General features: G+C 70.7%; 101 protein-coding genes, 2 tRNA genes and 2 pseudogenes (2 of these 105 running past the window's edge). 59 read left to right on the top strand and 46 right to left on the bottom strand.

All coding sequences use genetic code 11. From position 1 onward, the window contains the following. On the bottom strand, positions 1-1,342 hold the 5' portion of the coding sequence (gene fxsT, locus ACQEWB_RS20790; protein ID WP_432833122.1) for an FxSxx-COOH system tetratricopeptide repeat protein. 1,190 nt of this gene lie to the left of the window's left edge; 1,342 of the gene's 2,532 nt are visible here — the first part of the coding sequence; the start codon lies at positions 1,340-1,342; its stop codon lies off the left edge, out of view. A gap of 44 nt (positions 1,343-1,386) precedes the next feature. Further along, positions 1,387-2,253 (bottom strand): toll/interleukin-1 receptor domain-containing protein, encoded by an 867-nt coding sequence (locus ACQEWB_RS20785; protein ID WP_432833120.1) that lies wholly within the window; start codon positions 2,251-2,253, stop codon positions 1,387-1,389. A gap of 268 nt (positions 2,254-2,521) precedes the next feature. Here ACQEWB_RS20785 and ACQEWB_RS20780 point away from each other — a divergent pair, with 268 nt between their 5' ends. From ACQEWB_RS20780 to ACQEWB_RS20765, 4 genes are all read left to right on the top strand, one after another. Then, positions 2,522-3,283, top strand: a complete 762-nt coding sequence (locus ACQEWB_RS20780; protein ID WP_432833118.1) for a DeoR/GlpR family DNA-binding transcription regulator — start codon at positions 2,522-2,524, stop codon at positions 3,281-3,283. Then, positions 3,280-4,227, top strand: a complete 948-nt coding sequence (pfkB, locus tag ACQEWB_RS20775) for a 1-phosphofructokinase (RefSeq protein ID WP_432833116.1) — start codon at positions 3,280-3,282, stop codon at positions 4,225-4,227. The genes ACQEWB_RS20780 and pfkB overlap by 4 nt, the downstream gene beginning before the upstream one ends. Before the next feature lie 514 nt (positions 4,228-4,741). Beyond that, positions 4,742-6,952 (top strand): PTS fructose transporter subunit IIABC, encoded by a 2,211-nt coding sequence (locus tag ACQEWB_RS20770; protein WP_432833114.1) that lies wholly within the window; start codon positions 4,742-4,744, stop codon positions 6,950-6,952. 186 nt (positions 6,953-7,138) lie between these two features. Beyond that, the gene (locus ACQEWB_RS20765) at positions 7,139-7,396 is read left to right on the top strand and encodes a hypothetical protein (protein ID WP_432833112.1); all 258 of its coding nucleotides are present in this window, start codon (positions 7,139-7,141) and stop codon (positions 7,394-7,396) included. 69 nt (positions 7,397-7,465) lie between these two features. On the opposite strand, the gene ACQEWB_RS20760 is transcribed toward ACQEWB_RS20765, so the two are convergent. The 4 genes from ACQEWB_RS20760 to ACQEWB_RS20745 form a co-directional block, all read right to left on the bottom strand. After that, entirely contained in the window at positions 7,466-8,212 is a 747-nt protein-coding gene (locus tag ACQEWB_RS20760; RefSeq protein WP_432833110.1) for a DUF6227 family protein, read from the bottom strand. A 198-nt stretch (positions 8,213-8,410) separates the two neighbouring features. Continuing rightward, positions 8,411-9,640, bottom strand: a complete 1,230-nt coding sequence (locus tag ACQEWB_RS20755) for an Ig-like domain-containing protein (RefSeq protein ID WP_432833108.1) — start codon at positions 9,638-9,640, stop codon at positions 8,411-8,413. Positions 9,641-10,110: 470 nt separating this feature from the next. Beyond that, positions 10,111-11,139, bottom strand: a complete 1,029-nt coding sequence (locus ACQEWB_RS20750) for a P1 family peptidase (protein ID WP_432833106.1) — start codon at positions 11,137-11,139, stop codon at positions 10,111-10,113. 37 nt (positions 11,140-11,176) lie between these two features. Further along, entirely contained in the window at positions 11,177-12,433 is a 1,257-nt protein-coding gene (locus ACQEWB_RS20745) for a low temperature requirement protein A (protein ID WP_432833104.1), read from the bottom strand. Positions 12,434-12,661: 228 nt separating this feature from the next. Here ACQEWB_RS20745 and pflB point away from each other — a divergent pair, with 228 nt between their 5' ends. Genes pflB through ACQEWB_RS20730 form a run of 3 tightly spaced genes read left to right on the top strand, consistent with a single transcriptional unit; the run spans position 12,662 to position 16,019 of the window. Next, the gene (gene pflB, locus ACQEWB_RS20740; protein WP_432833102.1) at positions 12,662-14,959 is read left to right on the top strand and encodes a formate C-acetyltransferase; all 2,298 of its coding nucleotides are present in this window, start codon (positions 12,662-12,664) and stop codon (positions 14,957-14,959) included. 12 nt (positions 14,960-14,971) lie between these two features. Further along, positions 14,972-15,784 carry a pyruvate formate-lyase-activating protein gene (gene pflA / locus ACQEWB_RS20735; RefSeq protein WP_432833100.1) on the top strand — a complete coding sequence of 271 codons (813 nt, stop codon included), beginning with the start codon at positions 14,972-14,974 and terminating at the stop codon, positions 15,782-15,784. A 52-nt stretch (positions 15,785-15,836) separates the two neighbouring features. Continuing rightward, positions 15,837-16,019 (top strand): hypothetical protein, encoded by a 183-nt coding sequence (locus ACQEWB_RS20730; RefSeq protein ID WP_432833098.1) that lies wholly within the window; start codon positions 15,837-15,839, stop codon positions 16,017-16,019. Between the two features lie 43 nt (positions 16,020-16,062). Here ACQEWB_RS20730 and mscL read toward each other — a convergent pair whose 3' ends face one another. The 6 genes from mscL to ACQEWB_RS20700 form a co-directional block, all read right to left on the bottom strand. Then, on the bottom strand, positions 16,063-16,539 hold the full coding sequence (gene mscL, locus ACQEWB_RS20725; RefSeq protein WP_432833096.1) for a large conductance mechanosensitive channel protein MscL: 477 nt from the start codon (positions 16,537-16,539) through the stop codon (positions 16,063-16,065). Between the two features lie 138 nt (positions 16,540-16,677). Beyond that, positions 16,678-17,220 carry a hypothetical protein gene (locus ACQEWB_RS20720; protein WP_432833094.1) on the bottom strand — a complete coding sequence of 181 codons (543 nt, stop codon included), beginning with the start codon at positions 17,218-17,220 and terminating at the stop codon, positions 16,678-16,680. A 155-nt stretch (positions 17,221-17,375) separates the two neighbouring features. Continuing rightward, positions 17,376-18,209 (bottom strand): S-methyl-5'-thioadenosine phosphorylase, encoded by an 834-nt coding sequence (locus ACQEWB_RS20715; RefSeq protein ID WP_432833092.1) that lies wholly within the window; start codon positions 18,207-18,209, stop codon positions 17,376-17,378. A 100-nt stretch (positions 18,210-18,309) separates the two neighbouring features. Beyond that, positions 18,310-18,636 carry an FmdB family zinc ribbon protein gene (locus tag ACQEWB_RS20710; RefSeq protein ID WP_432833090.1) on the bottom strand — a complete coding sequence of 109 codons (327 nt, stop codon included), beginning with the start codon at positions 18,634-18,636 and terminating at the stop codon, positions 18,310-18,312. 67 nt (positions 18,637-18,703) lie between these two features. Further along, on the bottom strand, positions 18,704-19,996 hold the full coding sequence (locus ACQEWB_RS20705; protein ID WP_432833088.1) for an MFS transporter: 1,293 nt from the start codon (positions 19,994-19,996) through the stop codon (positions 18,704-18,706). A gap of 308 nt (positions 19,997-20,304) precedes the next feature. After that, entirely contained in the window at positions 20,305-21,840 is a 1,536-nt protein-coding gene (locus ACQEWB_RS20700; RefSeq protein ID WP_432843917.1) for a potassium/proton antiporter, read from the bottom strand. Between the two features lie 229 nt (positions 21,841-22,069). Here ACQEWB_RS20700 and ACQEWB_RS20695 point away from each other — a divergent pair, with 229 nt between their 5' ends. Next, positions 22,070-24,826, top strand: a complete 2,757-nt coding sequence (locus tag ACQEWB_RS20695; protein ID WP_432833086.1) for a penicillin acylase family protein — start codon at positions 22,070-22,072, stop codon at positions 24,824-24,826. Positions 24,827-24,976: 150 nt separating this feature from the next. Here ACQEWB_RS20695 and ACQEWB_RS20690 read toward each other — a convergent pair whose 3' ends face one another. Further along, positions 24,977-25,561 carry a 5-formyltetrahydrofolate cyclo-ligase gene (locus ACQEWB_RS20690; RefSeq protein ID WP_432833084.1) on the bottom strand — a complete coding sequence of 195 codons (585 nt, stop codon included), beginning with the start codon at positions 25,559-25,561 and terminating at the stop codon, positions 24,977-24,979. Positions 25,562-25,694: 133 nt separating this feature from the next. Between ACQEWB_RS20690 and galU the strand changes: the two genes are divergently transcribed. From galU to ACQEWB_RS20655, 7 genes are all read left to right on the top strand, one after another. After that, positions 25,695-26,597, top strand: coding sequence for a UTP--glucose-1-phosphate uridylyltransferase GalU (gene galU, locus ACQEWB_RS20685; RefSeq protein WP_432833082.1), 903 nt, complete (start codon positions 25,695-25,697; stop codon positions 26,595-26,597). Between the two features lie 4 nt (positions 26,598-26,601). After that, positions 26,602-27,924 (top strand): molybdotransferase-like divisome protein Glp, encoded by a 1,323-nt coding sequence (glp, locus tag ACQEWB_RS20680; protein WP_432833080.1) that lies wholly within the window; start codon positions 26,602-26,604, stop codon positions 27,922-27,924. Positions 27,925-28,138: 214 nt separating this feature from the next. Then, positions 28,139-28,567, top strand: a complete 429-nt coding sequence (gene moaC, locus ACQEWB_RS20675; RefSeq protein WP_432833078.1) for a cyclic pyranopterin monophosphate synthase MoaC — start codon at positions 28,139-28,141, stop codon at positions 28,565-28,567. Further along, complete coding sequence (locus ACQEWB_RS20670) at positions 28,564-29,079, top strand: MogA/MoaB family molybdenum cofactor biosynthesis protein (RefSeq protein ID WP_432833076.1); 516 nt, start codon at positions 28,564-28,566, stop codon at positions 29,077-29,079. The genes moaC and ACQEWB_RS20670 overlap by 4 nt, the downstream gene beginning before the upstream one ends. Before the next feature lie 20 nt (positions 29,080-29,099). Then, positions 29,100-29,756: a GNAT family N-acetyltransferase gene (locus tag ACQEWB_RS20665; RefSeq protein ID WP_432833074.1), complete on the top strand. Its 657-nt coding sequence runs from the start codon at positions 29,100-29,102 to the stop codon at positions 29,754-29,756. Positions 29,757-29,952: 196 nt separating this feature from the next. After that, the gene (gene sepX / locus ACQEWB_RS20660) at positions 29,953-31,224 is read left to right on the top strand and encodes a divisome protein SepX/GlpR (protein WP_432833072.1); all 1,272 of its coding nucleotides are present in this window, start codon (positions 29,953-29,955) and stop codon (positions 31,222-31,224) included. 123 nt (positions 31,225-31,347) lie between these two features. Further along, positions 31,348-31,421, top strand: a tRNA-Ala gene (locus ACQEWB_RS20655). Between the two features lie 257 nt (positions 31,422-31,678). Here ACQEWB_RS20655 and ACQEWB_RS20650 read toward each other — a convergent pair. Together ACQEWB_RS20650 and ACQEWB_RS20645 are read right to left on the bottom strand one after the other, a co-directional pair. Further along, positions 31,679-33,775 (bottom strand): ABC transporter permease, encoded by a 2,097-nt coding sequence (locus ACQEWB_RS20650; RefSeq protein ID WP_432833070.1) that lies wholly within the window; start codon positions 33,773-33,775, stop codon positions 31,679-31,681. Then, on the bottom strand, positions 33,769-34,623 hold the full coding sequence (locus ACQEWB_RS20645) for an ABC transporter ATP-binding protein (protein WP_432833068.1): 855 nt from the start codon (positions 34,621-34,623) through the stop codon (positions 33,769-33,771). Before ACQEWB_RS20645 ends, ACQEWB_RS20650 begins: the two co-directional genes overlap by 7 nt. Positions 34,624-34,797: 174 nt before the next feature. Here ACQEWB_RS20645 and ACQEWB_RS20640 point away from each other — a divergent pair, with 174 nt between their 5' ends. Beyond that, positions 34,798-36,111 carry a sensor histidine kinase gene (locus ACQEWB_RS20640; protein ID WP_432833065.1) on the top strand — a complete coding sequence of 438 codons (1,314 nt, stop codon included), beginning with the start codon at positions 34,798-34,800 and terminating at the stop codon, positions 36,109-36,111. Then, entirely contained in the window at positions 36,084-36,743 is a 660-nt protein-coding gene (locus tag ACQEWB_RS20635; RefSeq protein ID WP_432833063.1) for a response regulator, read from the top strand. Before ACQEWB_RS20640 ends, ACQEWB_RS20635 begins: the two co-directional genes overlap by 28 nt. Positions 36,744-37,079: 336 nt before the next feature. Here the strand turns inward: ACQEWB_RS20635 and ACQEWB_RS20630 are convergent, their stop codons facing one another. Further along, positions 37,080-37,556, bottom strand: a complete 477-nt coding sequence (locus ACQEWB_RS20630) for a GNAT family N-acetyltransferase (protein WP_432833061.1) — start codon at positions 37,554-37,556, stop codon at positions 37,080-37,082. A gap of 76 nt (positions 37,557-37,632) precedes the next feature. On the opposite strand from ACQEWB_RS20630, the gene ACQEWB_RS20625 reads away from it, so the two are divergent. Beyond that, a complete protein-coding gene (locus tag ACQEWB_RS20625; protein ID WP_432833059.1) occupies positions 37,633-38,436 on the top strand; it encodes an exodeoxyribonuclease III in 804 nt (267 codons plus the stop codon). A gap of 109 nt (positions 38,437-38,545) precedes the next feature. Here the strand turns inward: ACQEWB_RS20625 and ACQEWB_RS20620 are convergent, their stop codons facing one another. Beyond that, on the bottom strand, positions 38,546-39,172 hold the full coding sequence (locus tag ACQEWB_RS20620; RefSeq protein ID WP_432843915.1) for a MerR family transcriptional regulator: 627 nt from the start codon (positions 39,170-39,172) through the stop codon (positions 38,546-38,548). 150 nt (positions 39,173-39,322) lie between these two features. On the opposite strand from ACQEWB_RS20620, the pseudogene ACQEWB_RS20615 reads away from it, so the two are divergent. From ACQEWB_RS20615 to ACQEWB_RS20600, 4 genes and pseudogenes are all read left to right on the top strand, one after another. Further along, a pseudogene (locus ACQEWB_RS20615) lies at positions 39,323-40,929 on the top strand (flavin-containing monooxygenase). Beyond that, a complete protein-coding gene (locus ACQEWB_RS20610) occupies positions 40,926-41,888 on the top strand; it encodes an alpha/beta fold hydrolase (RefSeq protein WP_432833057.1) in 963 nt (320 codons plus the stop codon). Before ACQEWB_RS20615 ends, ACQEWB_RS20610 begins: the two are co-directional and overlap by 4 nt. Continuing rightward, positions 41,885-42,769, top strand: coding sequence for an SDR family oxidoreductase (locus ACQEWB_RS20605; protein WP_432833055.1), 885 nt, complete (start codon positions 41,885-41,887; stop codon positions 42,767-42,769). Before ACQEWB_RS20610 ends, ACQEWB_RS20605 begins: the two co-directional genes overlap by 4 nt. 88 nt (positions 42,770-42,857) lie before the next feature. After that, positions 42,858-43,088 carry a hypothetical protein gene (locus tag ACQEWB_RS20600; protein WP_432833053.1) on the top strand — a complete coding sequence of 77 codons (231 nt, stop codon included), beginning with the start codon at positions 42,858-42,860 and terminating at the stop codon, positions 43,086-43,088. An 84-nt stretch (positions 43,089-43,172) separates the two neighbouring features. On the opposite strand, the gene ACQEWB_RS20595 is transcribed toward ACQEWB_RS20600, so the two are convergent. After that, positions 43,173-46,412, bottom strand: coding sequence for a S41 family peptidase (locus ACQEWB_RS20595; RefSeq protein ID WP_432833051.1), 3,240 nt, complete (start codon positions 46,410-46,412; stop codon positions 43,173-43,175). A gap of 196 nt (positions 46,413-46,608) precedes the next feature. On the opposite strand from ACQEWB_RS20595, the gene ACQEWB_RS20590 reads away from it, so the two are divergent. From ACQEWB_RS20590 to ACQEWB_RS20575, 4 genes and pseudogenes are all read left to right on the top strand, one after another. Then, a complete protein-coding gene (locus ACQEWB_RS20590; protein WP_432833049.1) occupies positions 46,609-47,208 on the top strand; it encodes a TetR/AcrR family transcriptional regulator in 600 nt (199 codons plus the stop codon). Positions 47,209-47,341: 133 nt separating this feature from the next. Continuing rightward, positions 47,342-49,627, top strand: coding sequence for an MMPL family transporter (locus tag ACQEWB_RS20585; protein WP_432833047.1), 2,286 nt, complete (start codon positions 47,342-47,344; stop codon positions 49,625-49,627). A 184-nt stretch (positions 49,628-49,811) separates the two neighbouring features. Continuing rightward, positions 49,812-50,264, top strand: coding sequence for a hypothetical protein (locus ACQEWB_RS20580; protein WP_432833043.1), 453 nt, complete (start codon positions 49,812-49,814; stop codon positions 50,262-50,264). Between the two features lie 89 nt (positions 50,265-50,353). Further along, positions 50,354-50,527: pseudogene (locus ACQEWB_RS20575) on the top strand (cysteine hydrolase); the annotation flags it as partial. A 34-nt stretch (positions 50,528-50,561) separates the two neighbouring features. Here the strand turns inward: ACQEWB_RS20575 and ACQEWB_RS20570 are convergent. The 3 genes from ACQEWB_RS20570 to ACQEWB_RS20560 form a co-directional block, all read right to left on the bottom strand. Beyond that, on the bottom strand, positions 50,562-50,969 hold the full coding sequence (locus tag ACQEWB_RS20570; RefSeq protein ID WP_432833041.1) for a PIN domain nuclease: 408 nt from the start codon (positions 50,967-50,969) through the stop codon (positions 50,562-50,564). After that, on the bottom strand, positions 50,966-51,193 hold the full coding sequence (locus ACQEWB_RS20565) for a type II toxin-antitoxin system VapB family antitoxin (protein WP_432833039.1): 228 nt from the start codon (positions 51,191-51,193) through the stop codon (positions 50,966-50,968). The genes ACQEWB_RS20570 and ACQEWB_RS20565 overlap by 4 nt, the downstream gene beginning before the upstream one ends. Before the next feature lie 112 nt (positions 51,194-51,305). Next, positions 51,306-51,701 carry an ATP-binding protein gene (locus tag ACQEWB_RS20560; RefSeq protein WP_432833037.1) on the bottom strand — a complete coding sequence of 132 codons (396 nt, stop codon included), beginning with the start codon at positions 51,699-51,701 and terminating at the stop codon, positions 51,306-51,308. A 135-nt stretch (positions 51,702-51,836) separates the two neighbouring features. On the opposite strand from ACQEWB_RS20560, the gene ACQEWB_RS20555 reads away from it, so the two are divergent. Both ACQEWB_RS20555 and ACQEWB_RS20550 read left to right on the top strand, forming a co-directional pair. Continuing rightward, complete coding sequence (locus ACQEWB_RS20555; RefSeq protein WP_432833035.1) at positions 51,837-52,682, top strand: helix-turn-helix domain-containing protein; 846 nt, start codon at positions 51,837-51,839, stop codon at positions 52,680-52,682. Then, positions 52,679-52,867 (top strand): DUF397 domain-containing protein, encoded by a 189-nt coding sequence (locus tag ACQEWB_RS20550; RefSeq protein WP_432833033.1) that lies wholly within the window; start codon positions 52,679-52,681, stop codon positions 52,865-52,867. The genes ACQEWB_RS20555 and ACQEWB_RS20550 overlap by 4 nt, the downstream gene beginning before the upstream one ends. Here the strand turns inward: ACQEWB_RS20550 and ACQEWB_RS20545 are convergent. Together ACQEWB_RS20545 and ACQEWB_RS20540 are read right to left on the bottom strand one after the other, a co-directional pair. Next, complete coding sequence (locus tag ACQEWB_RS20545; protein WP_432833031.1) at positions 52,845-54,113, bottom strand: salicylate synthase; 1,269 nt, start codon at positions 54,111-54,113, stop codon at positions 52,845-52,847. The two genes, ACQEWB_RS20550 and ACQEWB_RS20545, sit on opposite strands and share 23 nt — an antisense overlap. Positions 54,114-54,117: 4 nt before the next feature. After that, positions 54,118-54,915, bottom strand: a complete 798-nt coding sequence (locus tag ACQEWB_RS20540; protein WP_432833029.1) for a class I SAM-dependent methyltransferase — start codon at positions 54,913-54,915, stop codon at positions 54,118-54,120. A gap of 102 nt (positions 54,916-55,017) precedes the next feature. Between ACQEWB_RS20540 and ACQEWB_RS20535 the strand changes: the two genes are divergently transcribed. The 7 genes from ACQEWB_RS20535 to ACQEWB_RS20505 all read left to right on the top strand — a co-directional run bounded on the left by ACQEWB_RS20535 (position 55,018) and on the right by ACQEWB_RS20505 (position 62,568). Next, positions 55,018-55,515, top strand: coding sequence for a YbaK/EbsC family protein (locus ACQEWB_RS20535; protein ID WP_432833027.1), 498 nt, complete (start codon positions 55,018-55,020; stop codon positions 55,513-55,515). After that, positions 55,512-56,357: an EamA family transporter gene (locus ACQEWB_RS20530; protein ID WP_432833025.1), complete on the top strand. Its 846-nt coding sequence runs from the start codon at positions 55,512-55,514 to the stop codon at positions 56,355-56,357. The genes ACQEWB_RS20535 and ACQEWB_RS20530 overlap by 4 nt, the downstream gene beginning before the upstream one ends. Before the next feature lie 202 nt (positions 56,358-56,559). Further along, positions 56,560-57,504 carry an ABC transporter ATP-binding protein gene (locus ACQEWB_RS20525; RefSeq protein WP_432843913.1) on the top strand — a complete coding sequence of 315 codons (945 nt, stop codon included), beginning with the start codon at positions 56,560-56,562 and terminating at the stop codon, positions 57,502-57,504. Further along, complete coding sequence (locus ACQEWB_RS20520) at positions 57,501-58,871, top strand: ABC transporter permease (protein ID WP_432833023.1); 1,371 nt, start codon at positions 57,501-57,503, stop codon at positions 58,869-58,871. The genes ACQEWB_RS20525 and ACQEWB_RS20520 overlap by 4 nt, the downstream gene beginning before the upstream one ends. 4 nt (positions 58,872-58,875) lie before the next feature. Beyond that, complete coding sequence (locus ACQEWB_RS20515; RefSeq protein WP_432833021.1) at positions 58,876-61,635, top strand: alkaline phosphatase family protein; 2,760 nt, start codon at positions 58,876-58,878, stop codon at positions 61,633-61,635. Positions 61,636-61,888: 253 nt separating this feature from the next. Continuing rightward, the gene (locus ACQEWB_RS20510; protein WP_432833019.1) at positions 61,889-62,164 is read left to right on the top strand and encodes a DUF1876 domain-containing protein; all 276 of its coding nucleotides are present in this window, start codon (positions 61,889-61,891) and stop codon (positions 62,162-62,164) included. A 230-nt stretch (positions 62,165-62,394) separates the two neighbouring features. Further along, positions 62,395-62,568 carry a hypothetical protein gene (locus ACQEWB_RS20505; RefSeq protein WP_432833017.1) on the top strand — a complete coding sequence of 58 codons (174 nt, stop codon included), beginning with the start codon at positions 62,395-62,397 and terminating at the stop codon, positions 62,566-62,568. A 42-nt stretch (positions 62,569-62,610) separates the two neighbouring features. Here the strand turns inward: ACQEWB_RS20505 and ACQEWB_RS20500 are convergent, their stop codons facing one another. The 7 genes from ACQEWB_RS20500 to ACQEWB_RS20470 all read right to left on the bottom strand — a co-directional run bounded on the left by ACQEWB_RS20500 (position 62,611) and on the right by ACQEWB_RS20470 (position 68,873). Further along, the gene (locus tag ACQEWB_RS20500) at positions 62,611-63,531 is read right to left on the bottom strand and encodes a class I SAM-dependent methyltransferase (RefSeq protein ID WP_432833015.1); all 921 of its coding nucleotides are present in this window, start codon (positions 63,529-63,531) and stop codon (positions 62,611-62,613) included. Positions 63,532-63,598: 67 nt separating this feature from the next. Beyond that, entirely contained in the window at positions 63,599-64,765 is a 1,167-nt protein-coding gene (locus ACQEWB_RS20495; protein ID WP_432833013.1) for a serine hydrolase domain-containing protein, read from the bottom strand. A gap of 74 nt (positions 64,766-64,839) precedes the next feature. After that, entirely contained in the window at positions 64,840-65,289 is a 450-nt protein-coding gene (locus tag ACQEWB_RS20490; protein ID WP_432833011.1) for an organic hydroperoxide resistance protein, read from the bottom strand. A 492-nt stretch (positions 65,290-65,781) separates the two neighbouring features. Continuing rightward, positions 65,782-66,252 (bottom strand): MarR family winged helix-turn-helix transcriptional regulator, encoded by a 471-nt coding sequence (locus tag ACQEWB_RS20485; RefSeq protein ID WP_432833009.1) that lies wholly within the window; start codon positions 66,250-66,252, stop codon positions 65,782-65,784. Positions 66,253-66,262: 10 nt separating this feature from the next. Continuing rightward, on the bottom strand, positions 66,263-67,042 hold the full coding sequence (locus ACQEWB_RS20480) for an energy-coupling factor ABC transporter ATP-binding protein (RefSeq protein ID WP_432833007.1): 780 nt from the start codon (positions 67,040-67,042) through the stop codon (positions 66,263-66,265). Continuing rightward, entirely contained in the window at positions 67,030-67,791 is a 762-nt protein-coding gene (gene cbiQ / locus ACQEWB_RS20475; RefSeq protein ID WP_432833005.1) for a cobalt ECF transporter T component CbiQ, read from the bottom strand. Before cbiQ ends, ACQEWB_RS20480 begins: the two co-directional genes overlap by 13 nt. Before the next feature lie 17 nt (positions 67,792-67,808). Then, complete coding sequence (locus tag ACQEWB_RS20470) at positions 67,809-68,873, bottom strand: energy-coupling factor ABC transporter permease (protein ID WP_432833003.1); 1,065 nt, start codon at positions 68,871-68,873, stop codon at positions 67,809-67,811. 168 nt (positions 68,874-69,041) lie between these two features. On the opposite strand from ACQEWB_RS20470, the gene ACQEWB_RS20465 reads away from it, so the two are divergent. Beyond that, positions 69,042-69,401, top strand: coding sequence for an SsgA family sporulation/cell division regulator (locus ACQEWB_RS20465; protein WP_432833001.1), 360 nt, complete (start codon positions 69,042-69,044; stop codon positions 69,399-69,401). Between the two features lie 21 nt (positions 69,402-69,422). On the opposite strand, the gene ACQEWB_RS20460 is transcribed toward ACQEWB_RS20465, so the two are convergent. Then, positions 69,423-71,090, bottom strand: coding sequence for a penicillin-binding transpeptidase domain-containing protein (locus ACQEWB_RS20460; RefSeq protein WP_432832999.1), 1,668 nt, complete (start codon positions 71,088-71,090; stop codon positions 69,423-69,425). Between the two features lie 272 nt (positions 71,091-71,362). Further along, a complete protein-coding gene (locus ACQEWB_RS20455; RefSeq protein WP_432832997.1) occupies positions 71,363-72,991 on the bottom strand; it encodes a penicillin-binding transpeptidase domain-containing protein in 1,629 nt (542 codons plus the stop codon). A 268-nt stretch (positions 72,992-73,259) separates the two neighbouring features. Between ACQEWB_RS20455 and ACQEWB_RS20450 the strand changes: the two genes are divergently transcribed. Both ACQEWB_RS20450 and ACQEWB_RS20445 read left to right on the top strand, forming a co-directional pair. Next, positions 73,260-74,303: an SDR family oxidoreductase gene (locus ACQEWB_RS20450; protein ID WP_432832995.1), complete on the top strand. Its 1,044-nt coding sequence runs from the start codon at positions 73,260-73,262 to the stop codon at positions 74,301-74,303. Continuing rightward, a complete protein-coding gene (locus tag ACQEWB_RS20445; protein ID WP_432832993.1) occupies positions 74,300-75,115 on the top strand; it encodes a helix-turn-helix domain-containing protein in 816 nt (271 codons plus the stop codon). The genes ACQEWB_RS20450 and ACQEWB_RS20445 overlap by 4 nt, the downstream gene beginning before the upstream one ends. A 28-nt stretch (positions 75,116-75,143) precedes the next feature. On the opposite strand, the gene ACQEWB_RS20440 is transcribed toward ACQEWB_RS20445, so the two are convergent. Continuing rightward, the gene (locus ACQEWB_RS20440; protein ID WP_432832991.1) at positions 75,144-76,883 is read right to left on the bottom strand and encodes a dolichyl-phosphate-mannose--protein mannosyltransferase; all 1,740 of its coding nucleotides are present in this window, start codon (positions 76,881-76,883) and stop codon (positions 75,144-75,146) included. Positions 76,884-76,978: 95 nt separating this feature from the next. On the opposite strand from ACQEWB_RS20440, the gene rsmI reads away from it, so the two are divergent. The 13 genes from rsmI (at position 76,979) to ACQEWB_RS20375 (ending at position 94,067) form a co-directional block, all read left to right on the top strand. After that, complete coding sequence (gene rsmI / locus ACQEWB_RS20435) at positions 76,979-77,839, top strand: 16S rRNA (cytidine(1402)-2'-O)-methyltransferase (protein ID WP_432832989.1); 861 nt, start codon at positions 76,979-76,981, stop codon at positions 77,837-77,839. A 246-nt stretch (positions 77,840-78,085) separates the two neighbouring features. After that, complete coding sequence (locus ACQEWB_RS20430) at positions 78,086-78,520, top strand: hypothetical protein (RefSeq protein ID WP_432832987.1); 435 nt, start codon at positions 78,086-78,088, stop codon at positions 78,518-78,520. A gap of 37 nt (positions 78,521-78,557) precedes the next feature. Beyond that, complete coding sequence (locus ACQEWB_RS20425) at positions 78,558-79,439, top strand: TatD family hydrolase (RefSeq protein ID WP_432832985.1); 882 nt, start codon at positions 78,558-78,560, stop codon at positions 79,437-79,439. A gap of 117 nt (positions 79,440-79,556) precedes the next feature. Further along, the gene (locus ACQEWB_RS20420; RefSeq protein ID WP_432832983.1) at positions 79,557-81,026 is read left to right on the top strand and encodes a ubiquitin-like domain-containing protein; all 1,470 of its coding nucleotides are present in this window, start codon (positions 79,557-79,559) and stop codon (positions 81,024-81,026) included. Positions 81,027-81,185: 159 nt separating this feature from the next. After that, complete coding sequence (rsmA, locus tag ACQEWB_RS20415) at positions 81,186-82,109, top strand: 16S rRNA (adenine(1518)-N(6)/adenine(1519)-N(6))-dimethyltransferase RsmA (RefSeq protein ID WP_432832981.1); 924 nt, start codon at positions 81,186-81,188, stop codon at positions 82,107-82,109. Next, on the top strand, positions 82,106-83,005 hold the full coding sequence (locus ACQEWB_RS20410) for a 4-(cytidine 5'-diphospho)-2-C-methyl-D-erythritol kinase (RefSeq protein ID WP_432832979.1): 900 nt from the start codon (positions 82,106-82,108) through the stop codon (positions 83,003-83,005). The genes rsmA and ACQEWB_RS20410 overlap by 4 nt, the downstream gene beginning before the upstream one ends. A 199-nt stretch (positions 83,006-83,204) precedes the next feature. Then, positions 83,205-83,984 carry an MHYT domain-containing protein gene (locus tag ACQEWB_RS20405; protein WP_432832977.1) on the top strand — a complete coding sequence of 260 codons (780 nt, stop codon included), beginning with the start codon at positions 83,205-83,207 and terminating at the stop codon, positions 83,982-83,984. 228 nt (positions 83,985-84,212) lie between these two features. Continuing rightward, positions 84,213-86,114, top strand: a complete 1,902-nt coding sequence (locus ACQEWB_RS20400) for a sensor histidine kinase (protein ID WP_432843911.1) — start codon at positions 84,213-84,215, stop codon at positions 86,112-86,114. A 176-nt stretch (positions 86,115-86,290) separates the two neighbouring features. Next, positions 86,291-87,409, top strand: a complete 1,119-nt coding sequence (locus tag ACQEWB_RS20395) for a peptidoglycan recognition protein family protein (protein ID WP_432832975.1) — start codon at positions 86,291-86,293, stop codon at positions 87,407-87,409. A gap of 107 nt (positions 87,410-87,516) precedes the next feature. Continuing rightward, entirely contained in the window at positions 87,517-89,319 is a 1,803-nt protein-coding gene (locus ACQEWB_RS20390) for an ABC-F family ATP-binding cassette domain-containing protein (protein WP_432832973.1), read from the top strand. Positions 89,320-89,468: 149 nt separating this feature from the next. Further along, entirely contained in the window at positions 89,469-91,199 is a 1,731-nt protein-coding gene (locus tag ACQEWB_RS20385; protein ID WP_432832971.1) for a PQQ-binding-like beta-propeller repeat protein, read from the top strand. Between the two features lie 43 nt (positions 91,200-91,242). Beyond that, the gene (locus ACQEWB_RS20380) at positions 91,243-93,105 is read left to right on the top strand and encodes a PQQ-binding-like beta-propeller repeat protein (RefSeq protein WP_432832969.1); all 1,863 of its coding nucleotides are present in this window, start codon (positions 91,243-91,245) and stop codon (positions 93,103-93,105) included. A gap of 278 nt (positions 93,106-93,383) precedes the next feature. Continuing rightward, complete coding sequence (locus tag ACQEWB_RS20375; RefSeq protein WP_242765684.1) at positions 93,384-94,067, top strand: helix-turn-helix transcriptional regulator; 684 nt, start codon at positions 93,384-93,386, stop codon at positions 94,065-94,067. A 5-nt stretch (positions 94,068-94,072) separates the two neighbouring features. Here the strand turns inward: ACQEWB_RS20375 and ACQEWB_RS20370 are convergent, their stop codons facing one another. After that, entirely contained in the window at positions 94,073-94,366 is a 294-nt protein-coding gene (locus ACQEWB_RS20370; RefSeq protein ID WP_432832966.1) for a hypothetical protein, read from the bottom strand. A gap of 29 nt (positions 94,367-94,395) precedes the next feature. Further along, positions 94,396-96,075 carry a sodium:solute symporter family protein gene (locus ACQEWB_RS20365; protein ID WP_432832964.1) on the bottom strand — a complete coding sequence of 560 codons (1,680 nt, stop codon included), beginning with the start codon at positions 96,073-96,075 and terminating at the stop codon, positions 94,396-94,398. 122 nt (positions 96,076-96,197) lie between these two features. On the opposite strand from ACQEWB_RS20365, the gene galT reads away from it, so the two are divergent. Genes galT through galK form a run of 3 tightly spaced genes read left to right on the top strand, consistent with a single transcriptional unit; the run spans position 96,198 to position 99,366 of the window. Next, positions 96,198-97,256, top strand: coding sequence for a galactose-1-phosphate uridylyltransferase (gene galT / locus ACQEWB_RS20360; protein WP_432832962.1), 1,059 nt, complete (start codon positions 96,198-96,200; stop codon positions 97,254-97,256). Continuing rightward, the gene (gene galE, locus ACQEWB_RS20355; RefSeq protein WP_432832960.1) at positions 97,256-98,218 is read left to right on the top strand and encodes a UDP-glucose 4-epimerase GalE; all 963 of its coding nucleotides are present in this window, start codon (positions 97,256-97,258) and stop codon (positions 98,216-98,218) included. The genes galT and galE overlap by 1 nt, the downstream gene beginning before the upstream one ends. Further along, positions 98,218-99,366 carry a galactokinase gene (gene galK, locus ACQEWB_RS20350; protein WP_432832958.1) on the top strand — a complete coding sequence of 383 codons (1,149 nt, stop codon included), beginning with the start codon at positions 98,218-98,220 and terminating at the stop codon, positions 99,364-99,366. Before galE ends, galK begins: the two co-directional genes overlap by 1 nt. Here the strand turns inward: galK and ACQEWB_RS20345 are convergent. After that, positions 99,359-99,814, bottom strand: a complete 456-nt coding sequence (locus tag ACQEWB_RS20345) for a GNAT family N-acetyltransferase (protein WP_432843909.1) — start codon at positions 99,812-99,814, stop codon at positions 99,359-99,361. The genes galK and ACQEWB_RS20345 overlap by 8 nt on opposite strands. 259 nt (positions 99,815-100,073) lie before the next feature. On the opposite strand from ACQEWB_RS20345, the gene ACQEWB_RS20340 reads away from it, so the two are divergent. Continuing rightward, a complete protein-coding gene (locus ACQEWB_RS20340) occupies positions 100,074-100,841 on the top strand; it encodes a LuxR C-terminal-related transcriptional regulator (RefSeq protein ID WP_432832956.1) in 768 nt (255 codons plus the stop codon). Here ACQEWB_RS20340 and tamR read toward each other — a convergent pair. Beyond that, positions 100,800-101,297, bottom strand: coding sequence for a MarR family transcriptional regulator TamR (gene tamR / locus ACQEWB_RS20335; protein WP_432832954.1), 498 nt, complete (start codon positions 101,295-101,297; stop codon positions 100,800-100,802). The genes ACQEWB_RS20340 and tamR overlap by 42 nt on opposite strands. An 89-nt stretch (positions 101,298-101,386) precedes the next feature. Between tamR and ACQEWB_RS20330 the strand changes: the two genes are divergently transcribed. Beyond that, positions 101,387-102,199 carry a trans-aconitate 2-methyltransferase gene (locus tag ACQEWB_RS20330; RefSeq protein ID WP_432832952.1) on the top strand — a complete coding sequence of 271 codons (813 nt, stop codon included), beginning with the start codon at positions 101,387-101,389 and terminating at the stop codon, positions 102,197-102,199. After that, positions 102,199-102,561 (top strand): VOC family protein, encoded by a 363-nt coding sequence (locus tag ACQEWB_RS20325; RefSeq protein WP_432832950.1) that lies wholly within the window; start codon positions 102,199-102,201, stop codon positions 102,559-102,561. Before ACQEWB_RS20330 ends, ACQEWB_RS20325 begins: the two co-directional genes overlap by 1 nt. Here the strand turns inward: ACQEWB_RS20325 and ACQEWB_RS20320 are convergent. Further along, on the bottom strand, positions 102,558-103,235 hold the full coding sequence (locus ACQEWB_RS20320; RefSeq protein WP_432832948.1) for a TetR family transcriptional regulator: 678 nt from the start codon (positions 103,233-103,235) through the stop codon (positions 102,558-102,560). The two genes, ACQEWB_RS20325 and ACQEWB_RS20320, sit on opposite strands and share 4 nt — an antisense overlap. Continuing rightward, positions 103,232-104,242, bottom strand: a complete 1,011-nt coding sequence (locus ACQEWB_RS20315; protein ID WP_432832946.1) for an acyl-CoA desaturase — start codon at positions 104,240-104,242, stop codon at positions 103,232-103,234. The genes ACQEWB_RS20320 and ACQEWB_RS20315 overlap by 4 nt, the downstream gene beginning before the upstream one ends. A 310-nt stretch (positions 104,243-104,552) precedes the next feature. Between ACQEWB_RS20315 and ppc the strand changes: the two genes are divergently transcribed. Next, complete coding sequence (gene ppc / locus ACQEWB_RS20310; protein ID WP_432832944.1) at positions 104,553-107,294, top strand: phosphoenolpyruvate carboxylase; 2,742 nt, start codon at positions 104,553-104,555, stop codon at positions 107,292-107,294. 73 nt (positions 107,295-107,367) lie between these two features. On the opposite strand, the gene ACQEWB_RS20305 is transcribed toward ppc, so the two are convergent. The 7 genes from ACQEWB_RS20305 to ACQEWB_RS20275 all read right to left on the bottom strand — a co-directional run bounded on the left by ACQEWB_RS20305 (position 107,368) and on the right by ACQEWB_RS20275 (position 112,873). After that, positions 107,368-108,042 (bottom strand): LPXTG cell wall anchor domain-containing protein, encoded by a 675-nt coding sequence (locus ACQEWB_RS20305; RefSeq protein WP_432832942.1) that lies wholly within the window; start codon positions 108,040-108,042, stop codon positions 107,368-107,370. A 134-nt stretch (positions 108,043-108,176) separates the two neighbouring features. Beyond that, complete coding sequence (locus ACQEWB_RS20300) at positions 108,177-108,677, bottom strand: hypothetical protein (RefSeq protein WP_432843907.1); 501 nt, start codon at positions 108,675-108,677, stop codon at positions 108,177-108,179. 66 nt (positions 108,678-108,743) lie between these two features. Then, positions 108,744-109,346, bottom strand: coding sequence for an aminoacyl-tRNA hydrolase (gene pth / locus ACQEWB_RS20295; RefSeq protein ID WP_432832940.1), 603 nt, complete (start codon positions 109,344-109,346; stop codon positions 108,744-108,746). Positions 109,347-109,416: 70 nt separating this feature from the next. After that, positions 109,417-110,013, bottom strand: a complete 597-nt coding sequence (locus tag ACQEWB_RS20290; protein WP_432832938.1) for a 50S ribosomal protein L25/general stress protein Ctc — start codon at positions 110,011-110,013, stop codon at positions 109,417-109,419. Positions 110,014-110,174: 161 nt separating this feature from the next. Continuing rightward, the gene (locus ACQEWB_RS20285; protein WP_388828124.1) at positions 110,175-111,155 is read right to left on the bottom strand and encodes a ribose-phosphate diphosphokinase; all 981 of its coding nucleotides are present in this window, start codon (positions 111,153-111,155) and stop codon (positions 110,175-110,177) included. A gap of 75 nt (positions 111,156-111,230) precedes the next feature. Continuing rightward, a complete protein-coding gene (glmU, locus tag ACQEWB_RS20280) occupies positions 111,231-112,679 on the bottom strand; it encodes a bifunctional UDP-N-acetylglucosamine diphosphorylase/glucosamine-1-phosphate N-acetyltransferase GlmU (RefSeq protein ID WP_432832935.1) in 1,449 nt (482 codons plus the stop codon). Between the two features lie 122 nt (positions 112,680-112,801). Next, a tRNA-Gln gene (locus ACQEWB_RS20275) sits at positions 112,802-112,873 on the bottom strand. A 305-nt stretch (positions 112,874-113,178) separates the two neighbouring features. Between ACQEWB_RS20275 and ACQEWB_RS20270 the strand changes: the two genes are divergently transcribed. Next, positions 113,179-113,609, top strand: the 5' portion of a protein-coding gene (locus tag ACQEWB_RS20270) for a sensor histidine kinase (protein WP_432832933.1). Its footprint extends 886 nt past the window's final position; 431 of the gene's 1,317 nt are visible here — the first part of the coding sequence; the start codon lies at positions 113,179-113,181; its stop codon lies beyond the right edge, outside the window.

Raw genomic sequence — 113,609 nt, 5'->3', positions numbered from 1 at the left:
GCAGGGTCTGCGGGTGGTCCTCGCCAAGGGACTGCGACCACGTCTCATGCGCGGTGCGGGCGAGTTCGAGTCCGGACTCGTAGTCACCCCAGCGCAGTAGATAGATGACCTCGTTGACGACGAGGTTGCGCACCCAGCTCTCCTCGGACTGGACCGCTCCGGAGGCGACCACATGGGGATACAGGGAGCCGTACCGCTCCCAATGCCTGGTGTTGTCGGGATCGTTGGGATCACTCGCCGCCAACAGGAGGTGGGCGTAATGCCGAAACCTGGGCTGTTGTCCGTCGGTCATTCGGGACATCACGGCGGCACGCACCAGGCGGTGCATCATCAGCGAACTGCTGCGGTGGCTGAAGCGTGCCAGTGAGTAACGCCCGATGTCCCGAATGGCCTGCCCCAGCCGGATCGGGTCTTCCAGGGCCGCGTCGAGCTCCGGGGAGAGCGAGCCCCTCGGCCTGCGCCCGAAGAACGATCGCGGAATCGGTTCGGGTGCGTAGAACGAGCAGGTCTGGAGGAGCTGATACGCGGCCGGACTGGCGGACTCCAGTTGATCGAGGGAGATGTTCCACGCCGCGATCACCGAGTGCTGGGCCTGCGGTGACGCCGTGTCCCGCAGCAGGTCAGCCTCCTTCTCGTCGAGCAGTTGAAGGTACTCGGCGACGGGCATACCGGTCTCGGCCTGCCAGGCTGCGGCCTGCTCGATGGCCAGCGGCAGGTCGCCGAGCGCCTCCGCCAGCCGGTCGGCGTCCTCGTCGCCGATCTCCGCACTGCGCGCGCTCAGCAGGAGCTTGCTCTCCTCCCGCCGGAAGACGTCGACCTCCAACGGCCGTGCGATACCGGTCCATTGAGGGTTGCGGGAGGTGATGAGCACGGTTCCCGGGCCACCTGACGGAAGGAACTGCCGTATGGCCTCGGGACTTTCGGCGTTGTCGTACACAAGCAGCCAGTTCGCGTACGGCTGCCCGGTGCGCAGCGCCTGCAGGACCTCGCCGACGGCAGAGGACGCGTCCCTGCTCGGCAGGCTCAGATGCGGGGCGAGTTCGACCAGCGAGTGGGAGATCCGCGCGGTGCGCTCTGCGGAGATCCACCACACGAGGTCGTACTCGTTCATCCTGTCGTACACGTACTGAACGGCCAGCGACGTCTTGCCGATCCCGCCCATTCCGTGCAGCGTCCGCGGAACGACCGCGGCGCCTCTGTCCTGGATCAGACGTTCCCGCAGTTCCCGCAGCAGGCCCTCGCGCCCGGTGAAGTTCGGGTTCCGAGGCGGGATGTCTCCCCAGACCGACGGGGCGTTCCGGCTGCGTGCAGCGCCTGCTTGCTCCCGTTCGTCGTCCGGCATCACGGGCTTCCCCTCTCGTGCCGTTCCGTCCCGGGGGTCAGGGGTCAGCCCGGAAACCCAGGTGGATCCGTCGGCTTCGATCGCCCGCTGAGCGCCCCGCGCATGCCGGCCAGCAGCCGCGTCCGTGCCTGTTCGACGGTCAGCCCCACCAGGTCGATGGAGACGAGAGTCGCCAGCAGGCCGTCCGGAAGGCACGGGGTGATCCTCACCGGGACGAGTCTGCGGGCGAATCCCGTTGGGTCCGCGCCCTGTGCCGTCTGCCATTCCAGGCGGCCGTAGACCGATTCCAGGTAGGCGGGGGACAGCACGGCCAGCGTGCGCTCGCACTCGGTCATGCCTCGCTCCATGCCGTGCTGCCGGTTGCTGCCCGGAACGAAGTCCCACTCCTGCAGCAGCACACTGAAACCGGCCGCTTCCAGTTCCCAGGCCATCCACACCGCCCAGCGAAGATCGACGGTCGTGTAGGAGACGAAGAAGTCCTTACGACCGTTTCGTGCAGGTCGGGGAGGGTTCGAGGGCGGGGGACCCCCGAGACCGGAGGCGAGTGCCGGAGCGGCCGGAGATGCGAGGCCGGGACGGTGGTGGGGCTCCCGTTCCTCGGCCAGGTCCAACACGCGCTGTGCGTTCTTGCCGTCCGGTTCCAGCAGCCGTAGCGCGGTCGCGAGCGCCTGCAGGCCACCGGGGGCGTGTACGCAATGGCGCACCAGCTTGACGCCCTGCAGGGTGGCTGTGACCTGGTCTTCCGCGTGCCAGGTGGGCAGCGGCCGGTCCAGTGCGGCGTCGGTCAGCCAGATGAGCAGAGCGCGTGTGTGCGGGTCTCCGAATGTGCCGGTGTGGAGCAACGCGTCCACGAAGTCCGTCTGCCAGTCGTCTGCCGGACGATCGCGGCGGCGGTCGTCGCTGCGGTCCACAACGCCCCCCAAGTGGTTGCCCTCGACCCAGGGTACGGGGCCCGTGACCGTGGGTCAGCGGGGTTCGCGGCCTGACCTCCCGGAGAACGGCCGACGATCGGTCGTGAGCCGCGGCGACGTGGTTCCGTGCCCGAGGTGACGCCCGGTTGCGCCCGAATGGCGTCCGAACCTGTTTACTTTCCGGAAATCCGGGCGTAGCCTCCAGCTGAAACCACAAGTTCGGGCATCAGTCGGGAGCGCTCGGACATCGAGGCGGAGGCGAACGGACATGTACGCACCGGAGCGGCAGCAGGAGATCCTCCGGCTCGCACGTGACGGCGGCCGGGTGGACGTGGTGTCGCTGGCCGAGGAGTTCCAGGTGACGGCGGAGACGATCCGCCGGGACCTGAAGGCCCTCGACCGCGCCGGCCTGCTGCGCCGGGTGCACGGCGGTGCCATACCGGCCGGGCGCCTCGACTTCGAGCCGGACCTCGCCGAGCGCGAGGGCACCTCCGCGGACGAGAAGGACCGCATCGCCAAGGCGGCCGTCGCGGAACTGCCCACCGAGGGCACGCTGATCCTCGACGCCGGTACGACAGTCGCGCGGCTGGCCGCCGCGATCCCGCTGGAGTCCGCGCTCACCGTCGTCACCCACAGCCTGCCCATCGCGGCTCGCCTCGCGGACCACCCCGGCATCCAACTCCACCTGGTCGGGGGGCGCGTGCGGCATCGTACGCGCGCCGCCGTGGACGCCTGGGCGCTGCGGGCGTACGGCGAGATCCGGGCGGACGTCCTGTTCGTGGCGGCCAACGGCTTCTCCGCCGATCACGGTCTGACCACCCCCGACCTCGCCGAGGCCGCGGTGAAGCGCGCGGCGGTGGCCGCGGCCCGCCGCGTCGTGCTGCTCGCCGACTCCGCCAAGCACGGCCAGGAGCACTTCGCCCGCTTCGGCGACCTGAGCGACGTGGACCTGCTGATCACCGACAGCGGGTTGAGCCCGGAAGACGCCACCGCCATCGAACGCGGCGGCACGGAAGTAGTGCGCGCATGATCCTCACCGTCACCCCCAACCCGTCCCTGGACCGCACCTACGAGGTCCCGTCGCTGGAGCGCGGCGAGGTCATCCGCGCCACCGGCGAACGCATGGACCCCGGCGGCAAGGGCGTCAACGTCTCGCGCGCCGTCGCGGCCGCCGGACAGCGCACGGTCGCGGTCCTGCCCCTGGGTGGTGCGCCGGGGGCGCTCGTCGCCGACCTGCTCGACGCGCAGGGCATCGAGGTCGCGCCGGTCCCGGTCGCCGGAGCCACCCGCTCCAACATCGCGCTCGCCGAGTCCGACGGGGTGCTCACCAAGATCAACGCGCCGGGGCCGGAGCTGTCCGCGGAGGAGCAGGAGCTCCTGCTGGAGACGGTCCGCGCGCAGTCGGGCGACGCGGCGTGGATCGCGTGCTGCGGGAGCCTGCCTCGGGGCCTCGCGCCGGCGTGGTACGCCGATGTCGTCGCGCGGGCGCACGCCGGGGGCGCGCGGATCGCGCTGGACACCTCGGGGCGTGCGCTCCTGGAGGCGCTGCGCGAGCGGCCCGACGTGGTGAAGCCGAACGCCGAGGAGCTCGCGGAAGCGGTCGGGCGCCCCCTGGCGACGGTTGGCGACGCCGTGAAGGCGGCCGAGGAGTTGCGAGAGATGGGCGCACGCGCCGTGCTCGCGAGCCTGGGCGCCGACGGGCAGCTGCTCGTCGACGACGCGGGCGCCTGGTTCGGCAGCGCACGCGTGGACGTGGTGCGCAGCAACGTGGGCGCCGGCGACTCGTCATTGGCCGGTTTCCTGATCGCGGGCGGCAGCGGCCCGGAGGCCCTCGCCTCGGCGGTCGCCCACGGCGCGGCCGCCGTCCAACTGCCGGGGAGCGTGATGCCCACCCCGTCGGACCTCGACCCGGCGGCGGTGACGGTGACGGCGGACGTACCGGTGGACCGCGTACTGAGGGAGCCGGTGTCATGAGCCTTTGCCTTTGTACGACGTCCAGGGCGGCGCGCGGTGTGGCGATTGGCGCCTCGATAGGCGGCGCTACGGCGCTCACGGGGGCGCGCGAGCCTGTGACGTGCGCTGCCGTGGAGCGGGGCGCTCTGGTTGACGGTGTTGCGATACGCGGCGATGCGGTGCGCGGTGCTGTAGTGCGCCGTGTACTGGCGCGCAGTGTTGCGACGCGCGCCGTCACGGCGCTCAACCCGGCGCGTGAGCCTGTGCCGCACGCCGCCCATCCGATCGTCGCGCCGCCCGCTGCGGCGAGCGCCGCGATGTTCCCCGAACCGGCCCCCGAGCGGCGAGACTCCCCGTTACTCGCCGCGGCCGACGGGAGGCAGGGCCACCTGAGCCGCCCTGCCGTCCTCGGGAGGCGGGGTTTCCCCGGCCCCGCCTCCGCCGGCCCCGATAGTTCCGCCACCCCCCACCTCACCCCCGTCCCCACCCCCGCCCACCCCACTCCCCGGGCGATACGCGTGCGAAGGAGCCCGCGATGAGCGAGATGATCACCGCGGACCTGGTCGACCTCGACCTGTCCGCCGATACGAAGGAAGCGGCGGCGCGTGCCCTCGCCGAGCGCATGGTGACCTTGGGCCGGGTGACCGACCTGGAGGGCTTCCTCGCCGACGTGGCCGCCCGTGAGGCGCAGATGCCGACCGGCCTCGACGGCGGCATCGGCATCCCGCACTGCCGCAGCGAGCACGTCACCGAGCCGACACTCGCCTTCGGCCGCAGCGCCGCCGGCATCGACTTCGGCGCGGCCGACGGCCCGGCCGACCTGATCTTCCTGATCGCCGCCCCGGCCGGCGCGGACGACGCCCACCTGACGATCCTGTCGTCGCTGGCGCGGCAGCTCATGAACGCCGAATTCACCGACGCGCTGCGCTCGGTGGGGGACGCGGCGGGCGCGGCAGCGCTGATCCGCGGGGACGAGGCGCCGACGGGCGCGGGCGCCGCTGCCGAGGGCGCTTCCCAGGGTGCCGCGCACGGCGCTGAGGGCGGCAATGGTGGGAGCGCGCACGGCGCTTCCGGCAGCGCCAAGAGCGCCGCGGGCGCCGCGGGCGCCTCCGAAGACTCCGCTGCGGCGCCGGGGGCGGCCTCCGTCGGCGCCGCAGCGGGTGGCACGGCCCCGGCGCCGGGCGCGAGTGTCGCGGACGCGTCCGCCCCGGCGTCGGGCGCCCCCTCCTCCGGCGAGCGCCCCTTCCGTATCGTCGCCGTCACCTCCTGCCCGACCGGCATCGCCCACACGTACATGGCGGCCGAGTCGCTGGAGAACGCGGGCCGTGACGCGGGCGTCGAGGTCGTCGTCGAGACGCAGGGCTCGGCCGGTTTCACCCGGCTCGACCCGGCTGCCATCGCCGCGGCGGACGGCGTGATCTTCGCCCACGACGTACCCGTCCGGGACAAGGACCGCTTCGCCGGCAAGCCGGCCGTGGACGTCGGCGTGAAGGCCGGTATCAACCGCCCCGGCGAGCTGATCTCCGAGGTGCGCGGGAAGGCGGCGCGCGGTGAAGTGACCGCGAGCGCCCCTGCGGGCGCCGGTACGCCGGTCGAACGCGCCGGCGACTCCGCCGAGGGCTACGGCACCAAGCTGCGCAAGTGGCTGATGTCCGGCGTGAGTTACATGGTCCCGTTCGTCGCGGCCGGCGGTCTGCTGATCGCCCTCGGCTTCGCGATCGGCGGATACAAGATCAACAAGGCGCCGTCGGTCATGGACCACTTCGTGTGGACCCAGGGCGACAGCTGGGCCGCGCTGCTCTTCCAGATCGGCGTCGTCTCCTTCGGCTTCCTGGTCCCGGTCCTGGCCGGCTACATCGCCTACGGCATGGCGGACCGACCCGGCCTCGTCCCCGGCTTCGTCGGCGGCTCGATCGCCCTCACCATCAACGCGGGCTTCCTGGGCGGCCTGGTCGCCGGTCTGCTCGCGGGCGGTGTGGTGATGGCGATCCAGAAGGTGAAGATCCCGCCGGCGGTACGCGGAATCATGCCGGTGGTGGTGATCCCGCTGATCTCCTCGGCGATCGTCGGATTCCTGATGTTCGTCGTGGTCGGCAAGCCCATTGCCTCCGCCCAGAAGGGCATGACCGACTGGCTCAACGGCCTCTCCGGCGCCAACGCCGTGCTGCTCGGCGCACTGCTCGGCCTGATGATGTGCTTCGACCTCGGCGGTCCCGTCAACAAGGTCGCGTACACCTTCGCCACCGCCGGCATCGCGGTCTCCAACCCGAGCGACTCCGCGATGAAGATCATGGCCGCGGTCATGGCCGCCGGCATGGTCCCGCCGCTCGCGATGGCGCTGGCCACCACGGTCCGCGGCAAGCTCTTCACCGAGACCGAGCGCGAGAACGGCAAGGCCGCCTGGGTCCTCGGTGCCTCCTTCATCTCCGAGGGAGCGATCCCGTTCGCCGCGGCCGACCCGCTGCGCGTGATCCCCTCCTCGATGGTGGGCGGCGCGATCACCGGCGCGCTGTCGATGGCCTTCGGCGCCACCCTGCGCGCTCCGCACGGCGGCATCTTCGTGGTCCCGCTGATCGGCAACCCCTTCCTCTACCTGATCGCCATCGCGGTCGGTACGTGCGTCACGACGGCACTGGTCGTGGTCCTGAAGGGCATGCGCAAGCCGGCACCGGGAGTTCCGACCGCCGGTACGGCGGACGGCACGGCCACGGCGGCGGCCGAGGCCAAGCAGCCGGTCGCGGCTTGATCCTTCGGCGTTCCGCGTGACGTTCGGCCGCAGTCCCCGGCGGGAGGGGGCTGCGGCCGGAAGCGCGTCCCTTTGATGCGCTGTGAGTTGTTCACGACACCTGAGGCATGCGCGGCACCTGCGAAGCCTGCGAGATATGTCACGGTCCGGGACCAAAGTCCCGGACCCTGGTGTCTACTGGTCCGCATGCCTGATGAGCACGTCTCGATCCTCCAGTCGCTGGGCGTGGTGGTACTCGCCCTCGCCGCCGCCATCTGGGTGTTCGGCCTGATCAGCCTCGTGCGCCGGGGCCACTTCGGAGTGGTCGTATGGCCCACGGGCCGCACTCTGCGCGCCCTGCCGCGCCAGCGCGAGTCCGCCCCGCCGCTGGAGTCCGTCGAGCTGACCCCGGCGGAGAGAGACGCGTTCGCGGGTCTGGTACGGCAACTCAGCAACGGCCACTGAGGCGCGCGACGCCCTCAGACCACCGGGCCGCCGAGCGCCGGGGGCGCGCGGCGCGCCGTGCGCGCCCCGTCAGGAAACCTGCGCCGCCCGCCGCTCCATCGCGTCCCGGGCCGCGTCCTCGGTGACGTACACCTCGCACATGTGCCGCCCGTCGGGCGTCGCCGTGTGCTCGACCTCCCAGAGGGAGACCTCCGCGCCGTCGCGCAGCAGGAACGCGTGCTCGTAGAGCGCGAAGCACAACCCGGCGCGGCCCGCGCGGCACGGGCGCCCGAAGGCCTGCGTGATCTGGTGCGCGAACGCGGTGGTGAGCAGCTCCGCCGTCTCCGCGCCCGGCCGGTCCGGATTCTCCGCACGGCGCAGAAGCCGGCGCGCGTGGTCCGCCGAGTCGTCCGGCACGTACGCGTGCCGGGGCTCGGGGATCGGCGACAGCTGCACCGTCACCGGCAGCTCGAAGTCCGGGGCGTCCGGCGGCAGCGGCAGGCGCGCGGTGGCGGCACGGAGCTCCTCCTCGTCGACGTACACCTCGTGCTGCGTCTCGCTGCCCGGCGCCGTGTTGTGCACGAGCTCCCACAGGGTGAGCGCCGAGCCGTCGGCGAGCAGCCAGGTGTGCCGGTACGTCTCGCGGTGCAGGCCCGCGCTGTGGTGCGCGGAGTGCAGCGAACTGTCGTGCGCCAGCGCGCAGTCGAGGCGCCGTATCGTCTCGTCCGGCAACTCGAAGGAGTTCAGGGCACGGCCGAGGAGTCGCGCGAGGTGCTCCTCCGGAGACTCGGGCGACTCGGGTGGTTCGTACGCTGCCGTCTCGTACGGAACGCTCAAGGTTTCTCCCGGCGTTGCTGCATGTCACCTTGTGGGTGCATACCGTAGCCCCTCGGTCGGACATCATGTCCGGGAACCGAGAAAACGTGCGCACAGAAAACGTGCGGGCCGTGTGAGAAGTTCCCACACGGCCCGATGATCCGTCAGAACCCGCTGTTCAGACAGCCCTTGACGCGATCAAGAAGGATTTCCGGACGATCAGGCGGCGCTGCCCGCGACCCACTCGCTCCACGGCAGGTTCCATCCGTTGAGCCCGTTGTCGGGCGCCACCGTCTTGTCGGGGGAGTTCTTGACGATCACCACGTCCCCGATGAGCGAGTTGTCGTAGAACCACTTGGCGGGCGTGGCGCCCTGCGCGCCCTGCACGTCGGCGAGGCCGACGCAGCCGTGGCTGGTGCCCTGCTTACCGAACGGCGGGTTGCCCTGGTTGTACCAGTAGTTGCCGTGGATGAAGGTCCCCGACTGCGTCAGACGCATGGCGTGCGGCACGTCCGGGATGTCGTACTCGCCGCCCAGGCCGACCGTCTGGCTGTTCATGCGCGTCTGCACGAACTTCTCGGAGATCACCATCTGCCCGTTGTACGTGGTGTGCTCCGGGCTGCCCGACGAGATCGGGATCGTCTTGAGCGTCTTGCCGTCGCGTACGACCGTCATGGTCTCAGTGTTCACGTCGACCGTGGAGACCTGCGAGCGCCCGATGGTGAAGGTGACGGTCTTCTTCTGCACCCCGTAGACGCCGTTCGCGCCCTCGACGCCGTCCAGGTCGATGTTCATCGTGACCTTGGAGCCGGCCTTCCAGTACGCCTCGGGCCGGAAGTCGAGCCGCTGCGCTCCGAACCAGTGCCCGACCACCTTCTGCCCGCTGCTGGAGGTGACCGTGATGTGCGACTGGACGGCCTTCTTGTCGCTGATGACCTTGTCGAAGTTGAACGACACCGGCATCCCCACGCCGACCGTGGTCCCGTTGTCCGGCGTGTACGTCCCGATGAAGCTGTTCGCCGAAGTCACCGTGGTGAAGATGGAGTTGGCGGCCGACGTGCGACCGTCCGCGTCCTTCGCGGTCGCCGAGATCTGGTACTTCGTCCCGCGCTCCAACTGCTCCTTCGGCTTCCAGACACCGCCGTTCGCGGACAACTCGCCCGCTACGGCCTGTCCCGTCCCCGCCACCGTCATCTTCACGTCGGTCAGCTTGCCGTCGCTGACCTTCACGCCGGTCGTGTTGATCGAGGCGTCGGTCGAGCCGTCCTTCGCCGATATGACGATCTTCGCCGTGGACGTCTTGGCCGACGCCTTGCCGCCCTTGCCGTCGTTCGAGGAGTTGGCATCGGCGTTGGCATTGCCGCCGCAGGCGGTGAGGGTGAGGGCGCCGACCATCAGGACGGCACAGGCCCCCAGTACTCGCCGCGCTGCTATGTCCGGCGTTGTCACGGGCTGCTCCAGGTTCATGTGATGTGCGTGATCCGCTCCAGTGCGTGGGGAAAGAGGGAATCGGTGGTCGCTGGGGTTCCCTCCAATGGCCCTGAGCGCTGTCACGTGACAGAACCGGGACAATCCGTGGGCGTGGGCGTGGGCGTGGGCGTGGGTGGTGTGCGGGCGTGGGTCGGTGGCGCGGGTACAGACACGGCTTGGGGGAGCACCGTCGGCGTTTCGCGCCTAGCCCACAGCGCGGCGCCCGTTGCGCGCCACACGCCTCTCTGCGCCTCTCACGCCTGCCTCGCCCCGTAACGGCCCCGCGTCACCTCGGCGCAAGCGGCTCATGCGCGCCCTCCCGCACGCCCCTACTCACGTCAGAATCAGCGCCCCGCACCGTCGCTCCCGCGCCCCCGGTTGTCGCGAGGCCGACAGGGCACCGACACGGCACCGATGCGCGCCGAAGCGCGCGCCGCCCGCGCCAGGCGTCACCGTCCCCCGTACAACTCCCCGTACGACGGCCACACCCCACCCGCCCCGTCCACCGACTCCGCAGCGCGCACGGCTCGTACGATCGCGCGCGTCACGACATCCGCGCCCGCCGCGAGGATCTCGTTGAGCGCGAGCGGATGCGCGGCGTCGAGCGGGCGCTCTCCCGTCGCCAGGGCGAACACCGTGTCCCCGTCGTTGAGCAGGTGCACGGGGCGTACGGCGCGCGCGATGCCGTCGTGCGCCGTGCCGGCCAGCTTCTGCGCCTGCGCCTTCGACAGGTCCGCGTCGGTGGCGACCACGGCGAGCGTGGTGTTCAGCGGAGGGGGCGCGTTCTTCGCCGCGATCTCCGCGAGGCGCCGGCGCGCGGCTTCATGGACATGCGCCTCCGGGTAGTTCACACGCCCCTGGAACAACTCCCCGTACAGAACGCCCGTTTCGGGATCCGCGGCCGCCCCCGCCGCGTTGGCCACCACCAGCGCGGCCACGGTGACCCCCGAGCCGAGAACGGCGCTCGCGGTGCCGACCCCGCCCTTCAGCGCCCCCACAGCGGCTCCCGTGCCCGCGCCCACGCACCCTTCCGGCACCGGCGCGCCGTTCTCACTCCCCGCGGCAGCCTCGACGGCGGCCCGCCCGGTGGCGGCGTCGGGCCTGGCGCGGAAGTCGCCGCCGCGCCCCAGATCGAAGACGCACGCGGCGGGCACGACCGGCACGACGTGCGCGGGATCCACCCCGACGCGCACCCCGCGCCCCTTCTCCTCCAGCCACGCCATCACCCCGGACGCCGCGTCGAGCCCGTACGCGCTGCCCCCGGTCAGCACGATCGCCTCGACCTTCTGTACGAGGTTGCGCGGGTCGAGGGCGTCCGTCTCCTTGGTGCCGGGTCCGCCGCCGCGTACGTCCACGGCGGCGACGGCGCCTCCCTCCGGGGCGAGCACGACCGTGGTGCCGGTGAGCCAACCGTCGCCGGTGCGGGTCGCGTGGCCCACCCGCACCCCGGCGACGTCCGTCAGAGCGTCAACTGTCATGACCCCAGTCTTGCCCGGCCGGGAAGCGGAGCGACCGTCAGGCGACCGGTGTCGTCGTGCGCTCCCCGCTCGCCCCGGCCGCCCCGCGCTCCCGGGCTGCCATGCGCGCCGTCAGCAGCGTCCCGGTCACCACCGCCAGCGCCGACACGATCCCCGCCGTGAACACCGCCCAGTCGCCCAGGAAGGTGCAGGCGATCACGAGCAACGCCGTGGTCGGGAGCACCAGTTGCTGGGCGATGCCCACCTTGTAGAAGCGGGAGTGCAGGGCCCAGACCGTGAGCAGGTACAGCGCCGTGGGCAGGGTGACCGCGGCCGACGCGGCCAGTGTGGAGATGTGCGCCTTGCCGACGGCCTGCTCCACCGCCACCTCCAGGCCCGCGCCGACCGCGGCCGCCGAGGCGAAGATCAGATAGTGACCGTAACCCCAGAGGAACGCCTGCCGGTTGGAGCGCAGGTGGCCGTGGATCGGCACGACGAAGTAGATCCACCAGGCGGCGAAGATGATCAGCAGCCCGCCGGCGGCGATCGGCAGCAGGTCGGCGAGGGCGTCGTGCTCGTCGATGCCCGACTTCACCGCGACGGTGGCCGCAGCGATCGTCTCGCCGAGCACGATGATCGTGAACAGCCCGTACCGCTCGGAGATGTGGTGCGGGTGCCAGGATGTGGGGTGGCTCCTCTCCGCGAACGGCGGCACACACATCTCCAGCAGCACCATCACCAGGAAGACCCAGGCCCGCGCGCCCTCGGGCAGGACCACCAGTCCCAGCCAGCCGACCATGCAGAGCAGCACGCCGCAGCCGTATCGCAGCGCCATGGTTCTCTCGGCGCCCTCGGCCGACAGCGCCGCGCGGAACCACTGCGCGGACATGGCGAGCCGCATGATGAGGTAGCCCAGCCAGACGACCAGGAAGTCGTGGTCCTCGAACGCGCGGGACACCCCGGCCGCCAGGACGAGCACGCCGGCGATCTGGACCAGGGTGACGACCCGGTAGAGGGCGTCGTCGTTGTCGTATGCCGAGGCGAACCAGGTGAAGTTCATCCACGCCCACCAGATGGCGAAGAACACCATCGCGTAGTTGAGGATGCCCTCGCCCGCGTGCCCCTCGGCGACGGCGTGCACCAGTTGGACGCCCGCCTGGGCGATGGCCACGACGAAGCACAGGTCGAAGAAGAGCTCGAGTGGTGAGGCGACGCGGTGCGCCTCGTCGCGGCCGCGGGCCGTGAGCCTGCGCAACGGTCTGTGGCTTCGGGGCGCGCCGGAGGAGCCGGCCGTGGGAGTCGAACTGGACGTCATGCGTCCAAGCACACCAGATAACCCGCCGAAATTCTTGTGAAGGGATTCACAAGCGGGTAGGGGTCGAAAGACCCATCGAAAAGGCCAGGTCAAGCGGCCCAAACGCCGATCTTCCGGTTCGAATTCGGGACCTTGGTCCTTCAATCGGGGACCAACGCGGCCCCCGGGGACGCGCACGCGGGCGTGCAATGGATCCGTACCCACGAAGCGATGCGGAAGGCGCGGGCCATGACTGTCACCCCTGCGGAAACCACGAACGTCACCCCTGCCGAGGAGACGCCGCACGAGCCGTCGCCGCAGGGGGACGCCTGGACCGGCTTCCGGGGCGGCCTGTGGCGCGACACCATCGCCGTCCGCGACTTCGTCCAGCACAACTACGTTCCCTACGAGGGCGACGCCACCTTCCTCGCCGGCCCCACCGAGCGCACCACCAGGGTCTGGAACAAGCTCCTGGCGATGTTCCCCGCCGAGATCGAGCGCGGCATCCACGACGTCGACGTCACGACCCCCTCTCGCATCGATGCCTTCGCGCCCGGCTACATCGACCGCGACCTGGACATCGTCGTCGGCCTCCAGACCGACGCCCCGCTCAAGCGCGCCATCATGCCCAACGGCGGCTGGCGGACGGTCGAAAGCGCGCTGAACGCCTACGGGTACGAGGCCGACCCGGCCGTCCGGGAGATCTACACCAAGCTCCGCAAGACCCACAACGACGGTGTCTTCGACGCCTACACGCCCGAGATCCGCGCATGCCGCTCCTCCGGCATCATCACCGGCCTGCCCGACGCCTACGGCCGCGGCCGCATCATCGGCGACTACCGTCGGGTCGCCCTCTACGGCGTCGACCGGCTGATCGTCGCCAAGCGAGCGGATAAAAGCGCAGTCGAAGTCCTCTGGCCGAGTGCGCAGGTGATCCAGGAACGCGAGGAAGTCGCCGAGCAGATCCGCGCCCTCGAAGAACTCAAGGCCATGGCCCTCTCCTACGGCCACGATATCTCCGGCCCCGCCCGCACCGGCCGCGAGGCCGTCCAGTGGCTCTACTTCGCCTACCTCGCGGCCGTCAAGGAGCAGAACGGCGCGGCCATGTCGATCGGCCGCATCGACGCCTTCCTCGACATCTACCTCCAGCGGGACATCGAGCGCGGCCTGCTCACCGAGTCCGAGGCCCAGGAACTCGTCGACGACTTCGTCATCAAGCTCCGCATCGTGCGCTTCCTGCGCACCCCCGAGTACAACGAGCTCTACTCCGGCGACCCCACCTGGGTCACCTGGTCCATGGCGGGCCTCGGCGAGGACGGGCGCCCCCTGGTCACCCGCACCACCTTCCGCGCCCTCAACACCCTGTACAACCTCGGCCCCGCCCCCGAACCCAACCTCACCGTTTTCTGGTCGCAGCGCCTCCCCGAGGCCTTCAAGAAGTACGCCGCCCAGGTCGCCGTCGACACCAGCGCCCTGCAGTTCGAGTCCGACGAGCTCATGCGCCCCAAGTACGGCGACGACACCGCCATCGCCTGCTGCGTCTCCGCGATGGCCATGGGCAGGCAGATGCAGTTCTTCGGCGCCCGCGTCAACGTCGCCAAGGCCCTGCTGTACGCCATCAACGGCGGCCGCGACGAGGTCTCCGGCAAGACCGTCATCGAGGGCTTCGAACCGATCACCGACGAGTACCTCGACCACGACACCGTCCTCGCCCGCTACGACGCCATGCTCGGCTGGCTCGCGAAGACCTACGTGCACGCGCTCAACGTCATCCACTACATGCACGACAAGTACGCCTACGAGCGCCTCGAAATGGCCCTGCACGACCGCGAGATCCTGCGCACCATGGCGTGCGGCATCGCCGGCCTGTCGGTCGCCGCCGACTCCCTGTCCGCGATCAAGTACGCGCGCGTGAAGGTCGTCCGGGACGAAACGGGACTCGCCGTCGACTACGTCGTCGAGGGCGACTACCCGGCGTACGGCAACAACGACGACCGGGCCGACGGGCTCGCCCAGTGGATCGTCCACGAGTTCATGGAGAAGGTCCGTCGGCACCCGACGTACCGCGACGCGGTGCACACCCAGTCGGTCCTGACGATCACCTCGAACGTCGTCTACGGCAAGAAGACCGGCAACACGCCCGACGGCCGCCGCGCGGGCACACCCTTCGCGCCCGGCGCCAACCCCATGAACGGGCGTGACGAGCACGGCTACATCGCCTCGGCGCTGTCCGTCGCCAAGCTCCCGTACGACGACGCGGAGGACGGCATCTCGCTGACCAACACCATCACCCCGGACGCCCTCGGCCGCACCCCCGGGGAGCGCGCCGCCAACCTCTCCGGCGTCCTGGACGGCTTCATGGCGAGCGGCGGCTTCCACATGAACGTCAACGTGCTCGACAGGGCGACCCTCGAGGACGCGATGGAGCACCCCGAGAAGTACCCCCAGCTGACCATCCGGGTCTCCGGCTACGCGGTCAACTTCGTCCGCCTCACGCGCGAGCAGCAACTCGACGTCATCGACCGCACCTTCCACGGTGCGCTGTAAGGGAGCAGGGCGATGACCACGCTTCTTCCGTCCGCGCCGAGTACGCCGGCGCGGACGGGCCCCGCCACCCCGGCCGCCGCGGTGACGCGTCGCCCGGCCGTGGGGTCGGTCCACTCGTGGGACCTGTCGACCGGCGTCGACGGACCCGGCACCCGCTTCGTCACCTTCCTGTCGGGCTGCCCGCTGACCTGCCTGTACTGCCACAACCCCGACACCTGGCGGATGCGCGACGGCAGACGGACCACCGCCGACGAGCTCGTCGCCGAAGCCGGCAAGTACACGCGGTTCATCGAGGCGGCCGGCGGAGGCGCGACCATCAGCGGGGGAGAACCCCTGCTCCAGCCCGTGTTCACCGGCGAGCTGCTGCACCGCTTCAAGCACGAACTCGGCCTGCACACCGCCCTCGACACCTCGGGCTTCCTCGGCGTCCGCGCCACCGACGCGCTCCTCCGGGACACCGACCTGGTCCTGCTCGACATCAAGTCCTGGGACCCCGCCACCTACCGCAAGGTCACCGGCCGCCCCCTTCAGCCCACCCTCGACTTCGCCCGGCGCCTGGCCGACCTCGACAAGGAGGTCCACGTCCGTTTCGTGCTCGTGCCCGGCCTCACCGACGACCCGGCCAACATCGAGGGCGTCGCCGCCTTCGCCGCCTCGCTCGGCAACGTCAGCCGCGTCGACGTCCTGCCCTTCCACCGGCTCGGCGAGGCCAAGTGGCAGGCCCTCGGCCGGCCCTTCCCCCTGGACGACACCCCCTGCCCCACTCCGGAGCAGACCGCCCTGGCCAGGAGCGTCTTCACGGCGCACGGCCTGTACGCGGTGTGAGCCACCGGCGCCATCCGGCCGCCGCGCGCCCCCGGGGCCGTACCCTGGAGGCATGACCTCCGCCCCCGCTCCCGAGCCGCGCGCCCCGAAGCCCGCGCTGATCTTCGACGACCCGCTGGACCAGCAGTCCTCGGACGACACGGACGGCGGCTGGGGCGAGCGACCGGGAGCCGCGGGCGACTCCGCGGCCGACCTGAAGCGTTTCCTGGACGAGAAGCCGCCCCACCACCTCTGAGCCGCCCCGGCCGCCACCCGCCAGAGCCGGCGGGCCGCCGCCGCTACTGCTCGCTGTGCCCGGAGCCGCGCTGCGCGACCAGCGCGTCGCGGATCTCCTTGAGCACCTCCAGCTCGGTCACCTCGATCACCTCGTGCGTGCCCTCCTTCGCCTTCCTGCGGGCCTCCTGCCGCGCCAGGTACTTCGACATCGGCAGCACCATCAGGAAGTAGACGACGGCCGCGGTGATCACGAAGGTCAGGGTGGCGCCGAGGACGGAGCCCCACAGGATCGGAATGCCGCTCTTCGCAGTCCCGTCGGCGTTCAGCACGCACGGGTCCTTCAGGCACGAGCTGTAGCTGTCGAGGTTCTTCGTGCCGATCGCCCCGACCAGCGGGTTGATGACCCCCTTCACCACCGAGTTGACGATGTTGGTGAAGGCGGCGCCGATCACCACCGCTACTGCCAGATCGACGACGTTCCCGCGCGTCAGGAAGGCCTTGAAGCCGTCCCAGACGCTCGGTTCCTTCTTCGCGCTCACCTCGTGGCCTCTTCTCGCATGCACAGGTTGTGGAACAAACAGCTCCGCAACCTACGTCAACGCGAGGCCGCCATGTCCAATTGGGTAGCTCGAACGGGGGACTTGACAGGAATTGACGCAGGATGCGCACGGCGAAACTCAACACAGTGTCACCGCCAGCCGTGCCGTCGCACCCGCTCCGGCGAGGCTCGCCGCGGTGGACCGGGGCACCGACAGCACGACCAACGCCCCGCTGTCGGCGGCGCTGTCCACGGGCTCCGGCACCTTGGTCACCCGCGCCCCGCGCGCGACCACACGCGCGTCGCCGCCGGTCGCCGTCTCCTGGGCGGCGATGACGTCCACCCGGTCGCCGGGCCGCAGCAGCCGCACCGTCGCCGCGTCGGCGATCCGCACCGGCGCGGACACCATCTGGACGGCACGGTGCTTCCGTACGGGCTCCGCCACCGGATGCCCGCGCGCCCCGTCACCGTCTCGTGGGCCGGCTGCCACCAGCGCGGCCGCCGTGACGGCTAGGCCGATCGCCACGGCCCGCCTCCGGTGCCGTACGAGCCGCGCCAGTTGATACCGCCCGCCGCGCACCCGCACGGGGGCGAAGTGCGGAACCTCGCACGTGGCGGGGGTGTCGGTGCCGGGCGGGAGCGGAGAGGAAGGGGAGAAGGGCAGTGGAGGAGGGCTGGACATGCGGATCACCACCTGCGTCGAGGAATCGGCTTGCAGGCCCACGATGAGGCTTCACGCCGATTCCCGCCGAGGCCGGTGGACTACCGACGGGTTGTGGACAACTCCCTCACCCGAACGGGAAGTTCCGCTCCCTCGGAGGCCTTCTCGCCGCCGCGTTACGGCAGCTCGAAGCCCGGATCCATGCCGCCCAGCGCCGTTGTGCACAGGCAGTCGCGATCCTCGTTCGCGGGCAGGCCGGCGACGGCGTCGAACAGCACGCCCCGCAGCCGGTCCACGTTCGCCGCGAACACCCGCAGCACCTCGTCGTGCGAGACGCCCTCGCCGGTCTCCGCGCCCGCGTCGAGGTCGGTGACCAGGGTCATCGACGTGTAGCAGAGCTCCAGTTCACGGGCGAGCGCCGCCTCGGGGTGGCCGGTCATGCCCACCACCGACCAGCCCTGCGCCTGGTGCCACAACGATTCGGCACGGGTCGAGAAGCGCGGCCCCTCGATCACGACCAGAGTGCCGTCGTCCACCGGCTCCCAGTCCCGGCCTCGCGCGGCCTTCAGGGCCGCCGCACGGCCGACGGGGCAGTAGGGATCGGCCAGGGACACGTGCACCACGTTCGGCACGGCGCCGCCGGGCAGCGGCAGGCCGTCGAAGTACGTCCCCACCCGGGACTTCGTACGGTCCACCAGCTGGTCCGGCACGAGCAGCGTGCCCGGCCCGTACTCGGGACGCAGACCGCCCACCGCGCACGGCCCCAGCACCTGGCGCACACCGACCGAGCGCAACGCCCAGAGATTGGCGCGGTAGTTGATCCGGTGCGGAGGCAGATGGTGGCCGCGGCCGTGGCGGGGCAGGAAGGCGACCCGCCGGCCGGCGACCTCGCCGAGGAAGAGGGAGTCGCTGGGCGGTCCGTATGGGGTTTCCACCTGGACCTCGGTCACGTCGTCGAGGAACGAGTAGAAGCCCGAGCCGCCGATTACACCGATCTCTGCGTTCGCCATGGCCAGCACAGTATCCGGCCCCGGAGACACACGGAGAGCGCCTCCGGAAACACCGAAGACCCCGCCGTCGTACGACGACAGGGTCCCGTGGGCGCGAGTGCTACGCGGCGCTGCTGCTGGAGGAGGAGCCGGTGCTCGACGACTTCGAGTCCGAGGACGACGAAGTCGAAGGCGACGATGACGAGTCCGAGGACGTCGAGGTGGACGTCGACGACTTGGACGACGACGCCGGCGAGCTGCTCGAAGAGGAGCCGCGGCTGTCGTTGCGGTAGAAGCCGGAGCCCTTGAAGACAATGCCGACCGCGGAGAACACCTTCTTCAGGCGGCCACCGCAGTTGGGGCACTCGGTCAGGGCGTCATCGGTGAACTTCTGCACCGCCTCGAGGCCCTCGCCGCACTCGGTGCACTGGTACTGATAGGTGGGCACTGTCTTCCTCCTGGCACTCTCACTCAATGAGTGCTAACGAGGGTCCATAGTGACGTATTCCCGAGGATCAGTCCACCGTCACCGGCACTCGGTGACCGACGCCACGTGCGACCGTGCGGCTCCGGGGCCGTGTGGCCAGGCGTGACTTGAGGGTCACGAGGGTCGCAAAAGCGAGCACTGTCCCGCCCATCGGCACCAGGAAACCGGCGCCGCCCCAGAAGCGGTCCTCCAGCTGTCCGGCGACGGTGACCGCGGCCGCCTGGCCGAGCGCCACCGCGCCGGTCAGCCAGGTGAACGCCTCGGTGCGGGCGCCGACCGGGACCAGGCCCTCGACCAGCGTGTAGCCGGTGATCAGCGCGGGCGCGATGCACATGCCGACGAGGAGGCCGAGGCCGGCCAGGACGAGCACGGAGTGCGCGGCCCACAGGCCGGAGGCCGTCAGCGCGAGTGCGCCGTAGCCGACGACGAGGCGCTGCTGCGGAGCCACCTTCCACGCGACCGCGCCGCACACGATCCCGGAGAGCATGTTGCCCGCGGCGAAGACGCCGTACAGGACACCGTTCAGACCGGGCTCGCCGATCGACTCGGTGAACGCGGCCAGCGACACCTGCATGCCGCCGAAGACGGACCCGATGCCCAGGAAGGCCACGACCAGGACGCGCACACCGGGCACGCGCAGCGCGGAGGTGTGCTCCACGCGCGCGTGGCCGTCGACGGTGACGGCGGGCTGGGTGCTCTTCTGCGCCGCGAACAGCAGGCCGCCGAGCAGGGTGAGCGCGGACTCCGTCATCAGGCCCGCGGCCGGGGTGACGCCGGTGCACAGTGCGGTGGCCAGCAGCGGGCCGAAGACGAAGGTCAGCTCGTCCGTGACGGACTCGAAGGCCGCCGCTGTGGTCATCAGGGGAGTGTCCTGGAGCTTCACACCCCAGCGGGCGCGCACCATCGGCCCGACCTGGGGCACCGAGGCGCCCGTCGGCACGGCCGCCGCGAACAGCGCCCACAGGGGCGCGTCGGCCAGCGCGAGCGCCGTCAGGGTCACGCCTGACAGCGTGTGCAGCAGCACGCCGGGGATCAGCACGGCGCGCTGCCCGTAGCGGTCGGCGAGGCGGCCGCTGTAGGGCGCGAACAGCGCCATGGAGACACCGGTGACGGCCGCGGCGGCGCCCGCCGCGCCGTACGAGCCGGTGGTGTGCTGCACGAGCAGCACGATGGAGATGGTGAGCATCGCGAACGGCTGGCGCGCCGCGAAACCGGGGAGCAGGAACGTCCATGCGCCGCGCGTGCGCAGCAACTGCCCGTATCCCGGGCGGGAGGAAGCCGACGTGTCCTTCGACGGCTCGGTGGAGACCGTGGACGCCACGGCCCGTGCCTTTCTGCCACCTGGTAGCGCGCCCGTGCGGGGGCGCCGAGAGCTGTCCTCTTGCGCGGAACTGCGGTAGATGCCGGGGCCCACTGCGGAGGTGCTCCGACCGCCATACGGTCGCGCCAGCTCTGCGTCAGGCAGAGTTGGTTCGATCAAAGTGCGCCTTCATCGTACAGGGGGCGACGCCTGCGACGCCTGTGAAAACGAGCACCATGCGCGCGTTTACCTGCGATTGACGGGGGCGTGAACCGTACGAAATGCGCCATTAACGACACGGCGCGCCCGTCCCGGTGGGCACCGCCCCCTCAGCGCTCCGCGGCCGCCCCGTTCGCCCCCAGCCACCCGGCCAGCTTGCCCCCGTGGCCCACGGCCCGCAGCCGCTTCTCCGCCGCGTCCCGGACCGGGTCCGTGGCGACGACGAGGAGTTCGTCGCCGCGCCGCAGGACCGTCGTCGGCAAGGGGACAAACGATTTTCCGTCACGGACGACGAGGGTGACGGCGGCGCCGGCGGGCAGTCGCAGTTCGTTGACCTCGACGCCGTGCATCTTCGAGCCCTCGGGGATCGCGACGGACAGCAGGTGTCCGCGCAGCCGCTCCAGTGGGGCGGACTCGATGCCCAGGTCGGCGGCCTCGGAGTCCCCGCCCAGGCGCAGCTTGCGGGCGAGCCACGGCAGCGTGGGCCCTTGGATGAGGGTGTAGACGACGACCAGGACGAAGACGATGTTGAAGATGCGGCGGCTGGCGTCGACGCCCTGAACCATCGGGATCGTCGCCAGGATGATGGGGACCGCGCCGCGCAGCCCGGCCCAGGACATGAGGGTCTGCTCCTGCCACGGCACCCGGAAGGGCAGCAGGCACAGCACCACGCTCAGGGGGCGCGCGACCATGGTCAGCGCCAGGCCGATGACGAGCGCGGGCCACACGTCGTCGCCGAGCTCGTGCGGCGTGACCAGGAGGCCGAGCAGGACGAACATGCCGATCTGGGCGATCCAGCCGAGCCCGTCGGCGAACCCGCGCGTGGCGGGCCAGTGCGGCAGCTTCGCGTTGCCCATCACCATCGAGGCGAGATAGACGCCGAGGAACCCGCTGCCGTGCGCCAGCGCGCCCCCCGCGTACGCCGTGACGGCGATGGCCATGACGGCGATCGGGTACAGGCCGGAGGCGGGCAGTGCCACGTGCCTGAGCCCCCAGGAGCCGAGCCAGCCCACCGCGAGCCCGATGGCCGCGCCGATGGCGAGTTCGAGCGCTATCTCGCCCAGCAGCACGTACCAGTGCTCGACCGGGCCGGCCGTGGAGAAGGCGACGACCAGGATGACGACAGGGGCGTCGTTGAAGCCCGACTCGGCTTCCAATGTGCCCATCACGCGCGCGGGGAGGGGGATTTTCCGCAACACCGAGAAGACCGCCGCCGCGTCCGTCGAGGAGACGACCGCCCCGACGATGAGCGCCTGCCGCCACTCCAGCCCGACCAGGAAGTGCGCGGCCGCCGCCGTGACCCCGACGCTCACCGCGACCCCGCCCAGCGCCAGTGTGGAGGCGGCCGGCAGGGCCGGCCTGATCTCCTTCCACTTCGTGCCGAGACCACCCTCGGCCAGGATCACGACCAGGGCCGCGTATCCGATGACCTGGGTCATCTCGGCGTTGTCGAAGTGGATGTCGCCGATCCCGTCCTGGCCCATGAGGACGCCGATCCCCAGGTACACGAGCAGGCTGGGGAGCCCGCTGCGCGAGGAGATCCGGACCGCTGCCACGGCGACGAGCAGGACGAGCGAGCAGACGAGCAGAAGCTGGTTGAGGTGGTGGACAGTCAGCGGCCGTTCCCTTCCCTGGCTCACACGCATCCCGCGCGGGAGCTCACGTACATAGGACACGAAGCCGAGAAACTCCGCACCCAAGTACTTCGTTACCTTACCTAACTCTTGACGATTTCTTGACGCTTCCGGTGGCGAGATCGAATGTCCGTCCGCGCTCGTTCCCGACACCGCGTCAAGGGGCTCGGAGCCCTGCGCCTATGGTTGCTCCAGCACTCCAGGACCGCCTGCCGCTCGCGTTAGGACAGCAAGGACAGCGATGCCCCCCAACACCACCGCCACAACGGGTGACAAGCCCGGCAAGTCCGGCAGGAAGAAGGGGCGCAAAGCCCGATTGATCGTGCTGGTGCTGGTCCTGGCCATCATCGGAGGTGTCGCCTACGGGGCGTACTGGTCGATCAGCACCGTCCGCGCGTCGTTCCCGCAGACGAAGGGCTCGATCAAACTCGACGGCCTGTCAGGTCCCGTCGACGTGAAGCGTGACGGCTACGGCATCCCGCAGATCTACGCCTCCTCCGACGAGGACCTGTTCATGGCGCAGGGCTACGTCCAGGCGCAGGATCGGTTCTACGAGATGGACGTGCGCCGCCACATGACCTCCGGGCGCCTGTCGGAGATGTTCGGCAAGGGCCAGGTCAAGAACGACGAGTTCCTGCGCACCCTGGGCTGGGACCGCGTCGCCAAGGAGGAGTACGACACCAAGCTGTCGGCCTCCACCAAGAAGTACCTCCAGGCGTACGCCAAGGGAGTCAACGCCTACTTGCAGGGCAAGGACGGCAAGGAGATCTCCCTCGAGTACGCCGCCCTGGGCTTCACCAACGACTACAAGCCCGAGAAGTGGACCCCGGTCGACTCCGTCTCGTGGCTGAAGGCGATGGCCTGGGACCTGCGCGGCAACATGCAGGACGAGATCGACCGCGCCCTGATGACCAGCCGCCTGGGCCCGAAGCAGATCAAGGACCTGTACCCGGACTATCCGTACGACCGCAACAAGGCGATCGTCCAGGAGGGCCAGTACAACGAGCTCACCAAGACGTTCGAGCAGAACGGCTCCACGTCGACCAGCGGAACGTCCACAAGCGGTTCTACGGGCTCTTCCTCGACCTCGGCGGGCTCGGCCCTGCAGAGCCAGCTCTCGGGGCTCTACAACGTCCTGGACAACGTTCCCACGGCCGTCGGCGTGAACGGCCAGGGCATCGGCTCCAACTCCTGGGTCGTCGCCGGGGATCACACCATCACCGGACACCCCCTGCTGGCCAACGACCCGCACCTGTCGGCCTCGCTGCCGTCCGTCTGGTACCAGATGGGCCTGCACTGCCGCACGGTCTCCAGCAAGTGCCAGTACGACGTCACCGGCTACACCTTCGCGGGCATGCCCGGCGTGGTCATCGGCCACAACCAGGACATCGCCTGGGGCATGACCAACTCCGGTGTCGACGTCACCGACCTCTACCTGGAGAAGCTCAGCGGCGACGGGTACCTGTACGACGGCACGGTCAAGCCGTTCAAGACCCGCGAGGAGACCATCAAGGTCGCCGGCGGCGCCTCCAAGAAGATCGTCGTCCGTGAGACCAACAACGGTCCCTTGCTGTCCGACCGCGACGACGAGCTCGTGAAGGTCGGCAAGAAGGCCACCGTCGACACGGCCGCCCCCGACCGCGGCGACGGCTACGGCATCGCGTTGCGCTGGACCGCGCTCGATCCCGGCACCTCCATGGACGCCGTCTTCGCCATGGACAAGGCCACGGACTGGAGCGAGTTCCGCTCCGCGGCAAAGCTGTTCGACGTCCCCTCGCAGAACCTGATCTACGCCGACAAGGACAACATCGGCTACACACTGCCCGGAAAGATCCCCACGCGCGCGAAGAACGACGACGGCTCGCTCCCCGCGCCCGGCTGGGACTCCGGCTACAAGTGGACCGGGTACATCCCGCAGGACGCGCTGCCCTACGAGTACAACCCGAAGCGCGGCTACATCGTCACCGCCAACCAGGCCGTCATCGACCCGGACAAGTACCCCTACACGCTCACCACGGACTGGGGTTACGGCACCCGTAGCCAGCGCATCACCGACCTGATCGAGCAGAAGATCAAGGGCGGCGGCAAGATCTCCACGGACGACATGCGCCAGATGCAGCTGGACAACACCAGCGTGATCGCCCAGAAGCTGGTGCCCGACCTGCTGAAGATCGACGTCGGCGACAAGGACGTCCTCGAGGCGCAGAAGCTGCTGGAGGGCTGGGACTACACCCAGGACGCCGACTCGGCCGCGGCCGCCTACTTCAACGCGGTCTGGCGCAACGTCCTCAAGCTCGCCTTCGGCAACAAGCTGCCCAAGGAACTGCGCGTCAAGGGCCAGTGCCTGTGGGTCGACCCGGTCAACACCACCGGGCCCGCGGACGATACGCAGAAGGTCCGCGAGTGCGGCGAGCGGGACGCCGACCAGGCGCAACCGGACGGCGGCGACCGCTGGTTCGAGGTCGTGCTCAAGCTCCTGGACGACCCGAAGAGCGACTGGTGGACGACGCCCAAGTCGCTCACCCGGCCGGGCGCCGAGAACAACCGTGACGACCTGCTCAAGCGCGCCATGATCGACGCCCGCTGGGAACTCACCGCCAAGCTCGGCAAGGACATCGACACCTGGAGCTGGGGCCGGCTGCACCGCCTGTTCCTGAAGAACCAGACCCTCGGCACCGACGGCCCCGGCTTCCTGCAGTACATCCTCAACCGCGGCCCCTGGAAGCTCAGCGGCGGCGAGGCCACCGTCAACGCCACCGGCTGGAACGCCGCCGGCGGCTACGGCGTCGTGTGGGTCCCGTCGATGCGCATGGTGGTCAACCTCGACGACCTCGACAAGTCGAAGTGGATCAACCTCACCGGAGCCTCCGGACACGCCTACAGCGCCCACTACACCGACCAGACGGGCAAGTGGGTCGACGGCGAACTGCTCGACTGGAACTTCTCGGAGAAGGCCGTCGACAAGAGCACGAGCGACACGCTGGTGCTGAAACCGTGAGTCGCTGGTGGTGAGCCGAGGGCGTGGGCTGCGTCCAGGGGCGTGAGGTGCGCCGAGAGGTGTGAGACCCGCCGCGAGGCGTGAAGCAGGCCGAGGGGCGTGAGTCGCGCCCGTGGGGCGCGCGGTGATTGCCGCGCGCCCCACGGCATTTCACGCGCCGTGCCGGAAGCGGCGCACGCCCGACGGCGTCACCACCGCGTGCACCGGCCGGTCGTGCGCCTCGGCCGGGACGCGCTCGACGACCTCGGAGTCGTACAGGAGCACCAACAGCGTGGGCTGCACGTCCGCGCGCTCCAGTCGTGCCAGGACGCGGTCGTACGATCCTCCGCCACGCCCCAGCCGCATCCCGCGCGCGTCGACGGCCAGCCCCGGCAGTAGTACGACGTCGACCCCGGTCACGGCGTCCGGGCCGAGCCGCTCGCCGGACGGTTCGAACAGCGCCATCTTTCCGCCGTGTTGGACGCGCGCGAGGGAGCCCTCGCCGGTGTACGCGCCCCAGTCCAGGTCGTTGTCGGGCAGGAGCGCCGGTAGCAGGACCCGCACGCCCCGCGCGTGCAGCGCGTCAAGCAGCGCGAGGGTGCCCGGTTCGCTCCCGACGGAGACGTAGGCCGCCACCGAGCGCGCCCGCGCCAGCTCGGGCAGCTCCAGCGCGCGCTCCGCGAGCGCGCCCGCGGCTTCGCGCAGGTCATCCACCGTCAACCTGTTCCTCACTGCGAGGAACTCTCGTCGCAACATTCGCTTGTCAGTGTCGGCCGCACGTCCGATGTGACTCACAGGTCGTACCCGTACCCTTCCTAATGTGCTCATATGAGAGCCAATTAACCGGAGCCACAGATTCCTTACAAAGGCACCGGATAAGGTTGCGGCCATGACTCAGTCCCAGCCCAGGATCAGCAAGGCTGTCATTCCCGCAGCCGGCCTCGGTACCCGGTTCCTGCCGGCCACCAAAGCCACTCCCAAGGAGATGCTGCCGGTCGTCGACAAGCCGGCGATCCAGTACGTGGTCGAGGAGGCCGTGTCCGCGGGCCTCGACGACGTCCTCATGATCACGGGACGCAACAAGCGCCCCCTCGAGGACCACTTCGACCGCAACTACGAACTCGAGTCGGCACTCCAGAAGAAGGGCGACGCCGGGCGGCTCGCCAAGGTCCAGGAGTCCAGCGACCTCGCAACCATGCACTACGTGCGCCAGGGAGACCCCAAGGGGCTCGGCCACGCCGTGCTGTGCGCCGCCCCGCACGTGGGTCACGAGCCCTTCGCCGTCCTGCTCGGCGACGACCTGATCGACCCGCGCGACCCCCTGCTCGCGCGCATGGTCGAGGTCCAGGAGCGGCACGGCGGCAGCGTCATCGCGCTCATGGAGGTCGCGCCGGAGCAGATTCACCTCTACGGGTGCGCGGCGGTGGAGAGCACCGAGGACGACGACGTCGTCAAGGTGATCGGCATGGTCGAGAAGCCCGACGCGACGGACGCCCCGTCGAACTACGCGATCATTGGCCGGTACGTCCTCGACCCGCACATCTTCGACATACTGCGCAAGACCGAGCCGGGCCGCGGCGGCGAGATCCAGCTCACCGACGCCCTCCAGCAGCTCGCGGCGGACGAGAAGGTCGGCGGTCCGGTGCACGGCGTCGTCTTCAAGGGCCGCCGCTATGACACCGGGGACCGCGGCGACTATCTGCGTGCCATTGTCAGACTCGCGTGCGAACGTGAAGACCTGGGCCCGGACTTCCGGACCTGGCTTCGCAGTTACGTAGCCGAGGAGATGTAGCAACTTGAGCAGCGCCGCGCCCCGCACCGCCGGCCCGGACCATCTGTGGTCGGTGGACGAACACCTGGAGGACATCCTCGCGACCGTTCGTCCCCTGGAACCCATCGAGCTGAACCTCCTGGACGCGCAGGGCTGCGTCCTGGTCGAGGACGTCACGGTGCCGGTCTCGCTGCCGCCGTTCGACAACAGCTCCATGGACGGGTACGCGGTACGGGTCGCGGATGTCGCGGGCGCGAGCGAGGAGTTCCCGGCCGTCCTGGACGTCGTCGGGGACGTCGCGGCGGGCCAGGCCGACCTGCTGCACGTTGGGCCCGGCCAGGCCGCCCGCATCATGACCGGCGCCCCGCTGCCGCCCGGCGCCGAGACCGTCGTCCCCGTCGAATGGACCGACGGGGGCCTCGGCGAGGGCCCGGTGGCCGGGATGCGCGCCCGCAGCCTCGCGCCCGAGGGCGCCGAGGGACACGTGCACGTGTACCGGTCGGCCGAGGCACGCGCGCACGTCCGCGCGAAGGGCAGCGACGTGAAGGCCGGCGACCGGGCGCTGGACACCGGCACGCTCCTCGGGCCGCCGCAGATCGCGCTGCTCGCCGCGATCGGACGCGGCACGGTACGCGTGCGCCCGCGCCCGCGCGTGGTCGTCATGTCCACCGGCAGCGAACTCGTCCAGCCCGACGAGGAGCTGGGCAGCGGCCAGATCTACGACTCCAACAGCTTCGCCCTCACCGCCTGCGCCCGCGACGCCGGCGCCATCGCCTACCGCGTGGGCGCCGTCGCCGACGACGCCGAGACTCTCCGCTCCACCATCGAGGACCAGCTCGTCCGCGCCGACCTCCTGGTCACCACCGGCGGCGTGAGCGTCGGGGCGTACGACGTCGTCAAGGAGGCGCTCTCGCACGTCGGCGACGAGGACGAGGCGGGCAGTGGCATCGACTTCCGCAAGCTCGCGATGCAGCCCGGCAAGCCCCAGGGTTTCGGCTCCATCGGCCCCGACCACACCCCGTTGCTCGCGCTCCCCGGCAACCCGGTGTCGTCGTACGTCTCCTTCGAGCTGTTCGTGCGCCCCGCCATCCGTACGCTCATGGGGCTCGAAGACGTCCACCGCCCGCGCGTTCGTGCGACCCTCACCACCGGCAAGGCGCTGACCTCGCCGAAGGGCCGTCGGCAGTTCCTGAGGGGCACGTACGCCGACGGCTCCGTGACGCCGGTCGGCGGTGCCGGATCGCACCTGGTCGCGGCCCTCGCGCACGCCGACGCGCTGATCGTCGTACCCGAGGACGTGGAGTCCGTGGAGCCGGGCACCGAGGTCGAGGTCGTACTGCTGGGCTGAGCCCACGCGTGCGTGCCGGTCCGTGGGCCGGTCCTGAGCAATTGTTTGCGCCGACTTGGGGGTACCGTGTCGCGCACAAACAGGCCCGTGCGCCGCACCGCGACGGGCCCGGACCGGGAGCGCCACACACCATGACTGTGCCATCCCGGGGGAGACCCTCGGACCCCCCGCGCAGGACCGACTGACGCACATCGACGAGGCGGGCGCCGCCCGTATGGTCGACGTGTCCGAGAAGGATGTGACGGCGCGCACGGCGCGCGCCAGCGGACGCGTCCTCGTCTCGCCGCGCGTGGTCGAGCTGCTGCGCGGTGAGGGGATGCCCAAGGGCGACGCCCTCGCCACCGCGCGCATTGCGGGCATCATGGGCGCCAAGCGCACCCCGGACCTCATCCCGCTGTGCCACCCCTTGTCGGTGTCCGGTGTGAAACTGGATCTGTCGGTCGCGGACGACGCCGTGGAGATCCTGGCCACCGTGAAGACCACGGACCGCACGGGCGTCGAGATGGAGGCCCTCACCGCGGTCTCCGTCGCCGCGCTCACCGTGATCGACATGGTCAAGGCGGTCGACAAGGGAGCGGTCATCACGGACGTGCGCGTGGAGGAGAAGACGGGCGGCAAGTCGGGCCACTGGAGCCGGGCATGAGCGCCGTGTCCTACCGCGCGCTCGTCGTCACCGCCTCCAACCGCGCCGCAGCCGGGGTCTACGAGGACAAGGGCGGCCCCTTGATCGCCAAGGGCCTCGAAGGCTTCGGGTTCGCCGTCGACGGGCCGAGGGTCGTGCCCGACGGCGAGCCCGTGGTGGCGGCGCTCCGCGCGGGCGTCGAGGCCGGGTACGACGTCGTCGTCACCACAGGCGGCACCGGCATCTCGCCGACCGACCGCACGCCCGAGGCGACGCGCGAGGTGATCGACTACGAGGTGCCGGGCATCGCGGAGGCCATCAGGGCGTTCGGACGGGAGAAGGTGCCGGCCGCCGCGCTCTCCCGGGGCCTGGCCGGAGTGGCGGGTGGGACGCTGATCGTCAACCTGCCGGGTTCCACCGGCGGGGTGAAGGACGGGCTGGCCGTCCTGGAACCACTACTGGTCCACGCCGTCGACCAGGTCCGTGGCGGCGACCACCCGAGACCCGGCGCCATCAGTGGGGGTGCGAGCTGAACAGCCCATCCTGGCCCGTCGTGTTGGCGGACGGCGACATCGTCCTCCGGCCGATAAAGCTGCGCGATCAGCGGGCGTGGCGCGAGGTCAACCGGCGCAACCGGGACTGGCTGCGCCCCTGGGAGGCGACCATCCCGCCGCCCACCCCGAGCGGGCCCATCGCGCACCGGCCGACCTACCGCCAGATGGTCCGGCATCTGCGCTCCGAGGCGAACTCGGGCCGCATGCTGCCATTCGTCATCGAGTACCAGGGGCAGCTCGTCGGGCAGTTGACGGTCGCGGGAATCACCTGGGGCTCCATGTGTTCGGGGCACATCGGTTACTGGGTCGACGAGGGGGTGGCCGGCCGCGGTGTGATGCCGACCTCCGTGGCGCTCGTCGTAGACCACTGTTTCCGGACCGTTGGTCTGCACCGCATCGAGGTCTGCATTCGCCCCGAGAACGGGCCCAGCCGCCGGGTCGTGGAGAAACTCGGATTCCGCGAGGAGGGCCTCAGGCCGCGTTATCTCCACATCGACGGCGCCTGGCGCGACCACCTCGTCTTCGCCCTCACCGCGGAAGAGGCCCCCGAGGGGTTGCTCAACCGCTGGCAGCGGGCACGCTCCCAGCAGACGTCGCCCGACGCGTCCCGCAACACCCCGCGGAACCCGCAGAACACGCCGGGGAATCCCGCATAGCCCTCCCAAAGCCCGAGAAATTGAATGCTTGTTCGAAATTGATCGCTCGGCGACCGTCTGAAGGCATTAAATTCGCGCCCTCGGCGGCCTGCTGATCGCATCGGTCACAAAAAAAGTTCGAAATATCAGCCAGATCGTGCGACACACCGGCTCAATTGGCAGATGGCCTCACGCAAACCCCTCTACCGTGTGAGGCGTGAGCAGCAGCGGCCTCATCTACGCAGTCATTGTCGGGGCCTGGGCCGCCTACTTGGTGCCGATGTGGCTCCGTAGGCAGGACGAGCTGAACGAGGCCCGTCCGACGGAACGCTTCAGCACTGCCATCCGGTTGCTGTCCGGACGGGCGGGCATGGAGCGCCGGTACGCCAAGGACCTGCGCGCGCGCTCCACCGACGAGGGGGAGTCCGGCGCCGACGCTCCGGACGCCGTCACCGACTCGGTGGACGTCCGGGCCTTCGCCATGCCTCCGACCCGGCCACAGGCGCGGGCCGAGGTGCGAGCCGAGGCTCAGGCGCCGGCTTCGGGGCGTGCGCAACCGGCGCGCGAACAGGTGGGGGCGCCGGCTCCCGCCTCCGGCTCCGCGCCTGCGCCCCAGCCCGCCTCCAAGCCGGCGCGCGCATCGAACCCCGCGCCCGCGCGCAAGCGCGTGCCCACCCCTCGGCGCACGCCCTCCGAGGAAGCGGCCGCCGCGCGCGCCCGGCGCATGAAGGCGCTCGCGCGCCGTCGGCGCACAACCGTGATGCTCTTCTTCGCCTTCACGCTCGGCGCGATCGTCGCCGCGGTAGGGGGGCTCGCGTTCCTGTGGGCGCCCGGCGTGCCCGCCGTACTGCTGAGCGGGTACATCGCCTACCTGCGTACTCAGGAACGCCGTCGCTTCGCCTACCAGATGGACCGGCGGCGCGCCGAGGCCGCCGCGCAGCGGTTGCGGGAGCGGGCGCGTCAGCCGCGGCGCCGTACCCCCGGCGAAGTGGACGCCGACGAGCCGGAGGGAGCGCCAGAGCCGGTGACCGACCCCGGGCTGTCGGCGCTCGCCGCCGACCGGCGGGCGCTCGTCGAGCAGACCGACCACGCCGAATGGGTCGACCAGCAGCGTGAGCGGCAGCGGCGGCCCGGGCACGGGGACAGCTGGGATCCGGTGCCGGTGCCGTTGCCGACGTACGTGACCGCGCCGGTCGCGCCGCGGGCGACCGCGGACGTGGACCTCGGGGCGCCGGACGCGTGGAGTTCGGCGCGGTCGAGTTCCGTCACGCCGGACCAGGAGGCGCAGGGCGGCTCCGGGGCCGAGCAGCGGGCCGCCGCGGAGGCGTCGGAGGCCGCGCCCGCGGATCCCACGGAGGAGAAGGCGGACGACGACGGGCGCAGTGACGCCCGCCGGGCGGCTTCCGCGCGGCGGGCGCGGGAGCGGGGGCGTACGCCGTTGTTCGATCAGTACGAGGACAGCGAGCGTCCGCGGGCCGCCAACGAGTAGGCGGCCCCCGCGTGGCCCCTCACCCGTCCCACCTGTGCGGCTGCCGTTCCCGGCTCCCGCTCGTCGGCCGGGAACGGATTTCCAAGCACGCGGATCGGGGTGCTAGAGTTTCACTCGTTGCAAGGGCCTGTGGCGCAGTCTGGTAGCGCACCTCGTTCGCATCGAGGGGGTCTGGGGTTCAAATCCCCACAGGTCCACCGCAACAACTGTTCAGGGAAACCTGGGGCAGTTGAGAGATCCCGTCCGATCGGTTGATCGGGCGGGATCTTTGTTTTGCTGAGGTTGCGTCAGAGATGGCGAGGGCTCGCCCGGCGGCTGAGGGCGAGAGCCGTCGAGGGCAGGGTCGCGGTGATGGCCAGGAGGGCGCATGCCGTTGCGGTCGTTCCCAGGGCCGGCCATGGGAAGTGGACCGAGGCCCGCGCCGACTGCAAGGTCAGGGCCGTCCGGACCGGGATCAGGTTCCGGCGGGAGCTGTGCGTCGTAGCCACTCCTCACGGGTGAGGAGCTCGCCGCCCGTTTCAGCCGTCAGGCCGCGCAGGGCCGCGGTTGCACGCGCACGGTCCGTGTCCCTTCGTATCGTCACGTCGACCCGGTTCACGGGGGCGCGCGGGGCGTTGGCCGGGGTGACGTACACGCCGTTGTCGCCTGTGCCGGTCGGCATCACGGCCGCTATGCGGAGGGACTTGCGGGTGCCGTCGGCGAGCCAGACGGTCACTCGGCGGCCGACGGTGTGGGTCGCCCACTCCTCGTTGACGATGATCGAGTCGTCGTTGAGTGCGGTGATGCGGCCGGCGGTGAGGGGGAGGCGGGTCGTGGCCGCCAGTGCGCGTCGGTCGACCGCTCGGGCCTCCGACTGTATGAGGGCCACGTCGTCCTCGAGGGTGTAGATCGCGGCCGATGCGGTGGGGGACGTGACGGTGCCGGGGAGCGAGCGCAGGTGCGCGAGTGTCGTGGCGTCGAAGGGGGTGGGTGACGTCAGTACGAAGTCGGCGGTGGTGCGGGAGCGGGTCTCTGTCGATCTCGCGGCGCTGAGGGTTGCCGTGGTGCCCAGCAGGGAGCCTGTCAGGGCCACTGTGATCAGGACCGGGGCCGCCAGGGACGCGGTGCGGCGGACGGCGGTGGCGGTGTTCTCGCGGACCAGCAGGCCGATGGGGCCGGGGAAGCGGGCGATCAGGCGGGTGAGGGGGCGGATCAGGGCGGGGGAGAGCAGGGCCGTCGCGGTGATCAGGAGCATCGGGCGGCTGACGTAGGTCTTGCGGTGGAGGAGGTCGCCGGGGTCGTTCAGGAGGGAGACGGCGAGGGTGACGGCCGCCGTGAGCAGCAGGGCCGTACCGGCGAGGAGGCGGCCGCGGGTCAGGGGTGCGCTGTCGATCGACGCCTCGCGTAGCGTCTGGGCGGGCGGGGTGCGGCCGGCCCGCCAGGACGCGGCCGCCGCGCCGCACAGGGACACCAACAGGCCCGTCCAGAAGGCGAGGTGGTACGGCCAGGTGTGCGCGCCGATCCGGAACCACGCGGGCGCGAGGCCGTCGTCGACCACCCGGGACGCCAGGTGCGGGGTGGCGTAACCGCCCAGCGCGCAGCCCGCGGCGGAGGCCAGCGCGCCGATCAGCAGTGCCTCCGCGCAGACCGTCCGCCGGATCTGGCCCGGCGTGGCCCCCACGGTGCGCAGCAGCCCGAACTCCCGGCGCCGTTGGGCCACCGCGAAGGCGAACGTCGATGCCACGACGAACACCGACACGAAGCCGGTGACGCCGCCGGCCGTTCCGAACAGGGCGTTCAGCGCGGTGAGGGCTTCGTGGTCGCGGTCGGGATCGGCGTCCGCAAGGCGTCGTGCGTCGCCGGTCAGGACGCGGAGGCTGGTGCTGGTGCTGGTGCTGGTGCTGGTGCTGGTGCTGGTGTCGGGTCCGGTGTCGCTGTGCTGGGCTTGCTCGGTCACCGCCCGCCGTACCTCCGCCGCATCCGCCCGCACCACCAACTGCGTGCTCACCGGTGCGAGTCGGGCCGCCTGGGCGTCCGTGTAGAACAGGGCGTTCTCGAAGGGGAGCTCGTGGACGGTGCCGACGACCTTCAGCGTTCCGGAGGTGGTGTGCAGGCGTTGGCCGACGGTTGTCCAGTCGCCTGTGGCCACGACCTCGTTCGGGGCCAAGGGGGCCCGGCCTGTGGTCAGTTCGTACGGGGCGAAGGCGGCCGTTGACCAGGGATGGCCCAGCAGGTCGTGCGGTGCGCCCTTTGCCTGTACGGCGAAGGAGCGGTCCTCGGTGACCGGGCCCAGCTTGCGCAGGGCGGCGATCGTGCGGGGCGGCATCGGGCGTGGGGCGGCGAGCTTCTTCGTGCGGATGCCTGAAGGGGTACGTACTTGCAGGGTGTCCTGGCCCTGGACCACCACCTCGGCGGCCGCGAACCGTTCCGGCCGGCGTTCGGGGGCGTCGACGGAGGAGGCCAGGGCCAGGCCCATGACGGTGAGGAGCGAGACGCCGAGTGCCAGCGCGACGAAGCTGCCGGTGAAGGTCGCCCAGCGGGTGCGCAGGGTGCGGAGTGCGAGGCTCAGCACGGGGCGGCCTCCAGGGTGGTCATGCGGTTCGCGATTTCGCTTGCGGATGCGCTGGCCAGTTCGTCGTGTACGGCGCCGTCGACCAGGAACAGGACGCGGTCCGCGTACGACGCCGCCACCGGGTCGTGGGTGACCATCACGATCGTGCGGTGCTCCGTGTCGACCATGGTGCGCAGCAGGGCGAGTACGTCCCTGCCGGTCCGGGTGTCGAGGGCGCCCGTCGGCTCGTCGGCGAACAGGACCTCGGGGCGGGTGATCAGGGCGCGGGCCAGGGCGACGCGTTGTTGCTGGCCGCCGGAGAGTTCGGTGGGGCGGTGGTGGGTGCGGGTGCCGAGGCCGACCTGGTGCAGGGCTTCGCGGACTTCGCGCTTCGGGACTCGGCGGCCGGCCAGGCGCAGGGGGAGGGCCACGTTCTGTTCGGCGGTCAGGGACGGGAGGAGGTTGAAGGCCTGGAAGACGAAACCGACGCGTTCGCGGCGCAGGAGGGTGAGCCTGCGTTCGGTGAGGGTCGTGAGCTCCGTGTCGCCGAGGCGGACCGAGCCCGCGGTGGGGCGGTCCAGGCCGGCCGCGCACTGCAGCAGCGTGGACTTGCCGGAGCCCGACGGGCCCATCACGGCGGTGAAGGTGGCGCGCGGGAAGGCGAGCGACACGCCGTCGAGCGCGGTCACCTTGCCGTCGCCGGTGCCGAACTCCCTCCGCACCTCGCGGAGTTCGATCGCGTTGACCGTGCTGGTCGCGTTGACCGTGCCGGTCGTGCCAGTCGTGTTGGTCGTTCCGGTTGCGTGGCTCGTGCCGGTCGGGTCCGGCGTCTCCGCCGTGCTGGTCGGGTCCGTCGCGTGGGTCCTCATCTGGCCTCGTTCCCCGTGTCTCTCCGCGTTTCGGTGATGGCGGGAATACGAAACCTCGTGGCCGGGGCCTGAAGCAGTGCGGCAGGGGCGAGAGTTGGGGTAGGGCCAGGCATACCCCCGGAGCTCGCCCGGGGCGTATGGTCCGGGCCGCGCGGCGCTTCTAACGTGATCGACATGGAGATCTGGCGGGCGTTGGGCGGACGCGGGTACCTGCGGTCGGCGTGGCCGTGGCGGGCGGTCGCCTACCTGGGCGGCGGGGCGGTGTTCGGGGCCGCCGTCCTCGTGGTGATCGTGTGCGGGGCCGTGGCCGGGGGCGCGCTGGCCGTTGTGCTCGTGGGGCTGCCGCTGCTCTTGCTGACCGCGTTGGTCGGGCTGCCGGTGGCCGCCGTCGAGCGGTGGCGGCTGCGGTGGGTCGGGGTGGGGTTGGTGTCGGGCGCGGCGCATCCGGCGCCGGGCGCCGCGCGTCGGCTTCCGGAGGTGGCGCATCGGGTGCCGGACGCGCCGGGGTTGCGGGCGTGGCTGATGACGCGGTTGCGGGAGGCGGTGACCTGGCGCGAGCTGGCGTACGCCGTGTTGCTCGGGGTGGTGCTGTGGCCGCTCGACGCGCTCGCCGTCGTCCTGGGCGCCGGTGTTCCGCTGTCCATGGTGGCCGCGCCCGTGCTGGTCGGCGTGCAGGGGGAGGCGAAGGTGGTGAAGCTGTGGAGCGTGGACAGCTTGGGCGGCGCGTGCGCTGTCGCCGCGCTCGGGCTCGTACTCCTGGGTGCGGGCGCGTACGCCCTGGGAGCCGCCGCCGGAGCGCGCTGCAAGCTCGCGCGTGCGCTCCTCACTCCGGCGCGCACCACCGACAACGCGCGCCTCACCGAACTCGTACGCTCCCGCGCACGCCTTGTCGATGCCTTCGAGGCCGAGCGCCGGCGCATCGAGCGCGACCTGCACGACGGCGCACAACAACGGCTCGTCGCCCTCACCATGACCCTCGGCCTCGCCCGCCTCGACGCCCCGCCCGGACCGCTCGCCGACCAGATCACCAAGGCGCACGGCGAAGCCGGGGAGGCGCTCGCCGAGATCCGCGAGCTGATCCAGGGCATCCACCCCAAGGTGCTCGCCGATTATGGCCTGGAGGCGGCCGTCGCCGACGCGGCCGATCGCAGCCCGGTGCCGGTCGACGTGGACCTGGAGCTGCCGCGGCTTGCGCAACCGGTGGAGTCCGCCGCGTACTTCGTGGTGCGCGAGGCGCTTGCGAACGTGGCCAAGCACAGCTGGGCGAGCCGGGCCGAGGTGAGCGGCGGGTACGCGGACGGGCGGCTGGTGCTGCGGATCCGTGACGACGGGTGCGGGGGCGCGGAGCCGGGTGCCGGGAGTGGGCTGACCGGGCTTGCGGACCGGGTGTCAGTGCTCGATGGGAGACTCGCAGTGTCCAGCCCGCCCGGTGGACCGACCCTGCTGAGAGTGGAGATTCCTTGCCGGCCGATCGCGCCCTGCGAATAGTCCTCGCCGAGGACAGCGTGCTGCTGCGCGAAGGGCTGATCGGGCTGCTCGGCCGTTTCGGGCACGAGGTGGTCGCGGCCGTCGGGGACGCGGACGCGCTGCTCGACGCCGTCGCCGAGCACGGGCCGGACGTGGTCGTGACCGACGTACGCATGCCGCCCGGTTTCCAGGACGAGGGGCTGCACGCGGCCGTGCGGTTGCGCGAGGAGCGGCCCGGGTTGCCGGTGCTGGTGCTCAGCCAGTACGTGCAGCGGTCGTACGCCGCCGAGTTGCTCGACTCCGGGGACGGGACCGGCGTCGGCTATCTGCTCAAGGACCGGGTGGGGCAGGTGGAGCAGTTCGTGGACGCTCTGCGCGATGTCGCGGGCGGCGGCACGGTGGTCGATCCCGAGGTGGTACGGCAGTTGCTGCGCCGGCGCCGCGATCCGCTCGCGCGGCTCACCGCAAGGGAACGGGAGGTGCTGGGGCTGGTCGCGGAGGGCAGGTCGAACGGCGCGATAGCCCGCGAACTGGTGGTCTCCGAGGCGGCCGTCGGCAAGCACATCGGGTCCATCCTGACCAAGCTGGACCTGCCTCCGGCGGACGACGTCCACCGGAGAGTGCTCGCCGTGTTGGCGTACCTCAGGGGCTGAGGCGGGGCGCATCCGGGCAGACAGCCCTTGCGTCCTCGCTTTCCGACAGACGCGAGGGGGAGTCGGGAGGGTGGGCAGTGTGCGGCAACGGTGCGGCCGATCAGCAGACCTGCTGCTGTCGCCCGCGGTGGGGCCGGACCATGCGCTTCAGCTCCCGGTCCTGGCGCCGTGCTCCGAAACGGTCGGGACGGAGGAGGCGTGGGCCGGACACTCGGGCCAGGGGCCGGAGTACGCGCCGAACGAAATCACTGGGTGGCGCTCGGCCCTTCCCAGTGCCTTCGCGAAGCAGCTCACGGCGCCTTCGCGAAGCAGCTCACGGCGCCTTCGCGAAACAGTTCACAGCGCCTTCGCGAAGCACCTGCTCGACTCGTACGCCCGGTAGTAGCCGAACTTCTCGCATGGCTCGTAGCCGCTGGACGTGTACAGGGCGATGGCCTCCGGCTGCTTGGTGCCGGTTTCCAGGACCATGCGGACGCGGCCCGCCGAGCGGGCGTCGTCCTCCAGGGCGGTCAGGAGGCGGCGGGCGAGGCCGCGGCCGCGCATCGTGTCCACCACGTACATCCGCTTGAGCTCGGCGTCGCCGTCGACGTAGCCCTCGTCGTTGGTGTCCTGGGTGCGCCAGCCGCCCGTGGCGACGGGGCTGTCGCCCTCGTCGTACGCGATGAAGTACACGCCGTTCGGGGGCTCGAAGTGCGACGGGTCGAGGGGAGTGGCGTCGCCGCCGTCGCCGTAGCGGACGTGGTACTCGGCCTGGACCTGGTCGTTCAGCTTCACCGCGTCCGGGTGGTCGAAGGAGACCCGACGTATATTCATGCTGGTTACCGTACACCTATGCGGATGTCGAGGGTGGGCAGTCCTGCTCTGTCCAGTGTGCCGGTATCGTTCCCGCGTGCTGACTGTGACGACCGCCAATGTGAACGGACTGCGCGCCGCCGCGAAGAAGGGCTTCGTGGAGTGGCTCGCCGGGACCTCCGCCGATGTGCTCTGCCTCCAGGAGGTGCGCGCCGAGCCGCAGCAGCTGCCCGAGCACGTCCGCACGCCCGACGGCTGGCACGTCGTCCACGCGCCCGCCGCCGCCAAGGGCCGCGCCGGCGTCTCCCTCTACACCCGCCGCGAGCCCGACCGCATCCAGGTCGGCTTCGGGTCGACGGAGTTCGACACCAGCGGGCGGTACGTCGAGGCCGACCTGCCCGGTGTCACCGTCGCCTCCCTCTACCTCCCGTCCGGCGAGGTCGGCACCGAGCGCCAGGACGAGAAAGTGCGCTTCATGGGCGAGTTCCTCGCCTACCTGAAGGGGCTGCGCGAGCGGGCCGCCGCCGACGGGCGCGAGGTCGTCGTCTGCGGCGACTGGAACATCGCCCACCAGCCCGCCGACCTCAAGAACTGGCGCGCCAACCAGAAGAACTCCGGCTTCCTGCCGGAGGAGCGGGAGTGGCTGGGCCAGGTCCTCGACGCGGAGAACGGGGGTTACGTCGATGTCGTACGGACCCTGCACCCCGAGGTCGAGGGGCCGTACTCCTGGTGGTCGTACCGGGGGCGGGCCTTCGACAACGATTCTGGATGGCGCATCGACTACCACGTCTCCACGCCGGGTCTCGCGGCCAAGGCGATCAAGGGTCACGTGGAGCGCGCGGCCACGCACGCGGAGCGCTGGTCGGACCACGCGCCGGTCACGGTCGTCTACGACCTCTAGGCCATAGAGGCTCCCTGCGACCTCTAGGTCATAGGGGCTTCCTGCGGCCTCTAGGTCGTACAGGCTCCCTGCGGCCTCTGGGTCGTAGGGGCTTTGGGTCGTATGGCCTTCAGGTCGCCCCGTCCCGCTTGCGGAGCCGTCGGTCCAGGGCCAGTGAAAGCTCCGCCTCCACCACGCTTCGGGCCAGGGGGCGCAGGCGTTGGAGGTCGTCCTCGGTGGCGTGGCGGAGGACGATCTCGGCGAACATCTCCGCCAGGTCGTCCACGTGTTCGCGGACCCGTTTGCCGGCCGCCAGGACCTCGGCGAGGGGGATGCCCTCGCGGACCAGGGCCGAGGAGACGTCCAGGAGGCGGCGGCTGACGTGGACGATCTCGTCGCCGTCGGTGCCCAGGTAGCCGAGGTCCAGGGCGGCCGCCAGGTTCTCCGCGGTGACCTCGCCCTCGAAGCGGGCTGCGAGTTCCTCGGGGGTGAGGCGGACCGGCTCCTCCTCGGTGGGGGCGACGCCCAGGACGTCGGCCATGTCGCGGCCGTGGTCGAGGGCCTCCGCCAGTTCCGCGATGCCGGTGAGGGTGTGGCCGCGTTCCAGGAGTGCCGCGATGGTGCGCAGACGGGCCAGGTGGTGGTCGTCGTACCAGGCGATACGGCCCTCGCGGCGGGGCGGCGGGATCAGTTTGCGTTCGCGGTAGAAGCGCAGGGTGCGGACAGTGATGCCGGCCAGGTCGGCCAGTTCCTCCATGCGGTACTCATGCTTCTCCGTCACGGGCGCAGCCTATGTTGTACCGTCGGTAACTTTCCCTTCCCCCACCCCTACCCATCGGTACGGAGCTGCTCTACAGTCCCATTGCGCCAGTGTTCACTGGCGGAGTCGCACGGGAGAGGCATCGGCATGGCTGAGCGGGAGCATGTGCGGGTGGCGGTGATCGGGTCCGGGTTCGGCGGGCTCGGGGCCGCCGTGCGGCTGCGGCGCGAAGGGGTCACCGACTTCGTCGTGCTGGAACGGGCCGGGAGCGTGGGGGGTACCTGGCGCGACAACAGCTATCCCGGGTGCGCGTGCGATGTGCCGTCCCACCTGTACTCCTTCTCCTTCGCGCCCAACCCCGACTGGCCCCGCACCTTCTCCGGCCAGGAGCACATCCGTGCCTACCTGGAGCACGTGACGGACGTCTTCCGGCTGCGGCCGCACATCCGTTTCGACTCCGAGGTCAAGATGATGACCTGGGACGGCGAGAAGCTGCGGTGGGAGATCGAGACCAGTAGCGGGCGGCTGAGCGCCGACATCGTGGTGTCGGCCACGGGGCCGCTGTCCGACCCGAAGATCCCCGAGATTCCCGGGCTCGAGTCCTTTCCCGGGCAGGTGTTCCACTCCGCGCGCTGGGATCACGACTACGACCTGCGCGGCAAGCGGGTCGCGATGGTCGGGACGGGGGCGTCGGCCATCCAGATCGTGCCGGCCATCCAGCCGGAGGTCGGGCGGCTCACGGTCTTCCAGCGCACGCCCCCCTGGGTCATGCCCCGGGTGGACCGGGCCATCAGCGGTGCGGAGCGGGCGCTGCACCGGGCGCTGCCCTTCACCACGCAGGCCCGGCGCGGGCTGCTGTGGGGGATGCGGGAGTTGCAGGTCCAGGCCTTCACCAAGCATCCCAACGAGCTCGGTTTCATCGAGCAGTTGGCCAAGCGGAACATGGCCCGGGCCATCAAGGACCCGGCCCTGCGGGCCAAGCTCACGCCCGACTACCGCATCGGCTGCAAGCGGATCCTGCTGAGCAGCGCGTACTATCCGGCGCTCGCCAAGCCGAACGTGGACGTCGTGGCGAGTGGCGTGAGCGAGATCCGTGGGTCCACCGTCGTCGCCGCCGACGGGAGCGAGGCCGAGGTCGACGTCATCGTCTTCGGTACGGGGTTCCATGTCACCGACATGCCGATCGCGGACCGGGTGGTGGGGGCCGAGGGGAAGACGCTTGCCGAGGCCTGGAAGGACGGGATGGAGGCGTTGCGCGGTGCCTCCGCGGCCGGGTTCCCGAACTGGATGACCATCATCGGGCCCAACACCGGGCTCGGGAACTCCTCGATGATCCTGATGATCGAGTCGCAGCTCAACTACATGGCCGACTTCGTACGGCAGCTGGACGTCCTCGGGGGCGTGCGGCCCTCGATGCGCGCCCCGGCGCGGTCGCCGGGTGGAACCAGCGCGTGCAGGAGCGCATGAAGCGGACCGTGTGGAACACCGGCGGCTGCACCAGCTGGTACCTCGACGCGAACGGCCGCAACACCACGATCTGGCCCGGGACCACGACGGAGTTCCGGCGGGCCACCCGGCAGGTGGATCTCGCCGAGTACGAGCTGATTCGCGTGCCGGCAGAGGAGGGCGCGCAGGACGCGACGGGCGCCCCCGCCAAGACGAACGCTCCCGCCGAGGCGAACACCCCCGCCAAGACGAGCGATCACGCCAAGACGAACGCCCTCGCCAACCCCCAGGCGGAGGTGGACGCGTGAGCCGGCTGACGCACGTGGCCTCCGGGCCCTACGCCCCGCCCGCCCCCGTCCGTGAGCTCATCGTCGTCTCCGCCGACGGCGCGCGGCTGCACGTCGAGGTGCACGGGCCCGAGGACGCGCCCCCCGTCGTCCTCGCGCACGGGTGGACCTGCTCCACCGCCTTCTGGGCGGCGCAGATCCGGGATCTGGCCGTGGACCACCGGGTCATCGCATACGACCAGAGGGGGCACGGGCGCAGTCCCGCGAGCCCCGCTTGCACCACCCACGCGCTGGCGGACGATCTCGAGGCGGTGCTCGGCGAGACGCTCGCGCCCGGGGAGCGTGCGGTGATCGTCGGGCACTCCATGGGCGGGATGACGGTCATGGCCGCGTCCGCACGCCCCCGGTTCCGCGAGCACGCCGCCGCTGTTCTGCTGTGCAGCACCGGGAGTTCACGGCTGGTCGCGGAGGCGCGCGTCGTGCCGTTGCGCGCTGGGGGCGTGCGCACCTGGCTGACGGCGCGCGTGCTGGGCTCGCGCGCCCCGCTCGGACCCGTCACGCCGGTCGCGCGACGGATTCTCAAGTACGCCACCATGGGCGCCGGTTCCGCCCCGCACATGGTGGAGGCGTGCGCGCGGATCGTGCACGCCTGTCCGCGCGCCGTGCGCCACGCCTGGTCGGAGGTGCTCGCGGGGCTCGACCTGGACCACGGCGTACGGGAGTTGAAGGTGCCGACGGCCGTGATCGCGGGTAGCGCGGACCGGCTCACACCCCCCGTGCACGCACGGGCGCTGGCCGCCGCGCTGCCGAACTGCGTGGGTAGCACCGAGTTGCCGGGCCTCGGCCACATGACGCCCGTCGAGGCGCCCGAGCTGGTCAGCACCAGCATCCGGGAACTCGTGACGACGTACGCGACGGCCAAATCGGTCGAGCCGGCGGAGTCCGCCGAGTCGGTCAAGACGCTCAAGGAGGGCGCATGAGCAAGGTCAGCCTCGAAGGACAGGTCGCCGTCGTCACGGGTGCCGCGCGCGGCGTCGGCGAGCTGCTCGCCCGCAAGCTGTCGGCGCGCGGCGCCAAGGTCGCGCTGGTCGGGCTGGAGCCGGACGCCCTCAAGGAGGTCTCCGAGCGGCTGCACAGCGAGAGCGACCACTGGTACGCCGACGTGACCGACCACGAGGCGATGGCCCGGGTGGCGTCGGAGGTCAAGGAGCGGTTCGGGAAGGTCGACATCGTCGTCGCCAACGCGGGCGTCGCGACCGGCGGACCCTTCGTCGACTCCGACCCCGAGGCCTGGCGGCGGGTGATCGAGGTCAACCTGATCGGGTCGGCCGTGACCGCCCGCGCCTTCCTGCCGGTGCTGATGGAGAGCCGCGGCTATCTGCTGCAGATCGCCTCGCTCGCCGCGATGACGCCGGCGCCGATGATGACCGCGTACTGCGCCTCCAAGTCCGGGGTGGAGGCGTACGCGCACAGCCTGCGCGCCGAGGTCGGCCACAAGGGCGTGCGCGTCGGCGTCGGATACCTGTCCTGGACCGACACCGACATGGTGCGCGGGGCCGATCAGGACGAGGTCATGCGGGAGCTCAGGCAGCGGCTGCCGTGGCCGGCCAACAAGACGTATCCGCTGGGTCCCGCGGTGGACCGGATCGTGGCCGGGATCGAGCGGCGGTCGAGCCATGTGTACGGGCAGTGGTGGCTGCGTGGGATGCAGGGTGTGCGCGGGTATCTGCCGGGGGTCATCGGGACCGTCGGACAGCGGGAGATGAAGCGGTTCGGAACACGGTTGGAGGGCATGCGGTCGGGGCTCGTCGGTGCAGGTGGGGCGGCGGACGAGGAGGCTCGCGCTACTCGCCGTAACTGATCGAAATGCGCGGTCTGTCCGGGCGTGTGAATCTGGTCGAGGTCCCGCCCCAGGGGCCATCCCCTCACCCTTACGGGAGTGAACCCACATGGGTATGAAGGACCAGTTCCAGGACAAGTCGGAGCAGTGGCAGGAGCAGGCCAAGCAGAAGGCCCAGCAGGCGCGGGAGCCGGGCCAGGAGCGTGGCCGGCAGAGCCAGCAGCCCGGCCGCCCGGGCCAGGAGCGTGGCCGACAGGGCCAGGAGCGCATGCGTGACGAGGAGACGGAGCGCCTGCAGCGCGAGGAGCAGGACCGTCTCGACCAGGACTACGACGTCTGACGTCGACGTCCTGCGGTGACTGGAAAGGTGCCCCGCTGAGGGGCACCTTTTCTCATGTGCTCCGGGGTCGAGGAGCGCCCTTCCTCATGTGCTCCGCGGCGGCAGTTTCGGGCGGGAGCGGTCCGGTACGTCGCTGTAGTCCGGCGGTGTCGCAGGGGGGTTGGTGTCCAGCAGGTCCAGCGCCAGCTTGATCGCGTCGTCCAACTGCGCATGCCTCCCCTCCGCCCAGTCCAGCGGCGTGCGGAGGATTTCCAGGTCCGGGGTCACTCCTCTGTTCTCCACGCCCCAGCCGTACGCGTCGAACCAGGCCGCGTTCATCGGGACCGTGATCACCGTGCCGTCGCCCAGTTGGTGGCGGCCGGTCATGCCGACCACTCCGCCCCAGGTGCGCTGGCCGATCACCGGGCCCAGTCCCAGGAGTTTGAAGGCCGCCGTGATCATGTCGCCGTCCGAGGACGTCGCCTCGTCGGCGAGGGCGACCACCGGGCCGCGCGGGGCGTTGGAGGCATACGAAACCGGCTGGGCGTTGCGGGTGAGGTCCCAGCCCAGGATCGTCCGGGTCAGCTTCTCCACCACCAACTCGCTGATGTTGCCGCCCGCGTTGCCGCGCACGTCCACGATCAGCGCGGGCCGCGAGACCTCCAGCCGCAGGTCCCGGTTGAACTGGGCCCAGCCCGAGCCGCCCATGTCGGGGATGTGCAGATAGCCGCACCGGCCGCCGCTCAACTCCCGTACCACCGCCCGGCGTTTGGCCACCCAGTCCTGGTAGCGCAGCGGGCGTTCGTCGAGCAGCGGGACCACGGCGACGCGGCGGGAGCGGCCCGCCTCGCCCTCCGCCGGGGTGAAGGTCAGTTCCACTGTCGTGCCGCCCGCGCCGGCCAACAGCGGGTACGGCCCGGTCAGCGGATCCACCGGACGGCCGTCGATATGCGTCAGTACCGCGCCCTCCCGGATGCCCGTACCGGCCAGCGGTGAGCGGGCCTTGGAGTCGGAGGAGTCGCCGGGCAGGATCCGTTTCACCACCCAGCCCTCGTCCCTGTGCACGAAGTTGGCGCCCAGGAGGCCCTGCCAACGTTGGTAGTGCGGCGGGCCCTCGTTGCGCCGGGCGGCCGTCACATAGGCATGCGACGTGCCGAGCTCGCCCAGCACCTCCCGCAGCAGGTCCGCGAACTCGTCCGGCGACGCCACCCGTTCCACCAGCGGGCGGTACTGGCCGAGGACACCCTGCCAGTCGATGCCGCACATCCCCGGGTCCCAGAAGTACGCCGGGATCAGCCGGCCCGCCTCCTCGTACGACTGGCGCCACTCGGCGGCCGGGTCGACCTCGTGCAGGATGCGGCGCAGGTCGATCCACACCGTCGTATCGCCGTCTCCCGATTCGGACGACGGGACGGCCCGCAGGTCGCCCTCGTCGACCACGACCAGGCGGCTGCCGTCGCCGCTGACCGCGAACCAGTCGAGGTGGTCGACGAGTTCGGACTTCTTCGCCTTGCTGATGTTGAAGTGCTCGAGGGTCGGGCGGCCGCTGGTGTCGGCCGGGTTGGCGAAGGTCTCGCCCAGCGCGCCCGAGATCGGCCAGCGCAGCCAGACCAGTCCGCCGCCCGCGACCGGGTACAGCGCCGAGTACTTGGAGGCCGGGACCGGGAAGGGGGTCACCCGGCTCTCCAGGCCCTCGACCTCGACGGTCACCGTGCCGTCGCCCTCGTCCTCGTCGACGGGGTCGAGGCCCCCGGCCGCCGGTCGGCCCTCGGGGGTGAGCGCGAAGGGGGAGGGCGTGGCCGAGGACAGGGGGACCAGGTACGGGCGGCAGCCGAGCGGGAAGGACAGGTCGCCGGTGTGGACGTCGTACACCGGGTCGAAGCCGCGCCAGGAGAGGAAGGCGAGGTAGCGGCCGTCGCGCGTGAAGACCGGGTTCTCGTCCTCGAAGCGGCCGTTGGTGACGTCGACGATCAGGCGGTCGCCGCCTCCCTTCCCGGAGATCCGCGCCATCTTGATCTGCCTGAGCGAGCGGCCGATGCCCGGATGCGACCACGTCAGCCATGCCCCGTCCGGTGAGAACGACAGGTCCCGTACCGGGCCGTTCGTCGAGTGGATCAGCTCGGTGACTTCACCATTCGAATCCTCGGTCGCGTCGATCAGCAGCAGCCGGCCGTCGTGTGCCGCGATGGCGAGGCGTTCGCCCTGCGGATCGGAGACCAGCTCAAGGACCCTGCCCAGTTCGCCGGAGGCCAGCCGGCGGGGCTCGCGGTCGCCGGTCGCGCGGGGCAGGTAGGCGATCTCGACCGCGTCCTCGCCCTCCGCGTCCGTCACGTACGCGACCTGGCCGACCGAGCCCAGCATCTCCGGGAGCCGGACCCGTACACCCGGTGTGTCGGTGATCGTGCGGGCCGGGCCGTCGCGGTGGGTCAGCCAGTACAGGCTGCCGCGCACGACGACGGCGCTCGCGCGGCCCGTCTCGTCCACCGAGATGCCGTCCACGTGCTGGGCGGCCGGCACCTGGTAGGGACGGCGTCCCGCGCGCGGCCCGCTCAACCGGATGTCCAGCTTCCGCGGCTCGGTGGCGAGGTCGTCGACGATCCACAGATCGCCCGCGCACTGGTACACCACCCGGGTGCCGTCGCTGGCGGCGTGCCGGGCGTAGAAGGCGTCGTGGTCGGTGTGGCGGCGCAGGTCGGAGCCGTCGTACGCGCACGAGTAGAGGTTGCCGACGCCCTCGTGGTCGGAGAGGAAGGCGATCCGGCCGCCGACGAACATGGGGGAGTGGAGGTGGCCGTCCAGATCGCCCAGCAGCCGCTCGCCGTGCAGCCAGAGGCGGCCCGTCGCGCCGCCCCGGTAGCGCTTCCAGGCGGCCGGTTCGTGGGGCGGGGTCCCGGTCAGGAGCAGGGTGCGGCGCTCGCCCTCGATCTCCGCCACCTGGATGTCCGAGACCGGGCCCCAGGGGAGTTTGCGGCCGGGGGCGCCGTCGGGGGAGACCTTGTAGGCCCAGGTGAAGTACGAGAAGGGCTCGCCGTGCGAGGCGACGGCGAGGATCGTGCCCTGGGGCGTCCAGCCGCAGACCTGGGTGTCCGGTGAACCCCAGAAACTGAGCTGTCTGCCGGGGCCGCCCTCCACCGGCACCACATGGATCTCCGGGACCAGACTCCGCCAGCTCGTGTACGCGATCGTCGTACCGTCGGGCGAGAAGCGGGGGTGGCCGGTCTTCGTGCGGTCCACCGTCAGGCGCCAGGCGCGGCCCGGGCCGTCGAGGGGGGCCAGCCAGAGGTCGTCCTCGGCCACGAAGCACAACAGTTCACCGCTGAGATGGGGCAGGCGCAGATAGCTCACCTCCCCATGCTTTTCCGGGGGATGGACCGGAGCAACTTGTGAAAATTCCCCCGACCTGAGCTGCGGCGCGGCCGAGCCGTGACCGGCGCGTGACCGAGGACACGTACGAAACGGTTTCGTTTCTCATGGCTCTGCGCTACATTCATCACGTACGAAGACGAAACCGTGTCGTACGGAGCGGGAAAGGGTGAGTGTCATGACTGAGGTCGCAACGGCGCGTCGCAGTCGGATCACGCCCGAGCGTGAGGCCGAGTTGTACGGGGCCGTGCTCGACCTGCTCCGTGAGGTCGGCTACGACGCCCTCACCATGGACGCCGTCGCCGCCCGCACCAAGTCCAGCAAGGCCACGCTCTACCGCCAGTGGGGCGGCAAGGCCGAGCTCGTCGCGAAGGCGGTCCGGAGCAACAAGCCGGGCGGCATGGGTTTCGCCGACATCGACACCGGGTCGCTGAGAGGCGACCTGCACGCCCTCACGCTCCGCTCGGACGACTGCGAGATGGAGCAGAACTCCGCGCTGATGCGGGGTCTGGCCATGGCGGTGCACAGCAACCCGGAGCTCCTGAAGGCGTTCAAGGAGTTCCTGGTCGAGCCGGAGATGGCGGAGTTCCGCCGGGTGCTCCAGCGGGCGGTCGACCGGGGCGAGGTCCGTGCGGACAACCCGGCGATCCCCTACATGATGCACATGATGCTCGGCGCGTTCGCCGCCCGCACGATGATCGACGAACTGCCGCCGACGCAGGCCTTCCTCACTTCGTACATCGACGCCGTCGTGCTCCCCGCCTTCGGCATCGAGTAGCTCTCCCCACTTCCCCGCAGTACCTCTCCACCTGACGTCACCGCTCAAGTCGTCGGGACGGTCGTTCCTGCCTCCCCGCGGGTCGGCCACCCCTTCCCTGCACGATCAACGACCTGACCGGGAGTACGCCTTCGTGGCCACGTTCCTCTATAAACTCGGCCGGTTCGCCTTCAGGCGACGGCATTTCGTCGCCCTGTTCTGGGTGGCGCTGCTGACCCTCGCGGGTGTCGCCGCGGCCGGCGCGCCCGCCGCCGGCTCCACCTCCTTCTCGATCCCCGGCACCGAGGCCCAGAAGGCCTTCGACCTCCTCGACCAGCGCTTCCCCGGCTCCAGCTCCGACGGGGCCACCGCCCGGGTCGTCTTCAAGGCGCCGGCCGGCGAGAAGATGACCGACGCCGACAACAAGGCGACCGTCGAGAAGACGGTGAAGGAGCTGGCCGACGGCTCCGAGGTCACCTCCGTGGCCGACCCCTTCAAGTCGAACGCCGTCAGCAAGGACGGCACGGTCGCCTACGCCTCGGTGCGCTACGAGGTCTCCGGCATGGAGCTCAAGGACGCCTCGCGGGACGCCCTGGAGGCGGCCGGGCACGATGCGCAGAAGGCCGGGCTGACCGTCGAGATCGGCGGTGACGCGCTTCAGGCCGGCGCCGAACCGGGCGCGGCCGGCGAGGTCGTCGGCCTCGCGATCGCCGCCGTCGTCCTCGTCATCACCCTGGGCTCACTGGTCGCGGCCGGACTCCCGCTGCTGACCGCGATCATCGGCGTCGGCATCGGCGTCGCCACCATCACCGCCCTCGCGAACGCTCTCGACCTCGGTGATACGACGTCCACCCTGGCGTTGATGATCGGCCTCGCGGTCGGCATCGACTACGCGCTGTTCGTCGTGTCCCGCTATCGAAGCGAGCTGGCCGAGGGTCGCGACCGCGAGGAGGCGGTCGGTCGCGCGGCCGGCACGGCGGGCTCGGCGGTGGTCTTCGCCGGCCTGACGGTCGTGATCGCGCTGGCGGGCCTGTCCGTGGTCGGCGTCCCGATGCTGACGAAGATGGGGCTGGCAGCGGCGGGCACGGTGCTGGTGGCCGTCCTCATCGCGCTGACCATGATTCCGGCGATGCTCGGATACGCGGGCCGACGGGTGAAGGCGGCGGGGGAGAAGAAGCGTGGGAAGGGTGCCGGTTCCGCTTCCGCGGAGGGTGCCGCTTCCGGGTCTGTGAAGGGTGCCGCTTCCGGTGAGGGTGCCGTCGCCAAGCCGGGGCTCGGTGCCCGCTGGGCGAGCTTCGTGATCCGGCGTCCCGCCGCCGTGCTGCTGCTCGGCGTGGTCGGCCTCGGCGCCATCGCCGTACCGGCCACGCAGCTGGAGCTGGGCCTGCCGGACGACGGCTCGCAGCCGACGTCCACCACCCAGCGCCGCGCCTACGACCTCCTCTCCGAGGGCTTCGGCCCGGGCTTCAACGGCCCCCTGATGATCGTGGTCGACGCCAAGAACAGCGACGACCCGAAGGCCGCGGCCGCCCAGGTCGGCGACGACATCAAGGGCCTCAAGGACGTCGCCACGGTCACCCCGGCGATGTTCAACAAGGCAGGCGACACCGCGACGATCACGGTGATCCCGTCCTCCAAGCCGTCCTCCGTACGCACCGAGGACCTGGTGCACGCGATCCGCGACAAGGGCGTCGAGGTCAAGGCCGACACGGACGCGAAGGTCCTGGTCACCGGCACGACCGCGATGAACATCGACTTCTCTCAGAAGCTGAACGACGCGCTGATCCCGTACCTGGGCCTGGTGGTGGGCCTGGCCTTCCTCCTCCTCATAGCGGTCTTCCGCTCCATCCTGGTCCCGCTGAAGGCGGCCCTCGGCTTCCTGCTCAGCGTGCTCGCCGCGCTCGGCGCCGTGGTCGCGGTCTTCCAGTGGGGCTGGCTCGGCGGCCTGCTGGGCGTGGAGCAGACCGGCCCGATCATGTCGATGATGCCGATCTTCATGGTGGGCGTGGTCTTCGGCCTCGCGATGGACTACGAGGTGTTCCTCGTGACGCGCATGCGTGAGGCATACGTCCACGGAGAGACCCCCGGCCAGGCGATCGTGACCGGCTTCCGGCACAGCGCCCGGGTCGTGGCCGCCGCCGCGATCATCATGATGGCCGTCTTCGGCGGCTTCATCTCCTCCAGCGAGTCCATGATCAAGATGATCGGCTTCGGCCTCGCGATCGCGGTCTTCTTCGACGCGTTCGTCGTCCGCATGGCGATCGTCCCGGCGGTGCTGGCGCTGCTCGGCAAGAAGGCCTGGTGGCTGCCGAAGTGGCTGGACCGGGCGCTGCCGAACGTGGACGTCGAGGGCGAGGGCCTGAAGCACATGACGGACGGCTCGAAGGACTCGGATTCGGACTCGGGCTCGGACGAGGACCGGGAGCTGGTACGGGCCTGACCCTTCCGATCGCTGGGCGGCCTTCCGAACCGCGGCACGTGTGGTGCGCCGGCATGGTGTAGTCCGCTACACCATGGGTTCGGGAGGCCGCTCCCTCGTTGCGGCGGGCGCCGGACGGGATCGTTGAGGACAGATCGAAGAGATCAGAAATCACCGAATCCCCCCTGGTCAGGAAGGCCGTCCCATGTCCCGCGCCCGTGCCGCCCGCGCCCCCCGCTCGCCGTTCGCCGCCGTCAAGAAGTTCGTCGCCGACGTGCTTCTCTGGAGCTTCTTCGCCGTGGGTCTCGGTATGAGCGCCGGCGGCGCCGGTGCCTTCCTCGACGGTACGGCCAAGACGGCGGCCACCATCGGTGGTGGCGTCGTCGCGCTCATCGCCGGTTCGCGGATCACGAAGAAGCCGAAGATCAAGGCGTTCCTGGGCCGCCCGGGCACCCTGTGGTTCCTGTTCCTCTTCAACGGCGGTACCGCCGCGGCCCTGTACTTCACCATGGACGGCGCGAAGGGCATCATCGGCGCGGCCTGCATGGGGCTGGTGTCCCTCGGCGCCCTGGGCGGCCTGATCGCCGGCCGCCGCGCCCGCCGCGAGGCGGCCCAGGCGGCGGCCGAGGCTCCGTACTCGGAGACGCCCTGGGCCTGAGCGAGGACGATCGCCCGGCAAGGGCGATGGTCAGTGGCAGCGTCTAGCTTGAACTCATGACCGCACTTCCGGAATGACCCAGGACCGCCCTGCTGGTGATCGACGTCCAGCAGGGCGTCGTGGCGTCCGCGCACGAACGGGACGCCGTCACTGAACTGGCCCGGCGGGACTCGGAACCCGTCGTCCACAAGAACTACGGCGACTCCTTCGAGTCGACGGACCTGGAGACGGTCCTCGCCGCGGCCGGGGTCGGCCACCTTGTCCGCTCCCTCCCGAGATCAAGCCGTCGATGACGGACTACTTGAGGTCGATCATTCGGACCGGCTGCCCGGTGGTGCGGGCGATGGTTTCGAAGTCGCGGTCGTAGTGCAGCAGTGTGAGTCCCGCTTCTTCCGCGGCTGCGGCCACGAGGAGGTCGACGGCTCCGGCACTGCGGTGCTCGCCCTTGGCGGTGAGCTCACGCTGGACGACCCGGGCACGCCGGTAGATGCCGTCGGGCATGGCGCACCAGGTGAACTGGTTCAGCCGTTCCTGGATGGCCCCATGGTCTTTCGCCGAACGTGCGGAGTAGAGGACCTCCAGTTCGGTGAGGTCGCACAGGGCGATCAGACCGGCGCCCACCCGCTGCTCCCACTCGTCGGTCGCCTGACGCAGCAGAACGCGAGCCAGAGCCGACGTGTCGACGAGGTAGTCGGCAACGCTCACCTGGCGGGACCACCCCGGTAGTTGCGCTTGTCCAGGAGGATTTCGACGTCGAGGGCGCCGTCATCCGCGAGATCCTGCAGCTCATGCAGGGCGCGCAGGCGACGGTTGCGGGCGACGACCTCACGCAGGGCGGTGTTGATGGTGTCCCGCTTCGTGGAAGTGCCCAGCTCCTTCGCCGCGGCTTCCAGGGCATCGTCGTCAAGATCGATGACGGTTCTACTCATGGGCCCTACCTCCATATACACCGGATCGTGTATCAATATACATGATCAAATGTATCTCGCAGCTCCGATGCTCCTGACCCAGCCCGGCCGCGTCCAGTCGGTGAGTGGCGCTTCACACCTTGACCTCCGCCCACACCGTCTTCCGCGGATACGGCCCCGTCGCCGCGCCCCATCGATGTGCGAGGGCGTCCACCAGGAGCAGACCTCGGCCCGACTCGGCGTCCGGGGCGGCGGGTGTGGGGCGGGGGAGGCGGTCGCCTCTCGTGTCCGTCACCTCGATACGGAGCGTGTCGCCGATGACGTAGAGGGTCAGGCGGAAGTCCCGGCCCGGTACGCGGCCGTGCGTCGCCGCGTTCGCCGCCAGCTCGGCGACGATCTGCTCCGCCGGATGCAACGGGAGTTCCCAGGTGCGGAGTTGGTCGCCGGCGAGGAGGCGGGCGAGGCGGGCGCCGAGGGGGGTGGGGGAGAGGAGGGTGGTGAAGTTGCGGATGACGGTTTCTTGATTCATGTCACTCAGCGTGGCCGGTTCTGCCTACGGTGGGTGCTCACGGGGCGTGGGCGTTCGGTGACTGTCTGGCGTTTGTCTTGGCTTGTCTCGGCTGTCCGCAGTGCCGCTCGGGTACGGGGCGCGTTGGAGGTGGACATGAACGAAGGTGTGGATGAGGCCGGTTGGGATGTGGAACCGGGGGACGAGATCGAGCCGATCGTGCAGGCCGTCGGGCACCTGTTGAAGGTGTGTCGCGAGGGGGCGGGCATGGGTACGGCCGACTTCGCCGAAGTCATGGGCTACGGCGAGGACATGATCCGCAAGATGGAGCGCGGGCAGCGGATTCCCAGGCCGGAGTTCCTGGACAGGGCGGACACACTACTGAAGGCGCAGGGCCATCTGCGGACCTTCATGGAGGACATGCGGAAGGCCCGGTACCCGAAGAAGGTGCGGGAGTTGGCCGACATGGAGGCGCGTGCGGTCGAGCTGCTGATGTACGGCAACCACAACATCCACGGCTTGTTGCAGACGCCGGAGTACGCGAGGGCGCTGTTCGAGATGGTGCTGCCCACGTACTCGGAGGACGAGGTGGAGCGAGGGATCACCGCTCGCATGGCACGCAAGGCGATCTTCGACCGGGAGTCTCCGCCGATGCTCATGTTCATCCAGGAGCAGGTGACATTGGAACGCCCCTACGGTGGGAAAGCCGTGCAGCGGCGACAGCTCCAATACCTGCTGGAAGTAGCGCAGTTGCGGAACGTCTCGCTTCAAGTCATGCCGACTGACCGCGAGGAGCACGGCGGGGTGCTCGGGCTGATCCAGTTGCTGAAGTTCGAGGACGGCACGGCGATCGGCCGCTCCGACGGTGCGTTCAACGGCCGCCCGGTCTCAAACCCCAGGGATCTTCGTATCCTTGAAATGCGGTATGGCATGATCCGGGCGCAGGCTCTCACGCCGAGGGAGTCACTGGCCTTCATTGAGCAACTGCTGGGGAGACTATGAGCGCCACCGAACTCCACTGGTTCAAGAGCAGCTACAGCGACAGCGGCGACATCAACGACTGCGTCGAGGTGGCCGCCACCCCCGCCACCATTCACATCCGCGACTCCAAGACCCCCGAAACACCTCACCTCAAGGTCACCCCCACCACCTGGACCGCCTTCGTCACCGCCGTCCCCACACCCTGACGCTGCGCAGCTTCTCGCACGTCTCCTCATGCTCCCGCTCCGGGCGCGACTGGCGTACCACCCCCGCCCCCGCCTGGAGCCAGCACTCGCCTTCACGCTCGTACACCGTGCGCAGCACCAGCGCCGCGTCCAGTGCGCCCGAGGCGTCGCACGTAATAACCGCCCCCGAATACAGGCCCCTTGGGCGGCCTTCCAACCCGTGGATCAGAGGGTAGGCCGGAGCCTTCGGGATGCCCGTCGCCGTCACCGACGGGAACATCGCCGCGAAGGCGTGCCAGGGGCCGAGGCCTGGGCGTAGGCGGCCGGTGACCCGGGATGCCAGGTGCTGGACCGTGCCTCGTTCCTCGACCGTCATGTATTCGCTGACGTACGTGTCGTCGCAGACCGTCGACATCTCGTCCAGCGCGAGCCGTACCGACACCGCGTGTTCGTGGATCTCCTTCGGGTCGCTCAACAGATCCGCGCGGAGGAGCGCGTCCTCCGTCGGCGAGCCCGTGCGCGCCCGCGTGCCGGCCAGCGGATGGGTCCGAACATGACCGTCGGCCGACACCTCCACCACCGTCTCCGGGCTGAAGCCCGCCGCCCGGATGCCGCCCAGGTTCAGGAGGAACGAGCGCGCCGGGGTGTTGGCCCGGCGGCCCAGTGCGTACGTCGTGATCAGGTCGACCGGCATGGGGACGGGCACCCGGCGAGACAGGATGACCTTCTCCAATGGGCCGGGGCCGTTCAACTCCACCAGCGCGGCCGACACGGCGGCACGGTAGTTGCCCGTGTCGGAGAGAGGGAGGTCGATCGGGGGCAGTACCTCGGCCTCCGTCTCCGCCGCCGGGGCGTCGATCAGGGCGACGATGGCCTCCAGCCCGGCCGGGTCGACCGAGCGGACCAGCACGTCGTCGCCGTACACACGGATCTCGTCGGCCGGGACGATCAGGTGGAGGAGGTCGCCGTCGGTTTCGGGGGCCAGGCCCGCCAGTGCGGGGCCGAGTTCGAAGGCGGCCCAGCCGTAGGCTCGCCAGCCGGCGACCGGCATCGTCGCGAAGCGTTCCTCGATCTCGGCCAGGTCGTGGGCGTCGGGGCCGAGGCGGACGGAGGCGAGCGCGCCGCCCGCGAGGGACCAGGCGCCGTCGCGCTCGTAGACGACGTAGGGATCGAAGAGGCCGCTGCAGACGAGCCGCATGATGAGGGTGAGCGGGTCCTCGGTGCGGGGGAGGCGGGTCTCGCGGTAGCGCAGGTGGGTGGTGGTCATCGGGTCACCGCTCTCCGCTCGGGCGCCGACCCGTCACGCTGATCAGCGGGAGCGAGTTCACCGTGAACTCCGGGTCCGCCAGCAGGGCGTGGTAGCGGGCGAGTTCGTCCTCCGTGACGCCCTCCTCGCGGAGCCCCTCAGCCACCTGGCGGGCGTTCGCGTGGTGCAGGCCCACGCCTGTGCCGCCGCCCGTCCACGACTCGGCGTAGGTCGTCGCCGCGAGGTCCGTCAGGCCGGCGTCGGCCATCGCGGCGAAGACCTTGCGGCCCCACAGGCAGTCCGCGCCCCGCTTCTCCAACTGGGCGAGCAAGGCCGCCTGGACGCGCTCGTAGAGGGCGGCCGAACCCCCATCGGGCGCGGCCAGTACCGGCTGCCACGTGCAGTCGAACTCCTCCAGGACCAGCGCGCCGCCCGGGCGGAGTGCCGCGACCAGGCGGTCGAGGACGGCCAGGCGCTCGGGGATGTGGAGGAGGACCAGGCGTGCGTGGACGAGGTCGTAGCCGTCCGTGGGGAGGGGCTCGCTCACGATGTCGTGGCGCAGGACGCGGACGTGGGGCGGGCGGTGGCGGATGGTCCAGCGGGGGTCCAGGTCGGTGATCGTGACCTCGCCCCCAGGGCCCACCTGCTCGCCGAGCCAGTCGCCCAACGAGCCGCCGCCTCCGCCGACTTCGAGGCATCTCCAGCCGGGTGCGAGGCCGGTCCGGGCCAATTGGCGGCGGGAGAAGGGGTCGTAGCACGCTTCGAGGGAGTGGAAGCGGTTCTCGGTCTGGACGCCGGTGTTGTCGAAGAGGTAGCGCGTCATGTCACACATTGTCACGGCGCGTAACAGCGCAATCACAGGTAGCGAGGGATGCACGGGTAACTCGGTCGCCTGCCTCGTACACGTACCGCTAGCGTGCCGTTCATGACGCCTTCGGAATCAGGAGCCCACCCCCTCTTCGCCGCCGCCCTGGAGGAGCTGGGCCTCGGCGGCCTGCACTCCCAGGTGCGCCGGTTCCCGGACGCGACGCGCACCGCGGCCGAGGCGGCCGCAGCGATCGGGTGCGAGCTGAGCGAGATCTGCAAGTCGCTGATCTTCGCGGCGGACGGGGTGCCGGTGCTGGTGCTGATGGACGGGGCGTCCCGGGTGGACGTGGAGCTGGTGCGGGAGGCGCTCGGCGTCGCGAAGGTCACGCGGGCCAAGGCCGACGTCGTACGGGAGACGACCGGGTACGCCATCGGGGGCGTGCCGCCCTTCGGGCACCGGACGAAGGCCCGGGTGCTCGCGGACCGTTCGCTGCTGGAGCACGACGTGGTGTGGGCCGCGGCCGGCAATCCGCACGCCGTGTTCCCGATGGAGCCCAAGGAACTCGTGGCGCACGCCGGCGCCACCCTCGTGGACGTGCGCGAGCGCACCTCGTGACCCCGCTGGTCGCCTCGGCGGTCCTGCTCGCCGCCGTCACCCACGCCGGCTGGAACGCGATCGCCCACCAGATCACCGACAAGCTGGTCGGGTTCACGCTGATCGCGGGCGGCGGGATGCTGATCGGGGTCGCCATGATGCCGTTCGTCGCGGTGCCGGCGGCCGGGGCATGGCCGTATCTCCTCGTCTCCGCGCTCATCCACATCGCCTACTTCGCGCTGCTCATGCGGTCGTTCCGGCTCGGGGACTTCGGGCAGGCGTACCCGATCGCGCGCGGTACCGCGCCCCTCGTCGTGACCCTCTTCGCCGCCCTCTTCGCGCACGAGGTCCCCAACGGGTGGGCGGCCGCCGGCGTCGCGCTGTCCTGCGCGGGCCTGACCGGCGTCGCCCTGTGGGGCCTGCGCGGCAGCCGCCCCAACTGGCCGGCGATCGTCGCGGCCCTCGCGACCGGCCTGACCATCGCCGGGTACACGGTCGTGGACGGGCTCGGGGTGCGGGCCTCCGGGTCCTCCCTCGGGTACATCGCCTGGCTGATGGCGATGGAGGGGCTCGCGATCCCGGCGTACGCGCTGTGGCGCTGGCGCGGTGAATCGGCGGCGATGCTACGGCCATTCGCATCCGTGGGCCTGCTCGGCGCCGCGCTCTCCTTCACGGCGTACGCGCTGGTGCTCTGGGCCCAGACCAAGGCCGAGCTCGCGCCGATCTCGGCGCTGCGCGAGTCGTCGATCATCGTCGGGGCGGCGATCGGGGCGCTGTTCTTCAAGGAGCGCTTCGGGGCGCCGCGGATCGCGGCGGCGATGCTGCTGGTGTGCGGGATCGGGCTGATGCTGCGGGCGGGTTAGCGGCTGCCACCGTTTGCTTTGGTCGGAGTTGCCGCGACTTTTCCCGTCCCGCCTTGACATGGCCTGAAGTTGGCGGTCCTTTGGCCGACTTGCCGTTGCCTTGACGAACCGTTCGGCGCGTGTTCAGTCAATCGCCTGTGTGCGGGTTGTGTGCTGTCCATAAGGTCCCTGCGGGTTGCGGAAGAAGGGACTCATGGGACTCATGGACACACTCCACGCGGTCCGGGCCCGCGGGATCACCAAGTGCTTCGGTGAGGTCGTCGCACTCGACGGCGTCGACCTGGACGTGGCACGGGGGCGGATCCACGGCCTGGTCGGACCGAACGGCGCCGGCAAGACGACCCTGCTGGGGCTGCTGCTGGGGCTCGCGGTCGCGGACGGCGGCCGTCTGGAGATCCTCGGCAGGCCTGTCGAGCGGGCCCTCGCCGTCCCCGACGGCGTCGCCGGATTCGTGGACGCGCCCGGTCTCTACCCCTCCCTCACCGCCCGGCAGAACCTCGCCGCACTCGCCGAACTCCGCGGCCTGGACGCGAAGTCGGCGGGCGTCGACGACGCGCTCGCCCAGGTCGGGCTCACCGACGTCGCCGACGACAGGACCCGCGGCTTCTCCCTCGGCATGCGCCAGCGGCTCGGCCTCGCCGCCGCCCTGCTCACCAAGCCCCGTCTGCTCGTGCTCGACGAGCCCTCCAACGGCCTCGACCCGGCCGGCAAGAGACACGTCCACCGCGTCCTGACCCGGCTCGCCGCGGACGGCACGGGAGTCGTCCTTTCCAGCCACCGCATGGACGACCTGGAGGCGCTCTGCGCCGAGGTCACCATTCTGGCCACCGGCCGGGTGGTCTTCTCCGGCCCGCCGGGCAAACTCGCCGCCGAGAACCGTGAACTCGACTACCGGTTGCGTACGTCCGACCCGTCCGCCGCACGCCGCCTGGCCGAGGAGACGGCAGGGATACGGCTCCTCGACGACATCGGCGCGGCGGGTCAGGACGACCGGCTCGTCGTCGTACGAGGACTGGTACCCGCTCTCGACGAGCTGGTGGCCGGACTCGTTCGATCGGGCGTCGCGGTACGGGAGTTGGCGCCCGTGGTGTCACCGCTCGAAGCCGCCTTCCTGGCCCTGACCGAGCAGCAGGAGGCGGACAGGTGACCGCGACCGTCGTAGAAGATGACGTCGAAGACAGCGTTGTCGTCAGCCACCGCGTCTCCGTCTCCCGCGGCTACCGCTTCGAGCTCGTCAAGCTCGTCTCCCAGTGGCGGATACGGCTCCTCGTGCTGGCCTGCTGGATCGCCCCCGCCCTCTTCGTCGCGGGCGTCAGCCGGCAGAGCACCCTCCCCTCCGACACCCTCTTCGGGCGCTGGATGCACGCCACCGGGTTGGCCGGGCCGCTGGTGATGCTCGGGTTCGCCGGCACCTGGGCGCTGCCGCTGCTCACCTCCGTCGTCGCCGGTGACGTCTTCGCCTGCGAGGACCGGCTCGGTACCTGGCGGCACCTGCTCGTCGCCGTCCGCTCGCCCCGCCGTATCTTCGTGGCGAAGTCCCTCGCGGGGCTCACCGTCATCCTGGCGCTGGTCGCCGGACTCGCCGTGTCCAGCACGGTCGGCGGGCTCCTGGCCGTCGGCAACCAACCCCTCGTCGGCCTCGACGGCCATCTCCTCACCCCCGGCGACACCGCCGTACGCGTGCTGCTCGCCTGGTTCGCGGCCCTCGCCCCGACCCTCGCGCTCGCCGCGATCGGCCTGCTCGGCTCGGTCGCGCTGGGCCGGTCGCCGATGGGTCTCCTCCTCCCCGCGCTCGTCGCGCTCGCGATGCAGGTCGCCCAGATGCTGCCGCTGCCCGTCGCCGTACGCCTCGCGCTGCCCGGTTACGCCTTCATCTCCTGGAACGGCCTGTTCACCAGCCCCCGGCAGCTCGGCCCGCTGCTGATCGGCGTCGCGGTGAGCCTGGTCTGGGCGGTGCTCGCGACCGCGCTGGCCCATCTGCTGTTCCTGCGGCGGGACTTCACCAACCCGGCCTACGACGGTGCCGGGCGCCGCGCGCTCGCCGTAGGACTGCTGCCGCTGGCCGCCCTGACCGCCGTGACCGTGGGAGTCGTGGCGGTATCGACGCCCTCCATGGGCTCCGGGATCGAGCAGGACAAGGTCCAGCGGTCCCTTGCCACGGCCTTCGGTCATCTCTACCGGCTGCAGACCGAGCAGCTGCACCGACCCGCTGTCACCGAGGCGCAGTTGCGGGCCTCGGCCGCGTGCACCAAGAGCGACGGCCAGGACGCCCAGGAGGGCGCGGGCAACGACTGGCGGTGTGTCGTGACCTGGCACCTGCCGGGCGTCGCGGTCGCGGGGACGGCGATCTACCAGCTCGACATCGGATCGGACGGGCGGTTCGTCGCCGACGGCGACGGGCCGAAGGAAGTCAACGGCTACTTCCTGGTGCGTACTTCGACGGGAGACGCGCCCAACCCGTTGTGGCAGTTCGACGGCAACGTCGAGCTGCTCGACACCACCTCGAAGGGATAGGTCCATGCAGGTAACACGGCAGCGCCGGGTTATTGAGAAGGAGCCGGTCAACCTCTTCGGCAGACGCGTCGGGCGCCGGACTCTGCTGGTCACGGCGGGCATCGCGGTCGCCCTCGGCGTCACCGGCACCGCGGTCGCCTCGACGTGGCAGTTCGGCACCCAGCAGGTCGCCCAGGAGACGGCGAACGGGCAGGTCATCTCCAGCGACCAGTACATCAACCCGTACGGCAGCCGGACCGTCGTCAACGACGGCAAGATCATGTCGTCCACGGTCAGCCCGGACGGCACCCACCTCGCGGCCTCGGTCGCCGACGGCGACGCCTCCCTGGTCGTCCTCGACCTGGCCACCGGGCAGGTCAGGCAGAAGGTCGGTACGAACGCGGCCGACGACCTGCGCATCAAGACCGCCGCCGTCGGCCAGGAGGGCCCGACCTACTCGCCCGACGGCACCCAGCTGTGGCTCGGTCAGGCCGACGGCTACACCAAGTTCACCGTGGCCGCCGACGGCACGCTCTCCAACCCGGTCGCCGTCGGCATCCCGGTCGACGGCACCAAGCACGCCCTGGTCGGCGCGGCCGTCTTCTCGGCCGACGGGTCCACCGTCTACTCCGCCGTCAACGGGCAGAACAAGGTCGTCGCCATCGACGCGGCCACCGGGACCGTCAAGCAGACCTGGGCAGTCGGCAACGCTCCTCGCGGACTCGCCCTGGTCGGCGGCAAGTTGTACGTCAGCAACGAGGGCGGCCGCCCGGCCGGGCCCGGCGACACCACCATCAACTCCTACGGCACCGACGTCGTTGCCGACCCCGACACCGGCGCCGCCACCACCGGCACGGTCAGCGTCATCGACACCGCCGACCCGTCGGCCGCCGTCGACAGCATCGACGTAGGACTGCACCCGACCGCCGTGTACGCGAGCAAGGGCGCGGTGTTCGTCACCAACACCGCCGACAACAGCGTCTCGGTCATCAACGCGGCCAAGGACAAGGTCGTCCAGACCATCGCCACCCAGCCCTGGCCCGAGGCCTCCGTCGGCTACGAGCCCAACGCCGTGACGCTCACCGACGACGGCCGCCTGCTGGTCACCCTCGGCCGCGCCAACGCCGTGGCCGTCTACCGCTACACCTCCGCGCAGCAGCCCGCCCGCTACGTCGGCCTGCTCCCCACGGACTACTTCCCGTCCGGGATCGCCACCGTCGGCAAGAACATCGTCGTCTCCAACACCCGTGGCATCGACGCCCGCCGCCCCACCACCGCGGCCGGCCACAACACCCACGACACGACGTCGAGCCTGACGCAGTTCACGCTGCCCGACGACCGCACGATCAGGTCCCAGACGGCCAAGGTCTTCAAGATGAACGGCTGGACGGCCGGCTCGGTCCTCACGGCGGCCAAGGGCAAGAGCCACGCCAAGGCGCTGCCCGTCCCCGTACGCCTCGGCGACCCGTCGACGATCAAGCACGTCTTCCTGCTGGTCAAGGAGAACCGCACCTACGACCAGGTCTACGGCGACCTGCCGCAGGGCAACGGCGACTCTACGCTCACCACCTTCGGCGAGAACGTCACGCCCAACCAGCACGCCCTGGCCGAGCAGTTCGGGCTCTACGACAACTTCTACGACGTCGGCACCAACTCCGCCGAGGGCCACAACTGGCTGATGCAGTCGGACAACCCGGAGTACACCGAGTCCTCCGCCGGTGAGTACACGCGCAGTTACGACACCGAGAACGACGTCCTCGGCCACCAGAAGACCGGCTTCATCTGGACCGGCGCGCAGGCGGTCGGCAAGTCGGTCAAGGACTTCGGCGAGTTCCAGTCGCTGGAGACCAAACCGGCCGGCGCGACCTGGCAGAACCTGTACTGCGACACCAGGACCATGGAGTCGACGGGGGCGCAGACGCAGTACCCGATCCAGACGGGTTCGGCGATCCCCTCGCTCAACAAGGTGTCGGTGCAGGGCTTCCCGCTGTTCGACCTCGACGTCCCGGACATCTACAAAGAGCAGATCTGGAAGCAGGACTTCGAGAAGAACGGCCCGGCGAACCTGAACATGTTCTGGTTCTCCAACGACCACACCGGCGGCCCGGCCAACGCCTCCGCCGAGGTCGCCGACAACGACCTCGCGGTCGGCCGCATGGTCGACGAGATCTCGCACAGCAAGTACTGGAAGGACTCGGCGATCTTCGTCGTCGAGGACGACTCCCAGAACGGCCTCGACCACGTCGACGGCCACCGCGCACCGGTCCAGGTCATCAGCCCGTACGCCAAGCACGGCACGGTCGACAGCCACTACTACTCGCAGATCACGATGATGCGCACCATCGAGCAGATCCTCGGCATCCACCCGATGAACCAGCTCGACAGCGCGGCCACCCCGATGTACAACGCCTTCACCCCGAAGGCGAACGACACGCCGTTCACGGCGGTCCCGAACCGGACCTCCCTGACCCTCGGCGTCAGCCCCCAGCCGACCTGCGGCTCGGACAACCCGGCCCCGCAGGACACCAAGGCGGCCGCCGCGCCGACGACCACGGCGGTGCCGGAAGCCGCGCGGGATCTCGCGGCCGAGTGGAAGGCGTGGGCCAGGCACCAGCGCCTGACCGGCCCGAACGCCGTGCCCGACTACGCCAACCCGACCCAGATGAACCGCTACACCTGGTACCAGACCCATAACTGGACCAAGCCGTACCCCGGTGACAAGAAGGTCTACGCCCCGAACGACGTACCGGGCGCCTACCTCCCGTCGGCGGAGAACGACGGCTGAGCCACCTGCACCCCCCCACGCCAAGGGGCCCTGTACCGGCGTCAGTTCCGGCTCGGGGCCCCTGGTGGGTGCGCCTCTCCGGCCTCCTGCTCGGCCGGCCGGAACCGCCCTGCTCGACGGGAATGCAGTCACGCATGAGCTCCCACTGGGGCGCCATGCCCCGATGCCACGGCCGCGGCGGGGTTCCGCCAGTGGATGCGCCCAGGGGGTCGGGAGGAGCACTCTGGAAGGAGGTGTTCCGGAGGTGATCGTCATGACGCACAGCACAGTCGGATGGCATGTCGAACTGGAGTTCCGGGAGGACGAGGAACACACCGAGGCGGCCGCGCTGGTACGGCTGCCCGACGGGACCGAGATACGGACCCGCGGCCACGCCAGCCGCCACCACACCGACTCCAATCAGCCGCGGGTGGGGGAGGAGATCGCCGGCGCCCGCGCACTCAACGAGATAGCGATGCAGCTCCTGACGAAGGCCCACGGCGAGATCGACTCGGCGTCCGGACGGACTTCGCATCCCATCAACGTGTAGGGAGCAATGCCTAGGGATCAACGTGTAGGGAGCGCGTTCAACAGCGGCTTCGTCACGACGGTCATCGCGGTCGGCGTTCCCGGGCAGCCGCGCTGCGACCAGTCGGTGGCCACACCCAGCAGCGCGCCGGCGACGAAGGCCGCGGGGACGTCGTGCGGCGGCTCGGTGTCCCGCGCCGGTGGTGCAAGGTGCCCGGAGGCGTGTGCGGCGGCCGTGACCCGGAGCCGTACGTGCTCGATGACGCGCGCGCTGCCCGTCGGCCCGAGCAGGCCTGCGGGCGGGCGCCGGTGGGATCCAGGTCGAGGACGAACCCGATCAAGGGCCGGATCGCCCAGTGGGCGGCCGCGTCGGGCATGACCCTCGCCGGGTTCACCCAGGGGAACATCACCGGCGCGACCACGTGATCGACGGGAGCACGATCAAGACGGTCTGAGGTCAGCCCTTGGTCAGTCCTTGGTGCTGTTCTTCCCGGTGTCCTCGAGCTGGAAGTGCCAGACCACCGCGACCGGGGAGTCGTCCAGGGCCGCGGCCGAAGCCTCCGGGCACCAGTGCAGGAGGTCCCAGGACATGTGCGCGGGGAGCGGGTCCGGCGCGGTGTCGGGGGCGAGGGAACGGAGCGGGCGGCGGGGCTCCTCGCAGTGCCGGACCTGGAAGCCGAGGGGCAGGGCCGCGGCGAGGTAGGCGCTGAGCGGACGGTGGTACTCGGCGAGGAGGGTCGGGTGGCCCTCCGGGTCGGGTTGGCGGGGCAGGGTCGGCCTGAGATAGGACACCAGCAGGTGGGCGTCCGAGATCACGAGGTGACCGCCGGGGCGCAGGACACGCGCGAACTCGGCCAGCACGGGCGCCAGTTCGGGTACGTGGGTCAGGGCGAGCGCGCAGACGACGGTTTCGACCGTGTTGTCGCCAAGGGGCAGGTCGTGCAGGTCGGCCTGGTGGAAGCCGACGTCCGGCAGGCGCTCGCGGGCCAGGGCGAGCATCTCCGGTGAGGCGTCCACACCGGTCACCCGGTGGCCGAGCCGGTGCAGGTGGGCGGTGTGCCGGCCGGTGCCGCAGGCCGCGTCCAGGGCCGTGCCGACGGGCAGACCGTCCAGGATGCGCCGGACGACCGGCTGTTCGAGGTCGATCATCTGGTTGCCGGGGGAGTCGTAGTGCGGCGCCCAGGACCGGTAGACCTCGGCCGTACTGATCGTGCCCTCACGCGCCGTCTCACCCTCGGCATGCGCGAGGGCGGGCGTGTCCAGCAGCGTCCGGATCTCGGCGATCCGCGCCTCGACGAACGCCCGGTCGGCGCTCCGCTCCCGGAAGCCGCGCAGCAGAGCGGCGCCCTCGACGCCCAGCAGATACCCCAGGGGGCTCAGATAGGTCACCCGAGGGACGGTACGGACGCATGCGCCGCCGCTTCCACCGGTTTTCCGGCGCCGCGGGGAGGGGCTCCTACGGCGTTACGACGACGTCCCGCACCGCCCGTACCAACGCCTGCGCCCGCGGGTCCGCCGTAACGCTCTTCCTGAAACCGTTGGTCACATAGCCGAAGGCGATGCCCGATTCGGGGTCGGCGAAGCCGAGGGCGCCGCCGCGGCCGGGGTGGCCGAAGGAGGTGGGGGCGAGGAGCGGGGAGGCCGCTCCGTGCAGCATGTAGCCGAGGCCGAACCGGGTGTTCACGACGAGGATCCGGTCCGGCCCGGCGCTGCGCTCGGCGCGCGCCAGCTCCACCGTCTCCGGCGCGAACAGCCGTGTCCCGCCGTCCACTTCACCGATCAGCGAGGCGTAGAAACGCGCGAGCCCGTCCGCCGTCGCGATGCCGTTGGAGGCGGGGAGGGCGGCGGCGCGGTAGCCGGGGTCGTTCTCGTCGGGCAGGGGGCTGATGGCGGCGAAGGCGCGGCGGGTGAGGGAGGCCGGGTCGGCGTAGGCCTCGGAGACGGCACGCTTCGGCCGCGTCCGGAACCCGTGCGGATCGGCCGGCGGATCGACCTGCGCCACCCGCCCCACCCGCGCCCGTTCGCCGTCCGGCAGCCCGAGCCACAGCTCTGCCCTCACCGGCCCGGCGATCTCGTCCGCGATCCACTCGCCGATCCCGCGCCCGGTGATCCGCCGCACCAGCTCGCCGGTCAGCCAGCTGTACGTCTGCGCGTGGTACCCGTGGTCCGACCCCGGCTCCCACACCGGCGCCTGCGCCGCAACGGCCTCCGCGCCCAGCGCGGGATCCGCCGCCTCGGCCGGCGTCAACGGCCGGTCCAGCACGGGCACCCCGGCCCGGTGCGCGAGCAACTGCCACACCCGCGTCCGCTCCTTTCCGGCCGCCTTGAACTGCGGCCAGTACTCCCCGACCGGCGCGTCCAGGTCCAGCTCCCCACGCTGGTGCAGCAGCAGGAGTACGGCGGCGGCGACGCCCTTGGTCGCGGAGCGCACGATCTGGGCGGTGCCGTGCTCCCACGGCTCGGTCCCGTCGACGTCCTTCGTGCCGCCCCACAGGTCGACGACCTTGCGCCCGCCCTGGTAGACGGCGACCGCGGCACCCCGGTCCCCGAGCACCTGGAAGTTCCGCGCGAACGCCTCCCGGACCGGCTCGAAGCCCTCGGCGACTGTGCCGTTCACGTCCACGCCCGTACTTCCTTCCGGTCCACCTGCGACTGTGGGGGCAACACCCCCCGACAGCCTGCGATTCCCCGGTGTCGCTACCCCAACAGGATCGTTACATCGATGTTGCCGCGGGTGGCATTGGAGTACGGGCAGACCTCGTGGGCCGCGTCCACCAGCTTCGCGGCGACGTCCTGGTCCAGCACCGGCAGCGAGACGCTGAGGGCGACCGCGAGGCCGTAACCCTTCTGCGTGTTGGGGCCGATGCCGACCTTCGCGGCGACCGTGGAACCGGTCAGGTCGAAGCCGGAACGGCGGCCCACCAGCACCAGCGCGTTGTGGAAGCAGGAGCTGTACCCGGCCGCGAACAGCTGCTCCGGGTTGGTGCCGTTGCCGTCCCCGCCCAGCTCCGGCGGCATCGCGACCCTCAGCTCGATCTGCCCGTCCTGACTGGTGACGTAGCCGTCCCGGCCGCCGTGTGCGGTCGCCTCGGCGACGTACATGATCTTCGTCGGTCGGGTGTCGACGGCGAGGTCGTCGTCACTCATGGCTGGCCCCCCAAACGAGTGCGTGCAAGTACATCGTGCACAAGGTACTGGCCGGTAGGGAGGGGCTGGACTACCAGGGGGTAATAACCGCGGGTAACCCGAGATGGGAGGCGGCGCGGGTCCTGGACCCCTCCGGTGAACGGGTTGCCGTGGCCGGGGAGTGCTCGGTCCGGTGGGACGTGGCGGAGGCGGGTCAGGCCCAGCGGGATCAGGGCCATGAGCGCGACCCGGACCGTGGCGACGATCGCGAGGGCGGTGGGGTTCGGGCCGATTCCGAGCCTCAGCCGCGAGCCGCCTGCGGGCGGCGCGCCTGGTTCCCGGCCGCCCGCTCCCGGAGCCGCGGGTCGGCGGACGGTACGAGCAGCAGCGCGGACCCGGAGCTGGAGCCGCCGCCGGCCACGTCCGCGTACTCGTACCCGAACTGCTCGGCGACCCAGGCCGGCCGCGTCGGCCCCTGCCCACCGGTCCATGCCCCTCGTCGTTTCAGTCGGTTCAGGCCCGGCGCTCGGCCGCCTCGTGCGCCCTCTCCGTGAGCCGCCACAACTCCTCGCGCAACCTCGCGACCTCCGGGGCGCCGAGGCCCGTTGCCGTGAGCAGCGCGCCGGGGACGCGCGCCGCGCGCTCCCGCAGTTCTTCTCCGCGCCCGGTGCAGGCGATGAGCACCGAGCGCTCGTCGTGGGTCGCGCGCTCCCGGCGCACAACCCCGGCGCTCTCCAGCCGCTTGAGCAACGGCGACACCGTGCCGTAGTCGAGCCGCAGCGCCGCCGCCAGCTCCTTGACCGTGGTCTCGCCGCGCTCCCAGAGGACGAGGAGGACGAGGTACTGCGGGTAGGTGAGGCCGAGTTCGTCCAGGACCGGACGGTACGCGGCCGTCACGGCGCGCTGGGCGGCGTACAGCGCGAAGCACAGTTGGTCGTCGAGCAGCAGCGAGCCCTCGGGCGCCGGATGGTCCTCGTTCGTCACGCGCCCATTGTCACGGACGGCCCTGCCCGGCCGACGCGGAACGCGGATCGAAGCCGAAGGGCAGCTCCAGGCGGTGGGCCCGCATCAGGCGGTCGTCGGAGAGCAGCTCCGCCGTCTTGCCGTCCGCCGCGATGACGCCCTCGCTGAGGATCAGGGAGCGGGGGCAGAGTTCGAGGGCGTACGGGAGGTCGTGCGTGACCATGAGGACCGTGACGTCCAAGGAGCGCAGGATGTCGGCGAGTTCGCGGCGGGAGGCCGGGTCCAGGTTGGAGGAGGGCTCGTCCAGGACGAGGATCTCCGGCTCCATGGCGAGGACGGTCGCGACGGCGACCCGGCGGCGCTGGCCGAAGGAGAGGTGGTGCGGCGGGCGTTCCTTGAACTCCGCCATGCCGACCCGCTCCAGCGCCCGGTCGACCCGCGCCTCCAGCTCCGCACCCCTCAGCCCGGCCGCCGCCGGCCCGAACGCCACGTCCTCGCGGACCGTCGGCATGAAGAGCTGGTCGTCCGGGTCCTGGAAGACGATGCCGACCCGGCGCCGGATCTCCGCCATGTGCTTCTTGCCGACGGGCAGCCCGGCGACCGTCACGGTGCCCGCGCCGCCGGTCAGGATGCCGTTGAGGTGGAGCACGAGGGTGGTCTTGCCGGCGCCGTTGGGCCCGAGCAGCGCGACCCGTTCGCCGCGCCCGACGGTGAAGTCCACGCCGAACAGCGCCTGGTGGCCGTCGGGATAGGCGAAGGCGAGGCCGGTGACCTCCAGGGAAGCGGCGGAAGCAGTACTCACAGGGTCCATCCCAGCAGGCAGACGACGAGGGCGGCGGCGGGGAGCGCGAGGGCGTACGACCACTGCGCCCGGGACGCGGTCACCTCGTCGATGACCGGCATGGAACCGGCGTAACCGCGGCTGACCATGGCCAGGTGCACGCGCTCCCCGCGCTCGTAGGAGCGGATGAAGAGGGCGCCCGCGCTCTTGGCGAGCACCCCCCAGTGCTTCACGCCCCGCGCCTCGAAACCGCGCGACTCGCGTGCGATCCGCATGCGCCGCATCTCGTCGGTGATGACGTCGCCGTAGCGGATCATGAAGGACGCGATCTGTACGAGCAGCGGCGGGAGCTTCAACCGCTGGAGGCCTAGCAGCAGTTCGCGCAGTTCGGTGGTGGAGGCGAGGAGCACGGACGCGGCGACGCCGAGCGTGCCCTTGGCGAGGACGTTCCAGGCGCCCCACAGCCCGTTCACGCTCAGCGAGAGCCCGAGGACGTCGACCTTCTCGCCCTCCGCGACGAACGGCATCAGCACCGCGAACGCCACGAACGGCACCTCGATCAGCAGCCGCTTCAGCAGGAAACCGGCCGGCACGCGTGCGCGGTACGCGACGACGCCCAGGAGGACGGCGTACAGGCCGAACGCCCACATCGCCTCGCGCGGTGTCGAGACCACGACCACCACGAAGGCGAAGGTCGCGGCCAGCTTGGTGTGCGGCGGCAGGGCGTGCACGGGGGAGTGCCCGTGCCGGTAGAGCCGGTGTGCGTGTCCCGCGCCCATGTCAGACCTCGCCCATGTCAGGCGGCGCTCGTGCTGGTCGGCGAGACGTCCGGCGTACGCCTCCGGCGCACGGCCCAGAAGACCGCGCTCCCCGCGACCACGGTCACGCCGACGCCGATCACGCCCGCCAGCCCTCCGGACAGGCGGGCGTTCTCGACGTCCTTGACCCCGTAGTCGGCGAGCGGGGAGTCGGCCGAGGCGTGCTCCTCGGCCTTGCTGTCGATGCCCTTGTCGCGGGCGACCTTCTCCAGGCCGTCGGGGTTCGAGGAGGCGTAGAAGCTGACGAAGCCGGCGAGGACGAGGGAGGTGACCAGGCCGGTGATCCACAGCGCGCGACGGGAGGTGCGCGCCGCGACGGGCGCCGTGCGCGCCCCCTCGGACGCCCCGGCGGGCACGTCCACGAGCACGCCGTCCACACGCAACTTGAGCCGCTGCTCAAGCCCACGCGCCCCGTGCACGAGATCCGGGCGCACGGCGATCACCGCGCCCACCGTCAGCGCCGTGATCGCCGCCTCGCCGATCCCGATCAGGACGTGCACGCCGATCATCGCGGTCGCGACCTTGCCGATGGAGACGTCGGTGGTCCCGCCGACGGCGTAGATCAGCGTGAAGGCGACCGCGGCGGCCGGCACCGAGAGCAACGCGGCCGCGAAGGAGGCGACGGTGACCGAGCGCCGCCCGCGCGGCAGCAGCTTCACCAGGCCGCGGAAGACGGCGTACGAGACGACGGTGGTGACGATCGCCATGTCCGTGATGTTCACGCCGAGCGCGGTCAGGCCGCCGTCCGCGAAGAGGATGCCCTGCATGAGCAGGACGACGGAGACGCAGAGGACTCCGGTGTAGGGCCCGACGAGGATCGCCGCCAAAGCCCCGCCGAGCAGATGGCCGCTTGTTCCGGCCGCGACGGGGAAGTTGAGCATCTGTACGGCAAAGATGAACGCCGCCACCAGACCCGCCAGTGGCGCGGTGCGTTCGTCGAGCTCACGGCGTGCGCCGCGCAGGCTCACGGCGATGGCGCCCGCGGCGACGACTCCGGTCACGGCGGACGTGGGGGCGTTGATGAATCCGTCAGGCACATGCACCGTTCGATGATAGTGGCTTATTGCGAACCTTTTGCAAGAGCCAGGTTGTCGTCATCGCGAATGTGAGATGTCCGTCGTCAGGAAGCGAGGGCCGGAAAATATGCGACATTGGAGGGAAAGCGGATGCACAGCTTTCGCCTAGGTCACTCAGCGTCGAGGGGTCGTCCGATGTCTGTAGTCGAACAGTACGCACGAGCCCATATCGTCACGGACGCGGACGAAAAGGTGCAGGAGGAGCGGGGGGCCGTACCGGTGGTGCTGCGGTACGACCCCGAGGCCGATCCCCGATCGGTGCGCGTGGGGCTGCCCGGCACGGACGAGTGGACCTTCGCCCGCTCCCTGCTCGAACAGGGCCTGCGGGCCCCGGCCGGCAGCGGAGAGGTCCGAGTTTGGCCGTGCGGCCGGGTACAGGCCGTGGTCGAGTTCCACTCGGCGCAGGGCGTCTCGGTCGTGCAGTTCGAGTCGAAGACCCTCATGAGGTTCCTGCGGCGCACCTATCTGGCCACCGGGGAACCCGTACGGCGGTAGGCCGACCGGCCTTCTGCCGCGTCAGCCGCCCATCTTCAGCAGGGCCGCCACGATCGGTCCGGCCGTGTCGCCGCCGTGACCGCCCGCCTGGACCACGCCCGACGCGGTGAGGTCGCCGCAGTAGGCCGTGAACCAGCCGTTCGGCTTCTTCTGCCCGTCGACCTCGGCCGAGCCCGTCTTGGCACCGCAGCCCGACATGCCCGCCATCGCCTTGGCGGCCGTGCCGTACGAGGCGGTGTAGGACATGACCTCCTTCAGCTCGGCCTGGGTCTGCGCGGACATCGTGCGGGAGGCCTTCGCGAGCGTGCGGTGGTCCACCGACGGGGCGACCAGGTACGGCTGGTGGAAGACGCCCGAGGCCACCGTCGAGGACACCGACGCCATGTTCAGCGGGTTCATGCGCACCCCGCCCTGACCGATCAGCGAGGCGCCCATCTGTGCGCCGCTCTGCACCGGGATCGAGCCGTCGAAGGTCGGCACTCCGATGGCCCAGTTGTTCATGCCGAGGCCGTAGACCTGCTGCGCCTCCTCGGTGAGGTCGCTGTTGGACAGCTTGGGCGCGAAGTTGATGAAGGCGTTGTTGCAGGACGCCCCGAAGGCCAGCTTGAAGGTGCCCTGCTTGATCTCGGAGTCGTCGTCGTTGTGGAAGGTCCAGCCGGCGAGCTTGTACGTCTTGGGGCAGGGGTGCGACTCGTCGGGGTGGACCAGGTCCTTCTCGAACAGGATCGTCGAGGTCACGACCTTCATCGTGGAGCCGGGGGCCAAGGAGCCCTGGAAGGCCACGTTGAAGCCGTGGTTGTGGTTCGCGACGGCCAGGATCTCGCCGGTCGAGGCGCGCATCATGACGACCGACGACTTGTCCTGCGCGGCGACCTGCTTCTCGGCCGCGGCCTGGTAGACCGGGCTCAGGGTCGTGTTCACCTTGCCGGGCGTGCCCTTGGTCAGCGTCAGCAGCGTCTTGTCGGACAGCTTCGCCTTCTGCGAGGCCTTGCCGCGTACGACGTTCAACTCCACGCCCGCCTTGCCGCCGGCGATCTTGCCGTACTTCTCCCGCAGGCCGTCCAGTACAGGCCCCAGCGACGGGTACTTGGCGGTCGTCAGCTCGCCGCCGTGACGGTCGTACGCCTTGATGGGCGGGGTCCCGGACTCGCCGGTGACCAGGGTGTCGCCGTCCTTGAGGTCCGGGTGGACGACGGCGGAGTGCCAGTCGACGTACGGCTTGCCGTCCTCCTTGCTGCGCACGACGGTCAGCGAACTCTCGTACGCGAGGGGCTTCTTGCTGCCCTGGTACGAGACCGTGCCCTTGACGGAGAAGGGGACCTTGTCGCCGGTGCGGGTGCCGGGGGTGACGGTGACGCCCGTGATGTGGGCGTCCTTGGTGTAGCCGGTGAGCAGGGCGGTGGCCGCCGTCGAGTCGTTCGTGACGGCGGCCGCCTGTGCGACCTTGCCGGTCTGCCAGGAGGTGAGGAACTTCGTGGCGGCCGTCCGGACCTCGGTCGCGGACAGCGGCCCGGTCTTGACGTCCTTGTGGTCGGCGCTGCTGGACGTCGAGCGGTCGTCGGCCGCCGCCCCGCCGCCGTACAGCGCGTAGACGCCGACGCCGGCGCCGCCGATCACCACGGCGATCATCCCGCCGACCACGGCGGGCCTGGTCTTCCGTCGCTCGGCGACGCGCCTTCTGTTACCCACGGCTTCCGTTCCTTTACGAATTCCTCAGGGTCCCCTCAGGGCCCTGGCGTCACATTCCCGCCTGTCCGGCGGCGCCTGGCACGCGCGCTCGCCGCGTTGCCGAACCACCCACGTGGCTCCGCCACGTGGGTGGCCCGGCGCCTTGCGATCACACGCACCAGACGCCGCCGGACCCGCCCTTCGGGCGGACGACGGGAATGTGACGCCAGGGCCCAGCCCTCACCCAACCCAACGACGCCAACAGCCTAGAGTCCCTTCCTTAACGGGTGACTTCAGCCGGCACTCCGTAGCACAGCTGCGACAATCGGGCCCGCCGCGTCGACGCCGTGGCCGCCGTCCTGGGTCATGGCCGCCGCCGCGACGTCGTTGCGGTAGCCCGTGAACCAGCTGTTGGACTTGGCCTGGCCGTCGACCTCCGCGGAGCCCGTCTTCGCGCCGATGCTGCCGCTCAGGCCGGCCATCACGCCGGCCGCGGTGCCGCTGGTGGCGGTGCGGTTCATCATCGCGCGCAGCTGGGCGACCGTGCCCGAGGACAGCCCCTTGGCGGTGGCGAGCTCACGGTCGTCGAGCTTCGGGGAGACGATGACCGGCTGCCGGAAGGCGCCCGTCATCGCGGTCGCCGTCACCGAGGCCATGTTCAGCGGGCTCATCTGCACCTGGCCCTGGCCGATCAGGTTGGCCGCGGTGTCCGGGCCGCCGGAGGCCGGCACCGAGCCGTCGAAGGACGGGATGCCGGTCTTCCAGTTGTCCCGCCCGAGCCCGAAGCGGTCCTCGGCCTCCTTGGTCAGGGAGTCGACCTTGACCTCGTCGGCGTACTTCACGAAGGCCGTGTTGCAGGAGCGCGCGAAGCTGTCGGCGAGGGTGGCGTTCTCGTTGGACGGCAGGTTCTTGAGGTTGGTGAACCGCTGGCTCATCCACACCGCGCTGGACGGGCAGGGGGCCGGGCCGTTCATGCTGGTGATGCCGTTGTCGATGAACGTGGCCGCGCTGAGGATCTTCATCGTGGAGCCGGGGGCCAGCCGGCCCAGGAAGGCCGCGTTGAAGGCGTCGGCGCGGTGGTTGGCGACCGCCAGGACCTCGCCGGTGCTGGGCTTGACGGCGACCACGGACGACTCGGAGTACTTCTTCACCGCCGTCTCGGCCGCCGCCTGCGCGCTCGCGCTCAGCGTGGTCCGCAGCTTGCCCGCCTTGCCCTCGGCGAGCGTCAGCAGCGAGGTGTCCGCCGTGCCCTCGGCCGCGTGCCGGATCGACAGCTCGATCCCGGGCGTACCGCCCGCCGAGTCGCCGTACTTGGCGCGCAGTTCGTCCAGGATCGGGCCCAGCGACGGGTACTTGTCCTTCGTCAGTACGACGTCGTTCCGGTCGACGGCCTCGATCGGCGGGTCCGCCGCCTCACCGGTCACCAGTGTGTCGCCGGTCTTCAGCTGCGGATGGACGACCGACGGCTGCCAGTCGACCAGCGCCCGCCCGGTGGTCTTCCCGCGCACCACCGTCAACTCGCTCTTGTATGCGAGGGGCTTGGACTTCCCCTCGTACGACACCGTTGCCTTGACCGTGAAAGGCACGGTCGCACCGGTCGCCGCGCCGGGCGTGATCTTCACGTCCTCGATGTGCGCGCTCTCGCCGTAGGCCGTCAGCAGCGGCTCGGCGCCCGCGTCGTTGTTCGTGTACGTCGCCGCCTCGGCCGCGTCCCCCTTGGCCCAGGCGGCGAGGAACTTCGCCGACGCCTGCTTGATCTCGTCGGCGCTCGGCGGCCCCGTCTTTACGGCCCCCGAGCCGCCCGAACCCGAGCCCCCGTCGTCGCTGAGCGCGGACACGATGTTGAAGGCGCCGTATCCCGCGCCGCCCACCATCACGGCGAACACGCTGCCTATGACGGCGGCCTTGACCCCCTTGCCCATCCCTTCGAATCCCTCCCCGTGAGCCTTCCCCGCATCTTCTGAACGTGTTCAGAAAAACCGGGCGTGCCCCGCACTGTATGCGGGATGAGAGCCATCTGTGACGGGAGTTTCCGTTTGTTGTCCAAAGAGAGAAGCGCAGGTCCGCTATACCCGGGTATCCAGCCACATATGTGAACGCCGGTCATCCGCCGGTCGCCGAGCCTGTCCCTGCGAGTACTGGTATCGGCGGGATCTGGAACGCGTCGGCCGGGCTGCCGACGATGAAGGCATGTCACATGTACTCGTCACGGGCGGAACCGGGTTCCTGGGTTCCCGTACGATCGCCCAGCTCCTGACCGCCGGACACACGGTCACGACCACGGTGCGCTCCCTGGCACGGCGGCCCGACCTCGAGCGGATGCTCGCCGTGGCCGGAGCCCCGCACGCGGACGGTGTCACCTGTGTCGAGGCGGATCTGACCTCCGACCAGGGCTGGGACCGGGCCGTGCAGGGCGTCGACCACGTCCTGCACGTGGCCTCCCCGTTTCCCGGGGCGGGGCCGAAGAACGAGGACGAAGTCATCGTCCCGGCCCGTGACGGCGCCCTGCGGGTCCTGCGGGCCGCCCGGGACGCGGGCGTGCGGCGCACGGTGCTGACCTCCTCCTTCGCGGCGGTGGGCTACGGCCACGGCCGGACCGGGCGGACGTTCGACGAGGACGACTGGACGCGGACCGACGGACCGGGGGTGTCCGCGTACATCAAGTCCAAGACGGTGGCCGAACGGGCCGCCTGGGACTTCGTGGAGCGCGAGGGCGGCGGCATGGAGCTGGCGGTCGTCAACCCCGTGGGCATCTTCGGGCCGGTCCTCGGACCGGACTACTCCGCGTCGATCCGGATCATCCACGCGATGCTGACCGGCGGAATGCGGGCCGCGCCGCCGATCTGGACCAACACGGTGGACGTCCGGGACGTGGCCGACCTGCAGCTGCGTGCCATGACGGCGCCGGAGGCCGCCGGACAGCGGTACCTGGCGCTGGCCGGTGAGCCGATGTCCTTCCACGACATCGCCCTGGCGCTGCGCGCGCACCTGGGTGAGGCAGCCGCCAAGGCACCCACCCGCTCGGCCCCGGCCTGGCTGCTGCGCCTGCTCGCCACGGTCAACCCGCCGCTGCGCGAGACGGTGCCCCAGCTGGGCGTGGTCCGGCGCGCCTCCAACGCCAAGGCCCGCAAGGAGCTGGACTGGTCCCCGCGTTCCAACGAGGACGCCGTCGTGGCCACCGCGCGGAGCCTGGTCCGCCTCGGACTGCTTGAAGGGCTAGCGTCACGGTCATGACACGCGAGACGGCCGACACCCTGGGCGAGTTCCTGCGGGCCCGGCGCGGGCAGATCAGCCCCGGGCAGGCCGGGCTGCCCGCCGGCGAGCGGCGCCGGGTCTCCGGACTGCGGCGCGAGGAGGTCGCCCAGCTCGCCGGCATCAGCCCCGAGTACTACCTGCGCCTGGAACAGGGCCGCAACTTCCACCCCTCCGACCAGATCCTGGCCGCCCTGGCCGCCGCCCTCCAGCTCGACGAGGACGCTGTCGCCTACCTGCACCGCCTGGCCCACCCGGCCCCGCCCGCCCGTAGGAAGCGCGCCCGCCCCCGCGCCGACCAGGGTGATCTCCAGCCGCTCCTGGACAGCTGGCCGCAGACCCCCGCCTACGCCCAGGGGCCCGGCGGACGCGTCGTCGCCGCGAACCGGTCGGCCGTACTCCTGTGTCCCTTCTTCGCCGTCGGCCGCAACCCGCTGCGGGCCGCCTTCCTCGAACCCGAGATGCGCAGCCTCTACCCGCAGTGGGACGACATGACCGCGAAGGCCGTCTCCGGACTGCGCGCCCTGCTCGACGTCGACGACGCCGACCCGGAGCTGCTGGAGACCATCGGCGAACTGACCGTCGCCAGCGAGCGGTTCGGCACCCTGTGGACCCGCCGCGAGGTCCGCCGCCGCGACACCGGCCTCACCCGCCTCAACCACCCGCTCGTCGGCGAACTCGACCTCCACTACGAGAAGATGCTGCGCCCACAGGCCCGCCAGCTGATCGTCGTCTACTACGCCGACCCGGACTCCACCAGCGCCGAACGCCTGGCCCTCCTCAACAGCCTCTGATCGAGCCTTTGACCGGCGTCCGAGGACGCTAGACCCAGGTGTCCAGCCACATCCGCGACCGCCAGTCGTCGATCGGGATCGCGGTGCCGGTGTACAGCGGCCAGAAGTAGATGAAGTTCCAGGCGATCAGGAGCACCAGGACGCCCGCGCCCGTCGCGCCGGCCACCCGGCGGGTGTCGCTGGAACCCGGGGGACCGACGATCGCGCCGAGGAGCATCGCCACCGCAAGGCACAGGAACGGGACGAAGACGACGGCGTAGAAGAAGAAGATCGTGCGCTCCTGGTACATGAACCAGGGGAGATAGCCCGCCGCGATGCCGCAGGCGATGGCGCCGGCCCGCCAGTCGCGGCGGAACAGCCAGCGCCACAGGACGTAGGCGATCGCGAAGCAGGCCACCCACCACAGCAGCGGCGTGCCGATCGCGAGGACCTCGCGGGCGCACTTGCCGCCCGCGTTCGCGGGGCAGCCGTCCGTGCCGGGGGAGGGGGACTCGTAGAAGTACGAGACCGGGCGGCCGTCGACGATCCAGCTCCACGGGTTGGACATGTACGTGTGCGGCGAGGACAGGCCGACGTGGAACTTGTAGACCTCGTGCTCGTAGTGCCACAGGCTGCGCACCCAGTCCGGCAGGAAGGTCCAGTTGCCGCCCTTGCCGTCGGTCACCGCCCAGTTGCGGAAGTAGCCGCCGGTGCCGTCGGTCGGCGAGAGGATCCAGCCGATCCAGGAGACGAAGTAGGTGACGACCGCGACCGGGACCGTGGCCAGGAAGGTGATGCCCGTGTCCCGTTTGAGGACCGCGGTGTACGGGTGCCGGGCGCCCGCGACCTTGCGGGAACCGGCGTCCCAGAGCACGGCCATCACGCAGAACGCGGCCAGGATGTAGAGGCCGTTCCACTTGGTGCCGATCGCGAGGCCGAGGCACAGGCCCGCGAGCCAGCGCCAGGGGCGCCACCCGAGGCGGGTCCGCTCCGCCGCGTACGCGTCCGGGCGGACCAGGCCGTCGGGGCCGACCGGGAGCGCGGCGGCGAGTTTCTCGCGGGCCCGGTCCCGGTCGATGACCAGGCAGCCGAACGCGGCCAGCACGAAGAACATCAGCACGCCGTCGAGCAGCGAGGTGCGGCTCATCACGAACTGCAGCCCGTCCACCGCCATCAGCCCGCCGGCCAGACAGCCGAGGAAGGTGGAGCGGAACAGACGGCGGCCGATCCGGCAGAGCATGAGGATCGACAGCGTGCCGAGCAGCGCGGTCATGAAGCGCCAGCCGAACGGGTTGAACCCGAACATCAGCTCGCCCAGCCCGATCACGTACTTGCCCACCGGCGGGTGCACGACATAGGCCGCGTCCGCAGGGATCGTCACGTGCCCGTTCGTGGACAGGATCAGGTCGTTGGCGTTCTTGTCCCAGTTGACCTCGAAGCCGCGGTGGACGAGCGCCCACGCGTCCTTCGCGTAGTACGTCTCGTCGAATATCACCGCCTTGGGGCTGCCCAGATGCCAGAACCGCATGACACCCGCCATCAGCGTCACCAGCAGCGGACCGCCCCAGCCGGACCAGCGCGTGATCCGCTCGGCGAGCGCCGGGGACAGGCCCAGCACCTGCCACAGCCGCGGGCTGGGCTTGACGAACGGCGGCACCAGGCGCTCACGGACGTCGCTTCTGGGCTCGGCCGTGTATCCGAAACGGCGCAGCCGCTGCTGCCACGACGGCCGCTGGTCTTCGGGTGCCTGGCCGGGCCGGGTGTCCGGTGAGGACGCGGTACTGGTCACCGCGCCATCGTAGGGAACCGTTCTGTGTGAGTCCCGTGCATGCGCGGTAAGGGTTCGAATGCGTTCACCTCTGTCGCCCCTGGGAGGATGGGGGCGTGACCGGAACCCTCGTACTCGCAGGCACCCCCATCGGCGACATCGCGGACGCGCCGCCCCGGCTGGCCCAGGAGCTGGCCTCGGCGGACGTGGTGGCCGCCGAGGACACCCGACGCCTCAGGCGCCTGACGCAGGCCCTGGGCGTCACCCCCAAGGGGCGCGTGGTGTCGTACTTCGAGGGCAACGAGTCCGCCCGTACGCCCGAACTCGTCGAGGAACTCGTCGGCGGCGCACGGGTGTTGCTCGTCACCGACGCCGGCATGCCGTCCGTCTCCGACCCCGGCTACCGGCTGGTCGCGGCCGCCGTCGAGAAGGACGTCAAGGTCACCGCCGTACCCGGACCGTCCGCGGTGCTGACCGCGCTCGCGCTGTCCGGGCTGCCCGTCGACCGGTTCTGCTTCGAGGGGTTCCTGCCGCGCAAGGCGGGCGAACGGCTGACCCGCCTCAAGGAGGTCGCCGAGGAGCGGCGCACGCTCGTCTACTTCGAGGCCCCGCACCGGCTCGACGACACCCTCGCCGCGATGGCCGAGGCGTTCGGGGCCGAGCGGCGCGCGGCCGTCTGCCGCGAGCTGACCAAGACGTACGAGGAGGTCAGGCGGGGTCCGCTGGCGGAGCTCGCGGCGTGGGCGGCGGAGGGCGTGCGCGGGGAGATCACCGTGGTCGTGGAGGGGGCGCCCGAACGGGGCGCGCACGCCGTGAGCGCGGAGGAGCTCGTGCGCCGTGTGCGCGTGCGCGAGGAGGCGGGCGAGCGCCGCAAGGAGGCCATCGCGGCGGTCGCGGCGGACGCCGGGCTGCCCAAGAGGGAGGTTTTCGACGCGGTTGTGGCCGCGAAGAACGCCGCTTCGGCGAGTGGTTCGTGAGGTCTTCGTGAAGTCGGCCACACCCCCTGTGGGCAGGGCGCATCTCGCCTGAGCGCGCGCCCCACGGGCAGGCAAAGGGCTGTCGTGAAAAGCAAAGTCCTGACCGTACCTGGAGGGCCGGTATGGCAAGGAAAGTCCAAATCGGCTCCAACAGTAGACAGACCTGATGCGTCGGCTCCTGCTCAGGCGTCTTACTGGATGCAGGGACGCACCCGTCCCTTGGTCCAGCAGATCAGAGGAGCTGGCATGAGCGAGATCGCAGGGCAGCAGACCGGCCTCCGCAGTGCGGCGACCGCAGTCGTGCACGAGTCGTATTCCTTCGCCTGCATGCGCTGCGGGCACGGCTGGGAGCAGTCGTACGAGATTGAGCACCACACGGACGCCGACGGCCACGAGTTCGTGATGTACGTGGCGAACGGCCAGGTCGTCCCCTCCCCGCTGTCCAAGCCGACGTGCCAGAACTGCGACGCCCATCTCGTCCGGATCATGCGGCCGGGGCAGGTCTCCTCGGTGCGTGAGGCGGCCCACCGCCACCAGACCAAGGCGCCGCGGCAGGCGGGGCCGGTCGAGGTGGCGCAGCCCGGGGCCGAGGGCGTCGGCGGCGGTGAGGCCGGCGAACGGCACCACTGGCACCTCTCCGACCTCCTGCACCCCTTCCAGTCCCACCGCAAGGCCAGCTGACGGCTTCGGTGGCATGCCCCTTTCGTAGGATCGGGGCATGTCTTCGAAAGAGCCCGACAAGAACGCGGCGCCGCCGCTCCCGGAGCCCCTCCGGGTGCCCGTCGCCGACTCCCACACCCACCTCGACATGCAGTCCGGCACGGTGGCGGAGGGGCTCGCGAAGGCCGCGTCGGTGGGCGTGACCACGGTCGTGCAGGTCGGCTGCGACATACGCGGCTCGCGCTGGGCCGCCGAGACGGCCGCCGCCTTCGACAGCGTCCACGCGACCGTCGCCCTGCACCCCAACGAGGCTCCGCGCATCGTGCACGGTGACCCCGACGGCTGGTCCCGTCAGGGCGCGCGGGCAGCGGGGGGCGCCACGGCGCTCGACGAGGCGCTCGCCGAGATCGACCGCCTCGCCGCGCTCCCACAGGTCAAGGGCGTCGGCGAGACCGGCCTCGACTACTTCCGCACCGGCCCCGAGGGCAAGGAGGCGCAGGAGCGCTCCTTCCGCGCCCACATCGAGATCGCCAAACGGCACGGCAAGGCCCTCGTCATCCACGACCGCGACGCCCACGCCGACGTCCTGCGCGTGCTGAAGGAGGAGGGCGCCCCCGAACGCACCGTCTTCCACTGCTACTCCGGCGACGCCGAGATGGCCGAGATCTGCGCCCGCGCCGGTTACTTCATGTCCTTCGCCGGCAACGTCACCTTCAAGAACGCCCAGAACCTGCGGGACGCCGTCGCCGTGGCCCCTCTGGAGCTGCTCCTGGTGGAGACCGACGCGCCCTTCCTGACGCCCGCGCCGTACCGCGGACGGCCCAACGCCCCGTATCTCATTCCGGTCACGGTGCGTGCGATGGCCGCCGTGCGCGGCATCGACGAGGACGCCCTGGCGACGGCGCTCGCCTCGAACACCGCCCGCGCCTTCGGTTACTGACCCATAACGCACGACTGTGCGTAGCCGTGCCGCTTTGGAGAGTGACGGCCGCTCCGCTAGGTTCTGGGACCCGATCCGGACCCCTCTGGACCCCACGGCCCCCTGGAGCGTGTCGGCGTGAGCAGTTCGCAGTACGAGACGTATGAGGAGTACGGCCCGGACGCGGGGTACCCGCCACCGGCACCCGACGGCTTCGACGTGCACAGCGCGCAGACGCTGGTGTCGGGGGAGTTCGGGGGTGCGCTGGCGACCGGGGCGCGTGGTGTCGGCGATGCGACCGGCGTGAATGGTGCGAGCGGGGCGTACGGCGCGAGTGGTGCGACCGGGGCGCGTGGTGACACGTATGTGCCTGCCTATGAGGCGCGCGCGGCGGGCGAGGCGGCGCTGCCGCGGCAGGCGGGGCGTGGGGTGCGCGACGGGGCGCCCGATGATGTTGCGCGCGCCGGTGTGGAGCGGCGGGGTGCGCGCCGGCGTCGGGCGCGGTACGCCGGGCGCTCGGACAGCGCCGTGCGCCGGCTGCTGCCGCAGGCGCTGGTCGTCGCCTTCCTGGCCGGTGGCACCACCGCGTTCGTCGCCAAGGACAAGGCCGTCGAGCTGAGCGTCGACGGCAAGCCGCGCACCCTGCACACCTTCGCCGACGACGTGACCGAGCTGCTCGCCCAGCAGGGCATCGACGTGGGGGCGCACGACGTGGTCGCGCCCGCCCCCGGCACGGCGCTCGCCAGCGGCGACGAGGTCGCGGTGCGGTACGGGCGCCCGGTGCGGCTCACGCTGGACGGCACCCGGCGCGAGGTGTGGACGACGGCGCACACCGTACAGGGGGCGCTCGATCAGCTGGGGGTGCGTGCGGAGGGCGCGTACATGTCCGTCTCGCGCTCCCAGCCCATCGGCCGCGCCGGGCTCGCGCTCGACGTGCGCACCGAGCGGGCGGTGACGGTCATGGCCGACGGGCGGGCGAGCACCGTGCGGACCAACGCGGCGACGGTTCGGGAGGTCGTCGAGGAGGCGGGCGTAACCCTGCGCGGCGAGGACACGACGTCGGTTCCCGGGGACAGCTTTCCGCGGGACGGGCAGACGGTGACCGTGCTGCGGGTGACCGGGTCGGAGGAGGTCCGGGAGGAGGCGATCCCGTTCGAGGTGGAGCGGAAGGACGACCCTTCGCTCTTCAAGGGCACGGAGGTCGTCGAGCAGGCGGGACAGCCCGGAGTGCGGCGGGTGACGTACGTCCTGCGGACCGTGAACGGGGTCAAGCAGAAGCCGCGGAAGACGGACTCCGAGGTGGTGCGGGAGCCGCGGACCCAGGTGGTGAAGGTGGGGACGAAGCCCTTGCCGACGTCGGTCCAGGGCGCGGACGGGCTGAACTGGCACGGGCTCGCGGCGTGCGAGTCGGGCGGCCGGCCCGGCGCGGTCGACCCGTCGGGGACGTACGGGGGCCTCTACCAGTTCGACACCCGGACCTGGCACAGCCTCGGCGGCAGCGGCCGCCCGCAGGACGCGACGGCGGAGGAGCAGACGTTCCGCGCGAAGAAGCTGTACGTCCGGCGAGGGGCGAGCCCCTGGCCGCATTGCGGGACGCGACTGCACTGATGAGGGGCGCGGCAGCCGGCTGAGGGGCGCGCCCGCCAGGCTGAAGGGCGCGCGCACGGCTGAGGGGCGCGGCTGCACGGAAGAGGGGCGCGCTTGCACGGAAGAGGGGCGCGCTTGCGCGGGTGAGGGGCCCGGGCCCGGCCCCCGTACCCTTGTCCCGTGAGCAGCAGCCCCACCCCAGACGCCCTTCTCGGGCCCGCCGACATCCGTGAACTCGCGGATGTCCTCGGCGTGCGCCCCACCAAGCAGCGTGGTCAGAACTTCGTGATCGACGCCAACACGGTCCGGCGGATCGTGCGTACCGCCGGTGTGCGGTCCGACGACGTGGTCGTGGAGGTCGGGCCGGGGCTCGGGTCGCTCACCCTCGCCCTGCTGGAGGCCGCCGACCGGGTCACCGCCGTCGAGATCGACGACGTACTGGCCGCCGCGCTGCCCGCCACCATCGCGGCGCGGATGCCCGAGCGGGCCGGGCGTTTCGCGCTGGTGCACTCCGACGCGATGCACGTCACCGAGTTGCCGGGCCCGCCCCCGACCGCGCTCGTCGCGAACCTGCCGTACAACGTCGCCGTGCCCGTCCTGCTCCACATGCTCGCCACCTTCCCGAGCATCGAGCGCACCCTCGTCATGGTCCAGGCGGAGGTCGCCGACCGGCTCGCCGCGGCGCCCGGTTCGAAGGTGTACGGCGTCCCGTCCGTGAAGGCCAACTGGTACGCCGAGGTCAAGCGGGCCGGCTCCATCGGGCGGAACGTCTTCTGGCCCGCGCCGAACGTCGACAGCGGGCTCGTCTCCCTCACCCGCAGGACAGAGCCGGTCAAGACGACCGCGTCGAAGCGCGAGGTGTTCGCCGTCGTCGACGCGGCCTTCGCCCAGCGCCGCAAGACGCTGCGCGCCGCGCTGGCCGGCTGGGCCGGTTCGGCCGCGGCGGCGGAGTCGGCCCTGGTCGCCGCGGGGGTGTCGCCACAGGCCCGCGGTGAGTCCCTCACGGTCGAGGAGTTCGCGCGCATCGCCGAACACGGCAGTGCCGGCCAGGGCAGTGCTGAACACGCCGATGCCGTCCACGACAAGGAGCCCGGTCACCAGTGAGCGTCACCGTTCGCGTTCCCGCCAAGGTCAACGTCCAGCTCGCGGTGGGTGCCGCCCGGGCCGACGGGTTCCACGACCTGGCCAACGTCTTCCTCGCGGTCGGCCTCTACGACGAGGTGACCGTGACGCCCGCCGACGAGCTCCGGGTGACCTGCGAGGGCCCGGACGCCGCCGAGGTGCCCCTGGACCGGACGAACCTCGCCGCCCGGGCCGCCGTCGCGCTCGCCGAACGGCGCGGCATCGAACCGGCCGTGCACATCCACATCGTCAAGGACATCCCGGTGGCCGGCGGCATGGCGGGCGGCAGCGCGGACGGCGCGGGCGCACTGCTGGCCTGCAACACGCTGTGGCAGGCCGGTGCCCCGCGGGCCGAACTGCTCGCGATCTGCGCCGAGTTGGGCAGCGACGTGCCGTTCAGCCTGGTGGGTGGCGCGGCCCTCGGCACCGGCCGCGGCGAGCAGTTGACGGCGCTGGAGGTCGGCGGCACCTTCCACTGGGTGTTCGCGATGGCGGAACGCGGCCTCTCGACGCCGGCCGTGTTCCGGGAGTTCGACCGGCTGGCGGACGGGCTCGACATCCCCGAGCCCGTCGCCTCGCAGGAGTTGCTCAAGGCGCTCGCCGAGGGCGACCCCGACGCGCTCGCCGCCGCTGTCTCCAACGACCTTGAGCCCGCGGCCCTTTCGCTCTTCCCCGAGCTCGCCGACACCCTCACCGCGGGCCGCACCGCGGGCGCCCTCGCGGCACTGGTCTCCGGCTCGGGACCGACCACCGCGTTCCTGGTGCGGGACGCCGAGTCGGCGGTCAAGGTCGCTGAGGCGCTGGGGAGTTCGGGTACCTGCCGGACGGTGCGTACGGCATCGGCGCCGGCGCCGGGCGCGACGGTACTGGCCGGCTGACAGCCATCTGACAACCGTCTGACAGGCGGCTGACCTGCATAAATATACGGGTGGCGGTGTAACCTACGCCACAGTAATTTAATGTTCAGCATTCAGGTGCATGGTCCCTTTCACCCCCTCTGTCCCAGAGGAACGGCTGGCATGATCAGCCGACCCCGGCCCCTCTGTTACCGGTGGTACCTCTGAGAGGAATCCCCCCATGGGACACATGGATCATTTCAGTGCCGGATGGGTCACTCCCGTCCTGTCCTATGTGATGGCCTGCGTCGGCTCGGCGCTCGGCCTCCGCTGTACCGTCCGGGCCCTCGAGGCGGACGGCGCGTCCAAGCGGAACTGGCTGACACTCGCCTCCGTCGCCATCGGCTCCGGCATCTGGACCATGCACTTCATCGCCATGATGGGCTTCAGCGTCGAGGGCACGCCCATTCGTTACGACGTCCCGCTCACCGTGCTCAGCCTGCTGATGTCCGTCGGCGTGGTCGCGGGCGGCGTCTTCATCGCCGGGTACGGGCGCTCGCGCGTGACCTCGGTCGTCTTCGGCGGGCTCGGTACGGGTGTGGGTGTCGCCGCGATGCACTACACCGGCATGGCCGCGCTGAACCTGCACGGTGAGGTGGACTACGACCCCGCCCTCGTCATCGCCTCCGTCATCATCGCGGTCGTCGCGGCGACCGCGGCGCTCACGCTCACGCTGATCGTTCGCGGGCCGGTGCTCGCGGCTGCCGCCGCGCTGGTCATGGGGCTCGCGGTGAGCAGCATGCACTACACCGCGATGTACGCGGTGAGCATCGTGATCTCGCCCAGCAGTGCGGGGTTGCCGGGCGCGACGCCGACGGAGTTCATCTTTCCGTTGGCGGTCGTGCTGGGGTCGTTCCTGTTCCTGGCCGCGGCTTACGTCGCTCTTTCGCCGACCGGTAAGCGTCATGAGTCGGCCATCGCCGCGGAGTTGTTGCGTGAGGTCGAGCTCACCACCGCGTAGGACTCCCGCCGTGCTGCCCGATGTGTCGTGCCGTCCGCGGCGCCGTCGTGGCTGGTCGCGCAGTTCCCTGCGCCCCTTCGGGGCGCTGCCTGACCGCGCCTCATAGAGCTTCCCCCCTCCCCCTTAACGAGGTCCCCCATGCGTGTTCTGCGCGCGTCCGGTCGGCTGCGGCCCAGATCGGTCAGAGCCAAGATCGTTTCCCTGCTCATGCTGCCCATCGTGTCCCTCATGGCACTGTGGGGCTTCGCCGCCGTGACCACCGCGTCCAGCATCGGTGACACCGAGCGGGCCAAGGACGTCAACTCCGAACTCCTCACCCCGGTCGGCGACTTCGTCACCGCCCTGCAGACCGAGCGGGCCGCCGCCCTGCGGCAGTCGGACGCGCCGGGTGCCTTCACGGCGGCTCGGAAGGTGACGGACACGGCTGCCGCCGCTCTTCTGGACGGCATCAACTCCACCAGTTCCGATGCGGCTCTCATCAACGGCAACCTGCCGAAACGTATCGCCAGTCTGAAGGACGGCGCCGAGGGACTGGCGCGGCTGCGGGCCGAGGTGACGGGGAAGGACGCGGCGCCCGCCACGGCGTACACGGACTACTCGGCGGTCATCGAGCACGCCTTCCTCGTCACCGGCGGGCTCAGCGGGGACCGCGGGACCGACGCGGCCTCCGAGGCGCGCGTGGTGCTGGAGCTCGCGCGGGCGCGCGAGGCGCTCGCGCAGGAGCAGGCGCTTGTGGGGGGCGCGCAGGCGCGCGGCACCTTGTCACAGGCGCAGTACGCGCAGTTCGTGGGCGCCGTCGCGACCCAGCGCGAGCTGCTTGAGCCGGCGGTCGGCGATCTCAAGTCCGCGCACCGGGCGGCGTACCGGAAGATCCTGGACGGGACGGCGTACGCGCGCGTGCAGGCCGTGGAGAACCGGGTGCGCAGTGCCGGTCCGGGGGCGTCGGCCGTCTCCGCCGGTTTCCTGACGGGCTGGGACGACGCGGCCTCCGGTGTGATGAAGGAGTTGACGGCGGCCGAGACCAAGGCCGGTACGGGCGCCACGGCCAAGGCGAATCCTTTCGGCTGGGACACGCTGGGCGCCTCCGGTGTCGCCGTGGTCCTCGGTCTGGTCGGCGTGCTGCTGTCGCTGCTGGTCTCCGTGCTGGTCGGACGCGGGCTCATCGTCGAGCTCCTCGACCTGCGCAACGACGCCCTGGAGGTGGCCGGGCGCCGACTTCCCCAGGCCATGCGCAAGCTGCACGCCGGGCAGGGTGTCGACATCGACGCCGAGGCCCCCATGCGGCGCCTGGTCGGTGACGAACTCGCCCAGGTGGGCACGGCGTTGACCGCCGTCCAGCGGGCCGCGCTCAAGGCGGCCTCGGAGCGCGCGGAGCTGCTCAGCGGGATCTCCGGGGTGTACGTCAGCCTCGCGCGCCGCAGCCAGGTGCTGCTGCACCGTCAACTCGACCTCCTGGAGGGTATGCAGCAGCGTCAGCAGGACCCGACCGAGCTGCACGACCTCTACCGCGTCGACTACCTCGCGACCCGGATGCGCCGCCACTCCGAGAGCCTGCTCATCCTCTCCGGCATCGCGCCCGGCCGTGGCTGGCGGGACCCGATCCCGCTGGCGGACGTGCTGCGCGCGGCCGTCGCCGAGATCGAGAACGCGCCGCGCGTGCAGATCTGGGCGGTGCCGAAGGTGTCGGTGGTCGGCGGTTCGGTCGCCGACGTGATCCATCTGCTGGCCGAACTGGTCGAGAACGCGGCCGCGTTCTCCCCGCCGAGCACCAAGGTGCAGCTGCGCGCGGCCCGGATGCGCGACGGCGTGCTCATCGAGGTCGAGGACAGCGGTTTCGGCATGAACGAGGACGCCCTCGCCGAGGCCAACCGCAAGATCCAGTCCGACCGGGTCGACCTCCTCGACGCCAAGCAGATCGGCCTGTTCGTGGTCAACCGGCTGCGCGAGCGGCAGGGCCTGCGCGTCGAGGTGCGGGCCTCGCCCAACGGCGGTGTCACGGCGGCGGTGTTCATCCCGGAGAACCTCACGCGCGACGACATGCCGGTGGGCGAACGAGCCGTCGGCGGACGGGGGTTGGCACCGGCGTCCGCACTGATCCCGCAGCAGCGGTACGGCCCGGCCGGGGCGTGACGGCGTAGCCGATCTTCGCCCGATCTCCACACGGATGTACTGCGACGGCAGTACGGACGGGGCGGGTGGGGCGGATAGGGTCCTTTGATACTTCAAGCGCCTGCTGTTGCGCGGACGTCCTCACCGTCCTGCGCACAGTCGCGCGTACATCCTCTGCACTGCCGAAGGATCAACCCGTGTCCGAACCCCCCACTCCCACCCATCGCAGGAAGCGGTCCCTGTCCCGCCGCGGCGTGATCGGTGCCGCCGCGGCCGTGGCCGGCGCGGCCGCCGTGACCCCGGCGGTCTTCGCGGCCACCGACTCCGGCGAGTCGGGCGCCGCCGACTCCGGCGAGTCGGGCGCCGCCGACTCCGGTACGACGCCGGAGCAGTTCCCCACGACCCGCACCGACGCCTCGACCGGCACCGGCACGGCCACCACCTCCTTCGCCGCCTCCTATGTCGGCGTCCGCTGGAGCGGCGCGGCGGACGGCGCCGGGATCCGCTTCCCGGCCGACACCTCCTGGAAGTCGCTGGCCGGCGGCTGCGCGAGCGTCGACGACGGCGGTACGGCGCTGGTCGCGGCCGGTTCCGCGACGGCGTACGAGCTGAAGGCGCCGGACGGGGCGACGGAGGTGCGCTCGCTGGCGATCGACACCACCGGCGGCCCCGACCGCACCTTCAAGGTGCCGAGCGAGCCCACGCGCGTGCGTGGCGTGCGTTATCTGTCCCGGCCGGCCTGGGGCGCCGACGAGTCGAAGCGGTACAAGGACGGCCAGGTCAACTCGCCGGAGAAGTACTACGCGTTGCAGTCGATCACCGTCCACCACACGGACACGCCCAACGCGGACCCGGACCCGGCGGCGACCGTCCGCGCGATCTACGAGTACCACGCGGTCACCCTGGACTGGGGCGACATCGGCTACCACTTCCTGATCGACGAGGCCGGCAACGTCTACGAGGGCCGCTACTCCGGCGACGACGGCGTCCCCGCCTTCGACCCCGACGGCAACCTGGTCACCGCCTTCCACACCGCGGGCTTCAACTCCGGCAACCTCGGCATCGCGCTCCTCGGCACCCTCGTCGACCAGGGCCCGACCGACGCGGCCAAGGCCTCGCTGACCCGCCTCATCAAGGTCATCGCCCGCTTCAAGGGCCTCGACCCGCAGGCGAAGATCACCTACACCAACCCCGTCAACGGCGTCACCAAGGACGTCACGACGGTCAGCGGCCACCGCGACTGGCTCCAGACCGACTGCCCCGGCCAGACGATGTACGACCTCCTGACCGAGGTCCGAGCGGCCGCATCCCGCTGACCTGGCGCTCACCTGGGAGTTGTCCACAGGCCTGACCTGCACGGGATCGGTCACCGACCGGCGAGCATTAGGCTGGGAGGCTGATCGATCCCCCGGGCAGGAGAGTAATGGCCGTCAACCTGGTCAATGTCGAGAACGTCAGCAAGGTGTACGGCACTCGTGCCCTCCTCGACGGCGTCTCCCTCGGCGTCTCCGAAGGCGACCGGATCGGGGTGGTCGGCCGCAACGGCGACGGCAAGACCACCCTCATCCGGATGCTCGCCAAGCAGGAGGAGGCCGACACCGGCCGGGTCACCCACTCCGGCGGGCTGCGCCTCGGGGTGCTCACCCAGCACGACTCCCTCGACCCGAACGCCACCGTGCGGCACGAGGTCATCCGGGACCTGGCCGACCACGAGTGGGCGGGCAACGCCAAGATCCGCGATGTGCTGACGGGACTCTTCGGCGGCCTCGACCTGCCCGGCTTCCCGCAGGGCCTCGACACCGTCATCGCGCCACTCTCCGGTGGCGAGCGGCGCCGTATCGCGCTCGCCAAGCTGCTCATCGAGGACCAGGACCTGATCGTCCTCGACGAGCCCACGAACCACCTGGACGTCGAGGGCATCTCCTGGCTCGCGAAGCACCTGCGCGAGCGCCGGTCCGCGCTCGTCTGCGTCACCCACGACCGCTGGTTCCTCGACCAGGTCTGCACGCGCATGTGGGACGTGCAGCGGGGCGACGTCTACGAGTACGAGGGCGGCTACTCCGACTACGTCTTCGCGCGTGCCGAGCGCGAGCGCATCGCCGCCACCGAGGAGACCAAGCGGCAGAACCTGGTCCGCAAGGAGCTGGCCTGGCTGCGCCGCGGCGCACCCGCGCGCACCTCGAAGCCGCGCTTCCGGGTCGAGGCCGCCAACGAGCTCATCAAGGACGTACCGCCGCCCCGGGACACCAGCGAGCTGATGAAGTTCGCCTCCTCGCGGCTCGGCAAGACGGTCTTCGACCTCGAGGACGTCACCGTCCAGGCCGGCCCCAAGGTGCTGCTCAAGCACGTCACCTGGCAGCTCGGCCCGGGCGACCGCATCGGCCTGGTCGGCGTGAACGGCGCCGGCAAGACCTCCCTGCTGCGCGCGATGGCCGAGGCGGCCCGCACCGAGGGCGAGACACAGCCCGTCGGCGGCCGGGTCGGCGTCGGCAAGACCGTCAAGCTCGCCTACCTCTCCCAGGAGGTCGCCGAGCTGAACCCGAACCTGCGGGTCCTGGAGGCTGTCCAGCAGATCCGCGAGCGCGTCGACCTCGGCAAGGGGCGCGAGATGACCGCAGGACAGCTCTGCGAGACCTTCGGCTTCAACAAGGAGAAGCAGTGGACGCCGGTCGGCGACCTCTCCGGCGGTGAGCGCCGCCGCCTCCAGCTGCTCCGGCTCCTCATGGACGAGCCGAACGTCCTCTTCCTCGACGAGCCCACCAACGACCTCGACATCGAGACCCTGACCCAGCTGGAGGACGTCCTCGACGGCTGGCCCGGCTCGATGATCGTCATCTCCCACGACCGGTTCTTCGTCGAGCGCACCACCGACCGGGTGTTCGCCCTCCTCGGCGACGCCACGCTGCGGATGCTGCCGCGCGGCATCGACGAGTACCTGGAGCGACGGCAGCGCATGGAGGAGGCGGTGGCCGCGGCCGCGCCCGTCGCCGAGAAGGCGGCCACCGGGCAGACCGCCGCAGACCAGCGCGCCGCCAAGAAGGAACTCCAGAGGATCGAGCGGCAGTTGGACAAGGTCTCCGAGCGCGAGACCAAGCTGCACGCGCAGATCGCCGAGAACGCCACGGACTTCGCGAAGGTGGCCGAACTGGACGCCGAGCTGCGGGACTTGGCCGGTCAGCGGGACGAGCTGGAGCTGCGCTGGCTGGAACTGGCGGACGACGCGTGAAGGGCGAGTGAGGGCGCGTAACGAGGGCATCACGGGCCGGTCGTCCCTTGGGAACAGGGGATGAACCGGCCCCTGTGTTGTCAGTGACAGGTGATACAAAGGTCCGTCTGATGGCTAGAAATCAGTGACTGAACGGGGGGAACGCGCTGATGACCCAGCCGCCCAACCAGCCGCCGCAGGGCGGCTTCGGACCACCGCCGGACCAGCCACCGCAGGGTGCCTTCGGTGCCCCGCCGCCACCCCAGGGCCCGCCGCCGCAGCCGCCCCAGCAGCCGGGGCCGTACGCCCAGCAGCCCGGACCCTACGGTCAGCCCGGCCCGTACGCCCAACAGCCGGGCACCTACGGCCAGTCCGGTCCGTACGGTCAGCCGCAGCAGCCGGGGCCGTACGGCGCGCAGCCCGGTTACGGCTACCCGCCGCAGCCCCAGTACCCGGGCGCGCCCGGCACTCCGCCACCGGGCGGCGGTTCCAGGAACAGGACGGCGCTGATCATCGTGGCGGTCGTCGCCGCGCTGGCCGTCGTCGGCGGCACCGTCTTCGCGCTGAGCAGCGGCGGGGACGACGACAAGAAGCCGGTCGCGGGGCAGAGCGACGACGCGAACAACTCCGCCTCGCCCGACCCGACCGACTCCGGCAGCAGCGGCGGCGGGTCCGACCCCGACGGGTTCAACGACGGCCGCCAGAGCGGCGAGGACAAGGTCCTCTGGTACAAGTCGCCGCCGGACGCGCCCGGTTCCGGCGCCGACGCGCCCGGCATGTGGATCACCGACAAGACGGCGGTGAAGGCCGCGTACAAGCAGGTCTTCGCCTTCGGTGTGGCCGACGGCACGACCGCCTGGGGCCCGGTCGCCTTCCCGCAGAAGATCTGCGCGGTCACCCCGCAGAAGTCGGCCGACGACAAGGTCGTGGTGGCGTACGAGAGCGGCACCAGCAGCCGCGCCCGCTGCAACATGCTCCAGCAGCTCGACCTGAACACCGGCGCGAAGGGCTGGAGCGGCACGCTTCCCGAGGGCGCGCTGTTCGACAGCACCGTCACGCTCTCGCTGTCCATCACCGGCAAGACCGTCATGGTCGGCCGTGCGCAGTCCGGGGTCGCCTACGACGTCGACAGCGGCAAGAAGCTGTTCGAGAAGACGAAGTACGGCGACGCCTGCTTCCCGACCGCCTTCGCCGGCGGCGGCAGGCTGATCTCCGTCGCGTCCTGCAAGGCCGGTGAGGCGAGCGCGCACGACGAGATCCAGGAGCTCGACCCCACGACCGGCAAGACCAGGTGGACGCAGAAGTTCGACAAGGGCTGGACGGTCGCGCGGACGTACTCCGTCGACCCGCTGGTCGTCTACAGCACCAACGAGGACAAGAAGGCCTGGAACATCTCCACCTTCACCGGCACCGGGAAGTTCCGCTCGCAGGTCTCCTTCGACGAGGACTTCGCGCCGGAGTGCGGCTGGGCGATCCTCTCCCGCGACCTCCAGGGCTGCGAGGGCGTGGCCGCCGACTCCACGACCCTCTACCTGCCGACGAAGGCCACCACCGGGCCGAACGAGATCGTCGCGATCAACCTCGCCGACGGCAAGGAGAAGTGGCGGGTCAAGTCCCCGGCGGACGAGACGATGCTGCCGATGAGGGTCGAGGGCGGCAAGCTCGTCGCCTATGTCGAGCCGTCGTACGACGCGGGCGGCCAGGTCGTCTCGATCGCGACGAGCGGCTCCACCCACAAGCCCGTCACCCTGCTCCAGAACCCGCAGTCCACGGCGAGCGTGGAGAGCGGCTTCTACTCCAAGGCCTTCGACTGGGCCGACGGACGCTTCTTCATCTCCTCCACCCGGCTGAGCGGCAGCGACGACTCGAAGGCGAAGCTGATCCTCGCCTACGGCAAGTGACCCCTCCCCAGCCCCCGCCGCCCGCTCAAGAGGTACCCACACCATGACCCAGCCCCCGCCCCCACCACCCAACCAGCCGCCCCAGCAGGGCGGCTTCGGGCCACCGCAGAGCCAACCGCCGCAGCAGCCCGGCGCTTTCGGCACACCCCAGGGCCCGCCCCAAGGCCCACCGCAGCCGCCCGCCCCGCAGCCGGGCTTCGGCGCCCCGCAGCCGCCCGCACAGCCCGGATACGGCTACCCGCAGGCGCCCCAGTCGCCCCAGGCCCCGCAGCCGCCCCAGGGCCCGCCTCAGCCGCAGCCCGGCGCCTACGGCCAGCCCGTGCCGCCCCAGGCGCCCTACGGCCAGCCCGCCCCGCCCTACGGCCAGCCGCCCAACCCCTATGCCCAGCAGCCCGGTTACGGCTACCCGCCGGGTGCCGTGACACCGCCGTACCCGCAGCCCGGTCAGCCCGGCGGCGGCCGCAGGACCAACACACCGCTGATCATCGCCCTCTGCGCGGTCGTCGCCGTCGCACTCGTCGTCGGCGGCATCTGGTACGCCAAGTCCGGTGACGGCGACAGCAACAAGAAGGACGACACGGCGAGTTCCAGCGGCGGCACCGGTGGCACGACCGACACCGCCGGTGGCAGTGGCGGGGTCGACGGCAAGGGCGAGGAGAAGGTGCCGGGCGACACCAACGCCCAACTCGCCTTCAAGGTCCCCGTGCCCAAGGTCACCGACACCACCGTGGTCGACGGTTCGTGGCTCACCGACAAGGCGTACATCAAGAGCGGTGTCGCCGAGATCAACGCGTACGACCCCGACAAGGGCACCAAGCTGTGGACGATCAAGCTGCCCGGCCCGGTGTGCACGGTCAGCCGGCACACCACGGACGACGGTAGGACGGCCGTCGTGTTCCAGCCCAAGATGCCACCCAAGGGAAGTTCGGCGGGGTGCAGCCAGGTCGCCGCGATCGACCTGGACGCCGGCAAGAAGCTGTGGACGAAGTCCGTCGACTCCGACGGCCGCCTGATCACGTACAGCAATGTCACCGTCAGCGCGAACACGGTCGCCGCCGGCGGCACCAGCGGTGGCGTCGCCTTCGACCTGACCAGCGGCAAGCAGCTGTGGGCCCCCAAGCCGAGCGACACCTGCTACGACAACGGGTACGGCGGCGGCGCGAAGCTCGTCGCGGTCCTCAAGTGCGGCCAGTACGGCGAGCGGGTGCTGCACATCCAGACCATCGACCCGGAGTCCGGCGAGGTGATCTCGGAGTACAAGATGGCGCAGGGCATCGAGTACGCCGCCGTCGTCTCCACGGACCCCCTGGTCGTCGCCGCCGACGCCGGCGACAGCGCGGGCGACGGCAGCGAGATCTCGGACTTCTACTCGATCGACAACAAGACCGGCAAGCTGATCACCCGCATCTCGGCGCCGGGCAAGCAGTACGCGGCCCGCTGCGACGCCATCTCGCGGATCGAGCAGTGCACCGGTCTCGCGGTCGGCAACGGGCGGTTGTACGTGCCGACGGAGGAGCACGACGGCACGAAGTCGTACAGCCAGACCAACGAGATCGTCGCCTTCGACCTCGCCACCGGCAAGCAGACCGGCCAGCGCGCCGACGCCGGCGACGGCTACACGATCACCCCGCTGCGCATGGACGCCGGCAACGTGATCGCGTACAAGAGGCCGCCCTACGACAAGGGCGGCCAGATCGTCAGCATCGACGGCGGCTCCTTCAAGGAGACCAAGCTGCTGGAGAACCCGGCCTCGGGCGCTGCGAGGGAGGCGGAGACGACCATGTCGCCGGACTACTCCGAGATCCTCTACTCGCAGGGCCACCTGTACATGGCGGGGCAGTTCGCCGACAAGGGTTCCACGTACGCGAAGAAGTACCTGGCACTGGCGTTCGGTACCGGCGGCTGAACCACTTCGCGCCGTCCACGGCCCCGTCCCTGCTCAGGGGCGGGGCCGTGCGCGTACCACCCATCAAACTCGAATGCGAGGAAACCAAGATATGCAAGATATTCCGCCGATCCGGGGCACTTCTCACCGGTAGGGGGAGCGCAACGTCGAACAAGCGTGTAGCTTCCGGGGGCATGAAGAGCGGGGGAGCCGGGAGGGGGCTCCTGTCCGCGCGGACCAGTGGGCATCCATAGTGGGGCATCCGTGGGGATCCATTGGGGGGACTGGGGGGTTGCTCGATGGGAGTGCGGCTGATGGTGGTCGACGACCACCGACTGCTCGCCGAGGCGCTGGCCTCGGCGTTGAAGCTGCGCGGGCACCGGGTGCTCGCCGCGGCGGCGCCCGCCGCGGGCGCGGCGGAGCTGGTGATCACCCGTGCGCCGGAGGTGTGCCTGCTGGGTACGGCGACACCGGCCGAGCCGGGCATCTTCGACCCGGTGGTGAAGATCAAGCGGGAACGCCCACAGGTGGCGGTACTGGTTCTGGGCCCGGTCCCGAGCCCCCGGGGCATCGCGGCGGCCTTCGCCGCGGGCGCCTCCGGCTACGTACGCCACGACGAGCGCATCGAGGGAGTCGAGCGGGCGATCATGAAGGCAAGGGCAGGAGAGGCGGCGGTGGCCCCCCAACTCCTCCAGGGCGCCTTCAGCGAACTCCTCAACCCGGCGGCCCAGCCCGACGACGAGGGCCAGCGCCTGCTCCAGATGCTCACCCCGAGGGAGGTGGAGGTCCTGGTCCGGGTGGCCGACGGCGAGGACACCCGCCTGATAGCGGCGGGCATGGGCATCGCCCCCAGCACGGCCCGCACCCACGTCCAACGGGTCCTGATGAAGCTGGGCGTGGGTTCACGTCTTGAGGCGGCGGCCCTGGCGGCGAGGACGGGCCTGCTGGACCGGGCGGGCCCGGTGAACTCCGCTCCGGAGTAACGCAGTCACTCCTCCTCCGAAGGAACCGGAGGAGGAGTGGGCCGCAATTTCAGCCACACCAGAAAGAAGATGCCCAGCAGCAGCATCCCCAGCCCGGTCCACAGATTGATGTTCACGCCCTGTGCCTTGTCGATCGCGGCCTGGTCGTCCACCAGCCCCGTGATCCCGACGATCAGCCCGTACAGCACGAACAGCCCGCCGATGATCCGCCGCAGATCGAAGATCCGTGCCGCGGTCGCGGACTTGGCCTGAAGCTCACTGACCTCGCGCTGGACATCACGCTCGGAGTAGTCGGACATGGTCTCGTCACCTCCCTTTCAGTGTGCGCTCAGAACGAGAACGGGATGTAGCAGGCGGCCGCGAGGACGATCGCCCCCCAGCCCAGCAGCGCAGGCCGCCGGTACCACGCGTCGTCGCCCTCGCCGGGCGGCTCCTCCATACCGGGCGACCGGGTGCCGTACACCAGACCCTGGAGCTCCTCCGCCGGCTTCGGCCTGGTGAAGAGCGAGACGATCACCATGACCACCGCACCCGCCACGAACCCGGCGATCGCGGAGACGAAGTTGGCGCCCTGGTCGGTGGGGATGTCGATGATGTCGTGCTTGTAGAGGACGAAGTAGTTGACCATCGCCGTCACCGTGCCCGCGAGCAGCCCCCAGAAGCCGGACTTCGCGGACGCCCGCTTCCAGAACATGCCGACGATGAAGACCACGAACATCGGCACGTTGAAGAAGGAGAACAGCGTCTGGAGGTAGCTCATGATGTTCGAGAAGGACGAGGCGAGGAACGCCGTGCCCACCGAGGCCGCGACGCCGATCACCGTGATCAGCCGCCCGAAGCGGACGTAGTACCCGTCCTCCCGCCCCTTCACCACGTACCGGCCCCAGATGTCGTTGGTGAACACCGTGTTGAAGGACGACACGTTGGCCGCCATCCCGGCCATGAAGGCCGCGAGCAGCCCGGTCACCGCGATGCCCAGCACGCCGTTCGGCAGCAGCTCCTGCATGAGGTAGGGAATCGCGTCGTTGTACTGGTAGTCCGACTCGGGCGTGCCGAAGCCCGGCACGACCGCCGCGGCGACCAGCCCCGGGATCATCACCAGGAAGACGATGAAGATCTTCGGGTACGCGGCGATCAGCGGCGTCCGCTGCCCCGCGGAGAGGTTCTTCGCGGACAGCGCCCGCTGCACCTCGGCGAAGTTGGTCGTCCAGTACCCGAAGGACAGCACGAACCCGAGGCCGAGCACGATGGTCAGCCAGTTCGCGCCGAGCGGGTTGGCGCTGCCGATGCCGGTGCCGCCCCACGCGGTGGTGAAGTCCGAGCCGTGGGTCACCGTCAGCTTGTCGGTCAGGCCGCCCCAGCCGCCCACCTTCTTCAGGCCCAGCACCACGATCGGGATGAGGGCGGCCAGGATCACGAAGAACTGGAGCACCTCGTTGTAGATCGCCGAGGAGAGACCGCCGAGCGTGATGTACGCCAGCACGAAGGCCCCGGCGACCAGGATCGCCACCCACTGCGGCCAGCCCAGCAGCGCCTCGACCACGATGGCGAGCGCGTACAGGTTCACACCGGCGATCAGAACGGCAGCGAAGGCGAACAGGAACGAACTCAGCAGGTGTGCCCACTTGTCGAAGCGCAGCAGCAGCATCTCGGGCACGGACCGCACCTTGCTGCCGTAGTAGAAGGGCATCATCACCAGGCCGAGGAAGACCATGGCCGGGATGGCGCCGATCCAGTACCAGTGCACGGTGTACGCGCCGTACTGCGCGCTGTTGGCGGCCATGCCCAGGATCTCGGTGGCGGCCAGGTTGGCGGAGATGAACGCCAGACCGGTGATCCAGGCGGGCAGTGAGCGCCCGGAGAGGAAGAAGTCGAGGCTGGTCTTCACGGAGCGGCGGGCCGCGAAACCGATGCCCAGGACTACGGCGAAGTAGATGCCGAGGATCGTGTAGTCGAGCCCGTTCGTGGGGAGTCGGAGCTCGGCTGCCAGGTATGGGGGGATATGCACCTGGTTATTCAACACGTCGGCTGGTGTCCTTTGTTTGATTGCAACGTTGACGCTGGTGGTGCGTTGTGTTTCGATGTGTTCGGTTCTGTTTGATGATTGAGTGGCTCGAATAGGGAGTCGCAGTGAAGAAGACCTCGACCCGGCTGGCCGACGGTCGCGAGCTCATCTACTACGACCTGCGCGACGACAACGTGCGGGACGCGGTGGACCGGCGGCCGCTGGAGCGGACCGTCACGACCTCCGAGATCCGCCGTGACCCGCTGCTCGGCGACTCGGTGGCGATCGCCTCGCACCGCCAGGGCCGCACCTACCATCCGCCGGCCGACGAGTGTCCGCTGTGCCCCTCCGAGGGCGACCGGCTCAGCGAGATCCCGGACTCGTCGTACGACGTCGTGGTCTTCGAGAACCGTTTCCCCTCGCTGGCCGGCGACTCCGGCCGCTGTGAGGTGGTCTGCTTCACCTCCGACCACAACGCCTCCTTCGCCGACCTCACCGAGGAGCAGGCCGGGCTGGTCCTGGAGGCGTGGACGGACCGCACCTCGGAGCTGTCGCATCTCCCCTCCGTGCAGCAGGTGTTCTGCTTCGAGAACCGCGGCGCGGAGATCGGCGTGACGCTCGGTCATCCGCACGGCCAGATCTACGCGTACCCGTTCACCACCCCGCGCACCGCGCTGATGCTGCGTTCACTCGCGGCCCACAAGGAGGCGACCGGGGGCGAGAACCTGTTCGACGCCGTCCTGGAGAGCGAACTCGCCGGTGAGCGGGTCGTCCTGGAGGGTGAACACTGGGTCGCCTTCGTGCCGTACTCCGCGCACTGGCCGTACGAGGTCCACCTGTATCCGAAGCGCCGGGTACCGGATCTGCTCGGGCTCGACGAGGGCGCGCGCACAGAGTTCCCCAAGGTCTATCTGGAACTCTTGAGGCGCTTCGACCGGATCTTCGGTGAGCACGAGCCCTCGACGCCGTACATCGCGGCCTGGCACCAGGCCCCGTTCGGCGCGCTGGAGGAGTTCGACGGCGTCAACCGTGACGACTTCGCGCTCCACCTCGAGCTTTTCACCATCCGACGGACCTCCGGCAAGCTGAAGTTCCTCGCGGGTTCCGAGTCCGGCATGAGCGTGTTCATCAACGACATCCGGCCGGAGGCCGCGGCCGAGCGACTGCGAGAGGTAGCGAGTTGATGAAGTACCTGGTGACGGGTGGCGCGGGTTACGTCGGCAGTGTGGTGGCCCAGCACCTGCTGGAGGCGGGCCACGAGGTCGTCGTGCTCGACAACCTCTCCACCGGCTTCCGTGAGGGCGTGCCGTCCGGCGCGGCCTTCATCGAGGGCGACATCCGCGACGCCGCGAAGTGGCTGGACGCCTCCTTCGAGGCGGTCCTGCACTTCGCCGCCTCGTCCCAGGTCGGCGAGTCCGTCGTCAAGCCCGAGAAGTACTGGGACAACAACGTCGGCGGCACCATGGCGCTGCTCGCCGCGATGCGCGAGGCCGGCGTCCGCAAGCTCGTCTTCTCCTCCACGGCCGCCACGTACGGCGAGCCGAAGGAGGTCCCGATCGTCGAGACCGCCCAGACGGCCCCCACCAACCCGTACGGCGCCACCAAGCTCGCCGTCGACCACATGATCACCGGCGAGGCGGCCGCCCACGGCCTGGGCGCGGTCTCCCTGCGCTACTTCAACGTGGCCGGCGCGTACGGCGCCCAGGGCGAGCGGCACGACCCCGAGTCGCACCTCATCCCGCTGGTCCTCCAGGTCGCCCAGGGCAGGCGCGAGGCCATCTCGGTGTACGGCGACGACTACCCGACGCCGGACGGCACCTGCGTCCGCGACTACATCCACGTCGCGGACCTGGCCGAGGCCCACCTGCTCGCCGTGGCGGCCGCCACCCCGGGCGAGCACCTGATCTGCAACCTCGGCAACGGCGAGGGCTTCTCCGTCCGCCAGGTCGTCGAGACCGTCCGCCAGGTCACCGGGCACCCGATCCCCGAGGTCGTGGCCCCGCGCCGCGGCGGCGACCCGGCGGTCCTGGTGGCCTCCGCCCAGAACGCCCGCGAGAAGCTGGGCTGGAACCCGTCCCGCGCGGACCTCGCGGGGATCGTCGCGGACGCGTGGGAGTTCGCGCAGAACATCGCAAGGGAGCAGTAGTGGAGCAGGTGCAGCGCGGTTTCGTGGAGCTCTACGGGACCGAGCCCGAGGGCGTCTGGTCGGCGCCGGGCCGCGTCAACCTCATCGGTGAGCACACCGACTACAACGACGGCTTCGTGATGCCCTTCGCGCTGCCGCACACCGCCGTCGCGGCCGTCTCCCGGCGCGCGGACGGGATCCTGCGCCTGCACTCGGCGGACGTCGAGGGTGGCGTCGTCGAGCTGCGCCTGGACGACCTCGCCCCGGAGTCCGACCGTAACTGGACGGCGTACCCCTCGGGCGTGGTCTGGGCGTTGCGCGAGGCCGGCCACCAGGTCACCGGTGCCGACGTCCACCTCACCTCGACGGTCCCGTCGGGCGCGGGCCTGTCCTCCTCGGCCGCGCTGGAGGTCGTGATCGCCCTGGCGCTCAACGACCTGTACGAACTGGGGCTCCAGCGCTGGCAGTTGGCCCGCCTGTGTCAGCGCGCCGAGAACGTCTACGTGGGCGCCCCCACCGGGATCATGGACCAGACGGCCTCCGCGTGCTGCGAGCAGGGCCACGCCCTCTTCCTCGACACCCGGGACCTCTCCCAGAAGCAGATCCCCTTCGACCTGGCCGCCGAGGGCATGCGCCTGCTGGTGGTCGACACCCAGGTCAAGCACGCCCACAGCGACGGCGAGTACGGCAAGCGCCGGGCGGGCTGCGAGCGGGGTGCGGCGCTGCTGGGCGTCGACGCACTGCGGGATGTGCCGTACGACGGGCTCGACGAGGCCCTGGCCCGGCTCGGCGACGACGAGGAGGCGGTCCGGCTGGTCCGGCACGTCGTCACCGAGGACGAGCGGGTGGAGAAGGTCGTCGCCCTGCTGGAGTCGGGCGAGACCCGCGCGATCGGCCCGGTGCTGATCGCCGGTCACGCCTCGCTGCGCGACGACTTCCGCATCTCCTGCCCGGAGCTGGACCTGGTCGTCGACACCGCCCTCGCCGCCGGCGCCCTGGGCGCCCGGATGACCGGTGGCGGCTTCGGCGGCTCGGCGATCGTGCTGGCCGAGGCGGCCGACGTGGACACGATCACGAAGGCGGTCGAGGAGGCCTTCGCGGCGGCGGGCTTCACCGCCCCGCGCACCTTCGAGGCGGTGCCCTCGGCGGGGGCGCGCCGGCTCAGCTGAGCCGCTTGGTCAACGTGTACTCGGTGATCCCCGGCGGATAGTCGGGGATCACGCACACCACCTCGTACCCCTGCTTCCGGTAGAACCCCGGCGCCTGGAAGTCCCAGGTCTCCACCCGGGACCGGTCGCAGCCGCGCTCGCCGCGCGCGATCCGCTCCGCCTCCGCGAGCAGTTGCGAACCCAGCCGGGTGCCCCGGTGCCTCTCGTCCACCCACAGATAGCTGACGTGCAGCCAGCTCGTCCAGGTGTGGCCGACGAGCCCGCCCGCCAGTTCGCCGCCCTCCGCCAACGCCCAGACATGGAGCGGAAGTTCCCGTTCACCTGGGGTTCCGCGCAGGGCGCGGAGCACGGGCGAGGCCGCCGTGTTGGTGTCCCGCAGCCGCATTCGGAGAAGATCGCGCCGGGCCTTGTCGACTTCTGTCTCAAGACGAAACATGCGGCTCACCATAAACGCGCCGGACAGCCAGTTCTGCAAATTACCTTCCGCTCCCCGCCCCCGGCCGTACCCTGATGAACAGCACCGGTGGGGGCCGGTGTTGATCAGGGGGCGAGACAGTCGGGTACGACGCCCGAAGTGGGGGTAACAGATTCCGCATGGCGGCGGCCATGCCGGGCCATCGCGCTTCGGGTGTCGTACCTGCACCCGTACCGTCTCCCGACGAAGGGGTATCCCCTGCTCCTCAAGGAGCATCGGGGAAGGGGGTTTCGTGGTTCGCATCCGAGTGCTGGTCGTCGACGACCACCGCATCTTCGCCGAGTCGCTCGCCGCCGCCCTGGCGGCCGAGCCCGACGTCGACGTCTCCGCCGCAGGCAGCGGTCCCGCCGCGCTGCGCAGTCTGGAGCGGGCGGCCGCCGAGGGGCGCCGTTTCGACGTACTGCTGGTCGACTCCGACCTGGGCGGCAACGTGCCGGGCGTACGCCCCGCCGTGCCGGTCCAGGACAACAACGAGGACGGGCTGGTCGACGGGATCTCGCTGGTCGCCGGGGTGCGCACCGCGCAGCCGGGCGTACGGATCGTCGTACTCGCCGAGAAGGACGACCCGCGCCGGGCCGCGCTCGCCCTGCAGGCCGGGGCCTCCGGCTGGGTCGCCAAGGACTGCTCGCTGTCCCGGCTGCTCAATGTCATACGAGGGGTCCTGCGCGACGAGACCCATCTGCCGCCGGCTCTCCTCACGGGCGTCCTGCGGGAGTTGACGGCCGCGCGCAAGCACCGCACCGAGAGCGAACGGCTCGTGGAGTCGCTGACCCCGCGGGAGCGGGAGGTGCTCCGTTGCATGGTGGCGGGGCTGGGGCGCAAGGCCGTCGCCGAGCGCCTGTTCCTGTCCCCACACACCGTCCGCACCCATATGCAGAACGTCCTCGGCAAACTGGGCGTCCACTCCACCCTGGCCGCGGTCGCGCTCGCGCGCCGGGCGGGCGTCGGACCCGTGGACCTAGCCGGGGATGTTGTCGAACGGGGCGGTCAGCTGGCGTAGCAGACCGGCGAGTTCGCCGCGCTGGGCCCGGGAGAGCTCGGCGAGGATCGCGCGCTCCTGGTCCAGGAGTCCGGCCAGGGCCTGGTCCGCGCGGTCCCGGCCCTCGTCGGACAGCCGCACCAGCACCCCGCGCCGGTCGCTGGGGTCGGGCAACCGCTCCACCAGGCCCTTCTTGGCCAAGCGGTCGATGCGGTTCGTCATCGTGCCCGAGGTGACCAGGGTCTGCGTCAGCAGCTGCCCCGGCGAGAGCTGGTACGGCGTGCCCGCGCGCCTCAGTGCGGTCAGCACGTCGAACTCCCAGGGCTCCAGGCTGTGCTCGGCGAAGGCCAGCCGGCGTGCCCGGTCCAGGTGCCGGGCCAGCCGGCTCACCCGGCTGAGCACCTCGAGCGGTTCCACGTCGAGGTCCGGACGCTCCCGGCGCCATGCTGCGACCAGTCGATCGACCTCGTCCTCCATGACGATCAGTGTAGTGGTTGTGTCGACGTGAAGTCTCTTGATGTCGAGTCTCTTGACATCAAGATAAATTTCCGGGGAAGGTGGACGGTATGAAGACGCCCACCTGGGACCCCGCCCAGTACCTCCGGCACGCCGGCCACCGCGCCCGCCCCTTCGTCGACCTCCTGGCCCGCGTCCCCGACCTGCCCTCCGCGCAACCCGCGGTCGCCGACCTCGGCTGCGGCCCGGGCAACGTCACCGTGCTGCTCGCCGACCGCTGGCCCACCGCGCACATCACCGGGTACGACAACTCGCCCGAGATGCTCGACCAGGCGCTGGTGGAGCACGAGGGAGAGACGCCGGGCGGCGGACGCCTGGACTTCTCCTACGCCGACGTCCGCACCTGGGCGCCGCCGCGGCCGTACGACCTGATCGTCAGCAACGCCACGCTCCAGTGGGTGCCGGGGCACGTGGAGCGTTTCGCCGACTGGATCGACGGGCTGGTCCCCGGCGGGACCTTCGCCTTCCAGGTGCCCGGCAACTTCTCCGCCCCCAGCCACCGGTTGATGCGCGAACTCGCCCACTCCGCCCGCTGGAAGGACCGCCTCGCCGAGACCCTCCGGCACGACGACGCGGTGCTCGCACCGGAGACCTACCTGGAGAGGCTGACCGCGCTCGGCTGCGAGGCGGACGTCTGGGAGACCACGTACGTCCATCTCCTGACCGGCGAGGACCCGGTCCTTGACTGGGTGAAGGGGACGGGACTGCGGCCGGTCCTCACCGCCCTCGCCGAAGACCCGGCGGCCCGGGAGGAGTTCGTCGCCGAGTACCGGGCGGCCCTGCGCGAGGCCTATCCGGCGACCGCCCACGGCACGCCCTTCCCGTTCCGCCGGATCTTCGCCGTGGCCCGCAAGGAGGCCTGATGCTGACCGTCGTCGATCATGTCCAGCTGGCGGCACCGCCGGGCTGCGAGGACCTGTTGCGCGCCTACTACGCCGACGTCCTCGGCATGACGGAGATCCCCAAGCCACCGGTGCTCGCTGCGCGGGGCGGGTGCTGGTTCCGGGCGGGGCAGGTGCAGCTGCACCTGGGGGTGGAGAAGGACTTCAGGCCCGCGAAGAAGGCGCATCCGGGGCTGCGGGTCACCGGGATCGAGGCGTACGCCTCCAGGCTGGAGGCCGGGGGAGCGAGCGTCACCTGGGACGACGACCTCCCGGGCCACCGGCGCTTCTACTCCGAGGACCCCGTGGGCAACCGGCTGGAGTTCCTGGAACCGCGGGCCTAGGCCTTGCGGCGCCCTATCAGGTGCGGCTTGGCCTCCAGGCCGTCCAGGCCGTGCCAGGCCAGGTTCACCAGATGGGCGGCGACCTCCGCCTTCCTCGGGCGGCGCACGTCCAGCCACCACTGGCCGGTCAGGGCGACCATGCCGACCAGGGCCTGGGCGTAGAGGGGGGCCAGCTTCGGGTCGAAGCCGCGGCTCTTGAACTCGCGGCCCAGGATGTCCTCCACCTGGGTGGCGATGTCCGAGATCAGCGACGCGAAGGAGCCCGTGGACTGCGGGATGGGGGAGTCGCGGACCAGGATGCGGAAGCCGTCCGTGTACTCCTCGATGTAGTCGAGGAGGGCGAAGGCCGCCTGTTCGCAGAGCTCACGGGGGTGGCCGGCGGTCAGCGAGCTGGTCACCATGTCGAGGAGGCGCCGCATCTCGCGGTCCACCACCACCGCGTACAGCCCCTCCTTGCCGCCGAAGTGCTCGTACACCACCGGCTTGGAGACCCCGGCCTTCGCCGCGATCTCCTCGACCGACGTGGCCTCGAAGCCCTTCGCGGCGAACAGGGTGCGACCGATCTCCAGCAGCTGCGCCCGTCGCTCGGCGCCCGTCATCCGGGTGCGACGCGCTCGCCGCGGCTTCTCTGGGCTCGGGGTGCTGCTCGGATCGGTCGCCACGCCGTCAATCATGCCGCCTCGGCCGTCTCCTTCCGGCGCCGAGAGCCCTCTTGGCCGGTGTTACGGCGCGAATCGATACGCGAGCGTGACGGCCAGCGCACGTCGTACGCCCAGCCCAGCTGCTCGCACCAGCGGATGATCCGCGCCGAGGAGTCCACCTGACCGCGCATCACACCGTGCCGCGCCGAGGTCGGGTCGGCGTGGTGCAGGTTGTGCCAGGACTCGCCGCAGGACAGCACGGCCAGCCACCACACGTTGCCCGAGCGGTCGCGCGACTTGAACGGCCGCTTGCCGACCGCGTGGCAGATCGAGTTGATCGACCAGGTGACGTGGTGCAGCAGCGCCACCCGTACGAGCGACCCCCAGAAGAAGCCGGTGAACGCGCCCCACCAGGACATCGTGACCAGACCGCCGATCAGCGCGGGCAGGGCGAGGGAGAGCATCGTCCAGTAGATGAACTGCCGGGAGATCGCCCGGATCGCCGGGTCCTTGATCAGGTCCGGGGCGTACTTGTCCTGCGGGGTGCGCTCCTCGTCGAACATCCAGCCGATGTGCGCCCACCACAGGCCCTTCATCAGCGCCGGAAGGGTCTCGCCGAAGCGCCACGGGGAGTGCGGGTCGCCCTCCGCGTCGGAGAACTTGTGGTGCTTGCGGTGGTCGGCGACCCAGCGGATCAGCGGGCCCTCCACCGCCAGCGAGCCGGCGACGGCGAGCGCGATCCGCAGCGGGCGCTTCGCCTTGAAGGAGCCGTGGGTGAAGTAGCGGTGGAAGCCGATCGTCACGCCGTGGCAGCCGAGGAAGTAGAAGAAGACCAGCAGGCCGAGGTCGAGCCAGCTCACGCCCCAGCCCCAGGCAAGCGGGACCGCCGTGAGGAGCGCCAGGAAGGGGACGACGATGAAGAGGAGAAGGGCGGACTGCTCGACGGACCCCTTTTTCTCGCCGCCGAGGGTTCCCCAGGTGGGCGGGGTGTCGTTGTGCGCCTTCGGGGCGTCGTCGATCACATCGGAAGTTGTGGTCATGGGGCGTCCCCTGTGGGGTCGAAGTTTGAGACTGGTGCCGGGTGGCAGGGGAACCGTGCCCAGGTTCCGTTACAACGGTCCCTACGGTTCCGTAACCTACGGCGTCGTAAGTATGGCAGTGCGCCGACCGGCGGCAAGAGCCCGAGAGTCTGCGCGTCCGCATGGACACCTATCCTTGGATTCGGTCGGACAGCGCGGTCCGCTCTGATTCCTTCCCGGATGTCAGGGCCGTATGCGGCAGCCGTCGCGCGGCCCGGAGCAGCCGGGTTCCCCTGCCGGACGAGCTTCAACACTGCAAGGAGCCGCACCTGTGAGCAGTGCCGACGACCTGACTTCGAACACCGCGTCGACCAGCCCCGAGCTGCGCGCCGACATCCGCCGGCTGGGTGACCTCCTGGGCGAGACCCTCGTCCGGCAGGAGGGCCCCGAGCTGCTGGAGCTCGTCGAGAAGGTGCGCCGCCTGACCCGCGAGGACGGAGAGGCCGCCGCCGAACTGCTGCGCGGCACCGAACTGGAGACCGCCGCCAAGCTGGTCCGCGCCTTCTCCACCTACTTCCACCTCGCCAACGTCACCGAGCAGGTCCACCGCGGCCGCGAGCTGCGCGCCCGGCGCGCCGCCGAGGGCGGTCTGCTGGCCCGCACCGCCGACCGCCTCAAGGACGCCGACCCCGAGCACCTCCGCCAGACGGTCGCCCACCTCAACGTCCGGCCGGTGTTCACCGCGCATCCCACCGAGGCCGCCCGCCGCTCGGTCCTCAACAAGCTGAGGCGCATCGCCACGCTCCTGGAGACCCCGGTCATCGAGTCCGACCGGCGCCGCTACGACACCCGCCTGGCCGAGAACATCGACCTCGTCTGGCAGACCGACGAGCTGCGCGTCGTACGCCCCGAGCCCGCCGACGAGGCCCGCAACGCCATCTACTACCTGGACGAGCTGCACGCCGGCGCCGTCGGCGACGTCCTGGAGGACCTCACCGCCGAGCTGGAGCGCGTCGGCGTCAGGCTGCCCGACGACACCCGCCCGCTCACCTTCGGCACCTGGATCGGCGGCGACCGCGACGGCAACCCGAACGTCACCCCCCAGGTCACCTGGGACGTCCTGATCCTCCAGCACGAGCACGGCATCAACGACGCCCTCGACATGGTCGACGAGCTGCGCGGCTTCCTGTCGAACTCCATCCGCTACACCGGCGCGACCCAGGAGCTCCTCGACTCGCTCCAGGCCGACCTGGAGCGCCTGCCCGAGATCAGCCCCCGCTACAAGCGCCTCAACGCCGAGGAGCCCTACCGGCTCAAGGCCACCTGCATCCGGCAGAAGCTGGAGAACACCAAGCAGCGCCTGGCCAGGGGCATCCCGCACGAGGCCGGCCACGACTACCTCGGCACCGCCGAACTGCTCGCCGACCTCACGCTCATCCAGACCTCCCTGCGCGAACACCGCGGCGGCCTCTTCGCCGACGGCCGCCTGGACCGCACCATCCGCACCCTCGCCGCCTTCGGCCTCCAGCTCGCCACCATGGACGTGCGCGAGCACGCGGACGCCCACCACCACGCCCTCGGCCAGCTCTTCGACCGGCTCGGCGAGGAGTCCTGGCGGTACACGGACATGCCTCGCGAGTACCGCTCCAAGCTGCTCGCGAAGGAGCTCAGGTCGCGGCGGCCGCTGGCGCCCACCCCGGCGCCCGTGGACGCGGCCGGCGCCAAGACCCTCGGCGTGTTCGAGACGGTCAAGAAGGCCCTCGCGGTCTTCGGGCCCGAGGTCGTCGAGTCGTACATCATCTCGATGTGCCAGGGCGCGGACGACGTCTTCGCCGCCGCCGTCCTCGCCCGCGAGGCCGGTCTGATCGACCTGCACGCCGGCTGGGCGAAGATCGGCATCGTGCCGCTCCTGGAGACCACGGACGAGCTCAAGGCCGCCGACACCATCCTGGAGGACATGCTCTCCGACCCGTCCTACCGGCGCCTGGTCGCGCTGCGCGGAGACGTCCAGGAGGTCATGCTCGGCTACTCGGACTCGTCGAAGTTCGGCGGCATCACCACCTCCCAGTGGGAGATCCACCGCGCCCAGCGGCGGCTGCGTGACGTCGCCCACCGGTACGGCGTACGGCTGCGGTTGTTCCACGGCCGTGGCGGCACGGTGGGCCGCGGTGGCGGTCCGTCCCACGACGCGATCCTCGCCCAGCCCTGGGGCACCCTGGAGGGCGAGATCAAGGTGACCGAGCAGGGCGAGGTCATCTCCGACAAGTACCTCGTGCCGTCCCTGGCCCGCGAGAACCTGGAACTGACGGTCGCCGCCACCCTCCAGGCCTCCGCCCTGCACACCGCCCCGCGCCAGTCCGACGAGGCCCTGGCCCGCTGGGACGCGGCGATGGACGTCGTGTCGGACGCCGCCCACGCCGCCTACCGCAGGCTCGTCGAGGACCCGGACCTGCCGACCTACTTCCTCGCGTCGACGCCGGTGGACCAGCTCGCCGACCTGCACCTCGGCTCGCGGCCCTCCCGCCGCCCCGGCTCCGGCGTCTCCCTCGACGGACTGCGCGCCATCCCGTGGGTGTTCGGCTGGACCCAGTCCCGGCAGATCGTCCCCGGCTGGTACGGCGTCGGCTCCGGCCTCAAGGCGCTGCGCGAGGCGGGCCTCGACACCGTGCTCGACGAGATGCACGAACAGTGGCACTTCTTCCGCAACTTCGTCTCCAACGTCGAGATGACCCTCGCCAAGACCGACCTGCGGATCGCCGCCCACTACGTCGACACCCTCGTCCCGGACGAGCTGAAGCACGTCTTCGACACCATCCGCGCCGAGCACGAACTGACCGTGCGCGAGGTCCTCCGGGTCACCGGTGAGTCCGAACTCCTCGACGCCACCCCCGTGTTGAAGCAGACCTTCGCCATCCGGGACGCCTACCTGGACCCGATCTCCTACCTCCAGGTGACCCTCCTCAAGCGCCAGCGCGACGCTGCGGCCGCGGGCGAGACCCCCGACCCGCTGCTCGCCCGCGCCCTGCTCCTCACGGTCAACGGCGTCGCGGCGGGCCTGCGCAACACCGGCTGACGGACGTGCAACCGGGGGTGCCCCCGAGCCTTGTACGGGCTCGGGGGCACCTTTCTTCTCCGCCTTGTGTACGTCAGCCCCGGCGCCGCCTGGCCAGGAGGTAACCGCCCCCGGCGACCAGCGTCGCCGCGAGCCCCGAGAGCAGACCGACGGGCGCGCCGTTCCCGGTCTCGGCGAGGTCGCCGGAGTCACCGCCCTGCGCGGAGGGCGACGCGGCCGGAGCCCCGCCCGCGGCCGAACTCGGCGACGCGGTGGGGGAGTCGGGCGAGGCGGACACGGAGGCCGACGCGGACGGCGCCGAGGTGGACGTCGTACCACCGCCGCCCTTCGAGTCGTCCTTCCCGCAGTCAGTCCAGAACACCTTGTGCTTGGCGGCGCCCTTCTCGCCTGCGAAGTTCCAGAACAGCTTGTAGTGACCGTCGGGCAGCGACAGGTCCTCGGTACGGCCGTGCCCCTGGGCGTCCAGGACGATGTCCCCGGACTTCACGGTCGCGCCCTTGGTGCCGGCGGTCGGGGCCCAGGCCTCGATGTGCCAGCCGACCTGCTGGACGGCGTCGAAACCGAAGGCGTCCAGGTAGAACGTGCAGACGTGCGGTTCGTTCCGCCTGAGCTCCTCGCCGGTCCTGGCATCGTGGATCTTGACGGTCCCGTTGTCTCCGGGAGCGGTGGCGTGGGCGGCGACGGGCGCGGTGAACAGCGCGGCCGCGGCGACGGCGGACAGGGCGCCGGCACGGGTGAGGGTACGCATGGGGCAGTCCATCTTCGAGTTACGGACGGGAAGATGTGGAGGGGGCGGCTCAGCTTCCAGCCATCACTGACCTACGGTCAATCACGAACAGGCAACACACAGACTCTCCACAAAGGGGAGAACAGGGGAAACCGTCAGATCGTCACGAAAGCTGCCGTGAGCAGTGCGATCCCGGTCCCGGCCATGACCCACGCGGCCCGCGTCCGCCGCAGCCCGCCGGCCACCACCACCGACGCCAGCAGCAGCGCACCGCCCAGCGGCACCCACGAGTACAGGATCCCGGCCGGGCCCGAGCGGACCACCTCGTCGCTCCCGGGCATGACGACCACGGTGTACGTCCGCCCCTTCTTCACCGCGACCGTCCGGTCGATGACGACATGGTCCCGGCCCGACGCCCCCTCCGAGACCGGCGTGTACGGACCCGTGCAGGTGTCCGCCCCGCACCGCGCCACCTCGATCGTGCCGGTCTCCCGCCCCTTCGTCAGCATCACGTACGGCGCGGTCCGCCAGGACGCCCACACCCCGGCGATCAGGATCAGCGCCGCGACGGTACCCATCGCCGCGATCCGCCCGAACCGCAGCGCGGTGACGGAGACCTGACGGGAAGCGGTGGCTGCGGGCATGGCGGGGATCATTGGCCATGCCCGCACGATCGGTCAACTCCGGTGCCGGACAAGTCGCCAGTTGTACGGGCTTTGCGGTCAGGAGTTGTACGTGCCCTGTGCCCGCTCCAGCCCCTCGATCACCAGACACTCCACCGCGTCCGCCGCCCGGTCCACGAAGTAGTCCAGCTCCTTGCGTTCGGCGGCGGAGAAGTCCTTCAGCACGAAGTCGGCGACCTGCATACGACCGGGAGGGCGCCCGATCCCGAACCGCACCCGGTGGTACTCCGCCGAGAACGCCTTCGTCATCGACTTCAGCCCGTTGTGCCCGTTGTCCCCGCCACCGAGCTTGAGACGCAGGACGCCGTAGTCGATGTCCAACTCGTCGTGCACGGCGACGATGTTCGCCACCGGGACCTTGTAGAAGTCCTTGAGCGCGTTCACCGGCCCGCCCGACAGGTTCATGAACGACATCGGCTTCGCCAGGATCACCCGCCGGTTGAGCGGTCCCGGCGGCCCGATCCGCCCCTCGACGACCTGCGCCTGCGCCTTCCCGGCCCGCTTGAACCTCCCCCCGATCCGCTCGGCCAGCAGATCGGCCACCATGAACCCCACGTTGTGCCGGTTCATGGCGTACTCGGGCCCCGGATTGCCCAGGCCCACGATCAGCCACGGGGCGTTGGCGTCGGTCGTCACGTGCATGTCTCCTTCATACGCGTCAGCCGCTGCCCCGTGAGGGAACAGCGGCTGACGAAACGGCGAGAGGTGAGGATCAGGCCTCGGCGACGTCCTCGCCCGCGGTCTCCTCGCCCTCGGCGGCCTCCTCGGCCTGCGCGGCCAGGACCTGGAGCACGACGGCGTCCCCGTCGACGGCCAGCGTGGTGCCGTTCGGGAGCTTGATGTCCTTGGCGAGGACGGAGGCACCGGCCTCCAGGCCCTCGATGGAGACCGTGACGGCCTGGGGGATGTGGGTGGCCTCGGCCTCGACCGGCAGCGCGTTCAGAACGTGCTCCAGCAGGTAACCACCCGGGGCCAGCTCGCCCTCGGCGTGCACCGGGACCTCGACCGTGACCTTCTCGCCACGCTTGACCAGCAGCAGGTCGACGTGCTCCAGGTGACCCTTGACCGCGTCACGCTGGACGGCCTTCGGGATCGCCAGCTCGTTGGTCTTGCCGTCGATGTCCAGGGAGATCAGGACGTTCGGCGTACGCAGGGCGAGCAGCAGGTCGTGGCCCGGCAGGGTCACGTGCAGCGGGTCGGAACCGTGGCCGTACAGCACACCGGGAACCTTGGCGTCACGGCGGATACGGCGGGCGGCACCCTTGCCGAACTCGGAACGGGTCTCGGCGGAGATCTTGACCTCGGACATGATCACTCCTCGTAGAAATAGATCGGACGTGGTCACCCGGCCACGAACGGCCTGCTACGAAGAGCGCGTCGATAACGGAGGCGTGGCCTCCCTCGCCGAGCAACTGGGACAGTCTACTCAGCGAGGGAGGCCACGCGAAAATCGATCAACCGTGATACGGCTTACTGCTCGTCGAAGAGGCTCGTCACCGAACCGTCCTCGAACACCTCGCGCACCGCGCTCGCGATCGTCGGCGCGATCGACAGCACCGTGATCTTGTCCAGGTCCCCGCCCAGCTCACCCGGCGTCGGCAGCGTGTTCGTGAACACGAACTCGCTCACCCGGGAGTTCTTCAGACGGTCCGCGGCCGGACCCGACAGCACACCGTGCGTCGCCGTCACGATGACGTCCTCCGCACCGTGCGCGAACAGCGCGTCTGCAGCGGCGCAGATCGTGCCACCGGTGTCGATCATGTCGTCGACGAGCACACAGACCCGGCCCTTGACCTCACCCACGACCTCGTGGACGGTCACCTGGTTCGCCACGTCCTTGTCGCGCCGCTTGTGCACGATCGCCAGGGGCGCGCCCAGCCGGTCGCACCAGCGGTCCGCCACCCGCACCCGGCCGGCGTCCGGCGAGACCACGGTCAGCTTGTCCCGGTCGACCTTGCGGCCCACGTAGTCCGCGAGCAGCGGAAGCGCGAAGAGGTGGTCGACGGGGCCGTCGAAGAAGCCCTGGATCTGGTCCGTGTGCAGGTCCACCGTCAGGATCCGGTCCGCGCCCGCCGTCTTCATCAGATCGGCGATCAGCCGGGCCGAGATCGGCTCACGGCCACGGTGCTTCTTGTCCTGCCGGGCATAGCCGTAGAACGGCACGATCACGGTGATCGACCGGGCCGAAGCACGCTTCAGCGCGTCGATCATGATCAGCTGCTCCATGATCCACTGGTTGATCGGAGCCGTGTGGCTCTGGATCACGAAGCAGTCCGCGCCACGCGCCGACTCCTGGTAACGGACGTAGATCTCACCGTTCGCGAAGTCGAAGGCCTTCGTCGGGACGACCCCGACACCCAGCTGCTGGGCGACCTCCTCGGCAAGCTCGGGGTGGGCGCGGCCGGAGAAGAACATCATCTTCTTCTCGCCGGTCGTCTTGATCCCGGTCACAGCTGTCTCCTCAGAGGTGTCTCAACTGGGTGTGCACTTATCACGGTACGCCGTGTTTGGCGCACCCGTTTCCGGTCAGCCTTCGCTCTCGACCTGCTGGGACGCCGCCTCCGCGGCCTTCGCCGCCGCGCTCCCCGGACGCTTGCGCGCCACCCAACCCTCGATATTCCGCTGCTGACCACGGGCCACGGCCAGCGAACCGGGGGGCACGTCCTTCGTGATCACGGACCCCGCGGCGGTGTACGCACCGTCCCCGACCGTGACGGGTGCCACAAACATATTGTCCGAGCCCGTCTTGCAGTGCGACCCGACGGTCGTGTGGTGCTTGCTCTCGCCGTCGTAGTTCACGAACACGCTGGCCGCACCGATGTTGCTGAAGTCACCGATGGTCGCGTCACCGACGTACGACAGATGCGGAACCTTCGTTCCCTCACCGATCGAGGAGTTCTTGGTCTCGACGAACGTACCGATCTTGCCCTTGACGCCCAGCCGCGATCCAGGACGCAGATAGGCGTACGGCCCCACGCTCGCGCCCGCCCCGACCTCCGAGCTGTACGCCACCGTGTTGTCGACGCGCGCGCCCGCGCCCACCCTGGTGTCCGTGAGCCGGCAGTTGGGGCCGACCTCGGCGCCCTCGCCCAGGTGCGTCGAGCCGTGCAGCTGGGTGCCCGGGTGGACGACCGCGTCCTGCTCGAAGGTGACGGTGACGTCGACCCAGGTGGTCGCGGGGTCGATCACCGTCACCCCCGCGAGCATCGCCTCGGTCAGCAGCCGGTCGTTCAGGATCCGCCGGGCCTCGCTCAGCTGCACCCGGTTGTTGATCCCGGCGATCTCCCGGTGGTCACCGGCGACGGACGCCCCGACCCGGTGCCCGGCCTCGCGCAGGATCCCCAGCACGTCGGTGAGGTACTCCTCGCCCTGGCTGTTGTCCGTCCGCACCTTCTTCAGCGCCTCGGCGAGCAGTTGCCCGTCGAACGCGAACACGCCGGAGTTGATCTCACGGACGGCCCGCTGGGCCTCCGTCGCGTCCTTGTGCTCGACGATCCCGGTGACGGCACCCGTGGCCTCGTCCCGCACGATCCGGCCGTAACCGGTGGCGTCCGGGACCTCGGCGGTGAGCACGGTCACGGCGTTCGAGTCGGCGGCGTGGACCGCGGCGAGCTGCCGGAGGGTGGCGCCGGTGAGCAGCGGGGTGTCGCCGCAGACGACCACGACGGTGCCGTCGACGCTGCCGCCGAGTCCCTCCAGGGCGATCCGGACGGCGTGCCCGGTGCCGTTCTGCTCCTCCTGCACGGCGGTGCGTACGGCGGGGTCGATCGCGCCGAGATGGGCGCCGACCTTCTCCCGCGCGTGCCCGACGACCACGACGAGGTTCTCGGGGTCCAACTCACGGGCGGCGGCCAGCACATGGCCCACCAGGCTGCGTCCGCAGAGCTCGTGCAGGACCTTGGGTGTGGCCGACTTCATACGGGTGCCCTCACCCGCTGCGAGAACGACGACGGCTGCCGGGCGAATGGCGCTCACGGGGTTGCCCTTCGGCTTTTGGGATGGGTGGGGACATCCGCAGGATACCGGGGCGTTTCGTGGGGGACATGAGAGTGGGCCCTGACAGTGCTGTCACCAGTCAGGACCCGAACCGAGCAGAGCTCCCCCGCCAGGACTCGAACCCGGACAGATGGCACCAAAAGCCACAGTGCTGCCAATTACACCACGGGGGATCAAACTCAACTGAACCGGACATTCGGCTAGATCGCTGAGTCGGCACCCAACACTATGCCGTACCAGGAGCCCTTGATGCGACGGTATAGGCCAGCGCTCTTGCCGACGTGGATGACCAGGCAACCCCGGTAGGCCGCGGACACGTCGTCCGGCCGGAATGATCTGTTCCGGGGGCGAGCCGTGTGCGATTCGGCAGTTCGAGGGAAAGTGGGTGGTTTCGTGTTCGGTCCGTCACTGAATGTGGTGTAGGCCAGTCACGGAAACTCACCGGAAAACGGGGCGTCGGCGCCCGTAGGCTGGAGGCATGACCACGACGGGGGAAGACCACGCCACGGGCCGGGGAGGGCCGTGGTGGTGGGAGCGGTGGCGTAGTGCGGCGTTGGATGTGGGGCTCGCGGCCGCGTCCGCGGGGGAGTGTGCGTTCGAGGGGATCCGGTTCGCGCGGGACGCGGGGATCCCGTTGGCCGCGGGGGTCGTCTTCGGCGTGCTCGCCGGCTCCGCGCTGCTGGTGCGCCGGCAGTGGCCCATCGCCGTGGTGCTGGTGTCGATCGCCATCACCCCGGCCCAGATGGGCTACCTGATGGGCATCGTCGGCCTCTACACTCTCGCCGCCTCGGAGCTGCCCCGCCGGATCATCGGCTCGCTCGCCGGGATGTCGCTGGTCGGGATGCTGATCGTGATGTTCGTGCGGGTCCAGCAGGACATGGCGCACGGGGACTGGAAGCTCGGCGACTG

This window comes from Streptomyces sp. CA-249302, from assembly GCF_050936785.1.
In the GTDB taxonomy this organism is placed as follows: Bacteria; Actinomycetota; Actinomycetes; order Streptomycetales; family Streptomycetaceae; genus Streptomyces.
Note: the sequence above shows the minus strand (reverse complement) of the source record. Positions and strands in the feature narration are given on the sequence as shown.

What these genes read in the sequence shown, in the direction of transcription:
- ACQEWB_RS20780 (WP_432833118.1), top strand. Translation starts at nt 2,522, where the DNA reads ATGTACGCACCGGAGCGGCAGCAGGAGATCCTCCGGCTCGCACGTGAC.
- pfkB (WP_432833116.1), top strand. Translation starts at nt 3,280, where the DNA reads ATGATCCTCACCGTCACCCCCAACCCGTCCCTGGACCGCACCTACGAG.
- ACQEWB_RS20770 (WP_432833114.1), top strand. Translation starts at nt 4,742, where the DNA reads ATGAGCGAGATGATCACCGCGGACCTGGTCGACCTCGACCTGTCCGCC.
- ACQEWB_RS20765 (WP_432833112.1), top strand. Translation starts at nt 7,139, where the DNA reads ATGCCTGATGAGCACGTCTCGATCCTCCAGTCGCTGGGCGTGGTGGTA.
- ACQEWB_RS20750 (WP_432833106.1), bottom strand. Translation starts at nt 11,139, where the DNA reads ATGACAGTTGACGCTCTGACGGACGTCGCCGGGGTGCGGGTGGGCCAC.
- ACQEWB_RS20745 (WP_432833104.1), bottom strand. Translation starts at nt 12,433, where the DNA reads ATGACGTCCAGTTCGACTCCCACGGCCGGCTCCTCCGGCGCGCCCCGA.
- pflB (WP_432833102.1), top strand. Translation starts at nt 12,662, where the DNA reads ATGACTGTCACCCCTGCGGAAACCACGAACGTCACCCCTGCCGAGGAG.
- pflA (WP_432833100.1), top strand. Translation starts at nt 14,972, where the DNA reads ATGACCACGCTTCTTCCGTCCGCGCCGAGTACGCCGGCGCGGACGGGC.
- ACQEWB_RS20730 (WP_432833098.1), top strand. Translation starts at nt 15,837, where the DNA reads ATGACCTCCGCCCCCGCTCCCGAGCCGCGCGCCCCGAAGCCCGCGCTG.
- ACQEWB_RS20720 (WP_432833094.1), bottom strand. Translation starts at nt 17,220, where the DNA reads ATGTCCAGCCCTCCTCCACTGCCCTTCTCCCCTTCCTCTCCGCTCCCG.
- ACQEWB_RS20715 (WP_432833092.1), bottom strand. Translation starts at nt 18,209, where the DNA reads ATGGCGAACGCAGAGATCGGTGTAATCGGCGGCTCGGGCTTCTACTCG.
- ACQEWB_RS20700 (WP_432843917.1), bottom strand. Translation starts at nt 21,840, where the DNA reads ATGCGTGTGAGCCAGGGAAGGGAACGGCCGCTGACTGTCCACCACCTC.
- ACQEWB_RS20695 (WP_432833086.1), top strand. Translation starts at nt 22,070, where the DNA reads ATGCCCCCCAACACCACCGCCACAACGGGTGACAAGCCCGGCAAGTCC.
- ACQEWB_RS20690 (WP_432833084.1), bottom strand. Translation starts at nt 25,561, where the DNA reads ATGTTGCGACGAGAGTTCCTCGCAGTGAGGAACAGGTTGACGGTGGAT.
- galU (WP_432833082.1), top strand. Translation starts at nt 25,695, where the DNA reads ATGACTCAGTCCCAGCCCAGGATCAGCAAGGCTGTCATTCCCGCAGCC.
- moaC (WP_432833078.1), top strand. Translation starts at nt 28,139, where the DNA reads ATGGTCGACGTGTCCGAGAAGGATGTGACGGCGCGCACGGCGCGCGCC.
- ACQEWB_RS20670 (WP_432833076.1), top strand. Translation starts at nt 28,564, where the DNA reads ATGAGCGCCGTGTCCTACCGCGCGCTCGTCGTCACCGCCTCCAACCGC.
- ACQEWB_RS20645 (WP_432833068.1), bottom strand. Translation starts at nt 34,623, where the DNA reads ATGAGGACCCACGCGACGGACCCGACCAGCACGGCGGAGACGCCGGAC.
- ACQEWB_RS20640 (WP_432833065.1), top strand. Translation starts at nt 34,798, where the DNA reads ATGGAGATCTGGCGGGCGTTGGGCGGACGCGGGTACCTGCGGTCGGCG.
- ACQEWB_RS20630 (WP_432833061.1), bottom strand. Translation starts at nt 37,556, where the DNA reads ATGAATATACGTCGGGTCTCCTTCGACCACCCGGACGCGGTGAAGCTG.
- ACQEWB_RS20620 (WP_432843915.1), bottom strand. Translation starts at nt 39,172, where the DNA reads ATGGAGGAACTGGCCGACCTGGCCGGCATCACTGTCCGCACCCTGCGC.
- ACQEWB_RS20605 (WP_432833055.1), top strand. Translation starts at nt 41,885, where the DNA reads ATGAGCAAGGTCAGCCTCGAAGGACAGGTCGCCGTCGTCACGGGTGCC.
- ACQEWB_RS20600 (WP_432833053.1), top strand. Translation starts at nt 42,858, where the DNA reads ATGGGTATGAAGGACCAGTTCCAGGACAAGTCGGAGCAGTGGCAGGAG.
- ACQEWB_RS20590 (WP_432833049.1), top strand. Translation starts at nt 46,609, where the DNA reads ATGACTGAGGTCGCAACGGCGCGTCGCAGTCGGATCACGCCCGAGCGT.
- ACQEWB_RS20580 (WP_432833043.1), top strand. Translation starts at nt 49,812, where the DNA reads ATGTCCCGCGCCCGTGCCGCCCGCGCCCCCCGCTCGCCGTTCGCCGCC.
- ACQEWB_RS20565 (WP_432833039.1), bottom strand. Translation starts at nt 51,193, where the DNA reads ATGAGTAGAACCGTCATCGATCTTGACGACGATGCCCTGGAAGCCGCG.
- ACQEWB_RS20560 (WP_432833037.1), bottom strand. Translation starts at nt 51,701, where the DNA reads ATGAATCAAGAAACCGTCATCCGCAACTTCACCACCCTCCTCTCCCCC.
- ACQEWB_RS20555 (WP_432833035.1), top strand. Translation starts at nt 51,837, where the DNA reads ATGAACGAAGGTGTGGATGAGGCCGGTTGGGATGTGGAACCGGGGGAC.
- ACQEWB_RS20550 (WP_432833033.1), top strand. Translation starts at nt 52,679, where the DNA reads ATGAGCGCCACCGAACTCCACTGGTTCAAGAGCAGCTACAGCGACAGC.
- ACQEWB_RS20545 (WP_432833031.1), bottom strand. Translation starts at nt 54,113, where the DNA reads ATGACCACCACCCACCTGCGCTACCGCGAGACCCGCCTCCCCCGCACC.
- ACQEWB_RS20540 (WP_432833029.1), bottom strand. Translation starts at nt 54,915, where the DNA reads ATGACGCGCTACCTCTTCGACAACACCGGCGTCCAGACCGAGAACCGC.
- ACQEWB_RS20535 (WP_432833027.1), top strand. Translation starts at nt 55,018, where the DNA reads ATGACGCCTTCGGAATCAGGAGCCCACCCCCTCTTCGCCGCCGCCCTG.
- ACQEWB_RS20525 (WP_432843913.1), top strand. Translation starts at nt 56,560, where the DNA reads ATGGACACACTCCACGCGGTCCGGGCCCGCGGGATCACCAAGTGCTTC.
- ACQEWB_RS20515 (WP_432833021.1), top strand. Translation starts at nt 58,876, where the DNA reads ATGCAGGTAACACGGCAGCGCCGGGTTATTGAGAAGGAGCCGGTCAAC.
- ACQEWB_RS20510 (WP_432833019.1), top strand. Translation starts at nt 61,889, where the DNA reads ATGACGCACAGCACAGTCGGATGGCATGTCGAACTGGAGTTCCGGGAG.
- ACQEWB_RS20490 (WP_432833011.1), bottom strand. Translation starts at nt 65,289, where the DNA reads ATGAGTGACGACGACCTCGCCGTCGACACCCGACCGACGAAGATCATG.
- ACQEWB_RS20480 (WP_432833007.1), bottom strand. Translation starts at nt 67,042, where the DNA reads ATGGACCCTGTGAGTACTGCTTCCGCCGCTTCCCTGGAGGTCACCGGC.
- cbiQ (WP_432833005.1), bottom strand. Translation starts at nt 67,791, where the DNA reads ATGGGCGCGGGACACGCACACCGGCTCTACCGGCACGGGCACTCCCCC.
- ACQEWB_RS20465 (WP_432833001.1), top strand. Translation starts at nt 69,042, where the DNA reads ATGTCTGTAGTCGAACAGTACGCACGAGCCCATATCGTCACGGACGCG.
- ACQEWB_RS20455 (WP_432832997.1), bottom strand. Translation starts at nt 72,991, where the DNA reads ATGGGCAAGGGGGTCAAGGCCGCCGTCATAGGCAGCGTGTTCGCCGTG.
- ACQEWB_RS20450 (WP_432832995.1), top strand. Translation starts at nt 73,260, where the DNA reads ATGTCACATGTACTCGTCACGGGCGGAACCGGGTTCCTGGGTTCCCGT.
- ACQEWB_RS20445 (WP_432832993.1), top strand. Translation starts at nt 74,300, where the DNA reads ATGACACGCGAGACGGCCGACACCCTGGGCGAGTTCCTGCGGGCCCGG.
- ACQEWB_RS20430 (WP_432832987.1), top strand. Translation starts at nt 78,086, where the DNA reads ATGAGCGAGATCGCAGGGCAGCAGACCGGCCTCCGCAGTGCGGCGACC.
- ACQEWB_RS20425 (WP_432832985.1), top strand. Translation starts at nt 78,558, where the DNA reads ATGTCTTCGAAAGAGCCCGACAAGAACGCGGCGCCGCCGCTCCCGGAG.
- ACQEWB_RS20405 (WP_432832977.1), top strand. Translation starts at nt 83,205, where the DNA reads ATGGGACACATGGATCATTTCAGTGCCGGATGGGTCACTCCCGTCCTG.
- ACQEWB_RS20400 (WP_432843911.1), top strand. Translation starts at nt 84,213, where the DNA reads ATGGCACTGTGGGGCTTCGCCGCCGTGACCACCGCGTCCAGCATCGGT.
- ACQEWB_RS20390 (WP_432832973.1), top strand. Translation starts at nt 87,517, where the DNA reads ATGGCCGTCAACCTGGTCAATGTCGAGAACGTCAGCAAGGTGTACGGC.
- ACQEWB_RS20385 (WP_432832971.1), top strand. Translation starts at nt 89,469, where the DNA reads ATGACCCAGCCGCCCAACCAGCCGCCGCAGGGCGGCTTCGGACCACCG.
- ACQEWB_RS20380 (WP_432832969.1), top strand. Translation starts at nt 91,243, where the DNA reads ATGACCCAGCCCCCGCCCCCACCACCCAACCAGCCGCCCCAGCAGGGC.
- ACQEWB_RS20375 (WP_242765684.1), top strand. Translation starts at nt 93,384, where the DNA reads ATGGGAGTGCGGCTGATGGTGGTCGACGACCACCGACTGCTCGCCGAG.
- ACQEWB_RS20370 (WP_432832966.1), bottom strand. Translation starts at nt 94,366, where the DNA reads ATGTCCGACTACTCCGAGCGTGATGTCCAGCGCGAGGTCAGTGAGCTT.
- galE (WP_432832960.1), top strand. Translation starts at nt 97,256, where the DNA reads ATGAAGTACCTGGTGACGGGTGGCGCGGGTTACGTCGGCAGTGTGGTG.
- ACQEWB_RS20345 (WP_432843909.1), bottom strand. Translation starts at nt 99,814, where the DNA reads ATGGTGAGCCGCATGTTTCGTCTTGAGACAGAAGTCGACAAGGCCCGG.
- tamR (WP_432832954.1), bottom strand. Translation starts at nt 101,297, where the DNA reads ATGGAGGACGAGGTCGATCGACTGGTCGCAGCATGGCGCCGGGAGCGT.
- ACQEWB_RS20330 (WP_432832952.1), top strand. Translation starts at nt 101,387, where the DNA reads ATGAAGACGCCCACCTGGGACCCCGCCCAGTACCTCCGGCACGCCGGC.
- ACQEWB_RS20325 (WP_432832950.1), top strand. Translation starts at nt 102,199, where the DNA reads ATGCTGACCGTCGTCGATCATGTCCAGCTGGCGGCACCGCCGGGCTGC.
- ACQEWB_RS20320 (WP_432832948.1), bottom strand. Translation starts at nt 103,235, where the DNA reads ATGATTGACGGCGTGGCGACCGATCCGAGCAGCACCCCGAGCCCAGAG.
- ACQEWB_RS20315 (WP_432832946.1), bottom strand. Translation starts at nt 104,242, where the DNA reads ATGACCACAACTTCCGATGTGATCGACGACGCCCCGAAGGCGCACAAC.
- ACQEWB_RS20305 (WP_432832942.1), bottom strand. Translation starts at nt 108,042, where the DNA reads ATGCGTACCCTCACCCGTGCCGGCGCCCTGTCCGCCGTCGCCGCGGCC.
- ACQEWB_RS20300 (WP_432843907.1), bottom strand. Translation starts at nt 108,677, where the DNA reads ATGATCCCCGCCATGCCCGCAGCCACCGCTTCCCGTCAGGTCTCCGTC.
- pth (WP_432832940.1), bottom strand. Translation starts at nt 109,346, where the DNA reads ATGCACGTGACGACCGACGCCAACGCCCCGTGGCTGATCGTGGGCCTG.
- ACQEWB_RS20290 (WP_432832938.1), bottom strand. Translation starts at nt 110,013, where the DNA reads ATGTCCGAGGTCAAGATCTCCGCCGAGACCCGTTCCGAGTTCGGCAAG.